This is a genomic window from Rhodococcus sp. USK10 (genome assembly GCF_019378875.1).
GTDB classification, from domain to species: domain Bacteria; phylum Actinomycetota; class Actinomycetes; order Mycobacteriales; family Mycobacteriaceae; genus Rhodococcus_F; species Rhodococcus_F pseudokoreensis.
In genome coordinates this window covers 5805944-5921286 of sequence record NZ_CP076048.1, presented here as the reverse complement: position 1 = coordinate 5921286, position 115343 = coordinate 5805944, and the positions used below count along the sequence as shown (strand labels likewise).

The window sequence follows — 115343 nt, the reverse complement described above, 5'->3', positions numbered from 1 at the left end:
CGGTCGAGATGTAGCCGAGGGTGTCGGCGCCGATGGAGCGCCGCACCCCTTCGAGCATCTCGTCGAAGCTGCCGGGCTCGCCGCTGCCGCCCGCACCGTTGGCGATCAACTCGGCCGGGGAGGCGAAGTCGATGCCGTAGAAGCAGGGCCACTTGACCGGCGGCGACGCGATCCGGACGTGAATCTCCAGGGCGCCGGCCTCGCGGAGCATCCGGATGAGCGCGCGCTGGGTGTTGCCGCGGACGATCGAGTCGTCCACCACCACGAGACGCTTTCCGCGGATGACTTCCTTGAGCGGGTTGAGTTTGAGGCGGATACCGAGCTGACGGATCGTCTGCGACGGCTGGATGAAGGTGCGGCCCACGTAGGCGTTCTTCATCAGACCCTGGCCGTACGGAATGCCCGACCCCTGCGCGTACCCGACCGCGGCGGGAGTGCCCGATTCGGGGACCGGGATGACGAGGTCACCCTCGGCGGGGTGCTCGGTGGCGAGGCGGCGGCCGATCTCGACGCGGGTGGAATGCACCGACCGTCCGCCGATGACGCTGTCCGGACGCGCCAGGTACACGTACTCGAACACGCAGCCCTTGGGCTCGGGGTTCGCGAAGCGGGAGGAGCGGACGCCGTCGGCGTCGATGGCGAGCAGTTCGCCGGGCTCGATGTCGCGGACGAACGACGCGCCCACGATGTCGAGTGCGGCCGTCTCGCTGGCCACCACCCAGCCGCGGTCCAGTCGTCCCAGGCACAGGGGACGGATGCCGTGCGGGTCACGCGCCGCGTAGAGCGTGTGCTCGTCCATGAACGTGAGGCAGAACGCGCCGCGCAGCGTCGGCAGCAGCTTCATGGCCGCCTGCTCGATGGTGCTGTCCGTCGCGGCGTGCGCGAGGAGGGCGCCGACGACGTCCGAGTCGGACGTGGCGCCGCCGGGACGTTTGTCGTTGACGAGGCCCGCCGCACGGGCGCGCTGCGCCAGTTCCGCCGTGTTGACGAGGTTGCCGTTGTGACCGAGGGCGATGCCGCTGCCAGCGGCGGTGGTGCGGAAGATCGGCTGCGCGTTCTCCCACGTGGTCGAGCCCGTGGTGGAGTAGCGACAGTGCCCGACGGCGACGTGACCGGGCATCGCTGCCAGGGTCTGCTCGTCGAACACCTGGCTGACCAACCCGAGGTCCTTGAAGACCAGCACCTGCGAACCGTCGGCGACGGCGATGCCCGCCGCTTCCTGACCACGGTGCTGCAGAGCATAGAGCCCGTAGTAGGTGAGTTTCGCCACATCCTCTCCCGGCGCCCAGACGCCGAAGACTCCGCATTCTTCGCGGGGCTCGTTCTCGTCCTCGTCGGACGGGTTCGAAGAGAGAAGATTAGGACTGTGGACCGACAGATCGGCTCTGGTCACCGGGGTGCTCCCTGGGGATGGGCGTGTGAGGGGCAAGGTCAGTCTACGTGCCCGGCGCCGCGGCTTCGCCCACGGTGCCGTTCCAACCGGCCGGACTACCGGACGACGGGCCGAAAACCGATCGGTTCCGGCATCGATCAGCGCCGTCGAGGTGTGATGGGCATCACTTCGCCTGCAGGTCCGATGCCGCGCGGCGTCGAGGCCGTGGGGTGACTACACGCGCAGCAGCGGCAGCCAGTGGGCGATCTCCCCGGCTCGGCTCCCCGACACCGACACCCCGCCGCCGGAGGTCGCGCCGTCCAACTCCAAAAGTCCCGTCACCAGCAGCAGCCACGTCCGCGGATCGGTCTCCACGACGTTGGGCGGGGTGCCGCGGGTGTGCCGGGGACCCTCGATGCACTGGACCGCGACGAACGGGGGAACCCGCACCTCCACGCTCGAACCGGGCGCCACCTGCTCGAGCGTCCGCGCGCTGAGTCGCACCGCTGCCGCCAGCTGGGTGCGGGACGGCTTCTCCTCGGTGTCGCCGCGCAGCCACGGGCCGACCTCGAGTACGGCGGCCCTCAGTTCGGCGGGATCTACGGCTCGACGCGACGGCATGCGCTCAATCTACTGTGCGGGCCCGCGCGACCTCGGCGGCCACCACCCCGCCGACGTTGACCGAAAGATGCAGCAGTGCAGGGGCTACGACGCTGCCGCTGCGCCGTCGCAACCACTCGAACAGCAGCGCCGAGGAACCGGTGAGCAGCACGCTCGCGGCGATCGGGTCACCGGCGACCCGGGCAGCGCGCACGTGCCACAACCCGAACGTCACGGCGTGCAGGACGTACGCCGTGGTGGGCGTCCAGGCCCGGCGCAGCATGGCGGACAGGACGCTGCGGAACAGCAGTTCCTCGTGTACGACGGTCCCCACCGGGATCTGGAACCCCACCCAGCCGGCGACATCGGTGACGCTGTCGCCTGCCGGAATCCGCCTGCGCGCGGCAGGCACGCTCAGCGCGACCGCGTATCCGGCGAGCGGGACCACCGACACGACGGCGCCGGACCGCAGCCCGGACCGCACCGCCGACCCGGACAGCCCGAGTTCGTCGACGCCGTACCCCGCGGCCCGCGCGGCTCCCACGACCGACAGTCCGAGCGCGCCGCCCGCGACGGCCCGCCCGTACGGGCCGAACCCCGAACCGGGCAGCACCACGTTGTTCCACAGCACGGCCGCCGCCGCACCGGCCACGGACGCGAGCCTGCTCACTTCTCCGGACCCTCCGACCCGGCGAGGGATTCGAGGGTGGACCGGACGCGTTCGGTGTCGGCGGGCGTCCACCCCTCGGGCTGCGCGACGGTGATCCAGCCGTCGAGGACAAGCGTTCCGTAATTGTGGCCGTGCCCGTCCGGCACCCCGGCGGCATTCGTGAGGTCGGCGGACACCTGCCAGAACGTCACGAACGGAAACCATTTCATCGACGGCGAACGATCGTCACCCGGCGGCTCCTTCAACCAGTCGGGCCGGGTGAACGCGAGGTCGGGCGACCACCACACGACCGGATCGGACGGGTGCTGGACGTACAGGATGCGCGGCGACAACCACTCCCCCGGGTCTTCGACCATGTCGGCGGAGTCGTCGGCGAACCGCACCACCAGGCCCGCCGCGTACTCGGGGTCGACCTCGGGAGTGCCCGGGTCGCGGCGCTGAACCAGCTGACCCCACAGCCGGTTCGAGTTGGGCGGCCCGACCCACAGCACGCCGTCGACGGTCTGCCGGATGTCGCTCAGCGTGTCGAAGGCGCCCTCCCCCGCCTGGGTGCCGAGACTTTCGCCGTAGACGAGCAGCTTGGGTCGGGTCGCCTCGGGTTCCTGCAACCACCGTTCGTGCACCCGGTCGATCAGCAGCTTTCCCGCCTCCGCGGCCTTCTCCCGGTCGGCGAGGAACGAGATCCAACTCGGCAGGAACGAGTATTGGCCGGCGACCAGGGCCGTGTCGCCGTTGTGGACCAACTCGATCGCCTGCGCCGCAGTCGGATTCACCCAGCCCGTGCCGGTGGTGGGGATGACGACGAGGACCTTGCGGGAGAACGCGCCGGTCCGCTCGAGTTCGTCGATGACGATGTCCATGCGTTCGTCGGGGTCCTCCGCGGTCTCGAGTCCGGCGTAGACCCGGATCGGATCCTTGGCCGGGATGCCGTTGGCCGCCGTGAGTTCGTCGGCATCGAGGCCGCGGGACACGAAGTTGCGGCCCTCGTACCCGAGGGTGTCCCACGGCGCCAGCGACTCCGGGCTACCGGATTTCTCGGGATCGAGCGGCTGCTCGACGCCGTCGCGGGTGGTCGAATTCTGCAGGCTGAACGCCGCATTCGTGGCCGCGTAGATGCCGCGCATCAGGACACCGTCGACGAGCAGGAAGAACAGCACCGTCACGATGAGGATGCCGACGGTGGTGGCCGTCGGGATCGCGAGGTGCCACCGCCGGATGAGTCGTCCCGCGATCCACCGCACCAGTTCACGCGCCAGCCGCCACGCCGAGATGATCGCCGCACCCACGAGCAGGCTCAGGCCACCGGTGCGGATGTAGCCGGTGGTGGTGGTGCCCTCCGCCCCCATCAGCGCGGCGAGTTCACGCTGCCACGCCGCGGAGTATGCGAGCATCACGAGACTCACCGACACGCAGGTCACCGTCACGAGTACGCGCAGGCCCGTGGACCACGGCTCCGGCAGCGGCCACCACGACCGATTCTTCAGGACGTAGCGGCGGACCAGCCAGCCGATCGCCGTTCCCACCGCGTAGCCGATCGCGGCGTTGATGCCGCCGATCAGCCCCTGGAACAGCCAGTCGCGGGGCAGCAGCGACGGCGTCAGCGACCAGCAGAAGAACAGCGTCGCGAACGCGATGCCGGTGAAGTCGAGGCGAAGGAAACGCCAGGTCCGATCGAGTCGGGGACCGTGGAGGAGTGCAGGATCGACTAGCCGCGAGAGTTCCCGCGGCCCCCTGTCAACCCTCTCCAATGCCCCCGATTCGACCATTCATCACCCGAACAATGCCGGCAGAGTTCCCTCGAACGTCGTGCGCAGTTCGGCGAGCGAGACCGAGAACTGGCCCTGGACCTCGACGGAATCGGAGCCCTCGTCGACCACACCGATGCGCACCCACGGGAGGTTACGGGCCGTGCACATACCCGCAAAGCGAGTTTCCTCGGTGCGCGGGACCGCGACGAGCACCCGGCCCGAAGACTCCGAGAACAGGGTGACGAACGGATCTGCGTCGTCGGGAAGCAGGATGCGGCAGCCCGTCTCCCCGGCCAGCGCGGCCTCTACGACGGCCTGCGCGAGGCCACCCTCGGACAGGTCGTGCGCCGCGGACACCAGTCCGTCGCGGGAGGCCGCGAGGAGGATGTCGGCCAGCAACTGCTCCCGGTCGAGGTCGACCTTCGGCGGGACGCCGCCGAGGTGGCCGTGCTCGACCTGGGACCAGATGGACCCGTCGAACTCGTCGCGGGTGTCGCCGAGCAGGATCAGCGTCTCGCCCGGTTCCAGTCCGAGACCGGTGGGGATGCGGCGGTGCACGTCGTCGATGACACCGAGCACGGCCACCACCGGGGTGGGCAGGATCGCGGTCGAGCCGGTCTGGTTGTAGAAGCTGACGTTGCCGCCGGTGACGGGGATGCCGAGCTTCGCGCAGCCGTCCGCCAGACCGCGGACGGCCTGCTGGAACTGCCACATGACACCCGGGTCCTCGGGGGATCCGAAGTTCAGGCAGTTGCTGACGGCCTTGGGGGTGGCGCCGGTGACGGCGACGTTGCGGAAGGCCTCGGCGAGTGCGAGCTGCGCACCGGTGTACGGGTCGAGCGAGGTGTAGCGGCCGGACGCGTCGGTGGCGAGCGCGATGCCGCGGCCCGTCTTCTCGTCGACGCGGATCACACCGGAGTCGGCGTTCTCGGCGAGGACGGTGTTGCCGCGCACGTAGCGGTCGTACTGCTCGGTGATCCACTTGCGGCTGCACAGCGCCGGGGACGCGAGCATCTTCAGCAGCGTCGCCTTCAGCTCGTCGGCGGACTCCGGGCGCTTCAGGCCGGCGGTGGTGTTGGCGACCAGGGCGTCCTGGCTCGCGGGACGCTGCACGGGGCGCTCGTACACGGGGCCCTCGTGGGCGACGGTGCGCGGCGGCACGTCGACGACGGTCTCGCCGTGCCAGGAGATGGTGAGCCGATCGCCGTCGGTGACCTCACCGATGTCGGTGGCGAGGACGTCCCACTTCTTGCAGACCTCCATGAACGCGTCGACGTTCTCGGGGGTGACGACCGCGCACATGCGTTCCTGCGACTCGCTGGACAGCACCTCGGCGGCGGTCATACCGGTGGCCCGCATCGGGACCTGCTCGAGGTTGATGTGCATGCCGCCGTCGCCGGCCGCGGCCAGCTCGGACGTGGCGCACGACAGCCCGGCGCCGCCGAGGTCCTGGATGCCGACCACGAGCTTCGCGGCGTACAGCTCGAGACAGCACTCGATGAGCACCTTCTCGGTGAACGGGTCACCCACCTGCACGGCGGGCAGCTTCTTCCGGCTTTTCGATGCTCCAGCTCCGCCTTCGGCTTCGTGTTCGTCCCCGCTTTCGTCGCCGTCGAACGTCTCCGACGCCAGCACGGACACGCCGCCGATGCCGTCGAGGCCGGTGCGCGCACCGAACAGGATGATCTTGTTGCCGGCGCCGGACGCGAACGCGAGGTGCAGGTCCTCGACGCGCATCGTGCCTGCGCACAGGGCGTTGACCAGGGGGTTACCGGCGTACGACTCGTCGAACACGGTCTCGCCGCCGATGTTGGGGAGGCCGAGCGAGTTGCCGTAGCCGCCGACACCGCGCACCACACCGTCGACGACGCGACGGGTGTCGGGGGCATCCGCAGCACCGAAACGCAGCTGGTCCATCACGGCGATGGGCCGCGCGCCCATGGCCATGATGTCGCGGACGATGCCGCCGACGCCGGTGGCCGCGCCCTGGTAGGGCTCCACGTAGGAGGGGTGGTTGTGGCTCTCGACCTTGAACGTGACCGCCCAGCCGTCGCCGATGTCGACGACGCCGGCGTTCTCGCCGATGCCCGCGAGCATCGAGGACCGCATCTCGTCGGTCGTGGTCTCACCGAAGTACTTCAGGTGCACCTTGGACGACTTGTAGGAGCAGTGCTCACTCCACATCACCGAGTACATCGCGAGCTCGGCCTCGGTGGGGCGCCGGCCCAGGATCTCCTTGATGCGGGCGTACTCGTCGTCCTTGAGACCCAGCTCCTTGAAAGGCTGTGCGACGTCGGGGGTCGCGGTGGCGGCGGTGACGGTATCGACCGGGTGTGCTGACACTGGAGGTGGGGTCCCTTCCCTACGGGAGTCAAGAGAGGCAAGCCGGGAGTCACGGTCGGCGCAAGCCGGGTGGCGACGAGCCGTACGTCAGTCTATCCGGCGGCTCGTTCCGGCACCGACCTGGCGCTCCTCGCCCCTTCCCGTCACGCCGTCGGTGTGAGGAAGGCCGCAAGGGCGTCGGAATAGGCCCGCACGTCACGAGCGCCCATCAGCTCCCGCGACGAATGCATTCCGAGCTGCGCGGCGCCGACGTCGACGGTGCTCAGCCCCGTCCTCGACGCGGTGATCGGGCCGATGGTCGAACCGCACGGCAGATCGGCCCGGTGCACGTACCGCTGCAGCGGCACACCGGCCTGGTCGCAGGCGAGCGCGAACGCACCGGCCCCGGCCGCGTCGGTGGCGTAGCGCAGGTTCTGGTTGACCTTGAGCACCGGTCCCCCGTTGACGGCGATGTGGTGGGCGGGCTCGTGCCGGTCCGGGTAGTTGGGGTGGGTTGCGTGCGCCATGTCCCCGGACGCGCAGATCGACCCCGCCATCGTCTGCAGGAATTCTTCGCGACCACCCCCGCGGCCGAGGACGATGCGCTCGAGGACGGTGCTCAGCAGATCGGAGAACGCGCCCCGATCGGACATGCTCCCCACCTCCTCGTGGTCGAACAGCGCGAGCACCGGCACCTGATCTCCGGGACGTTCGGCCGCCGACAGCAGCGCCTGAGTGCCCGCGTAGCAGGTGCCCTGGTTGTCGAGCCGCGGCGCGCTGACGAGGTCCTGTTCGGTTCCGACCAGGGCGCTGGGCGCGAGATCGTGGGTCATCAGTTCCCACCCGAGCACCGCGTCGGCAGGCACCTCCGCCCGTTCGGCGACGAAGTCGATGAACGACCGGCGTTCGGTGCCCACGCCCCACACGCCGTTGAGGTGACGCTGCGGATCGAGGTGTACGCCCTTGCGGTCCTCGGACAGGTGGATGGCCAGTTGCGGGACGCGGAGGATCGGTTCGTCGACGCGGACGAGCTTCTCCTCCACGATGTTGCCTGCCCGCACGCTCAGCCGCCCGGAGATGCCCAGGTCGCGGTCGAGCCACGAGTTGAGCCACGCGCCGCCGTACGGTTCGAGGCCCACCAGCTGCCACCCCGCCGACGAGAGGTCGGGGTGCTGCTTGACGCGCAGGTTCGGGCTGTCGGTGTGCCCGCCGACGATGCGGAACGGCGCCGTCCGGCCCACCCCCTCGGTGCTCCATGCGATGAGGGATCCGCCGCGCACCAGGAAGTATCGGCCGGGCTCGCCGGGCCACGAGTCGGTCTCGTGCAACTCGGTGAAACCGTTGCCGGTCAGCAACATCGACACCGTCGCGCACACATGGAACGGCGACGGTGAGGCATCGACGAAGGTGCAGAGTCCCTGGGCGTCGGCCCACGTAGTGGAAGGCATGGGGTCAATCATGCAGGACCCGCTGTCACGCGTGGGGACCCGAGACGCAGAACTGGTTGCCGTCGGGATCGGTGAGCGTGACCCATCGGAAACCGCCCATCTCGTGCTGCGCGACCTCCGTCGCGCCGTCGGCACTCAGCCTGCCGACCTCGCCGTCGAGGTCCTCGGACGCCAGATCGAGGTGGATGCGGTTCTTCCCCGGAGTGGGATCGTCGACCTTCTGGAACGCCAGCTTCTGCGCGGAATCCGGGAGGGCGACGACGTAGAACCAGCCGTCGTTCTCCTGCTCGACCGTGCCCGCCGTCTGCTTCGCCCACCACTTCGCGAGCGGCCCCGGATCGGTGGTGTCGAACGTGATCATGCCGAGTGTGAGTGCCATGCCCGCAGAGTAGACGTGACCACCGACACGTTTCGCGGCTTCACAGGAACTCCTCGACGACCCGGACGGCGGCGTCCACTCCACCGGCAGAACGCAACTCGGCGGCGAGCTCCGCGCTGCGGCGACGGACCGGCTCGGCGTCGACCCTGGCGAGTGCGTCCCGCAGTCCGGCCGCGGACACCTCCGAACTGTCCACGCGCACCGCCACTCCCGCGGCGACGAGCGCGTCGGCGTTCTCGAACTGGTCGGTGGCCTGCGGCGCGGCGATCATCGGGGTCCCCGTGAACATGCCCTCGCTGGACCCGCCCATGCCGGCGTGGGTGAGGAACGCGTCGGCCTGCCCCAGGATGTCGAACTGCGGCACCCAGCGGTGGACCTCGACGTTGCCGGGCACGGTACCGAGTTCGCCGACGTCGACGTGCTGCCCGATCTGCAGGACGACGTGCCAGCCGTCGAGGTCGCCGAACGCCTCGATGCAGCGGTGGTAGAAGTCGGCGTGATCGGTGAACGCGGTGCCGAGCGAGACGAGCAGCACCTTGCCCGCGCCCGCCGGGCGCTCCCACCGGCCGTCGGCGGGCCGCCGGGTGGGCAGCGCCGGTCCGACGAACGTGTAGACGTCCTCGTTCACGCGGTCGGCGTTGGGCTGCATCGATTTCGCGATCAGCACCACCGCCCGGGCCGGGCGCCCGTAGAACTCGTCGGGGTCGGTCTCGACCCCGTTGTCCCGCAGCAATTTCCCCTGCCGTTCGTACAGTGCGGCACCGCGCGGGTCGGCGCGCATGGTGTCCGCGAACGATTTCATGTCGTCCTCGTAGCCCTCCCAGGCCACGTATGTCGGCGACAGTTGCACGATCGGCACTCCCCATTCCTCGGCGAGGACGCGGGCGGGACCTCCCGCGATGTCGTAGAGGAACAGGTCGGGGCGGTCGTGCTCGTACAGTCTCCGCAGTTGCGGCAGCATCGACTCGTACTCGGCCTGGAACAGGGCGAGGTGATCGATGGTGTCGCCGTCCCAGGACTTCCCGGACTCGTCCGCCGCGCCTGCGGTGTTCACGGGCGGCAACGTCGAGGCGTACTCCTTGAATTCCGCTCCGGTGCTCTCGACGACGTCTTTCACTGCGGCGTCGTTGGCGTACGTCACGCGGTGACCGCGCGCGACGAGTTCTCGGAGAATCTCCAGGCTGGGGTTGACGTGCCCGGGCGCCGGGATGCTGACCATGGCGATGTGTGAGCGGGTCATCTTCATCCTTTCCGAGACGGAACGGTCCGTCTCGCTACATGGTGGCATCGGGCCGCAGGCGAGTCAAGACGATACGTCTCGTCTGATCTAGGATCCGTTCATGCCGTCCGCCGACAATCCCCGCCGATCCGAACGGTCCCGGGGCGCGATCCTGCAGGCCACCCAGGAGCTGATCCGCGAGCAGCCCTACGCGAAGATCAGCATCGAAGGCATCGCCGCACGCGCGAAGGTCGGGAAGCAGACCATCTATCGCTGGTGGCGGTCCAAGGGCGCACTCGTCGTGGACGCCCTGCACGAACAGAACGCGGCCGGCGCCCAGGAGGCCCTTGCCCTTCCCGACACCGGTGACCTCGCCGCCGACATGAGGCTGGTGCTGCGCGCCACCGTCGACGAGTTCACGTCCCCCGATTTCGAACCGCTGTTCCGGGCGCTGTCCATCGAATCACTGCAGGACCCGGCCCTGAGGGAACAGATCGTCGAGCGGATCTACCGGCCGCAGTTCGAGTTCGTCGCGGCGCGGTTCCGCTCGGCGCAGGACGCCGGGCAGGTGCGGTCCGACGTCGACCTCGCCCTGGCGTTCGAGTTGTTCATGGCGCCGATGTTCTATCGCTGGCAGTCCGGAGCCCATCCCCTCACCCACGAGCACGCGGACGCCGTCGTCGACCTGGCGATGCGCGCCCTCGCGCCCTGAATCCAGCTCAGCGAGCGTCCTCGACGAACCCGAAATCGCCGTGCGCGAGGTCCTCGACGTGGACCACGCGCCCGGACGCGTCGGCGAGGGGGATCTTCCAGTTCGAATACTGGGTCTCGTCGGTACCCGGCTGATTCTGGATGCGGTACTCCCCCACCAGGTCGGCGAGCGCGACACCCGACAGCAGCGACGGACTCCGGGCGATCAGCCGGTACAGCGCCTTCACGGTGTCGGGGATCGACGCGTCGTCCGCCAGCAATCCGCGGTCGCGCGCCAGTTGCAGGACGGCCTCACGCTGCTGCGCGTCGTGTTCCTTCTCCAGTTCGAGGTCCCGTTCGAGGAGCCCGAGCCGTGACCGCAATTCGATGTGCTCGCCGGCGAGGTAGCCGGCGGTCGGCGGAAGGTCGTGTGTGGTCACCGATGTCAGGCACAACGTCCGGTATTCCTCCGGGGGCGTCGGCCGCTCGCCGTCGTGCTCGAACCACAGGATCGAGGTCCCGAGGATGCCGCGCTCGGCGAGGTAGTCCTGCACCGCGGGTTCGAAGACCCCGAGGTCCTCGCCGATCACCACGGCGCCCGCCAGCTCCGCCTCGAGCGCGAGGATCCCGATCAGTGCCTCGTGGTCGTACGTGACGTACGTTCCGTCGGCGGGCGTCTTCGCGTCGGCGGGGATCCACCACAGCCGGAACAGCCCCAGAATGTGGTCGACCCGCAGGCCGCCCGCATGCTTCAGGACGGTGCGCAGCATGTCGCGGTACGGGGCGTACCCCAGTTCCGCCAGCCGATCCGGCCGCCACGGTGGCTGATTCCACTGCTGGCCCTGCTGATTGAAGTCGTCGGGAGGAGCGCCGACGGTAATGCCCTCTGCCAGAGCCGTTCCCAGCGACCACGCGTCCGCACCCCCACGCTGCACCCCGACGGCCAGATCGTGCACGATCCCGATGTCCATGCCCGCCGCGCGGGCCGCGGCCTGTGCGCCGGAAAGCTGTTCGTCGCACACCCACTGCAGCCACGAGTAGAACTCGACCCGCGGCGCGAGCCTGCGCCGCTGCGCCTGCACCCAGTCGCTGTCCGGCGCGTGCGCTTTCGTCCGCCACCGGGGGTCGTCGGGCGGCAGTTTCTCGGTGAGCGCGCACCACGTGGCGAAGTCCCGCAGGCCGTCGCCCTCGACGCGGCAGAACTCCTCGAACGCGTGCTGCCTGCTCGGGCTGCGCTCGACCCGGAAGACCCGTTCGAGCACCCGGAGTTTGGCCCGGTACGACGGGTTGCGCGCTATCCGGTCGGACCGGTCGTTCGCCCGCGCGAATCGCGCTGCGGCGTCGCGCATCCGCGCATGACGTCGCGTCGACAGGTACGCCGTCTCCGGGATGTCCTCGACGCGGATGTACAGCGGATTGACGTAGCGGCGGGTGGTCGGCAGGTACGGCGACGCCTCGATCGGGGGCCGGGGCTGCGCCGCGTGCAGCGGATTGACGAGAACGTAGTCGGCGCCGTGGACGGAACCGAAGATCGACGCGAGATCCGCGAGGTCGCCGAAATCGCCCACACCCCAGGAACGACGCGACCGGATCGAGTACAACTGCGTGAGCACACCCCACCGCCTGCGGTCGCGCAGAGCGTCGGACGTGGTCAACCGCGCGGGCGTCACCACGAGCGTGCACGACGAGGAGGTGCCCGCAGTGGATGCCCGGACCGTGTGCCACCCGCACGGAATCCCGGAGGGCACGGCGAATGTCGCGCGCCCCACCAGAACACCGTCGACCTCCCGCGGATCGACCCACACCTGGAGTTGGCGGGCCCGGACGGTCCCGCCCGCCTCGGTGTCGATGGTGACGTCCACGTTCTCGCCGTGCGGGACGTGGACCACGAAACGGGTCTCGGATCCGTCCGTTCCGACGACGACGGGCGGCAGCATCCGCCGCCACGGCGCCACCTCGCACTCGGACAGGGCGCGCCGCACCTCGTCCTCCGTTGTGGCGGGGACGTCGAGCGCTGCGAGGACGCTGCGGAGCGTGTCGTCTCCCACGTCGTGACGCTGCTTGTCCCAACCCTGGTACGACGTCGCCACCCCGTGCCGGGCCGCGAGATCACGCAACTGCTCGGTGTACGTCACCCGTCGATCGTGCCAGTTCGCCTCCGGTTCCGCGCGTCTTCCGAACCGCCGCCGGGGCCGTCGGACCCGACTGCGTGATTGGCGCCGCGGCGCTTGGGGTAACTGTTCGGTAATCAGACGCACGGCGTCCACGGTGAGCGCCCGGTGGCACTCGGTTGGTGTACGCCGATGCGCCCGGCAACCGAGGAGTCTTCAATGCTGCTACGTCTTCCCGGAGTCTATCGCCCGCAACACGATACGCAGTTGCTGGCCGGTGTCCTGGCGGCGGAGCCACTCGGTCCCCACTCCCGGGTACTCGATCTGTGTGCGGGGACCGGTGCGCTGAGCGTGGCCGCCGCGGCCGCCGGTGCGGGCAGCGTGACCGCGGTGGACGTGTCGAGGCGGGCGGCGATCAGCATCCGGCTCAATGCGCTCGCCCGCGGGCACCGGATCCGGGTGATCCACGGAGACCTCACCGAACACGTCCGCGAGGACCGGTTCGACCTCGTCGTGTCCAACCCGCCGTACGTCCCGGCGCCCGTCGACACGGTGCCCGACCGCGGTCCGGCGCGCGCCTGGGACGCGGGACAGAATGGTCGCGCACTGCTCGACCGGATCTGCCTCCAGGCCCCCGACCTGCTCGTCGACGGCGGGATTCTGCTACTGGCGCAGTCCGGCCTGAGCGGAGTCGAGAAGACGCTGACGATGCTCGAGGAACAGAACATGACGGTTGACGTGGCCGCGACGGCCGAGATCCCGTTCGGACCCGTCCTCGTCGAACGGCGGGAGATGCTCGAGCGTCGAGGGCTCATCGAGGTCGGTCAGACGCTCGAGGAAATCGTGGTGATCCGCGCCGTCAAATAGGCGCAGCCTGATGGCGCCGTGCGTGGCCGAGGCCCGCACGGCGCCGATCGGATCAGGCGGAGATGACGCTGTCGAGCACGGAATAGAACATGCCGAGTCCGTCGTCGCTGGGCCCGGTGAGGGCCTCGGTGGCGTGCTCGGGGTGCGGCATGAGGCCAACCACGCGGCCGTTGGCCGAAGAGATGCCGGCGATGCCTCGCTGCGAACCGTTCGGGTTGTCGCCGACGTAACGGAACACCACGCGACCTTCACCCTCGAGTTCGTCGAGGACGTTCGCCGAAGCCTGGTAGCGGCCCTCGCCGGACTTGAGCGGGATGAGGATCTCGGCACCCGTCTCGTAGCGGGACGTCCATGCCGTCGCCGTGGCCTCGACCTTCAGCCACTCGTCGCGGCAGATGAAGTGCAGGCCCTCGTTGCGGGTGAGCGCGCCGGGCAGCAGGCCCGCTTCGCACAGAACCTGGAAGCCGTTGCAGATACCGAGGACGGGCATGCCGCCCTGTGCCGCCTGCACGACCTTGCCCATGACGGGCGCGAACCGCGCGATGGCGCCGCACCGCAGGTAGTCGCCGTAGGAGAAGCCGCCGGGGACGATGACGGCGTCGACACCCTTGAGGTCGGCGTCGCCGTGCCACAGGCTCACGGCCTCGCCGCCGGCGAGGGTCACCGCGCGGGCGGCGTCGACGTCGTCGAGGGTGCCGGGGAAAGTGATGACTCCGACGCGGGCGCTCATGCTTCGACGCGCCTCACGGTCCAGTCCTCGATCACCGTGTTGGCCAGCAGGGCCTCGGCGATCTTCTCGAGCTGAGCGTCGTCGACACTGCCGTCGACCTCCAGCTCGAAGCGCTTGCCCTGACGGACATCGGAAACTCCAGCGAAGCCGAGCCGCGGCAGCGCTCCGACAATTGCCTGCCCCTGGGGGTCGAGAATCTCGGCCTTGGGCATGACTTCGACGACGACACGGGCCACGTGCTGCTCCTTGTAGTAGTGCGCGAGCCCAGAGTGGAACACCGGGCACCCGGAAGTTTACCGGGCTACCTGCCTGCAGTTCGCATCGGACGAAGGGGACGAGCCATGCATGCAGGCGCATACTCGAATTCATGCGACTGACTCACTTCGGCCACAGCTGCGTCCTCGTCGAGTTGAACGGTTCCACCATCCTCTTCGATCCGGGCAACTTCTCGCACGGATTCGAGGGCATCACCGGACTGGACGCGATCCTGGTCACCCATCAGCACCCCGACCACGTCGACCAGCAGCGACTGCCCGCCCTCGTCGAGGCGAACCCGGGCGCGGCGCTGTACTCCGACCCGCAGACCGCGGCGCAACTCGGCGGCGCATGGACGGGGGTGCACGCCGGCGACGAATTCGACATCGGCGACGTGCACGTCACCGGCACCGGCGGCAGGCACGCGGTGATCCACCCCGACATCCCCGTGATCGACAACACGGCGTTCCTGCTCGGCGACGCCGCGAACCCGGCCCGGCTGATGCACCCCGGCGACTCGCTGTTCGTCCCGGAGCAGAAGGTCGACGTGCTGGCGCTGCCCGCCGCGGCGCCGTGGCTGAAGATCTCCGAGGCAATCGACTACCTGCGGGCCGTCGCACCGCGGGTCGCGGTGCCCATCCACCAGGCGATCATCGCGAACGAGGCCACCGGCATCTTCTACGGCCGCTACTCGGACATGGCGCCCGAGGGCACCGAGTTCCGCACGATGCCGAGCGAGTCCAGCGTCGAGGTGGCCTGACGGCCCCGTGAGTACTTGTTAACCGCCGGCGGTTAACAAGTACTCACGGGTCAGGCGGCACCGATCTGCGAAATCCGCCGCTCCCAGCGGTACACGTCGGGCCGTGCGTCGTGGAAGAGCGCGAGGTCGACGGCGTCGAGCATCGCCTGCCGCGGTCCCGACGTGCCGAGTTGCTTGGCGGTGACGGCGAGGCGCACCACGCCGCCGCGTTTGGCGGTGCGTCCGGAGCCCAGGACGAGGGCCCGGCACCACCACGGTTCGGCGCGGAATCCCTCCCCGATCCCCAGTACCCGCGACCGCACCGACGTCCCGCGGTCGAGGTCGTGGACGGCGGTCATCGCGGCGAGCAGCCGGAACCCGGCGGACGGCAGTGCCGTGACGGCGCCCTGCGACGCCAGCCAGCGGGGCGGGGCGAACAGCCGGGTGCGCAGCCCGGTCTGTTCCATCACCCGGTCGGCCGCGAGCAGTCGCAGCCTCGCCTCGTGCTCGGGCAGCGCGGCGAACTCGGCCCGGCGGCGCTTGGTGGCGGCCTGGTCGTATCCGTGCAGGACGACGGCGTCGCCGCGGGATCTGCGCGCGCGGAGCCAGTCCTGCGTCGCGGGGTCGTTGACCAGTCGATACTTGTCTTTCAGGCGTGGGGCGACGAGCAGCGACAGCGGCACGCCGCGCGCATCCATCTCCTCGGCGAACGCGGCGGCGAAGTCGCGCGTCTCGTCCTTGATCCCCGACACCGACACGATCAGCTGTCCGGTCATGGGCCCCAGCGTGACAGGTGAACGTGAACACAGGGCAAAGCTCGTGCGCCTTTCCGGTAGTCGGAGCTACCGGAAAGGCGCACGAGCGGCGGAGCCGCCTACTTCGGCAGGACGGCCTCGATGGCCTCGACGACCTCGGGGGCGTCGGGTTCGGTGCGGGGACGGAACCGCTTGACGACGGTGCCGTCCGGTGCGACGAGGAACTTCTCGAAGTTCCACTGGATGTCGCCGGCGGCGCCTTCGGCGTCGGCGGCCTTGGTCAGTTCCTCGTACAGCGGGTGCCGGTTCTCACCGTTCACCTCGATCTTCTCCAGCAACGGGAACGTGACGCCGTAGGTGGTGGAGCAGAAGGTTTCGATTTCTTCGGCGGTGCCGGGTTCTTGACCCATGAACTGGTTGCACGGGACGCCGATCACGGTCAGGCCGCGGTCGGCGTAGTCGGTGGCGAGCTTTTCGAGGCCCTTGTACTGCGGGGTGAGTCCACACTTCGAGGCGACGTTCACCACGAGGACGGCGCGGCCGTCGTATTCGCCGAGTGAGGTCGGGGTGCCGCCGAGTGTGTTGATGCCGATGTTCTGAACAGGTGTCGTCATGCGCACCAACGTAGCCAAGAAACCTCTGTGCGCCCAGGCTTCGAATCGCCCGGGCGCACAGAGGTTTACTTCGGAGTGGGTGTCAGCTCTTCACGAGTACCTTCGGCTCGTCGGCGGCAGGGGTCTCCGTGACCTGCTCTTCGGCGACGTCGCCGTGGCCGTCGTCGACCATCGTCGACTCGTCGAACGGGAGCTTGCCGTCGAGGACGGTGCGGACGCGGTCGTTGTCGATCGTGTTGGTCCAGGAACCGACGAGCAGGGTGGCGACGGCGTTGCCGGAGAAGTTCGTGACCGCGCGGGCCTCGGACATGAACCGGTCGATTCCGACGATGAGGCCGACGCCGTCGAGCAGTTCGGGACGGTGGCTCTGCAGGCCGCCGGCGAGGGTGGCGAGCCCGGCGCCGCTGACTCCGGCAGCACCCTTGGACGCGATGATCATGAACACCAGCAGCGACAGCTGCTCGGGGAAGGACAGCGGCTGGCCCATTGCGTCGGCGATGAAGATCGACGCCATGGTCAGGTAGATCGCCGTGCCGTCGAGGTTGAACGAGTAGCCGGTGGGGACGACGACACCGACGGTGGTGCGCTCGACGCCGATGTGTTCCATCTTGGCGATCAGGCGGGGCAGGGCGGACTCGGACGAGGAGGTGGCGAAGATCAGCAGGTACTCCCGGGCCAGGTATCGGACCAGCTTGAAGATCGAGACGCCTGCGACGACGCGGAGCACGGATCCGAGGACACCGAACACGAAGATCAGGCAGGTCAGGTAGAAGCCGAGCATGAGCGTGGCGAGCTGGACGACGGCGCCGAGACCGGTCTGGCCGACGACGTTCGCGATGGCACCGAACGCACCGATCGGGGCGAGCCACAGGATCATGGACAGGATCTTGAAGACGAGCTTCTGGACGGAGCCGACAGCGCGGAGGATCGGTTCACCCTGCTTGCCGAGGGCCTGCAGTCCGAAGCCGACGAGCAGCGCGACGAACAGGGTCTGCAGGACGCTTCCCTCGGTCAGCGCGGACATCAGCGACGTGGGGATGATCGACTGGAGGAAGTCCATGGTGCCGCCGGCTCCGTGGGCCTTCTCGGCGAGCGCCGCACCGGTGCTTGCGGTGTCGGCGCTGATGTTCAGGCCGGTGCCCGGGTCGAGCAGGTTGCCGACCACCAGACCGATGCCGAGCGCGACGGTGGACATGCCGATGAAGTAGGTGAGGGCGAGTCCGCCGACCTTGCCGACCTTGGCGGCGGCCTTCACCGATCCGATGCCGAGCACGATCGTGCAGAAGATGACCGGGCTGATCATCATCTTGATCAGATCGACGAACATCGTGCCGAGCACGCCGAGCGACTTGCCGACTCCCGGAGCCAGCCACCCGACGAGGATGCCCGCGACGACGGCGACGATGACCCCCATGTACAACCAGTGGGTCCGGTCGCGTTTCTTCGTCTTCCCTGTCGCAGTACTCATGGGATTGTCCTCCAATTCGAGTGGCAAGCTGATCGGTGAGGCCGGCTAGTGACCGCGATCACGTCTTGGAAGAATCTTCTAAGCGATCGCTTGGCTGGTGAAGTTTGTGTTCATTACGTTCAGGAGAAATGCATTGCCTCACCATCCGCCGAGACGGCCCATGAGCGTCGCGAGGCAGCTCTTTCTCCTCCAGCTCGTGGTGCTGGTGCTGGTCATCGCGGCCGGCACGGCACTGGCCATCGTCGACCAGCGTCGCGACAGCGACGAGACCACGCGACGGGCCGTCACCGCCGTCGCCACGACGCTCGCGCTGTCGGACGGCACCGTGGCGGCGTTGCGCTCCCCCGACCCGACGGCGGTGCTGCAGCCGCAGACCGAGCGGATCCGCGCCGCGACCGGCACCGATTTCATCGTCGTGATGACCCCCGCCGGCATCCGGTTCACCCACACCAACCCGGAGCTGATCGGCGGCGTATTCTCCGGGAACATCGAGCGTGCCCTGCGCGGGGAGACGTTCACGGAGACGTACGCCGGTTCGCTGGGACCGTCGATCCGGGCGGTGACACCGGTGTACGACGGCGACCGGATCGCGGGCCTGGTGTCCGTCGGCGTCACCCGGGCGAAGATCGGCGACCAGTTCGCCGCGAGCCTGCCGACGATCTTCGCGGTCGCCGCGATCGGTCTGGCGGTGTCGGCGGCCGGTTCGTTCCTGTTGAGCAGGCGCCTGCGCCGTCAGACGCTGGGGATGGCGCCGGACGAGCTGCGGCAGATGTACGAGCATCACGACGCCGTCCTGCACTCGATCGGTGAGGGCCTGGTGGTGCTCGGCCGCGACAGCGGTGACACCGCGAATGCCGAAGTGGTGAACGACGAAGCGCGCCGCCTCCTCGATCTCCCGGAGGGCCCCGTCCGGCTGGCCGCGCTGCCGGAGTCGCTGCGGCAGTCGCAGGACGACGATTCCCGGGACGAGGTGCACGTGACCGCGGACCGTGTGCTGCTCGTCAGCCGGGAACCCGTGACGTGGGAGGGACAGCGTCTCGGGACCGTGCTGACACTGCGTGATCGCACGGAATTGCAAAGCATCATGGGCGAACTCGACTCCGTGCGCGGCTTCGCGGAATCGCTGCGGTCGCAGGCGCACGAATCGGCGAACCGACTGCACACGATCATCACGATGGTCGAACTGGGCCGCTACGACGACGCGATCGCGTTCGCCACCGAGGATCTGCGGTTGTCGCAGGAACTGATCGACCGCCTGATGACGGCGGTGCACGAACCCGCCCTGGCCGCACTGCTGCTCGGCAAGGTTGGGGTGGCCGCCGAGCGGGGAGTCGACCTGACCGTCACCGAGGACACCGCGCTCGGGCCCGTGGCGCCGCTCAGTGCGCGTGAACTCGTGACGCTGGTGGGTAATCTCGTGGACAACGCGATCGACGCCGCCCGCGGCGCGGCAGAATCCCCCGGAGAGGATGCGTGGGTGGAAGTGACTGTCCGTCAGGAGGATTCGACGATGGTGGTGCGGGTGGCCGACAGCGGGCCCGGCATTCCCGCCGACGAACTCGACAAGGCGGTCACGCGCGGCTACTCCACCAAGTCGGGTCAGCGCGGACTGGGGCTGGCGCTGGTCGCGCAGGTGGTGGCCCGCCACGGCGGGACGATCCACACGGAGCCGTCGCTCGGATCGATGATCGTCGTCGAGATCCCGATCGAGGGGGCCGCCTCATGATTCGGGTGATGATCGTCGAGGACGAACCGCTCATCGCCGAGGCTCACCGCGCGTATGTGGAACGCGTTCCAGGCTTTTCGGTCCACACCGTCGTCCACGACGGCAGCGGGGCCATGCGCGCGGTCGCCGCCGCGAACGCCGGCGACGACCCCATCGATCTGGTGCTGCTCGACATCGGCCTGCCGGACGCGAGCGGACTCGACGTGGCCGCGGCGCTGAGTGGCGTGCGACCGAGTCCCGACGTGATCGCCGTGACCTCGGCCCGCGACCTCGAGATGGTCCGCACCGCCGTGGCGCGCGGGATCGCGCTGTATCTCCTGAAGCCGTTCACGTTCGCGGCGTTCCGCGACAAACTGGAGCGGTACCGGGAATTCCGCGACGCGCTGCCCGCCGGCAGCAACGCGCTGAGTCAGCACGACATCGACCGTGCGATGTCTGCCCTCCGCACCTCCGACGAGCGCGCGGCATCACCGAAAGGCGTTGCACCCCAGACCCTCGACCACGTCGCCGCCTGTGTCCGTGAGGCGACCGGTCCGCTGACGGCGGCCGAGGTGGCGGCCGGCATCGGGGTCTCCCGGGTCACGGCCTGGCGGTATCTCGAACGGCTCGCCGACGACGGGGTGCTCACCCGGCACACCGAGTACGGCAGGGCCGGCCGTCCGCAGATCCGGTACGCGCTGCGCTGAAGTACCGAACCGGGGTTGTGACCTGCATCACATCGGTGGACGATTGTAGAGGAGTCACCTCCGGCTCGCAGTAACTCAGTCAAGGACCTTCACAATGTCTAGCAGAATTGCCACCACACTCGCCGCAATCGCATTGACCCTGTCGCTCGGTACTCTGGCTGCTCCCGCAGCTGTCGCGGCGCCGGCCGCCCCGTCACCGACCCCGGCAGTCGGTTCGATCGCGGTCTGCCTCAACCTGCCCCTGGGGTCGGCCAGCATCAGCTTCTGCATCTGAGCCGTGCGGGGGCGAACTCGAACGCTACTTCTGTGCATTTCTCGTAGCGTCCGTTGACGTCGCCGTGCCCGGGGCCCGCCAGACCGGTGCGAACCTGCGTTCGAATCGTCAGTCCCGCTGTCCGTCGCCGCGCCGGTGATCGACGGACGCGCCCGATCGGGGCCGAGTCCACGCGTGCCGCGTCCGCTGCTCGAAATCCTTCGCCATATCGAGCAATTGGTCCTCCGCGCGGTGTCGCCCGACCAGCTGGATCCCCAGTGGTGTCCCCGCTTCGCTGAAGCCCGCCGGTAGAGCGATGACCGGGTGGCCGGTCACGGTGACGTGGCACGCGGACTCCATCCAGCCGAGGTAATCCGGTTGCTGTACGCCACACACCGAGGCGGGATACTGCAGGTCGACGTCGAACGCCGGGATGGGCGCCACCGGGAGAAGCAGACCGTCGTACGTTTCCAGAAACTCTCGCATGCGATGGAAGAGTTCCGTCCTGAGCCGCGCGGCGCGACCGACGTCTCGACCGGAGAGTCGTCGCCCGGCAAGCATGTTCTCGTACAGGCTGGGCCGAACCCACTCCCGGTTCGCGTCGAAGAGATCACCCAGCGCAGCTTCGAACTGCCACGCACGAAGAGTCCTGAAGCACTCGCCCGCGCCGTCGAAGCTGATGCATGCTTCCTCGACGATCGCGCCTGCCTCCCGGCAAGTGTGCGCAGCTCGTTCGACGACTCGGCGAACCTCCGGGTCCACCGGAATAGTTCCGCCCAGATCGACGGAAAACGCGATTCTTCGACCTCGAAGGCCGTCTGCGGCGACAGTTGCGAATCGGGATCCGGGCTCCTCCAGGCTGAGGGGAGACCGGCCATCCGGACCGGCCATCACCGACAGCAGCAACGCAACGTCGTCGACACAGCGTGCCATCGGCCCTTGAACGGACAGCCCGCACCAGCCGTCGGACGCAGGGTAGGTGGGCACCCGCCCGGCACTCGGGCGTAATCCGACGACATTGCAGTACCCAGCCGGGAGTCGAAGCGACCCGCCCATGTCGTTGCCGTCCGCGATGGGGTGCATGCCGGCGGCGAGAGCTGCGGCAGCACCTCCCGATGAACCGCCCGCGGTCACGGCGAGGTCGTAGGGATTGCGCGTCGCACCGAAAAGGTCGTTGAAGGTATGACCACCTGCGACGAACTCGGGAACATTGGTCTTGCCCAGCGTGACGACGCCCGCGGCCTTCATCCGGTCCACGACTAGATCGTCGAGTTCGGGCACGTAGTGCTCGTGGATCCGGGAACCGAAGGTTGTCCGGACTCCCATGGTGAGGTGGTTATCCTTGTGGGCGACGGGAATTCCGTGGAGCGGGCCGTCCCACCCGCCGGATGCAAACCGTTGATCTGCGGCTGCCGCCTGCTCCATCGCAGCTTCCGGAAGGTACGTCACGATGGCGTTGACGTCGGGGTTGACCTCATCGATGCGCTCGAGATGCGCCGACACGGTTTCTCGCGCCGAGAGCTCTCCTGCACGCATCAGCTGAGACAGCTCCGTCGCGCTGCGGTAGTACAGCGGCTCCGCCATGGACGACCTTCCTTCGTGAATGGACATGCATCGGGTGTTGTGAGTATCGGGATGATCGGCCGGACGGAGCCGCGAGTTCGTCAGTCCCGGAGTCAGCAGTAGCCGTACCGAAGCCGATCATCGTCTGCCACGACACACTCGCCACTCGGCCTCGGAATCCGCAGATTCTGCATCAAGACGTACGCGTCCCGGGGCAGCTGCCCACCGACGCCCTGCGGGTCCGGAAGTTCGAACCACAACTGCAGACTTCCCTGCTCCACGATCAACTGATACGCCCTGCTTCGATCCGGAGCAGGCGAATTCCGATCACTCCGATCGACGAAACCTGCGTTCCGCGCGGCATCGCGGGAGGGGAGGTACCGCGCGATCCGGGAACCTCGAGCCCATCCGGGTAGATCGTCGCGGTCCAGTTCGTCTGCGATCATCGCGGCGATCCTGCCCGTCAATGGTCGCATCGCTGGTCCGCCAACCGGTCGCAGCCGGTCCTCGAGATTGTCCGCCGTGACACGCAGAACCCACGCTGTCCCGATCCTGGTCGGAGTGTGTAGTCGAAATCCTGGCCAATCCGAATGGGCGATCGACTGCAGCACCGTGCGGCCGTCGCATCCCAGCCGGGTCAGCGACCTTCGTGAATAGGCAATCCCGCGTGCCACCGGGTCGCTCAGACCCAGCTCGCTGAGCAGGGAGAAAGCACGTCTCGGAGCCGCTCCGCCGTATCCGACCTCGACGTCGTCGATCGCCACGACGTCGCCATTGCTCATGTCCCACAACATGTGGGGCACGACCAGAGATCCCGCCGAATTGGTGGGGAACCTTCTCGGATCACAACCGGACGACCAGAAGACGTCGCTTGCAGCGAATCCCGCGACGATGCGAGTGACTCGCGCGTCGAGCTTCTCGACGTGGCGCAGGGCGTTGGCAGGCCTCGCCCAGATCATTCACCCCACCGGCTTCCCGCTGAAGTCAGCCAATCGCCTGCTCCCAGATCCAGCAAGGCGTTGTGCGCAGCGACGAACGGCTCTATGGGGAGCCTGGTGATTCCCGCGCCGACTTGTCCGATCCCCGCATCTCGGTGAGCGAATCCGTTGTTGACCACCGGGGAAATTCCCGTACGTGCTACCGCTTCGACGTCGATTCCCATCGGTGTGCCACGGAAACCCTCGCCGGGAATCAGGAATCGACTACTACCCCCTCGGGTGATCTGACGCATCTCGGATACATAGCCCTGGAGCACGCTGGGGCTTCCCCCGATATAGGAACTGATGGCGGGGGCCGCCGACAGAGCGAAGGCGCCGAGCCCGATCACCTCGGTCACGAGGGAATCACCCATCATCGGGCAGGCATCGTCGACGGTATAGCCCTCGAACAGCTTCGGATCTCCCACGGGCGCAGATGCCGTGATCCACGAGTCGAGGCCACTGACGCGAATCCCCATCCGCCGACCGTTTCCCGCGATCGCTGTCACCAACCCCCGGGTTCCACAGCGGTGGGCGGCATCCGCGACGAGCTTCGCTGCCGCCATCGAGAAAGACAGAAAGGTGTGGGGATTGCCGGCGAGGAAATCGAGGATTGCCGCCGCGGTCCCCGAGTCCGGGGCGTGCTCGACCACGGCGGGCGCGAGCCTGATGGTCAGCGCCGCCGTCGACGCCACGTTCCGATTGTGGCATTCGTCGCCGCGCCGAAGGCCTTCCGACTGCAGTGCAGTGATATCGATACCGTCCACCGCCCGCAACGCGTCGTCGAGAACCGGCGTCAGGACGGTACTCATCCACCGCAGCCGCTCGAGCACAGCAGCATCGTTGGCACCGAACCGGAGTGCTCGACCCAGCCCTTCGTTCAACGGCGCGAACGCGTTGTGCCCGTCGTCTCCCTCCACCACCACCACGGGCGTGCTGGGAGAAATGATGCCTGCCATCGCCCCGACAGCGGATGCCGAGTGACACGGCCGCAGATCGATCTTCCCCGCGTCGAACAGTTCACCGGCGGCCGCGAGATCGGGAGCCTCACCCTCGAGCACCAGTGCCCCGAGAATCGCACCTCTCATCGGACCCACTACCTCGCCGGGCTCCACCTGTGGGCCGGCATGCAGGTACGAGCGGCGATCCACCGTATCGATGACATCTCCCGCCCGTCTGACACCGACCGCGGTCGCGGACGTGGTGTCCAGTACCGCCCAACCATCCCTTACAGTCATGACAACTCCATCGAAAGTCGGATAGGACGTGTCCGGCCGACTGGTAGAAGCGGGCCACGGACGACATCTCCGGATTGTTGCGGGCAGCGGTACCGATCGGCCCGCTCGGCAATCCCAAAGATACCGAGGCACAGGCGCTTTAGCGAGATCGTGCTGGTCACGTCTTGCCGATGAGAGGTATCATTTCGACTGATGATCGACCGCCGGCGACGTCCGGAGAGGTGACGAGAGATGCGAATGAAACTGAACCGAATTGATCTGAACCTTCTCGTCGGCCTGGACGCCCTCCTGTCGGAGAGGAGCGTCTCTCGCGCTGCGAAGCAACTCTCGGTCGGGCAACCGGCGATGAGTGGCACATTGTCGCGATTGCGAAAACTCTTCGACGATCCCCTGCTCGTCCGCGACGGGTCGTCGATGACGCTGACACCGCTCGCGGAGTCCCTCACGTACCTTGTCCACGACATACTCGGATCGATCGAGACGCTGGTGACCGTGCGTGCACCGTTCGACGCGGCGAGTGACACTCGCACGTTCACCATCCACGCGAGTGACTATGTCACTCTCGTCCTACTCCGCTCGTTCGTCAGGGCGGCCGCCGGCGAAGCGCCGAACGTGCGGATCAATATCGCTCCGCCACAGACGAATTACTTCGGTCCGCTGCTCGAGGCGCGGGCTGATCTGGTGATCATCCCACGCGAGATCGTGGGACACGTCGGAACCGCCTACGTCAGCGCCCCCCTCTTCACGGACCGGCACGTCTGCGTGGTCGCCGCGGACCATCCCGTTGTGGGCGAGACGATGTCGCGGGAGCAGTTCAGCGCGTTTCCGCACCTGTCCGCCACCGGCGGAATCCCGCCGTCCTTCGCCGAGACCCAGTTCGATGAAATCTCATTGCCGTTTCGCATCGAAGCGTCGACGACCAGTTACGTCGCCGCCCCGTTCCTGCTGGAAGGAACGGAGATGGTGGCGGTGCTGTACGAGCGACTGGCGCGAGCACTTCACCGCAGCGCCGGCATTCGACTGCTCGAGCCGCCGGTTTCGTTGGCCCCGATCACCGAGATGATGTACTGGCATCCGCGCCATTCCGACGATCCCGGTCACCGATGGCTTCGCCACGGCATACGCCGGCTGGCCGAGCAACTGTGAGTAGAGTTGCTCCTTCCGATGCCACCCCGATCCGGTCCCCGGAGAACGAGGCCTTCAGCATTCCTCGGAATGCGCGCTCGATATCCCCGGGCGAGTTCCACAGTTGCCTGTCGGAGACATACGGTAATGCATCGAATAACTTACCGGCCGCCTGGTTCCGGGTACTCACGACAATTGTCCGGGAAAGTAGGTCGCCGGCGTCCGGCCCCGAATATGCGGTTTCCGTGGACGCCGACCATTAAGTATCCCTTTTCCGGATGGACTCGATATCCTCCGGAGACACCGCGCTCAGTCCGGTCGTGGCTACCGGCTGGCTTCAAGTCCTTGCCCATATCTCGCCTACAGCGCCGCGCTTCATGGGGATAATTCACGAGGTCGAATAATCCCTGTCTGGTTGAACCGGAATCCATTTCGAAACCGGGCCATGGTATATTTTGGGCGTGAGCAGCGCGCACGAGCCCGAGAAAAAGTCCGAGAATTCCACGATGCAGAGCATGGATCGTGGAATGCACATGCTCGAATTGCTCGCGGAACAGCCGATGCGCGCGAAGGAACTGGCCGAAGCCACCGGAGCGAAATGGGCAACTGCGCACCGCACACTGACCTACCTTCGTGACAAGGGCTTCGTCAGGCGCGACGACACGACCGGGCTGCACTACGTCGGTCGCCGGATGTTCGCCATCGGCTCCGCCTACCTCGGCGATCATCCCCTTTTCACGACGAGCGAACCGTTGATGCGGACGGCCGCCGACCGGATCAACGGATTCGTTCAGATCGCCGAGCGTGACGGGCATTCGTCGGTGGCCATTGCCAGCGTCGAGCCCCGCATTCCCGTTCCCACCCTGTCCTATGCGAATACGTACCGCGCCTATCCCCTCCACACGGGAGCCCGCGGATTGGTGCTGCTCGCATACTGCCCCGACGAGTTCATCGACACCTATGTCCAGGAGCCGCTGCGTTCGTTCACCGAGTACACGATCACGGAACCCGCCGAGTTGCGGGCCAAGCTGAAGCAGATCGTGGCCGATGGCTACGCCACCAGCGACCGGGATGTCACCACTGCTACATGTGGGATTGCAGCGCCGATCCGGAACGCCGCAGGCGAGGTGACGGCATCGGTATCGATCGCCAATTACCGCGAACAGATGCCGCCGCGGGATCTCGTTCTTCACGAGGTCCTCGGACTCGCCCAATCGCTTTCCCAGCTGATGGGCTGGCGAAACCGGTAGGTCTTCTCCTCGGCGCCGAGGAGAAGGCCTACCGGCAGCCTCTAGCTCTTGACGGCGATCGCCTCGAACTCGATCAGCATCCGGGGATCCACGAGGCCCGCGACGTACACGAACGTCGACGGCGGACGCTTCGGAATCCACTTGTCGCGGACAGTACGAATCTCCGGGAGGGAGTCCGGGTCGGTCAGGTACCCGGTGATCTTGACGATGCGGTCCATCGAACTGCCCGCAGCCTGCAGGGCACGCTCGAGGTTCGCGAACGCCCGGTCCGCCTGTGCCCCAGCCGAGAGGTCCTCACCGATGTCACCGGACTCGTCGTGCGGCACCGCCCCCGAGGTGAACACCAGATTCCCGGCTTCCGCCACCCAGTGCCAGGCGGCATCGGCCTGCAGGCCGGGAACGGTCACGTACTTCACATCTTCGCCGACAGTGGTCATTGGTCAGTCCTCGTCGACGATGGCGACGGCCCGGACGAATCCGGCTGTGCCGCCGGCGATCTTGATGGGCAGCGCGATGACCTTGAAACCGTGCGGGGGCAGCTGGTCGAGGTTGGCGAGCTTCTCGATGTGCGCGTATTCGATTTCGAGGCCGAGGAGGTGGCAGGGCCACAGGTACTTCGGGTCCTTGCCGTGCTTGTGGTAGTCGGCGGCCCATGCGGCGTACGGACGGTCGTAGCTCCACGCGTCCGTTCCCACGACCGTCACGCCCTGTTCGAGGATCCATTTGAGCGCCTCACGGCTGGGTCCGCCACCACGGGTGGTGTACTCCGGCTTCCCCCAGTACTTGTCGTTTCCGGTCATCGTGAGGACGATGTCGCCCGGCTTGATGGTGTAGTTCATGTCCTTCAGCTTCTGCTGAATTTCCTCGAGGGAGACCTCCGCGCCGTCTTCGGCATCGCTGATGTCGATGACGACCCCGTCACCCATGCATCGCTCGATGGGCCACTCTTCGATGGTCTTCGGCTTCGACCCGTCCGCCATCACCGGCCCGAAGTGCCACGGTGCGTCCATGTGTGTGCCGGTGTGCGAGTTCATGTCGATATGTTCGACCGCGAACGCGGCACCGGGCGTGGGCCAGTGATTCGGGTCGATGTCGTAGTTTTCCTGGTTCCACTCGGCGCCGAGCGAGTGCGGCTCGAAGATGACGCCTTTGCCCTCGAGGGTGGGGTCACCGTCGGTGACCATGGAGATGTCGATGATTCTGCTCATCTGCTTACTTCCTCATTTCTTTCGGTCGGTCGCACTCTGGATCTCACAGTGCGACAGGGGATGTGGTAGGTGCACAGTCAGCCGACTGTGAGTTTGCGGTCTTCGTCGACCGGTTCGGCGGCTCGCTTCTTGCCCAGCAGACCCACGAGGGCGGTGAGCACCGAGATCGCCGCGACAGCAATCCAACCGGCCGCGAAACCGTGATCGGGGACGATGTGCCCGAAGACCACGGGGACGACGAATCCGCCGACCGCCGCGAGGGTGAGCATCACGCCGACCGCGGTGCCGACCTGTTCGGGATCGATCTTCGACAGGTCCGCGGGCACACCCAGCCAGGCCGGGTAGCTGAAGACGAAAAGGAATCCGATCGCGAAGGAGATGAACCACAGCAGGGCATCGGGGGCGACGGGGATCGCGGCGATCAGTGCCCCCATCAGCAGGAGGGGAACGACGATGACGGATCGGTAGTTGCGGACCAGGTCCGCGACCTTGCCACCGACCAGGCTGCCGGGGATTCCCGCGAGGGCCAGGATCGCGCCGAGCATACCGCCCTGGCCGGGCGTGAAGCCGCGTTGCGCGACCGCGTACTCGCTGAACAGCTGCGATGCGGTGAAGTAAGCGCCGTACACGCCGAGCATGGCGACGCCGTAGATCCACAGCTGCTTGTCGACCAGCGCCCGGATCAGGCCGGCGCGGCTGATCCGGCCGCCGTGGAGTCCGCTGACGCCGCGCGGGGTGTGGAACCACACGGCCACCGCCGCCGCCAAGACGATATTGACGATGCCGCAGATCGCGAGCATGCCGCGCCATCCAGCGAGGTCGGTCACGTAGATGCACGCATACAGACCCAACGCGACGCCGGTGCTGAATGCGGCACCGCACGCGATGCCCAGAGCGAGGTTGATCTCGTGCTCACGAAACCACACACTGACCGCGGCGACGGCGACGGCGATGAAGATGGACGCGCCGACACCGGCGATCACTCGGTACAGGGCGAGGTCGAGGAAGCCGATCGCGACGCCGGACAGCGCCGCACCGGCCCCTTGGAGCACCATCCCGACAACGAGAGTGCGCTTCATCCCGAGCCGGGCCGCGATGATGCCGCCCGGGACGTGGGCGACCCCGTAGCCGAGCACGAACAACGCGATCAGCATGGCGAGCTGCTCGAAGCTCACGCCGAGGTCCTCGCTGATGGGGGTGAAGGCCGACGCGATGTTGAACCAGTTCAACGTAAGGCTGACGTAGCCGAGGACGAGCAGAGCGAGCATTCGCCATCTGGCCTGGTAGACGTCGCCGTCTCTACCGTCAATAGTCGACAATGGGGTTCCTTCCATCGGGCACATTGCCTTCGAGGCAACCGCTGGTGAGATTGGGAGAGAGCGCAATACGATACGAAGCACTCGCTTGGTGGCAGTTCGGCAATCACTGCGACCCGAGAGTCAGATCCTGTGACCCAGGTCTCTGCCGGCATCCCGAATCTATCCGCCTCCACGACAATTGGGGAGATGGATGGGTTCAACGCGTCCCGATGGCCACTATCATTTTCAGTGATGGTCTAGGCCGAGCCGATTGCCTCGGACCACGACGCTCGGGCGGTGACGAGGTGCTGGTACTTGCTCAGGCCTCGAGGTGAGTTGAACGACACGACACCCGTCACCCGGTCGTCGCGGCCGTACAGTGCGACAAACCTCTCCTCCCCCGGCGCCCCGCTCATGAAGCGCACCTGATCCGTGGGGAGAGGGCAGCCCACCATCTGAGTGCGCTTGCGAAACTGGTCGGACCAGAAACTGGGGACAGCAGACAGCGTCGACCGTTTCGTTCCGGCGACGAGATTCTCAGCGACGACTGTCGCCTGCAGCGTGGCGTTGTTCCAGTGCTCGCTGCGCACCTGCGCCCCGAAGTAGTCCGAGTACCAACGGGCGGCGTCACCGACGGCGTAGATGCCGGGCACGTTGGTGTGCCCGCCATCGTCGCAGAGAACCCCGTTGTCCACCTCCACGCCTGAACCGTCGAGCCATTCGGTCACCGGCGCACCGCCGACCCCGACCACGACCAGATCAGCTGGGAGAATTCGTCCGTCGGTGAGCCTGACCCCGTTGACCCGCCCGTTTCCCAGGAGTTCCTGGACGCCCACCCCGAGTTCGAGGTCGGTGCCGTGACTCGTGTGCAGATCCGCGAAGTGGGAGCCGACGATTGCCCCGAGGACAGTTCCCAAGGGGGTCGGTTGTGGATCGACCAGGGTCACCGACTGTCCGCGGGTACGCACGCTCGACGCCACCTCGGCACCGATGAACCCGGCGCCGACGACGACAACGTCTCGGGCACTGTTCAACTCGGTTCTGAGTGCGAGGGCGTCCGGCAGCGTCCGGAGAACGTGAACACCCGCGAGGTGCCCCATGAAGGCGGGGCGCCGAGCCCGCGAGCCCGTGGCCACGACCAGTGCGTCGAATTCGAGAACCGTGCCGTCGTCGAGCGTGACCGTGTGCCGCGACGGGTCGAGCGACAGCGACGTCGCCCGGCGGCCCAGGCGAAGATCAAGGTCGAGTTCGTCGATCTCCTCCTCGGTCAGCAAATAGAGATCGTCCGGATCACTGGAGCCGGTGAGCAATTTCTTCGAGAGCTCGGTGCGGTCGTATGGTGATCGCACCTTCTCTTCGCCGATGAGGGTGATGCCGCCGGAGTGGCCCAGGCGCCGCAGTTCCTGGATCACGTTCATGCCGGCGAGGGAACCGCCGACCACGACGATCCGCTCGAACCTACTCATCACGGGTTCCCAACGCCTTCGCGGGGCAGGATCGAATCGCCCTGTCGGTCTTCGTATGCAAGGACTCGGGCGGGCTTTCCTGCAGCAGGATCACCTTGTTCTCGTCTTCGTCCAGATCGAAGACCTCAGGGGCTTCGAGCATGCAGCTACCGTAACCACGGCACCTGCCGGCATCTGCGGTGACATGCATGACTACACCTCACTGTAGTGGTCGTCCGCGACTGCTCGCGGGTGGAAATTGTTCGGTGACAACATTGTTCGTTCTTTCTCGAGTGGTGCGCCCGGCACGGGGATCGATCAGCCGACGAGGTATCCGCCGTCGATCGGCAGGACGACACCGGTGATGTACCCGGCTGCGGCGGAGGCGAGGAACGACACTCCGGCCGCGACCTCGTGTACATCTCCGGGTCGGTTCATCGGGATGTTCCCCCCGACCGGTGAGGGGTGGTCGGGGACGGATCCCCCGGCTCGCCGCAGTGCTGCCGCGCTGGTGGTGAACAGGTCGGTGGGAATCCACCCGGGGGCGACGGCATTGACACGCACACCGCGCCCGGCGTACTCGGCAGCGATCTTCAGGGTCATGCCGACGACCGCGTATTTCGAGGCGATGTAGGCGGACCCGCCGCCGCGGGGCACGAGCCCGGCCGACGAGGCGATGTTGACGATCGCGCCGCGGCCGCGTTCGACCATGAGCGTTCCGACCGCGCGCATCAGATTTGCCGTACCCAGGACATTGACGCGCAGGACCCGTTCCCAAGTGGCGGAGGTGAGCTCGTCGAAATCCAGATTCTGGTCGAAGATTCCGGCGGCGTTGACCAGAACGTCGATCTCTCCCAGGTCGGACGTGATCTCGCCGACCACCGCGCGGACACGCTCCTCGTCGGTGATATCCGCCGCGTAGGCGGTGCTGCGCCCGCCCGTCCCGGAGACGATCTCGGCCGTACGCTTGGCGCCCACGTCGTTGGCGTCGATCACCGCGACCGCGTATCCGTCGTCGGCCAGACGGGTGGCGACAGCGCGTCCGATTCCGCTGCCGCCACCGGTCACGACGGCCACTCGCTCGGCCCAATTCGCCACGGTGCTCACGCCCCCGCGGGCTTCTTGGTGCGCAGCAGGTCCACCGACGTCCCGATTCCGTTCTGCACGGCCCTGTCGTAGACCACCTTGGCCGCGACCAGGTCCTGCAAGGCGGTGCCGACCGACTTGAACACGGTGATCGCGTCTGCGTCGTGGGCGGGCACATTGCCGATGGCGAGGTCCGCGAGTGTCACGATCTTGCCGTCGAGGAGCCCCGTCTCGTCGGCCGCGAGCAGATCCCCGGACTCGACACGGGCCTGTTCGGGAGCGTCGCTGACCACGAGTGCGGCCCGGTCGACGACGTCGGTGTCGATCTCCCGCAACGAGGGCATGGTGGAACCGATCGACAGCACCGTGGTCCCGGGCGCGAGCCACTTGCCCTCGAGGGCGATGCGTCCGGTTCCGGCACCGGTGTTGGTGGCGACCACGACGACCGGTGCGGCGGCCGCCTCGGCCGGATCGGATACCGGGACGACCTCCACGTCGAGGCGTGCGGCCATCCGCTCGACGAATGCACCCCGCCGCTGCGGGTTCGGGCTGAAGACCCGTACCCGTTTCACCTCGAGGGCGGCGAACACGCCCTCGAGGTTCGTCTCGGCCTCCAACCCGGATCCGATGACCCCGATCTCGACGGCGGTCCGCGGCGCGAGAAGACCGGCCGCCACGCCCGTGGTCGCGCCGGTCCGGGCAGCGGTCAGGTATGCCCCGTCCAGTTGAGCGAGCAACTCACCGGTCAGCTCGTCGAACAGGCCGATCAGGTACTGGACCCCACCTTCGGAGACCTGGTTGAAAACTTTGAATCCCATCAAGCCGGTGCCGGCCGACACGCCCGGCATCAGCCGGAAGAATCCGGGCGTCGACTCCAGGTTGATGCGGTCGGGCAGTTGCGCACCGCCGCGGGCCTGCGTGCGGTAGCCCTCGCGGATGGCGCTGACGAGGTCGGACATCTGTGTGAGGCTTCGCACATGCTCGTCGGTCAGTAGCAGCATTGGTCGTTACTCTCTTCCGATTTCGGTGGTCGGGGGATCCTCGGGGCCGAACGGCTGGTCGAGGTAGGCGGAGATCGTTTCTTCGTTCTGCCAGCTCAGTGCCTCGAGCGCGAGGGCATCGAGGCGGATGTGGTGGTCGAGCCGGAGCGAGGTGATCTCGAGCCGTTGCCCGTTCCGGGTCAGGATCTTCCGCACCCGTACGGCAGTGAACTCGTTGACGACGGTGAACTCGGCATCGACGGCTCCGTCGCCACCGTGCGGGGCGAGCGAATCGTCTGTCGGGCGTGTCCGGGGAGTTGACATCAGATCACCATTCGCAGGTGCGGCAGTCTGACGACGCTCTCGTCGAGATGGACCGTCCGTTCCACAAGACCCCAGCCGTCGCCGCGACGACGGAGGATGTCATGTCGTCCGGCCGCGGTCATCACCACCGGATCCGATTGGTGGACAACGGTCACGAGCACGTTCGACGTGACGGACACCTCGTCGGCGCGCCCAGCGTCGGCGACGGACAGGACCGAAACGAAACGCCGCACCCGCTGGAGTGGGACCTCCCCCCAGGAGAAGTCGATGTGGTCGGGTTCGAGGCGTCGGGCCCAGAGATTGGCCAGGGAGTCGCGGGACTCGTCGAGCAGGTGCGCACCCGCCACGAAGGGTGACTGCGACGGGTCGTCGCGTGTCACGGTGACGGGGATCCGGTAGACGAACTCGGGTTCGAGCAGCGGAATCCACCGCGCGTAGTCGTGCGCGTCGAGCAAGGCCGTCTCACGGCCGTAGAACCTGCTCACACTGGCGAACGTCGCATCGTCCGCGGCGACATCGATCCGTTCCGCGCTCAGCATTGGTCGGCCTTCCCGGTCGTGCGGGTGCAGATGCTGTCGTCGTCGAGCAGTTCGGACCACCTGCGGAACATCTCCCGCTGGTTGACCTCCGAGTGATCGACGTCGTAGACGGCGCCAGGCCATTCGACATCGTCGGCCGGTTTGATTCCGACACCGCCGGCGTAGACGAAATCGGTGGACTGCGACACCCGACCGCGGCTCATGTCGGCGACGCTCGTCCAGTTCTGGAAGTCGTCGGTGTCGAAGATCCCGGCGAGACCGACCATGCGGAGGTTCGCGCGCTGCGAGTGCGCGCGTTGCTCCTCGTCGTACCACCGCGGCACCAACGCGAACATGATCAGTTCGCAGTGCATCTCGTCGACCGGTTGCCACTGCCGGAGTTGGACGTACGACACGGCCGGGGTGTCGTCCCCGGAATAGAGGGCCGCGGCATCGATGAAGGACAAGTTGGGAAAGACGTTTCCGTGTAGGACAGAGATTCTCGACATCAGGTCCGCCTGCCTCGGGTCGAGACCACTCGCGATGTCGGCCCAGCGCTCCTCCGGGTATCCGAGAAACACCGGTTCATCGGTTTCCAGGCCGTAGTGCTGGACCCGGAGGGTATGCCCGTTGCCGGCGACGATGCATCGCCCACGCATCGCATCCATCGAGACGTCGTCCAGCTGCGGAAAGGCCTCGGTGTTCAGATACGTGCCCAGGTCTATCGGACTCTTGTGCGTCGTTCCCAGGTGATAGCCGTCGCCGGCGAAGTTCTCCGCGCCCAGCTTCCAGTTGGTTCGCACCAGAGCGCGCGCCGGCGGACCGACGACCTGCAGGTCACCGGCCTTGTCGAGCACGGCTTCGAGATACCAGGCCATGTCGCCGAGTTCGTCGAGCAGCGAAGGAGCCTCGGGGTCCCAACTCGCGAAGATCAGCCCGTGGAAGACGTCGACGTTCGGCGGCCCGACCAGGTTGTACTTGCTCTTGTCGAAGTCCGCGTCGAAGACCTGCTTGCGCTCGGGCACTCCACGCAACGTGCCCTTGTTGGAGAAGGTCCAGCCGTGGTAGCTGCACCGAAAGTGCGATGAGTTGCCCATGTCGGCACGACACAATTGATTGCCTCGATGCGTGCACGAATTCAGGAGGATGCGGACGTCGCCCGTCTCGTCCCGGACAACGATGACGTCCTCGCCTCCCAGCTTCCTGGTGACGTAATCGCCCGGCGACGGAATCTCGCTCTCGTGGGCGGCGAACAGCCAGCACCGGCCGAAGACTCGTTCCATCTCGGAATCGAATTCGTCTCGGCCCCAGTAGGAACGGCGGCTCACGCGAGTGACGTCCGCGGTAACACGTGTCATCTGGATGACCCCTATCAGGAGTGGATTGATACACCAGGCGTATGTCCAAATAGTGGATATAGGGTCCGTCTGGTGGATGTGATGACGGTAACAACGTTTTGCCGCAGATGTCAAAGGGTCGACCGAACCGTGCGGCCTCACCCCATCCACCTCACTCGCGGCCAGTCGAGAGCAACGACCGGAGAAATCGTTGACGGCGGACGACAGCCGGTGTTAGCGTCCACACATCCACATACCGGTCTGAATATCCATTATTTGGATATCGGTAAGAGGGTTGATCACCTACCTGCGCGCCGACATCACAGTCCGGCCGGGTACGGGCCGGCCGAAACCGCCCCTGCCCTGCGCACCGCAAGAATCCGACGAACGGAGTTCCATTCATGAGCTATTCCCGGTCCGACGCCCGCTCCTGGGCCCAGGCGAACATGAAGGGCATCTGCGGATGCCTCCTGCCCACCTTCACCGGCGATCTGAAGGGAATCAACGAGCGCGCAATCCGGCACGACATCGCCCGAGAGAAGGAGCTGGGGATCTCGGGCGCTCTACTCGTCGCCGAATGTGGAACCACTTTCGACGAGCTACTTCAGGTCACCGAAATCGCTGTCGACGAAGCCGCAGGCGAGCTCCAGACCGTGGTGCACGCTGTCCTGCCGACACTCGAAGACAACATCGCACTCGTGCGCGAGTCCGAGCGTCTGGGCGCGGACATCGTCCTGGTCTCCTACCCGCTCACCTTCTACCCGAAGTCCGAAGAGGAAGTCTTCGAGTACACCCGCGCGATCGCGGAGAGCACCAACCTGGGCATCATCGTGTTCGCGATGCACCTGTGGAACTTCCGCCGATTCCACCCGAGCCACTTCTCGCCGGATCTCATCGGCCGGATGATCAACGAGATTCCGAACGTCGTGGCCGTCAAGACGGAGGTCGGCGGTCCCGGCGTCGGCGGCATCGCGCAGATCTTCGAGCGCTACCGAAATGACGTGATCGTCATGGACCCGATCGAGTCGAACTCGCCCGCCTGGCACGCCGCGTACGGCATGCAGTGGATGGGCACGTCGAACTACGAGGCCTACGGCCCGTGGGTCGCCCGGTACTTCGACCTGATGCGCGACGGCAAGTTCGAGGACGCCATGGAGATCTACTGGAAACTCCACCCGATCCGGGAATCCGACGCGGTGGTGGTCGGACAGGCACTCGCGGGGACCGCGATGGTGCCACGGTACCTGTGGAAGTACCAGGGGTGGCTCAACGGATTCAACGGTGGTCCGCTGCGAGCCCCTCAGGCGCGCATCAACGACGGGCAGATGAAGCAGTTGCGGGCCGGGGCGGTCGCGGCCGGCCTCGACGTCACCACCTCGCTCGACGAGGAATTCCTGGTGGGCCGCAACCCGGCCTGATTCTCGTCGATCCATCCCACGACAGCCACCGGACTCTGGCCGGACCCAGAAAAGAAGGAAATTCTCATGTCGCTCAACTCCGCCACCCTGCCCCGGGAGTTGGTCATCGGCGCACACCCGATCGAACGCACCCGGGAGTCGATCGACGTCCTGAATCCGTCCACCGGTGCGCTGATCGCCACGGTTCCCGACGGCACCGTCGAGGACGGACTGGACGCGGTCGGCGCCGCAGCGGCCGCCCTGCCCGCCTGGCGCGCCACCAGTCCGCGCGAACGCGCGGAAATACTCCGCCGGTGCTGGGAACTGATGACCGACCGCGCCGAGCGCATCGCCGAACTGATCTCCACCGAAAACGGGAAGACGCTCGCCGATTCGCGGGCCGAAACCGCATACGCGGCCGAATTCTTCCGGTGGTACTCGGAGGAAGCGGTCCGCGCGGTGGGACAACTCAGCACCTCGCCGAACGGTGCCAATCGCATATTGGTCGAGTACGAGCCGATCGGCGTCGCCGTGCTCGTCACCCCATGGAACTTTCCGGCCGCGATGGCGACACGCAAGATCGCGCCCGCTCTCGCTGCCGGTTGCACCGTGGTACTCAAACCCGCGACCGAGACTCCTCTCACCAGCCTGCTCATCGCCCAGATCTGCCGTGAGGCAGGCGTTCCGGACGGCGTGATCAACGTGGTGACCACCTCACGCGCGGGTCAGGTCGTCTCCGCCATGCTCCACGACTCACGTGTACGGGCGTTGTCGTTCACCGGCTCCACCGAAGTCGGGCGCACGCTGCTGCGCGAATCGTCGGATTCGATTCTCAAGACCGCAATGGAACTCGGGGGCAACGCGCCGTTTCTCATTCTCGAGGATGCCGACATCGACGAGGCCGTGACCGGCCTCATGATCGCCAAAATGCGGAACGGCGGCCAGGCCTGCACCGCGGCCAACCGCATCTACGTCCACAGGTCGATCATCAACGAGGTGGCCGGACTCCTCGGACAACGGATGGGCACACTGCGCGTCGGCGCCGGCACCAATGAGCGCTCGGAGTGCGGACCACTGATCAACGACAAGGCAGTCGACAAGGTGGAGCAGCTCGTCGACGCCGCCGTCGCCGACGGTGCGTCGGTGCTGACCGGCGGCCAGCGGCCGATCTCGAGGGGCTCCTTCTACTCTCCCACCGTCCTGGTGGGTGTCGACCCGCAATCGGCGATCGTGCGCGAGGAGATCTTCGGACCGGTCGCATCGTTGATCGCGTTCGACACCGACGACGAGGCGGTCGCCGCGGCCAACAGCACCGACCTCGGGCTCGCGGCCTATGTCTACAGCGGCAATCTGCAGCGCGCTCTGTCCGTGGCGAGCCGGTTGGAGGCCGGCATGGTCGCCGTCAATCGGGGTTTGGTGTCCGACCCCGCAGCACCGTTCGGCGGCGTCAAGCAGAGCGGACTCGGCCGTGAGGGCGCGCACGAGGGTCTGCTCGAGTTCATGGAAGCGAAGTACATCGCCACCAACTGGTGACGACACCGCTCATTTCCCAGTTCAGCTCCAGGAGAAGACATGTCCTTTCCCTCAGTCCATCCCATCACCCACGTTCGCTCGGTCACCATCGCCGTCGAAGAACTCGCCACCGCCTCGAACTTCTACCGCGACCTGTGGCAACTCGACCTCGTCACGAAAGATGACGGCAAGGCCTACTTCGGAACCGGATGCGCCGACAACTACGCCATCAAGCTCCGCGAAAACGATGTCGCCGGAATCGAACTGACCACATTCGATGTGACCGACCGCGCCGGCGTCGACTTCCTCGCCAAACGGGTCGCCGACAGCGGAGCCCAGATCATCCGCGAACCCGGTGACCGCAGCGACTTCGGCGGCGGTTACTCATGCATCTTCTTCGACTGCGACGGGCGCGCCATCGAACTCGCCGCCGAGATCGACCAGCGAATCTTCCGCGAAGTCGAAGCCGGAGAGTCCCGTCCGAAGTTCATCAGCCACGTCGTATTCAACACCGCAAACCTGCAGAAGACGATCAGATGGTACGGCGAGGTCCTCGGCTTCAAGATCTCGGACTGGCTCCAGGACTTCTTCTGCTTCATGCGCACCGGGCGCTGGCACCACATCATCGCCTTCGCCCAGTCGAAGAACACCAGCCTGAACCACGTCTCGTTCGAACTGTACGGAATCGACGAGTTCATGCGCGGCACCGGCCGCATGATGCGGGCCGGACACCAGCCGCTGTGGGGCCCCGGCCGCCACGGCGCCGGTGACAACACCTACTCGTATTTCCAGGAGCCGTCGAGTGGCTTCGTCATGGAGTACACGACTGCCCTTCAAGTCATCGACGAAGAGCACGGCTGGACTCCGAAGGTGTGGGGCACCAGCCTCGAGGAGCAGGATCAGTGGGGTACCGCCAACGTCTTCGACGAGGTGATCCTCGCGAAGATGGCGCCATCGGACGATCCCGTGCTGTGGACGCCGCCGCAACTGTAGTTCGCACCGGCGCGCATCACGTGGCGGTGACGACAGCGTTCAGGAAGCCGGGCGGAACAGCAGGCCATTCCGCCCGCCATCGGCCGGCTAGTTGCTCCCTCCGAAGTCCGGAGGCAACCGCGACAACCGACGGTCCGGCATCACACACCAGTCGAATGAGATTCAACTCGGCGCATGTCGCGGCAAGTGGGGCGAGCTCTTCCATGGCTTCGGCCGTTCTGCCCGATGCAGACAGGCAGGCGGTCAGCAGAAGTCTCGCGTGCAACAACGCCCGCGGTCGATTCTGAGCCGCAACTGCGTGCACCAGGTCGTGAGCCCTGGTGCACGCAGAGCCGGCCTGACCCGGCGACCGTTCGGCGAGTAGTCGCCGGATGGCGCCGGACTCCTTCAGCTGCACCGTGATTGTTTCGATACCGTTGGCAGGCGCCTGATCCATCTCCCCCGGCGAAGGTGCCGCGCCCGTCTCCAGGCCTCGTCGTGGTTGTCGTATGCCGGATGGCACGACGAGCCCGAACCGGATCCTCTCGTCGTCGATCCGCGCCGCCAATCGCGGCAGTGCCATTACCTGCGCAATCCTATCGCCCTCGTTCAACAGTGTTGTCGCAGATTCCCTGTCACCCGCCAGGACTTTGACGCGCGCCCCGGTCGCATAGATCGCGATCATGAAGTCGACCAAACCGATCTCCGAACCGAGCGCCCGGCTCTCGTCGAGAAGCCGTTCGGCTTCGTCGAGGTTGTTCTGCTCGTACATCATGTCGCCGAGTAGGGCACTGGCCATGCGTGCAGCGTGAGAGTGGATCCCCATCGATTCACGGGCAACCTGCACAGCCTTTCGATAGGTTTCCTCGGCAGCCACGACATCCAACTGCTCATTGGCGGCCAAGCCCGCGTAGCAGTATCCGTACACCGCACTGAACGGGCCGCTGGATTGTTCGTGATACCTGGCGGCCCAATCCTGGATATTTCGAGCCGCATCGAACTCGAACCGGCACATCCTCGCGAAAGAGGCCAGATTCGCCGCCACCGATACGCACCACGGACTCATTGTGTCCGGCTCGGCCAGACAACCCGCCACGAGTTCGTCCACCCTGTCGACGCGATCGGCGGTGACGTCGAGGAGCGCACGGACGAGATCGGATTCCAGCTCCGGGTCGTCGTCAGGCATGGGAATCGATTTCTGTGCGCGGCAGTACTCGGCACGATTCAATGCCGACTCCGCATCCTCGGAGTGGTGCAGGGAAACGTTGGCCCAAGCGAGGGCAGTCTGCAATCGCGGGCGTGCCAGGACCGCGTTCGGCGGAAGCTTCGCGACCAGGCCGAGGAGCGTGGCCAGCTGTCCGTGCGAGACCAGGGACATTCCATGGGTCTCCACGAGGTCGACCGCTTCGTCGACCTGCGCAGCGGAAAGGGCGTGATCGACCGCCTCGCTGAGCAATTCGTGGCCGGCGAACCAGCGAAAAGCGATCGCGTGAAGGCCTTTTACCCGATCGGGTTGGTCCCGTTCGAGCCGGGCACGGAGAAACTCCGCGAAGACACTACTGAATCGGTACCAGTCCCCCTCGTCGTCGACCCGGTACAGGAACAGGTCCCTGCTCTCGACCTCCTCCAACATCGCGCGACCATCGTCGCTGTGGACGAGCGACGACGCGAGATCCCCGCACATTCGTTCGGGCAGACAGATCGACAGTAGGAAGTTCACGGTCTTCGGATCGAGCGAATCGAGGACATTCGCCACGAGATATTCCCCGAGCGCGCGGTGCCGCCCCGACAGCTTCTCGATGAATGTCGCTGGGTCGCCACGGCCGCGTAACGAGAGCGACACCAGTTGAAGCGCGGCCACCCATCCATCGGTCGATCCCACAATCGAGGCGACCTGTGCGTTCCCGAGCGCCAGCCCTCTCGACTCCACGAGAAACTCGGTCGACTCCCTGATATCGAATCTCAAGTCATGGAAGTCGATTTCGACCAATTCGTCGCGAACTCGGGCCCGACTCATCGGGAGCCCGGACTTGTTCCTGCTCGTCACGATGAGCTGCAGATGGTGGCAGCCGTTGTCGATCAGGTATTCCACTGCGGCAACGGAGGCGGTGTCCGTCACTCGATGCCAGTCATCGATCACGATTGCCAGACGCTCGCCCCCCTCGTGTATCTCGTCGATCAACGACGCGAGGACGAACCGTTCGACATCGTCACCGTGTTCTTCCAGCACTCGCACCAACTCTTCGGCGACGTTCGACCGGACCTGCCTGATCGCCTCGATCAGGTGGGCGAGGAACCAGTCCACGTTGTTGTCGTCGTGGTCGATCGCGAGCCACGCGACCGCGATTCCTTCCGCAATCAATTGGTTTCGCCATTGGGCGGCCAACGTGGTCTTGCCGAATCCTGCGGGACCGTGGATCACCGTCAGTCGTCGCCCCTGGCCCGCGCGAAGAATCCCGACCAACCGGCTGCGGTCGACCAACGGGTGGACGGCGGTCGGCGGCCGGTACTTGGTACGCGGCGTGGGCGGACTCGACCGTGGCGGGCGCTCTGCTCTGCTCCCCTGCTCACCCGGCAGAGCCATGTCGTCGATGGTGAGCGAGTGCCTGCTCTGGACGAGGCGGAGCTCGTTGCCGAATTCGACAGCGGTTCCGGGGCGGTCGGCCGGATCCTGCTCCATCGCGTGCTCGATCGCAGCGCAGAGATCATCCGGAATGTCGTCGTATCGCAGGTCCGGGACCGGTTGGCGCACAATGCGAAGGAATTGGGCAACCACACTTTCGCCGGATCGGCGTTCGAATGCGGCGTGGCCGGTGAGGAGGCAGAACAGTGTCGCTCCGAGCGAGTAGACGTCCGATGCAGCGGTGGGCGCCTGCCCCTGGAGCAACTCGGGAGCAGTGAACGCAGGTGAGGCGGTGATGATGCTTTCGGACGTCTCGAACCCACCCTCGATCCGCGCGATCCCGAAATCGGTCAGCGCCGGCTCGTCGTAATCGGTGAGCAGGACATTGGACGGTTTGATGTCACGGTGGAGAATGCCGAACCGGTGGGCAACTTCGAGAGCACCTGCCAGTCTGACGGCGATGCTGACCGCTGCTCGCCAGTCGAGGGGCCCGTCGCCTCGAATCCGCGCATCGAGCGAACCTCTCGCGTGGTATGGCATCACGAGGTAGGGATGCCCGGACGTTGTGACCCCGCTGTGGAGGATGGCGACGATGTTCGGATGCCCGGACAACGCCCCCATGGCCCGCTGCTCGCGAAGGAAGCGCTCGCGGTTGTCGCGATCGACGTCCGACTGCAGGACCTTGATCGCGACGACGCGGTTCAGGTTGCTCTGGTCGAGCCGGTACACCGTGCCGAACCCGCCTCGCCCCACTACCCGGGCATTGTCGAACCCCTCGGCCTCCAGTTCGGCCGCGATATCCACGGCAGCATCCCGCTGAGTCGCTAGCGGATCGAACTCGACCATCGCCGGCCTCGACTTCCGGATCGGCTGATCACACCGTAGCGTCAGCATAGTGCCTGGTGAGCGGCGAAACTACTCGCACAGTCTCGACTCGGCACATCCCGGTGAGCGAGTACGGTTACTCGAAGATCCCGTGAGAGGAAAGCGACAGTTGTCATGTCCGCCGCACAACGCAAGTTGGGAAATGTGCCGTGTGAGCTGACCAGCTTCGTCGGTCGGCGCCGTGAAGCGGCGGAGACGAAACGGTTGCTGTCCGTGTCGAGATTGGTGACGCTGACCGGTATCGGCGGTGTAGGCAAGACTCGACTCGCGCTCCGGGTCGCCGACGACGCTCGCCGCGCGTTCGCCAACGGAGTGTGGCTTGTGGGGTTCGGTGAACTGCAGGCTCCGGAACTGGTCGAAGAAGCCGTTGCGAGCGCGCTCGGCGTGCGGGAACAGTCGGCATCGGGAACTTCGTCGATCCTGCAGAGGCATCTTCACGATCAGCAGTTACTGCTGGTGCTGGACAACTGCGAGCACCTGGTGGATGCCGTCGCGGCGCTGGCCGAGTCACTCCTGAAGACGTGCCCGAAGCTCCGGATCCTCGCGACCAGCCGCGAGCCACTCGGCATCGACGGCGAGGCCACCCTCCGGGTCCCGCCGCTGCCGTTTCCGGATTCGAGTCGACCGTCCCCTCCCGCGGGGCTCGCCCGTTACGACTCCGTTGCCCTCTTCGCTGAACGCGCTTCCAGGGCCTTACCCGGCTTCGCCATCACCGACGACAACGGCTCGACGATTGCCAGAATCTGTGAGCGTCTGGACGGACTGCCGCTGCCGATCGAGTTGGCGACAGCTCGGCTGCGGGCGATGACTGCGCAACAGATCCTCGACCGGCTCACCGACCGGTACACGTTGCTCACCTCGAGCACCCGAGGCGCTCCCTCTCGCCAGCAAACGCTGCGTCTGTGTGTCGATTGGAGTTATGACCTGTGCACTCCGGACGAACGGGCACTGTGGGGTCGGCTGGCGGTCTTCGCCGGTGGGTTCGAGCTGGATTCGGCTGAAGGAATCTGCGCGGGCGATCTCGCCCCGGGCGACGTGCTCGACGTGGTCGCGTCGCTGGTCGACAAATCGATCCTGATACGGGAAGAGGCCGGCGATGTCGTCCGCTTTCGATTACTCGACACACTTCGCGACTACGGCCTGGAAAGACTGCGCGAATCAGGTGAATACGACAGCGTGAGACGAAAGCACCGCGACTGGTTCGAGCGTCTGGCGTCGGACGCTCGATCCGGATGGATCGGCCCGAGACAGCTGGAGTGGGTTGCCCGGCTGAATCGTGAACAACCGAACCTTCGTGATGCCCTCGAATTCTCCGTGCGGCAGCCCACCGAGAACGAGTCCGCCCTTCGTATCGCCAACGCTCTGTATCTGTTCTGGCGCTCGTTCGGTCTGCTGAACGAAGGTAGGCACTGGTTCGATCGTGCGCTGACTCCGGCGCCTACGGCAGACACCGCCGAGAGGATCACCGCCTTGCACGCCGCCGGTATGCTGGCCGGGGCTCAGGGGGATCTCGAGGTTGCTCGTGCGTTCGTGGAGGAGGGACGAGTCCTCGCCGACCGGTCCGGGGACACGTCGATGCGGGCGCTCGTCACGTCTGCCGAGGGATTCGTATCCCTGTTCCGTGGTGACGACCTCGCGTACGCGCTCGCGTGCTTCGAGAGCGCTCGGGAAGTCTTCCACACCGAAGGCGATTCACTCCAAGAAATTTGGGCACTCCTCGGGCTCGGCCTGGCGAGCGCGCACCTCGGAGACGTGACCCGAGCTGTCGATTACCAGCGGAAGATTCAGGAGATCACCGAAGCACACGGCGAGTCGGTGTACCGCGGGTGGTCGCTGTGGACCGCGGCGCTGGCAATGTGGCAACGCGGCGAGCACGAACGGGCCAACGATTTCCTGCAGGACGGATTGCGCCAGACACGTCGGGCGGACGACCGCATCAACTCCGCGTGGTGCATGCAGATCCTGGCCTGGATCGCCGCCGACGATCACTCACCGGAACGCGCCGCGACCCTCATGGGTGCCGCCGAAGCACTGTGGCAGGGTGTGGGCAGCCCGGCAGAGGTCTTTCCGCAGCTCGCAGGCCACCAGGACGAGCGCGAACGTCGAACCCGCCGTGACCTGGGCGGAAAGGCATTCGACACCGCCTTCCGGCATGGATCGAGCCTCAGCTTCGGGGACGCCGTCGCGTTCGCCTTGAACGAGCGGCCACGCCCGATCGCACAGTCACACAGCGACAATCCATCCCTGAGCCGACGCGAGCGGCAGGTCGCCGAACTCGTCGCAGAGGGACTCACCAACAAGGCGATCGCGACCACTCTGGTCATCTCGCAACGCACCGCCCAGGGCCACGTCGAACACATACTCGTCAAGCTCGGGTTCAGCTCTCGCGCCCAGATCGCCGCCTGGGTGGTCGAGCAGGGTCAGAGCGACCAGATCTGATCAGACCTTGCCGATCGTGTCGAGCACCCAGGCGAATTCGAACGCTACTTCCTTCCACTTCTCGTAACGTCCGCTGACGCCGCCGTGCCCGGCGCTCATCTCCGTCTTGAGGAGAAGTGGCGAGTCACCGGTCTTGGTGGCCCGCAGTTTGGCGACCCACTTCGCCGGTTCGACGTACAGCACCCTGGTGTCGTTGATGCTGGTGATCGCCAGGATCGCCGGGTAGTCCTTGGTCTCGACGTTCTCGTACGGACTGTACGAGCGCATGTATTCGTAGACCTCGGCGTTCTCGAGCGGGTTTCCCCACTCGTCCCATTCGATGACCGTCAGCGGCAGCGAGGGGTCGAGGATCGACGTCAGCGGGTCCACGAAGGGCACGTTGGCGAGGATGCCGGCGAACAGTTCGGGAGCCAGGTTGGCCACCGCACCCATCAGCAGGCCGCCCGCACTGCCGCCGTCGGCGACCAACTGCTGTGGCGTGGTGCGTCCGGTGTCGATCAAATGCCGTGCGCTCGCGACGAAATCGGTGAAGGTGTTCTTCTTCGTGAGCGTCTTGCCGGTCTCGTACCAGTGCCGTCCCATCTCGCCACCGCCGCGCACGTGCGCGACCACGAACACCACGCCGCGGTCGAGCAGCGACAGCCGGGCGACCGAGAACGCGGGGTCCATGCTGGCCTCGTACGAGCCGTACCCGTAGAGGAGCGTGGGGGCGGGACCGTCGGCGCCGTCCGTCTTGCGCCGGACGATCGAGAGCGGGATGCGCGTCCCGTCGTCGGCGACCGCCCAGTCGCGTTGCTGCTCGTAGTTGTCTGCGTCGAAGTCGCCGAGCACGGGTTGCGACTTGCGCAGCGCAAGTTCACCCGTCGACAGCACGTAGTCGAACACCTGGCCGGGCGTGATGAACGACGTGAACGCCATCCGCAGTGTCGGCTGCCGCCATTCCGGGTTGGCGCCGAGCCCGACGCTGAACAGTTCCTCGTCGAATGCGATCTCGGTGAACTCGCCGTAGCCGTTCTCGCCGAGCGGCCAGACGGCCAGCCGGGTCAACGCTTCCCGGCGATACCCGAGCACCAGGTGATCGGCGAACGCGTCGACCTCCTCCAACCGCACGTCGGAGCGGTGCGGGATGAGGATGGTCAGCGACGTCGGGTCCGACACCGGCGCCTCGGCGAGCACGAAGTTCTCGGCCTTCTCCCCGTCGACGACGTCGTTGTGCATGATCAGGAAGCGGTCTTCCCCGGCGACGACGGCGTGTTCGACGCCGTACTCGACGCCCTCGCGCCGCGGCAGCACCACCCGGAACTCGCCCTCGGGATTCTCCGATTCGAGCACCCAGCCTTCGCTGGTGATCTTCGACCCCACCCAGATCATGAGGTACTTCTCGCTGCGGGTGGACCCGACCGACACCCAGAACCGCTCGTCGGGTTCGTGGAACACGGTGACGTCCTGCGCGCGGTCGGTGCCGAGCTTGTGCCGCCACACGGTGTCGGGACGCCAGGAGTCGTCGACGGTGAGATAGAAGACGTGGCTGTGGTCGATCGCCCAGGTGACGCCGGGGGCGGTGTCGGGGATCTCGTCGGGCAGCAGGTCCCCGGTCTCGAGGTTCTTGAAGCGCAGCGTGTAGCGCTCGTCGCCGACCACGTCGACCGAGTACGCGAGGAGCGTGCCGTCGTGGCTGAGGGAGAAGGCGCCGACGGAGAAGAAGTCGTGGCCCTCGGCCTCGGCATTGCCGTCGAGCAGAACCTGCTCACCGGGCAGTTCGACGCCCGGGGTCAGTTCCGGCGGGGTCCAGTCGTCGGCGCCCGTGATCGGAGCCCGGCACTGGACGCCGTACTGCTTGCCCTCGATGGTGCGGGCGTAGTACCACCAGTCGCCCATGCGGGTGGGAACCGACATGTCGGTTTCCTGCGTGCGGGATTTGATCTCCTGGAAGATCTGGTCGCGGAGCGGCGCGAGATGCGCGGTCTGCTGCTCGGTGTACGCGTTCTCGGCCTCGAGGTACGCGACGACCTCGGCGTCTTCCTTGGCGCGCAGCCACTCGTACTCGTCGACGAACGTGTGCCCGTGGTGGACACGTTCGCTGGCGACCTTCTTCGCGACCGGCGGGGTGAGCTTCGCGCCTTCGGTGGTCATGGGTCAGCCCACCCAGTCCGCGAACGACAGACCCGAGATCCGCTCGTACGCCTCGATGTACCGCGCACGGGTCGCCTCCACGATCTCCGCGGGCAGCGGCGGCGGCGGGGTGTCGGATGCCCGGTCCCAGCCCGATTCGGGGCCGGTCAGCCAGTTGCGGACGAACTGCTTGTCGAAGCTCGGCTGCACCTTCCCGGCCTCGTAGCCGTCGGCGGGCCAGTACCGTGACGAGTCGGGGGTGAGGACCTCGTCGGCGAGAATCAGGTTGTTCTGCGCGTCCAGTCCGAATTCGAGTTTGGTGTCGGCGAGGATGATGCCCCGGTCCGCGGCGAAGTTGGAGGCCCGGCCGTAGACGTCGAGGGTGTCGTCGCGCAGCTTCACGGCCAGATCCTGACCGACCTTCTCGACCACGGCCTCGAAGCTGATGTTCTCGTCGTGCTCGCCGAGTTCGGCCTTGCTGGCGGGCGTGAAGATCGGGTCGGGAAGCTGACTGGCCTCCACCAGGCCCTCGGGCAGGGCGACTCCGCAGACGGCGCCGGTCTCGTTGTAGTCGATCAGCCCCGAGCCGGTGAGGTAGCCGCGGGCGACGCACTCGACGGGGACCATGTTCAGCTTCCGGACCACCAGCGCGCGGCCGAGGACCTCTTCGGGGATCCGGCTGTCGTCGGCTTCGCCGGCCAGGTGGTTGTTGCCGCCGAGGACGCCGAAGAAGAAGACGCTCATCGCGGTGAGCACCCGCCCCTTGTCCGGGATCGGGGTGCTGAGGACGTGGTCGTAGGCGGAGATCCGGTCGCTCGCGACCAACAGGAGGTGCTCGTCGTCGATCGTGTAGAGGTCGCGGACCTTGCCACCGGCCAGATGGGCGTATGAATCGAGTGAGGGGCGCACGGTGATCCAGCCTATCGGTCGGGCACCGACCGCCGGCCGCTGACCTTCGAGCTGGGGAGACCGCGCAGCCACCCCACGGAACGGCGGCGGAACAGATTGCCGCCCGGTGTCGTTACCGTTGTTCAGGAACTTGTGTGAGCGCGGTAACGGGAAAGGGTGGCTAATGGCGACGGACACGGCCCAGGTGGAAGTCGGATTCCGTTCGGAACGCGGACCGATTCTCGTGTCGCTGATGCTCACGACGTCGCTGGTCGCGCTCGACGCGACCATCATCTCCACCGCGGTGTTCACCATCGTCGGGGATCTCGGCGGGTTCACACAGTTCCCGTGGCTGTTTTCGATCTACCTGCTCACCCAGGCCGTGTCGGTGCCGATCTACGGCAAACTGGCCGACATCTTCGGCCGGAAACCGGTGATGCTCCTCGGCATCGCCCTGTTCGGCGTCGGCTCGGTGCTGTGCGGGATCGCGTGGAGCATGCCCGCGCTCATCGCGTTCCGCGCGGTGCAGGGACTCGGCGCCGGAGCGGTTCAGCCGATGAGCATGACCATCGCCGGAGACATCTACACCCTCGCCGAACGCGCCAAGGCCCAGGGCTACCTGGCCAGCGTGTGGGGAATGTCGGCGGTGGTCGGCCCGACCCTCGGCGGCCTGTTCTCCGAGTACCTGTCGTGGCGGTGGATCTTCTTCGTCAACATTCCCCTGTGCCTGCTCGCGGCCGTCATGCTGATCCGCAACTTCGACGAGAAGGGGGTGCGCACCCAGCGGTCCGTCGACTACGCAGGCGCAGGCATCCTGGCAGTCGGGGCAACGCTGCTCATCCTGGGACTCCTCGAAGGCGGGCAGGCCTGGGCGTGGAGTTCACCGATCGGCCTCGGAATCTTCGCCGCGGGATTCGTGTTTCTCATCGCTTTCGTCCTCGTGGAGCGACGCGCCGCCGAACCGGTCCTGCCGCTGTGGGTGTTCACCCGCAGGGTTCTCGCGGCCAGTAATCTCGTCTCCCTGCTGGTCGGGGCCATCGTCCTCGGTTTGACCACCTACGTCCCCACGTTCACCCAGGGCGTGCTCGGGACGGGCGCACTTGTGGCCGGGTTCGCGCTGGCCACGCTGACCATCGGCTGGCCGATCGCCGCATCGCAGTCCGGTCGGGTGTACCTCCGCTTCGGCTTCCGCGTCACGGCCACCGCGGGCAGCCTGCTGGTCGTCGCGGGCACCGCACTCACCCTGGCCCTGTCCATCGAGTCGGCCGTGTGGCAGGTGGCGATCTGCTGCTTCGTCATCGGCGGCGGCATGGGTCTCGTCGCGAGCCCCACCCTCATCGCCGCGCAGTCGAGCGTCGACTGGTCGGAACGCGGCGTCGTCACATCGACCAACATGTTCGCCCGGTCCATCGGCAGCGCCGTGGGGGTCGCCCTGTTCGGCGCCCTCGTCAACGCGCAGCTGGGTGGCGACGACCACCCGGCGCCGGTCGATCTGGCCGGCGCCCTGCACCTGGTGTTCCTCGCAGCTCTCGGCGCGGCCGTCGTGCTCGTCGTCGCCGCTGCGGCGATGCCGAAATCCGCCGCCGCACCGGAGGTCGAGCCGAACGCAGCGACGTCCGACCGTCCGCTTTGAAGGAGACACCGTGCCCGACCCGTGCGTCGACGTGCTCGTCGCGTCGTATCTCGAGCAGGACCTGGTCGACAGGATCGCAGGCAGCGACCCGCGGATCCGGGTGTCGTACGCCCCCGAACTGCTTCCCCGGCCGCGGTGGCACAGCGATCACGTCGGGGTGCCGCGCGAACTGACGGCCGGCGAGCACGACCGGTGGACGTCGATGTTGCAGACCCCCGACATCATGTTCGATTTCGACTGGCGCCACCCCGAACGCACCCTCGAACAGTCGCCGTATCTGCAATGGATTCAGGCGACGTCCGCGGGCGCCGGACAGCTGATCGAGAGGTTCGGGCTGTCTCACGCCCCGCTGACGGTGACGACCGCCGCGGGCGTCCACGCCGATCCGTTGGCGGAGTTCGCGCTCGCAGGCATCCTCCACTTCGCGCGCGGACTGCCACGGCTCATCGCGGACCGGCGCGACCGGACGTGGCGCAAACAGGCGACGACCGAACTCGCGGGACGTCACGCGCTGATCGTGGGCGCAGGCAAGATCGGCTCGCGCACAGCGGAACTGCTCCGCTGCTTCGCCGTCACCGCAACCGGCGTCGCCCGCACGCCGCGACCCGCCGGCGGGCCCTTCGACGTCATGACCACCACCGACCGGATCGCCGAGCATCTGCCCACCGCAGACATTCTCGTGATCTCCTGTGCCCTCACCGAACACACGCGCGGCCTGATCGGACAGCTGGAACTCGCCGCCCTCCCCGAGGGCGCACTGGTCGTCAACCTCGGCCGGGGGCCGATCATCGACGAAGACGCTCTCGCGGGAGCCCTGTCGGCGGGGCGCCTGAGCGGGGCGGTCCTGGACGTCACGTCCACCGAACCGTTGCGGGAGGACTCGCCGCTGTGGACGGCCGACAACGTCATCCTCAGCCCGCACAGCGCATCCAACGTGCCGTCGGAGAACGGGAAGATCGTGGATCTGTTCGTCGAGAATCTCGGACGCTACCTGTCGGGTGACGCCGCCCTGATCAACGAGTTCGACTTCGACGCGGGTTACTGACGGCCGCCGCCGACCGGTTCTTCGTCACGCAGAATTCGAGCCCCCGAATGCCAGTCGGCGGAGCCGGACCCAGTCCACCGGCCGGGCCGGCGGGCGGACACCGGGACGGTTGCGTGGAACCCGTACCCGCAGCGCCCCGGGAGTGACGGTGCACCGTACGGGCGTCGGGATCACGAGGGCTTCGCCGTCGATCCCGGCGGGAATCGAGGGCGCGTCTGCGGTGATGACGACCTCGCGACCGGAATGCTGGATCAGCCCCTCCTGGCGCGCACGACGAAGCAGAGCCACGGCCTGCCGGGTGCTGCTCACCGAGATCGTCACCACGCCGAGGGTGCCGCGGTCGAGTCGCGGGCGACGTCCGAGACCGGCCAGATCGTAGATCTCGTACGGCCCGTTGCTCACCAGAACGGCCTGGGGTCCCTCGACCGTCCTGTCCCCGAGCCGGGCGAGGAGGTGTGCCCCGCGCTGCCCCTCGATCAGGTCGGGAAGCATCCGCAGGGTCGTGCCGGTCTTGTCGTCCCGATAGGCGGGGCTCTGTACCACCTCGGCGTAGGCGCCGAACGAGGCGTTGTTGACGAAGGTTCGTTCGCCGACCTTGCCGAGGTCGATGCGCAGTTCGATCCCGTCCGTCAGCGCGTCGAGGCAGCGGGACGGATCCTCACGGTCCAATCCGAGATCCAACGCGAAGTGGTTGCGGGTGCCCGCGCTGATCACCAGGAACGGGAGGTCGTGCTCGGCGGCGATGCCGGCAACCAGCGCCTGTGTGCCGTCGCCGCCGGCCACGCCGAGCAGGTCGGCGCCGCGTGCCACCGCGTCCCTGGCCAGCGCTTCGACGTCCACCGTGCCCGGTCCTTCGAGCAGGGCCACCTCGGCGCCGAGTGCCTCGGCTCGTTTCTTCAGATCGAACTTCCCGACCTTCCCGCCACCCGAGTGCGGATTCATCACCAGGAAGGCGTGTTTCGGCGGCACGGCCGGATGCTCGGGCATCACCCAGTCCGAGCGATCCCGGCCGAGGGCGGCGCGGGCGCAGACGACGGCGAGCGCGGCGAGCGCCACGGCGAGCAACACCACCCACAGCAGCCGGGCGCTGACGAGAAGCCAGAGCACGACGATCGGAGTCAGAATGAGCACGACCAGCGATACCCAGCGGAGCGCGCCGCGGCTCGTGAGGAACCAGAACAGCGCCGCGACCTCCACCACCGCAGCGCCGACGGCCACGATCAGCAGCGTCAGGGTGTGCAATCCGGCGAACACCAGCAGCACGGCAACCGAGGCGAAGATCGCCAGGTAGGCGGCCCGGGCCAGCCAACGTCGGCGCCCGCTCGCAGGATCCGCAGATTCTGCCGAGTCCCTCTCGTGGAGTGCCATCGCCACCACCTCGCCATTTCCGGGCGTCCCCCTTCAGTATCCATCACGAGTGCGCTCCGTCGCGGGCACTTCCCACGCAGAGGGTGTTCGCGCCGCGTACTGTCGCGCCTCGTCCATGAGCGTCCGCGCGGGTGGCGTGAGGTGGCTCCGCCGGCAGACGGCGGCGACGTGGAGGTAGGACTCGGGGACGATGCGGTGCACGGTGGCGCCCGCCTGCCGCGCCGACGGCGCCCAGGACGACGGCATGACGGCCTGGCCGAATCCGCTGAGCACCATCGGCAGGATCGACGTGCGGTGCGCGACCTCGGCGACGATGGTGGCCGCGACGCCGCTGGCGAGCACCTCGTCGACGAGGGTCCGCATCAACGACCCCCGCTGCGACACGATCAACCGGAATCCGGACAGTTCCGATCTCCGAATCTCCGGGCGCTCCGGCGTTTCGGCGCCCGGCCCGGAGATGAGGATCAGCGGCTGGCTTTCCAGCGCGACGACGTCGAGTTCGGGGGCGCGCACCGCGGCGGGGGAACCGAGGATCCCGACCTCGCAGACGCCGGTGCGCACGGCGTGCAGAACCTCCTCGGGTGTGAACGCAGCCTCCGCGTTGACGGTGACCGACGGATAGGTGCGGCTGAAACTGGTGAGGATCGTGGTGAGGGGTTCGATCCCCGGTGACGGCATCGTGATCAGGTCGACGCGGCCGGCACGCAGCCCCTTCAGCGCATCGACGGACGCCTTCGCGTCCTCGAGGTCGCGCAGCACCACACGGGCCGGGCCGACGAGTGTTTCGCCGGCGTCGCTGAGTACAAGCCGGCGGCCGACGCGGTGGAAGAGCGGCACCCCGAGTTCCCGTTCGAGCGCGGATATCGACTGCGAGAGCGACGGCTGCGCGATCAGCAGTGTTTCCGCCGCGCGGTTGATGCCACCCTGATCGACCACCGCCAGGAAGTACCGCAACTGCCGCGCGTCCACCGGCTCACCTCGTTTTCCTTCACCTTGCGCCGAACCACCGCCCAGCTCACTCACTCTACCTGCGGTAACACCCACCGATTAGGTGAAACCTATAAGGCGAATCGCTTCTTGGTCATGGACGCTACGCGAGTGTGACGGGTTAATGGATGCATCACACACTGTGACGAGCACAACACGATGGAGGCAACGACATGGCACCGCAGACGTTCAAGATTGCATCGATCCCCGCCGACGGCGTCGGCACGGAGGTCGTCGCTGCCGGACGGCGCGTGCTCGACGTCCTCGCAGAACAATCCGGTGGGCGTTTCGCCTTCGAATGGGAAGAGTTCCCCTGGGGCTGCGGGTACTACGAGCAGACCGGGAAGATGATGGCCGACGACGGCCTCGACACCCTGAAGGCCTTCGACGCCATCTACTTCGGTGCAGTCGGCTGGGAGAACGTCCCCGATCACATCAGCCTCTGGGGGCTGCGACTCAACATCACCCAGAACTTCGACCAGTGGGCGAACGTGCGACCGGTGAAGTTCCTCCCCGGCGTGCAGTCGCCGCTGCGCAAGGCGGACGACACCGAACTCGACTGGGTCGTCGTCCGGGAGAACAGCGAAGGCGAGTACGCCGGCCTCGGCGGACGTAACCTCAGCGGCCGCGGACCGGGCAACGAGGTCGCCCTGCAGACCGCGCTGTTCACCGAGAAGGGATGCGATCGCATCATGCGCTTCGCGTTCGACCTGGCCCGCACCCGCACGGTGAAGAAGGTTTCCAGCGTCACCAAGTCCAACGCCCAGCAGTACGGCATGGTCCTGTGGGACGACGTCTTCAAGCGCGTTTCCCTCGACTACCCGGACGTCGCGACCGAAAGCGTCCTCGTCGACGCGATGAGCGCGAAGTTCATCCTGCACCCGGAGGATCTGTCCGTGGTGGTGGCATCGAACCTCAACGCCGACATCCTCTCCGACCTCGGCTCCGCGCTCGCGGGAAGCCTCGGGGTTGCGGCGAGCGCGAACCTCAACCCGGAGCGGCGCTTCCCCAGCATGTTCGAACCCGTCCACGGTTCCGCCCCCGACATCGCGGGCCAGGGCATCAGCAACCCGATCGGCGCGATCGCCAGCGCCGCCCTCATGCTCGACCACTTCGGCCTGCACGACGAGGCCCGCCGCGTCGAAGCCGCCATCGAGGCCGCCACCGCGAGCGGCGCACTGACCCGCGACATCGGCGGCTCGTCGGACACCGCGGCCGTCACCGAAGCGATCGTGCACGCCCTGCAGACCGCACTGACCCCGGCCTGACCGACCCACACACCGCCGGCCCGACTCGGCATGATCTGCCGGGTCGGGTCGTCACTGCTCGAACGGTCGGCAACTCTCGGCCGCCCCGTCTTCATACCTGAACACTCTCACCCGAGGTGAATGTCATGGAAACACTCAGCAGCGCAGCGAGTTACCCACAGGTGACCGCGGACCCCGCCGCGAAGGCGGCCACGGTGAAGAAACCCTGGTACAGGCAACTGTACTTCTGGGTCCTGATCGCGATCGTGCTCGGCATCCTCGTCGGGTGGCTCTGGCCCGACACCGGCGAGGCGATGGAGCCGATCGGCACCACCTTCATCACGGCGATGAAGATGCTGATCTGCCCGATCGTGTTCCTGACGATCGTCGGCGGCATCGCGAGTGTCGCGGACCTGAAGAAGGTCGGGCTGACCGGAATCAAGGCGCTGACCTACTTCCAGGTCGGAACGATCCTCGCGCTGCTGACCGGACTCGTCGCGATCAACCTCTTCCGCCTCGGGGACGGGGTGAATGCCGACGCGTCCTCCCTCGAAACCACCGAATCCGCTGGCAAACTCATCCAGGCCGGCGAGGAGAAGGAGTGGTGGGAGTTCATCACCCACCTGGTCCCGGACAGCGTGTTCGGCCCGTTCGTCGAGGGCGACATCCTGCAGGTCATCTTCCTCGCCGTCATCTTCGGTGTGGCCATCAACGCGGTGGGACAGATCGCCGCACCGATCCGGGACGCCGTCGAACGCCTCACCGCAGTGGTGTTCAAGGTCCTGAGCTTCGTCATGAAGCTCGCACCGCTCGGTGCGTTCGGCGCCATGGCCTTCGCCATCGGCAAGTACGGTGTCTCCACCCTCACCAGCCTCGGCAGCCTGATCCTGCTGTTCTACGCCACCTCCGCGTTCTTCGTCGTCGTGGTCCTCGGATCCGTCATGGCGTACCTGCGGCTCAACATCTTCCGCATGCTCGGCTTCTTCAAGGAAGAACTCCTGCTCATTCTCGGCACCTCCACCGCCGAGCCCGCGCTGCCCGGTTTGATGCGCAAACTGGAGTACGCCGGAGTCAAGAAGCCCACCGTGGGTCTCGTCGTGCCCACCGGCTACAGTTTCAACCTCGACGGCGCCGCCATCTATCTCTCCCTCGCCGCGCTGTACATCGCCCAGGCCACCAACACCGACCTGTCGATCCCTCAGCAACTCGGCCTGCTCGGGGTCATGCTGCTGACCTCGAAGGGCGCCGCAGGTGTCGCCGGCGGCGGATTCATCGCCCTGACAGCCACGTTGAGCACGCTCGGCACCATCCCCGCAGCCGGCATCATGCTGATCTTCGGCATCGACAAGTTCATGTCCGAATGCCGCGCCCTGGTGAACTTCATCGGCAACGCCGTCGCCACCCTGTTCGTCGCCAAATGGAATCACGAACTCGACGTCGACCGCGCCCGCCGCGTCTTCGCCGGCGAGGTCCTTCCCGCACCCGAGGGCGAGGTCGAGAACGACTTCGACCTGGAGGTCCTGGAGCAGGAACCACGCGACAAGCACCACGACCACGGCGACCCGGACGCGGTCCGCATCGACCACGAGCGCCTCCACCCCGCGCACGCCACGCGACGATGACCGCATCCACAGCGCAGGCGGAATCGGATTCGCCGCCATGCTTCCGTGCTGCCGAGTAGGCGTCCGAACACCGGGACAGGAACGTGGTGCGGGTCGACGCGAGAAGCGTCGGCCCGCACCTTTTCCGTGCCGTGCCGCGCACCGATCCGACACTGCTTCACCGGATCGGCATCCGTCGGGCGCAGCCGCCCGCCACACCGCGAAGTGGTACCGCGCGAACCCATCACTGAAACCCAAACCTCTCCGTCCGGTCGGATTTCCTACCCGGACTCGTACTGGAGAGCGGGACCGAGGAGCAGTCCGCCGTCGATCACGAGTTCGGTGCCTGTGGCGAATGCGGCCTCGGGTGACGTCAGGTACAGCAGGGCGCTGGTGATTTCCTCGGGCTCGGCGAGACGCTGCACCGCGTAGGGCTCCGGCGAATAGAAGTCCCCGATCGGCTGTTGCCCGGGGACCGTGGGTTCGGTGATCAGCGGCGTGGAGACGACGCCGGGGTGAATGGAGTTGACCCGAATGTTGTCGCGGCCCAGTTCCAACGCCGCGGTACGGGTCAGCCCGCGAAGCGCCCACTTGCTGGCGACGTACGGGGAGTAGAACGCGGTGCCGCCGTGAGCCATCGTCGACGCGATGTTGACGATGACGCCGCCCCCGGCGCGCCGCATGGACGGCGCCGACGTCTTGATTCCGAGGAACTGCCCGGTCAGGTTCACGCCCAGGACTCTCTCCCACACGGCGAGGTCCGTGTGCTCGATCGGCGCGGCCGGATTCTGGATGCCCGCGTTGTTCACGAGGATGTCCATCGGCCCGAACCGCTCCTCGGTCGCGGCGACGACTGCTCGCCACTCACCCTCGTCGGCGACGTTCAGCCGGACGAATGTCGATCGGTCGCCGAGTTCGGCGACCAAGGCACGACTCTCGCCCTCGGAGATTCCCGCCACGACGACGTTGGCGCCCTCGCGGTGATAGGCCCGTACGTGGCTGGCTCCCTGACCACCGGCGCCGCCGGTGACGAGCACCGTCTTGTTCTCGAAGCGTCCCATGACGCAACCTCCCGTCGCTTAATGGTGAGTCAGTCGACTCACCTTGGCGAGGGTATCGCTCCGCCAAATGGTGAGTCAAGTGACTCGCCTCGTGGTTTGGCAGACTGAACCCATGCCCGCCGAACCCTCGACCTATCACCGGCGCGTCGCCGAGCAGAAGCGCACGGCGATCGTCGACGCCGCCACCGCACTGTTCCTCGAATCCGGCTACGACCGCACCTCCCTGGCAAAGGTCGCCGACCTCGCAGGGGTCTCGAAGGCCACCCTCTTCAAGCAGTTTCCGACCAAGGCGGCACTGTTCGAGGCGATCGTCACAGAAGCGTGGAACATCGACGGCGCCAATGAAATCCGACCGGAACCGGGCGATCTCGAGACCGGCCTGACGTCGATCGGACGCGGGTACGTGGACCTGCTCACCCGACCCGGCATGACGGATCTGTTCCGCATCGTCATCGCGGAGGTCCCGCGCTTCCCCGAACTCGGTAACACGCAGTTCGACCTCGGCAAGATGCCGTACTTCGACTCGGTGCGCAGGTACCTCGACGCCGAGCGCGCGGCGGGCACCGCAGACATCGACGACGCCGAGCTCGCGGCCACCCAGTTCCTCGGTATGATCTCGAACTTCGTCTTCTGGCCCCGGCTGCTGCTCGTGAACTGGTCACCTGCAGCCGACGCGATGTCCCGTGTCGTGGACGAGGCCGTCGCGATGATGATCGCGAGATACGTCGCGCCTGCCCCCTGACCGTCCGAGGCTCCCCGAGCTGGCCCCGCCTACGACCCGGCCCCCACCACCAGGCAGGGCCGTTTCGCAGACGGTAGGCCGATCAGCGCACGCGAGCGGCGGACAACCGTCCTTCGGCCATCCCGTCGGCCGCGCGACCAGGCGCGATCGACTCCGCAACGGAGCGATCGAAGATCGCGATCACCGTGTCGTGGATGGCATCGACGCGGCCGCGCACCACGTCGGCGGTGGCGCCTTCGCGTTCGCCGGCGACCTGGATCAGTCCACCGGCGTTGGCGACGTAGTCGGGTACCCAGGTGACCCCACGATCGTGGAGCTGCGTGTCGATCCCCGGTTCGAGCAGCTGATTGTTCGCGGCGCCACACACGATCGATGCCGTCAGGCGCTCGAGTGACTTCTCGTTGAGGGTGCCTCCGAGCGCACAGGGTGCGTACACGTCCAGGCTCTCAGCGAGAACGTCACCGGTCGTCGTCACCCCCGGGAACCGGTCGGCCACCAGCGCCAGGGCATCGCGGCTGACATCGGTGGCAACGACGCGTGCGCCATCCGCGACGAGCAGGGAGATGAGTTCGGACCCGACCTTTCCGACGCCCTCGACACCGACCACCCGATCCTTCAGGGTCGGTTGCCCCCACGCGACGGTGGCGGCGGCTCTCATCCCCTGGTAGACACCGAGCGCGGTCATGGGTCCGCTGTCGCCCGAGCCTCCGGCGGATGCCGACCGTCCGACGACGTGGTCGGTCGCCGCGCCGATGATGTCGAGGTCGGCCGTGCCGGTGCCGACATCGCCGGCGGAAATGTAACGGCCACCGAGGGTTTCGATGAACCGGCCGTAGGCTCGAAGGAGCTCACGGGTCTTCTGCCGGGTCGGGTCACCGATGATGACGGCCTTTCCGCCGCCGAGGCAGACGCCGGCCACCGCGGCCTTGTAGGTCATCCCGCGGGAGAGTCGGAGCACATCGGTGAGTGCGGAACCCTGGTCGGGATATGGGTAGAAGCGTGTGCCGCCCAGTGCCGGTCCGAGCACGGTCGAGTGGATGCCGACGCACGCCCTGTGCAACAGCCTGGCACCACCGGTGTGGATCTCGCAGCCTGACTGGATTTTTCGCGAAATACCGTGGAGTCCAGGCTCGATCGGTGGGACCGGGACGGGTTCTGGGCGGCTCCGGCCGTCGTGTCCGGCCCGGCGGATCTCCTCATCCGGATCGCGGCCGCCGACACCGACGACCGGTACCGCGTCGCGGAACTCGTCCTCGACACCGACGGGGTGGAACGCACCGATGCGAGCCTGGCGATGCAGGCCCTGGTGCCACATCGAACGCGTCAACCGCTGCGCCGGGCAACGGTGAGCTCGTCCGCAGCGCGGGCGGCGGCGTTCGGAAACGATCGTGCGGGCGATCCCGCAGCGATCATCGGCCGGCGGCGTATCCGAGACCGCCGCGTGGATTGGCTGCCCCACAAAGCATTCCGTTCGACGGATCCCGTCCGACCATGGAGAGTCTGCCGAGCGACCACCCGGACGACACGGTGACGTCGTGGCCTCGTTCGCGAAGGCCGTCGACGACGTCGGATCCGACGCGATCCTCGACCACCAGCCCGCGTTCGGACCGCACCCGAGGCCAGAAGGAACTGGTGACCGCCGTCGTGTGGAACATCGGTGCGTCGATGGCCTCCTGCGGCGTGTAGCCACCGACGACGGTGCGCAGCAGGTACAGCAACTGCCACTGGTCCTGCTGGTCGCCACCAGGCGTGCCGAGTGCCACCACGGGCGCACCATCGGCCATCAGCATCGTCGGACTCAGGGTGGTTCGCGGTCGCCGTCCGGGCATCAGCGCCGACGGCGCGGCCGGATCCAGCCACGTCATCTGAAGCCGCGTCCCGAGGCAGAACCCCAGCCCCGGTATCGCCGGTGACGATTGCAACCATCCACCCGAAGGCGTCGCCGAGACGAAGTTCCCCCACCGGTCCACAACATCGACATGGCATGTGTCGCCCCGCGTTTCACCGTTCCGTGCGACGGTGGGCTCGCCGGTCCCGATGGATCCGGTGCGATCGGGTGTGGCCGCGGGAGGGATGAAGGGGCGATGCCCTGGAACCGCACCGGGCCGGAAACCCGCACTCGCCTCGCCTGTAATCAGTCGCGCACGGTCGGCGCAGTACTCCGGCGACAGCAGGTGATCGCGGACGAATTCCGGTACGCCGTAGGCATCTCCGTAGTACGCGTCGCGATCGGCCATCGCCAGTTTCATCGCCTCGGTGATATTGTGGATGCCCTCGACCGTCGACGGATCGATACTCCCCGACTCCCCGACCACGTCCAGAATTCCGAGGGCCTGCAGCAGGACCGGGCCGGACGACCAGAACCCTGCCTTGACCACGTCGACACCGCGGAACTTCCGAACCAGGGGCGCCTCCCTGGGCACGGTGAGCTCGGCGAAGTCGCGGGCGGTGATGACGCCGGCGCGGTCGATGCCATCCGAATGACGGTGGGGCGTGGCGACGAACGCCGCGATCGACTCCGCGATCGGCCCCCGCCAGAGGTCTCGCGCGCGGCGGATCCCGGCGACCCTCGACTCGGCGGCAGCGGTTTCAGCCAGTTGCCCGAGGACCGCCGCGTACGCGGGGTTCCGGATGAGGTCACCCTCCGACGGCACCCCGTCCGTCAGCCACACGGCCGCGGACGTCGGCCAGTGCTCACGGAAGTGGGGCGCCATGGTCTCGATCACACCGGCGAGTTTCGGGCTGCACGGAATCCCGTTCCGGGCATAGTCGATGGCGTACACCAGAACGTCCGCCAGCTCCCAGGTGCCGTGTTCCTCCAGGATCGACAACCAGGATTCGACGGCCGCCGGCACCGCCGCCGCGAGGGCTCCCGCCGCCGGCGCCTCGGTCATCCCCATCGCGGCGAAGGCCTCGATCGACGCACCGCGGGGAGCAGGTCCTTGTCCCACAACGATTTCGGGGACATCGCGCTGCACAGGGGCGATGATGGCCACCATGTCCCCACCGGGGCCGTTCAGGTGCGGCTCGACCACGTGCAGCACGAAACCGGCCGCCGCGGCTGCGTCGAACGCGTTGCCGCCGCGTTCGAGCACCGACTGCGCGGCACCGGTCGCCATCCAGTGCGTGGATGCGGCCATGCCGAACCAGCCGCGGAGGGTCGGCCGAGACGTGTCGGTCGGTGGTGCAAGGAATCGGGTGCCCGTGGCGGCCGTCGTCATACACACAGTATGCACATTAGTGATAATTGGATGCAATATTGACCCCGAGGCGACCGCCCGGGACTCGACTACGTGCGGTCCTTGTCCTCCACCCAACGCGCCAGGTGTTCGGCCGTGGATCGGATGTGCAATGACATCGCCGCACGAGCGGCGTGCGAATCGTGTGATTCGATCGCACGAGCAATGTCGTGATGCTGCTCGAGATTCTCGCGAAGCAGTCGCGAACTCCTGGCGTATATCGCGAAGGACGAGTTGGTTGGGAGACGACGACTCACCTCTGTGATCGTGATGACCAACTGACGGTTGCCGCAGCCGGTCAGGACCGCAGTGTGGAAGCGCCGATTGGCGTCCCGCCACGCAGTCTCCAATGCCGTCCGGTCGGCACCACCCGCGTCCAACTCGGACTCGAACGCGTCCCACGCCGTGGTCACCACGGACAGCAGATCGTCCGTCATGTTCTCGGCGGCGAGCGACGCGGCCAGCCCTTCCAACTCGGCACGAACCTCACCGAGTTCACGGATGTCGCGCCCGGAGAGCCCCTCCACCAACGCGCCACGGTTCCGGACGATCGTCACGATGCCCTGAGCCTGTAGGACTCGAAGCGCTTCTCGGACAGGCGTTCTGCTGACACCGAATTCCTCGGCAATCGCCTCGTGCCGGAGCCACGAACCCACGGCGATCTGACCCCCGAGGATCCGCCGCTGGAGTTCGGCAACCAACGAGTCGCTCAGTGACAACGACTCATCAGCTGTAGGTTCCACCACCACCCGCTCGTCCTCCACCCGAAGTTGACTTGGTGACGAGCGAACATCTTACGGCAGCGAGACTGCCGCATGACACCGCCGGCACTCAGACCTTCAACGTGTAACGACGATTGCGACGGGCGATGTCGTCGTCCGTCGTCGGGAACAGTATCTTGGCCCCCTCACCAGCCAGAGCGTGTGCCGCGTCGACGACGGGACGCATTGCCGTGCAGTAGGTTGCCAGGGCCTGTGGCACGGTTGCCTCCGCGTGCAGGGCACGAGCGAGGGCGGCGGCGCCCGTCATCGCGAGGGAGGTACCCATCCCCGAGAAGAACGACGCGCAGTAACCCGCATCGCCGACGAGCGCGACGCGGCCGGTCGTCCACGAAGGCATGACGACCTGGCTCACCGCGTCGAAGTAGAGATCCGGTGAGGATGCGATCTCGTCGCGGATCTCACGGAACCTCCATCCGGCGTCACCGGGGAAGGCGGCCGTAAGCATCGCGCGGTGCGCGTCGACGTCCCGGTAGTCGTAATCGACCAGGCAAGATCGGTATCCGAGAATGACGGACTGCTCGTCACCGTTTCCGCGGACCATGACCATCCGGCCCGGCTCGTTGTAGACGGTGGTGTCCGATACCCCGAGGTCTGTGGAGCAGCTCCGGATGACCCCGACGTAGAGACCCAGGTGGCGCGCGAAGCGCTCCTCGGCACCGAAGGCCAATCGGCGGACGTTGGAATGGAGGCCGTCCGCGCCGATCACCAGATCGAAACGCTCACGGCGTGGATCCGGTCCCTGGATACCGACCGTGACGTGCGAACCCTCGTCCTGCAGGTCGCCGATCCAGTACCCGTGGAGCTTCGTGACACCGTCGGGTACCGCGTCGGCGAGGATTCCGACCACTCGGTCTCGCGAGATCTCGATGTCGCCGGGGCTGTCGTAGACGTCGGCGTTCGGCTCCACGACCGCGTGGGGAGTTCCATTGCGGTCCACGAAGACGAAGCGGTCCTCGTAGGTCACCCGATTCGCGATCAGATGTTCGTAGACCCCGAGGCTTCGGGCGACGTCGAGCGCCGTACCACGAACGTCGACGGCCACACCGCCCTGCCGAGGGCCGGTTGATCGCTCCACCAGGGTCACCGCGTGGCCCGCCCGGCCCAGGAGCGCCGCGGCGGTCAGGCCCGCCACCGAACCGCCAGAAATCAGAATATGCACTGTCAAGTCCTCCTCCGCGCCGCATGCGACTGCGCGGCGCCTCAAGGGTTCGATTGTTTCCCGTGTGTTACAAATCACCTTCGCCATTGACGGTGATTCACATTGGATGCAATATTTGTAACACGAATTCGCATTCGCGTATAGGTCAGCCGACAGAGGCGAAAGCCCTCCGACCTCGGCCCATGCCGCCAACCGTCACGACCGGCGGAGCACTTCCCCGACCACTCCCAACGAATTGAAGGCAACATGTCCTCAAAAACCAGCCGATCGACACCCGCAGACGCCGCACACCTCAAGCCGAACACCATCGGCGCCTTCGGGCTGACATTCATGGTGGTGGCCGTCGCCGCGCCCCTCACCGCGATGGCCTCCAATCTTTCGCTCAGCCTCGGGTTCGGCGTCGGCGCCGGGACCGTCGGGTTGCTCGTCGTGGTGGCGCTGGCATTGACCGTCTTCGCCTCGGCGTTCGTCGCGCTGGCCAGATACGTGACCAACGCCGGCGCGTACTACGCGTTCATCGGGTTCGGACTCGGACGCACGGTGGGCTCCGGCGCGGCGTTCGTCGCGACGACCGCCTACAACATGGCCGCCGCCGGCATGGCGGCCGCGACCGGGTACTTCCTCGGCCTGACCGTGGAGTCCATGCTCGGATTCGACGCTCCCTGGTATGTGTACGCGGCCGTCGCATTGGTGCTGACCGCGTGGTTCGGTCGACGCGGTGTGGAGATCGCCAAACACCTCATCACCGTCGTGTCGATCATGCAGTTCGTGATGCTCCTCGTGCTCGCGGTCGCTGTGGCGGTCCAGCGACCCGAGGGGTGGACGGTCGACGTCTTCTCACCCAGCGCGATGCTGGACGGAAACGTGGCACTGACTCTCGCCTTCTGTGTCCTGTCGTTCGTCGGATTCGAGGCCACCGCCATCTACGGCGAGGAAGCCAGGGCGGCGCGCACGAGCATCAAGACGGCGACCTATGCATCGATCGTCCTGCTCGTCGGAGTGTTCGTCATCGCCACCTGGTCACTGGTCGCCGCGTTCGACGACGTCAAGGCCGTGGCCTCCGAGGACCCTGGCGCCCTCGTGTTCGCGACCGCGGACATCTACCTCGGAGCGTGGTCCGGCAACCTGCTCTCGATCCTGGTCACGATCAGCTTCTTCGCCGCCAGCGTCGCCTTCCACAACATGGCTGCGCGCTACCACTTCTCCCTCGGCCGGGCGGAACTCCTGCCGCCGGTCCTGGCCACGGTCCACCCACGATGGGGAACCCCGGCCGCTGCGAGCGCCCTCCAGTCGGCGATCTCGGTACTCGTGCTCGCACCATTCGTGATTTCGGGCGCCGACCCCATCATCAACCTCTTCCCCATGGTGTCCGGGGTGACCAGCGTGTCGTTGATCTCACTGATGGTCGGGTGCTGCGCGAGCATCCTCGTCGCGGTCCACCGCAACAAGCTGCCCCGGACCAACACCTGGGCCGCGATCGTCGCACCGATCGTCGCCGGCGTGTGTCTACTGGTCCTGCTCGGTGTCATCGTCGCCAATTACTCCGACGTCACCGGAAGTACGAAACTGCTCGTCATACTGATGCCGGTCCTCCCGATCGGCGCGGCCGTGTACGGCGCGCTACGTCAGCGCCGCATCGGAAACCGCAACGAACTGTCCGTCATCGACTAGAGGGACGCGACAATGACAAGGAAGATCGCCGACATCGCTCCGACGATCGACTACGAATCGGTGACGTCTCCCGCGTTGCTGATGCCGCCGCCCGTCTCCGCACTGCCCGCGACGGTCAGCCACCGCGGCGTGATTTATGCGGCCGTGCCGGGCTGGCGGCCGCTGCGCCTGGACCTTCATCTCCCGACCTCGGGTGGCCCGTGGCCGGTCGTGCTCTACATCCACGGGGGCAGTCTCGTCGGCGGCGTCCGCGAAATGGGGCCGTGGACCACGTTGCCGAGCAGAGGGATTGCGGTCGCGTCGGCCTCGTACCGTTTGGCGGCCGAGGTCAGCTTCCCCGAGCCCGTCGAGGACGTCCGCGCAGCTGTCCGTTGGCTCCGCCGCCACGCCCGCGGCTGGAATCTCGACCCCGAGCGGCTGTCTCTGTGGGGAAGCTCGGCAGGTGCGCTGCTCGCCGGTATCGCAGGTGTGTCCGGCGACCGGACACTGGGGCGCACCATCGGAGACGGTGCGGAGTCGACCGTCGTACGGTCCGTCATAGCGCACTATGGCGTTGCGGATGCACGAGCGTTGACGACCGACGCCGACCCCGGTGGAGCCCGCGCGGCCGCGGATCTGAGCGCGATTGTCGACCTCTACACCGCGAACAGCAACGTCGCTCCGGCCGTCGCGCCCCACATCACCGACGGGGTGCGACCCGACTACCTCCTCGTTCACGGGAACGCGGACTGCCGAGTCGGACACGCACAGTCGGTCGACCTGCACGCTGCACTCCTGAATGCCGGCTTCAACAGCACACTCCGTATCGTCGAGGGCGCTGACCACGGCGCGGCCGAATTCGCCGACGACACTCGGACGGAGTGGGCGTTGACGTTCCTGCGAGAATCCTGGAAGGAGTAGTCCACCCGATGGCCACCCGCCCAACGATGGAGCCGCTGCAGAACCGCAGTCGGCAATCCGCAGTTCGAATACTCCGAGCAGCGATCGACGTGATCACCGATCTTGGAATACAGGACTTCACGATGGCGGCGGTCGCCACCCGCGCGGAGGTGTCCGTCGGTGGCGTCTACGGACGCTACCCGGACAAAGACGCGCTGCTCTACGCGGTCAAGGACCAGGCGCTGTCCGATCTGGCGAACGAGATCGGGCAGCGCCTCGCGGAAGCGGAGGGCACAGTGGAGGCGGTGGTCGACGCCTATGTCACCACACTGACCCGGACCCTCTTCGGTGCGGAACGGCTCTACGCGTTCATCTTCGTCCACTCTGCCGACGACGAACGCCTGCGCAGTCGTGGGTTCGCCTTCCACCAGCAGATTCGTTCGGCACTCGTCGAGTGCCTGAAAGCGCGTGGGGTGGACGATGAACGGGCCATCGCCACGACGTACGAGATCATCGTGCAGAGCCTGTTGATGAGGGTGATCTCACTCGGACACCTGGCCCCGAACAGTCTTCCGTACGAAGGGTTCCCGAGCCCGGATGACTATGCGAGCTCGCTGGTCGACTACACCTCGCGGATCCTGCGCGCAGTCACAGACTGAGGCCCTGCTGCGGGACCCCGGGGGCGTGAACGGCCGAATGTTTCTCGAACTCCGAACGGAACGGAAGGGTGGGCGCCCGCACCACGTGAGTGTCGATCACGCCGGCTCGCTCCCAGTGACGCTTCCGGATCGCGACGTTCGCGCCCGGTTGGGTCTCGAAGTGGATACGGGCCGCCACGGTCCCGATGACCGTCGACGCGTCGTCGTACCGTCCGGCGAGCGCGAGCCTCGTCGCGTCGACGACAGCCCTCGTGACCGTGGAACCGATCGCCACCGACGAAGCACCGGCGATCACATCGTCGACGACGCCGAGCCCACCGAATCCGCTGATCAGCGCGGCCTCGGTGTGCGCAGCGAGCAGCCCGATCCGCTCGTATGTCGGCGGAGCCTCACATTTCACGGCGATGCACGACGGACTTGCCGACACCGCCTCGATCAAGTCCGCATGACTGACATGAACTCCCGAGAAGCGCGGGAGATCCTGAAGGAACACCGGAAGGCCCGAGACGTCCCCGGCGCGGGCGATCGCCGAACGCAGCGAGTTCGGATCGGGCGTGGTCACCGGGATCATCACCGCGTCGAGCACCACGCGGGCCGACGGTTCCAGCGCGTCGAAGTCAACGGCGAACCGGTCCGAATCGAGGCCCAGAACAGCACCGACCACAGGCGCGCCGTCGGCCGCCGTCGCGATGGTTCGCACGACGTCGCTTCTCTCTCGCGGGCTGAGCGTGAAGGGTTCGGCGATCGCGCCCAGGGCGATCACGCCGTCGCACCCACACCGGCGGAGGTGCTGCACGACGCGGCACAGCGAGGGCCGGTCCACCGCACCGTCCCTGGTGAAGGGAGTGGGCACCATGCCCCACGCCGTGACCCTTCTCAGTTCACTGGTCCCCCGCGTCACAGTCATGGCAGTTCAGAAGCCCTTCCAGTAAATTACATGCTATTCTGTCAAGATAGCATCCAATCTAGGAGGTCACGGTGACCGACACCGACCGCGAGATTCCCCCGACGCCCGGCGACACGCTTCTGTTCCAGAACGATCGCGTCCGCGTATGGTCGATGACCCTCGAACCCCACGGAATGTTCGACTTCCACCAGCACCACCACGATCATGTCGTGGTGTGGCCCGAGCCCGGCATCGCGCAAGGACAGGATCTGGGCGACGAGGACTGGGGAATCAGCCAAGTCGCCGAGCCCGGATTCGTTCTCTACAAGACAGTGGGACGTAAGCAGCCCCTCACACCACACCGCATCCGGAACCTCGAGGATCGGACCGTCACCCACTTCATCATCGAACTGCTCGACGAATCCCCGAGCGAGCACGAACTCCCCTGGGAACACAACGACCGAGGGTCGTTCACGAAGTAGTCTGCTCGGGAAGATCCACCGCCTCCGAGCCACTGTTGCGAGTGAGGTCGGCGCAGGGGAACTGTCGCGCAGTCACAGCGGCCGGTCACTATGAGAAGTCGAATCGACGAGGACGACGCTGAGCGCACCCGTACGCCCAGCGCCGTCCGAGCTTGCCCACTGGCTCGTCGGCAGCAATACCGGAGCCGGACCGAGGACACTCCGGTTGCCCCTGTGCCCGCCGCTGCCGGGTAGGCGTCCGAACACTGGGACAGGAACGTGGTGCGGGTCGACGCGAGAAGCGTCGGCCCACTTCACGTTCTGTGCGGTGTAATGTACCGATCCGACTCCGGTTCATCGGTGTCCGGCCGCGGCGATCATGAAGACCCTGGTCGGACTCACGGGCCTGACTGGCATGCTCATCCTGAACACCTTCATCAACTAGACCCGCGCGGCCCCGTCGAGCAGGTGCGGGCGAACGGCTCCGACCGGGTCGAGCTGCTCGTAGGCCCGGGCCACGTCGAGCAGGAACAGATCGTTGCCCGGGGCGGCGACGATCTGCACGCCGACCGGCAGACCCTCGGCGCTGAATCCGGCGGGAACGGAGATCGCGGGGCACCCCAGCACCGTCACGGTCAGCGCCGACGTCATCCAGTCGAGGTAGTCGTCGCAGCGGCGGCCGTCGACCGCCGCCGGGTACTCGAGTTCGGCGTCGAACGGCAGCACCTGGGACACGGGCATCACCAGAACGTCGTGGCGGGAGAAGAATTCGACGGCGCGAGCCTGGATCTCCGCCTGCGCCACCATGGCTTTCGCGATGTCGTCGGCGGAGAGCCGGTCGGCCTGCCGGATGTTGTCGAGCAGCGACGCCTTCAACATGTCGGGGGTGGCATCCGCCTGCGCTCCGAGGTCGATCTTGAACCGCCACGCCCGCAGGGTGCGGAACACCCACTCGGCGTCGGGAATCGACGGTGCGTCCTCGGCGACCACCGCACCCGCGGCGGCGAAGATCGACGACTGGCGGTCGTGGATCTCGCGGACCGGCGCGTCCACCGGGAAGAGGCCGTTCAGATCCGCGGACACCGCGACACGCAGACCCTGCAGGCCGGCGACACCGTGCCGGGGCGCGAGCGCATCGGCACTGAGCGAGCTGCGGATCCGCGCGTCGGGTCCGGAGATCACCGACAGCAGCAGTTCCAGATCGTCGACGTTGCGGGCCATCGGCCCCTGCGTCACCAGTGCATCCCAGGGCACGCTGTTGGGCCAGCACGGCACACGGCCCGGTGTGGGGCGCAATCCGACGACGTTGCAGAACGACGCCGGGTTGCGCAGCGACCCGCCCATGTCGCTGCCGTCGGCGAGCGGAATCAGTCCCGCGCCCAGTGCGGCTGCGGCGCCGCCGCTCGACCCGCCCGCACTCCTGGTGGGGTCGTACGGGTTGGTGGTGGTCCCGAAGACGGGGTTGAACGTGTGCGAGCCGGCGGCGAACTCGGGAACGTTGGTCTTGCCGATCGTGACGGCGCCGGCCGCGGTGACGCGTTCGGCGATCAGCTCACTGGTCTGGGGCACGTTGTCGACGAGCAGGGGCGAACCGGCGACCGTGGGGAATCCAGCGACGTCGTGAGTGTCCTTGAATGCGAACGGAAGTCCGTGCAGCGGACCCACAGGGTCGCTGGCGGCCGTCTGCGCGTCGGCGGCGGCGGCGGTGGCGTGCGCGCGGTCCAGGTCGAGGCTGACGAGCGCGTTGACCGTCGGATTCACGTGCGCGATCCGGTCCGTGTGCAGGGCGAGCAGCTCGCGGGCCGAGATGTCCTTGCTGCGGAGTGCGGTGAGCATCTCACGCGCGGTCGAGTAGTGGTCGATGGTCATTTCGAGGTCTCCAGGATCGGGGCGGCGGCCGGACGGTCTTCCGACGGCGCGGGGGTCGGGGTGCGGGGACGGGCGACGCGGACCACGGTCTCGACCGCCGCGATCACCGCGAGGTTGAGGACCAGGCCGCAGATGCCCGCGTCGATGTTGGCGAGGTTCAGGTCGAACACGGTCATCACGATGACGGTGAGCATGCCCACGAGCAGTCCGGCGAACACGGATTGCTTGGCGAGCAACGGCTTCTCGGGCAGGGCGAGCGCCAGGCCGGGGGCGAGCTGGCTGAGACCGCCGAACGTGAGGAGCAGCAGGTTGGCCAGCAGGTCGGGGCGGGTCAGGCCGAGCACCAGGGCCACGGTGGCAGCGGCGATCACGACGAGGTGGTTGAACCGGAGCTTCGTGCGCTCGCTCTCGATCTTCACCAGGTTGTGCGAGGCCAGGGTGGAGATGCCGATGCAGATGGCGCCGGCGGGCAGCATCGCGGCGGACGCGGCGGCGATCGCGATCAGGCCGAGCGCCCAGTTCGGCAGCGCTCCCCCGGCCAGCGTGAGCAGGACGGCGTTGCTGCTGGTGTTCGGGTTCAGTGCGAGGATCCCGACGAAACCCAGCATGATCGGGAGGATCATGACCACCTGGTACATCGGCAGAAAAGTGTTGTTGGATCGGATTACTCGGCCGTTCTTCGCGGCGAGCAGCGGCGGCCACAGGTGCGGGGTGGTGAGGAAGCCGCAGCCGATCGCGGAGATCAGCAGGCTGGTGGTCCACCAGACCTTGTCGTAGTCGCCGGGATTCACGGTCAGCATCTCGCTGTGGGTCTGCGCGATCTGGCCGAACACGTCGCCGATGCCGCCGGCGAAGTGCAGCGGGATCACGATGGACAGCACCACGACGGCGAGCAGGATCAGGACGTCCTTGACGTAGGCGGTGCGCGCCAGGCCGTGGATGCCTGCCCACAGCACGAACCCGACGACGAGAACGGTCGCGACGATCATGCTCAGCGTGCCCGAACTCGCGCTGCCCGTGACGAGGCGGACGATGAGACCGAGGCCGGTGATCTGCAACTGCAGGTACGGCAGCAGGAAGATGATGCCGCACAACGCGACCAACCGGCCGAGCAGCGGGCTGCGGTAGCGGTCGGCGAAGAAGTCGGCCTGGGTGATGTAGCCGCGATCCTTGCTGAGCTTCCAGATCCGCGGTCCGATGAAATACAGGGCCACGTAGCCGAGCGGGATATACGGGATTGCGTACGTGGCGCCGATGCCCGCGGTGAACGCGATGCCGGCGACGCCGAGGAACGTGAACGTGGTGAACGATTCACCTGCCTGCAGGAAGAAGCTGGTCACCACACCGAAATTCCGCTTGCCGACCGTCCACTCGCTCAGGTTCCGAGCGCGTGTCCGGTGTCCGCCGACGGCGATCACGGCGAGACCGATCATGCCTGCCAGGGTGATCCACAGAGCCGAGTTCGTCATCGGAGGCCCGCTTCCTCGAGGCGGTGGCCGTCCTCGAACGGCCGGACGAGGCCGAACTCCACCGCCGCCAGCGCGGGCAGCAGCAGGAGCACCCACGCCGAGCACCACACGAGCAGCCGGGGCATGCCCAGCCACAGATCGGCCGTGTTCACAAACGGCAGCCACACGGCGGTGACGAGCGCGAGCACCGGGGCGACCGGGACGAGCAGCAGCCAGCGGCGCTGCGGCGAATCCTCGATCGCCCCGAGAATGGCTTCTCGATGCATGCTGTTCCTTCTTCCATCCAGGGGAGTAGAGGAAGCATGCGTGGTGCGGATCACAGCACTCAACCGCTGAGGGAGGTTCGGCGAAATCGGCCACCGAGCTGTCGGAGATCGCAATCAGACGCGTCGGAGGGGCCGTCCGATGTCGAAATCCGTCACATCACCCTGCCGCTGCGCTTGACCGCCTGCACCACCATGTTGGTTTCCAGCGCCAGGGCGTCCGCCACCCACGGGGCGGTGGTGATGTAGTCGTAGAGCACCGACTCGTCGGGTGCGGCGATGTTCGCGACCACCTGGTACTCGCCCGCCGTGCCCGCGGCGTACCGCACGTAGGGCATCTCGAGCATCCCCCGCACCAGCGGTTCGATCCGGTTGCGCTGGGTCTTGATGAACAGCATCGCCTCGGCCCGCAGCCCGAACAGCGCGGGATCCACCACCACCCGGAGACTGATCGCGCCCTCGGTGAGCAGCGACTGGACGCGCCGCCGGGCCGTCGCCTCGGACACCCCGGCGGTGCGGGCGAGGGCGGTGGTGCCCACCCGCCCGTTCTGCGTGAGTTCGCGGATGATGGTGCGGTCGACGGGATCCCGGGTGCCGCGCTCCAGGTCGGTGAGGAAGGACGCCGGAGGCGCGACCCCGCCGATCGATTCCTTCTCGGCCAGGGTCAGCACCCCGGCCTCCCATTCACGGACCGTGCGGAAGTACCGCAGCACGGGGTCCGTCCAGCTCCGGACGACGCCCATCGTCGCGGGCAGTTCGTCCATGACGAGTTTCGGGAGGCGGTCCCGGGACACGTGGATCTCGGCCACGCAGTCGGCGGTGCCGGTGAGGATGTAGACGAAGATGCAGTCGCTGCGCTGGGCGAGGGCGCTCGCCGCCACCCGCACCGTTCCCGGGGAGCACTGGAGGCGGACGATCGCGGTGCCGCCGCTGTTCGCGACGGCGGTGACGGCCACCCGGCCGGACTCGAGGAGCGCGATGCCGTGCCGGGTCACGTTCCGCTCGGGTTCGCCGAGCGCCTGGGCGATCCGGCTCCACGAGCACCGCCCGTCGACCTGGAGGGCAGCGACGATCCGCTGATCGAGCGAGAACCTGCGTTCGGTCATTGCAGAAGCCTGCCCTCCATGCCTTTGCGTCACGGACGGCGTCCTCGACGACGCCACGTGTGCATGCGATGGTAGGCCAGTCCCTGACGTCGAGAACTCCGATCCGGTCGCGGGCCGAATCGCACCCGCGCATGGAGGGTCGAAACCGCTGGACTGCAGGGCAATACGCCCCGGTCCCGGGTCGGCGGCCGAGAAGGTGAGCCGCCAAAGGTTAGGCTAACCGTATATGGTCGGGGTGTGACGGTACGCATCGCGACGCGCGCCGCAGTTGTCCACTACGAAAGGTGATCGCACATGCAGTCGACGGCCGTTGCCGGGTCCGCAGAGACTTCGGCGGATCTTCCGCCGGGCGCGCCGTTCGTCCTCTCCCGCCCACACGGCACCGTGATCGCCGACGGCATTCGCACCGGTTTCGACTCGGCCCGCGACGCCGCCGCGGCCCTGAAGAGCGGCACCGTCACCTCGGTGGCCGGGGCGCTCGCCTTCGACCCGTCGCATCCCGCCGCGCTCGTCGCACCGCAGACGCTGCGACATCACCCGGGCAGCTGGACTCCTCGCCTGCAGACGCTTCCGCATGTGCGCGCCTGCGCGTCGGTCCCGCCGGAGGACGAGCACCTCGCCCGCGTCGCCGCCGCCATTCACGTGCTACGCGAACCGCAGGCCGCACTGTACAAGGTGGTGCTCGCCCGATCGGTCGTCCTGCACGCCGAGGAACCGCTGCACCCGCACACGCTGCTCACGAGGCTCGTCGCGAACGACCTCGGCGGCAACGGCTTCAGCGTCGATCTGAGCGCCGCGGGCCCCGGCTGGTCGGGACGGCACCTCGTCGGCTCGAGCCCGGAGGTACTCATCCGCCGTCGCGGCGACACCGTGACCTGCCATCCTCTCGCCGGCTCGGCTCCCCGGCACGCCGACCCCGAGATCGACCGGCAGACAGCGGAGAACCTCGCCGCCTCGGAGAAGAACCTGCGTGAGCACGCCCTCGTCGTCGACGCACTGCGCGCGAGCCTCGAACCGTTCTGCACCGAACTCGACATCCCCGACCGGCCCACCCTCACCAGCACCCCGCAACTGTGGCACCTCGGCACACCCGTAACGGGACGGCTGCGGGACCGCTCGGTGACCGCCCTGGACCTCGCCGTCGCCGTGCACCCGACCCCGGCCGTGTGCGGCACCCCCACCGACGCCGCGCGTGTGCTGATCGGCGAACTCGAGGGCGACCGCGGCTTCTACGCCGGCGCCGTAGGCTGGGCCGACGCCGACGGGGACGGCGAATGGATGGTCACCATCCGGTGCGCGCAGATCGACGCCGACGGCACCACCGTCACGGCGTACGCGGGCGGGGGCATCGTCGCCGCCTCCGAACCGGACGACGAACTCGCCGAGACCACAACCAAACTGGGCACCGTCCTCGCGGCACTGGGACTTCCCCGATGAGCGGCACGACACTGGTCGTCGGGGCGGCGCAGGGCATCGGGCGGGCCACGGCCGTCACCCTGTCGCGGTCCGGCCACCGCCTGGTACTGCTCGATCGTGACGCCGACGGCCTCGCCGCCACCGCCGCACTGCTCGACACTCCTCCGCTCGGCACCGCCGTCACCGACATCCGCGACGCCGACGCCGTCACCGGCACCGTCCGCCGGATCGAGGACGCGCACGGCCCCGTCACCGCCCTCGCGCACGTGGCCGGGATACTCGAGACCGGGTCGGTGCTCGACGCCGATCCCGCGAGTTGGCAGCGCGTGTTCGACGTCAACGTCACCGGTCTCGTCAACGTGCTGCGGGCTGTCGGCACCGGAATGCGTGACCGCTCAGCCGGTTCCATCGTCGTGGTCGGTTCCAACGCCGCCGGCGTCCCCCGCACCGGGATGGGCGCGTACGGCGCGTCCAAGGCCGCCGTCGCGATGATCGTCCGGGTGCTCGGCCTCGAACTCGCCGAATACGGGATCCGCGCCAACATCGTCGCCCCCGGCTCGACGGACACCGCGATGCAGCGGTCGCTGTGGTCGGACCCCGCCGACGACACCGGGGCGCGCGGCGCGATCGACGGCGACCTCGGCTCGTTCAAGGTCGGCATCCCGCTGGGCCGCATCGCCGACGCCGCCGACATCGCCGACTCCGTCGAGTTCCTCCTGTCGGACCGGGCGCGGCACATCACCATGCAAGCCCTCTACGTCGACGGCGGCGCTACCCTCCAAGCCTGACGGCCCCGAACAGCCATGCCCGTGAAAGGACTTTCGATGACCACGAGCGTTCGCGCTCCCCTGGAGACCACCACCGGCTATCCCGCCGAACTCGTCGCACGCTACCGTGCCGCCGGGTACTGGACGGACGAGACGTTCCAGCAGTTCCTGGGCGCCCGCGCCGAGCGATTCGGGGACGCGATCGCCGTGACCGGACCGGACGCGGCCGGCGCCGACCGCGCCCTCACCTACCGGGAACTGTCCGACCGCGCCGACCGGCTCGCCGCCGGGCTGCAGTCGTCGGGGGTGCAGCCCGGCGACCGGGTGGTGGTGCAACTGCCCAACATCGTCGAGTACGTCGAGGTGATCTTCGCGGTCTTCCGGCTCGGCGCCCTGCCGGTGTTCGCGTTGCCCGCGCACCGCTCCCAGGAGATCTCCTACTTCTGCAGTTTCGCCGACGCCGCGGCCTACGTCGTCACCGACACGCACGCCGGCTTCGACTACCGCACGCTCGCCCGCGACGTGGTGGCGTCGGCGGAGAACCCGCCGAGAGTCTTCGTGGCCGGCGACGCGGAGGAATTCACCTCCCTCGACGAACTGCGGTCGGCGGACCCGATCTCGGACGAACCGGCGGCGGGTCCGGAGTCCGTGGCGTTCCTGCAGCTCTCGGGCGGAACCACCGGGGTGTCGAAGCTGATCCCGCGCACCCACACCGACTACCTGTACTCGGTGCGTGAGTCGGACCGCATCTGCGGCATCGACGAGAACACCCGTCTGCTGGTCGTTCTCCCTGCGGCGCACAACTTCCCGATGAGCTCCCCGGGCATCCTCGGCGTGCTGCACGCCGGTGGCCGCGTGGTGCTCGCCCCGGATCCGAGCCCCGACACCGCGTTCGCGCTCATCGAGCGGGAGGGCGTCACGATCGCGTCGCTGGTGCCGCCGCTCGCGTTGGCGTGGCTGTCCGCCGCGGCCCGCACGGACCGGGACATCTCGAGCCTCGAGGTGCTGCAGGTCGGCGGCGCGAAGTTCAGCGCCGAGGCCGCCAAGCGGGTGCGCCCCGAACTCGGGTGCACGCTGCAGCAGGTCTTCGGGATGGCCGAGGGCCTGGTCAACTACACCCGGCTCGACGACCCGGAAGACACGATCGTCACCACCCAGGGCAGGCCGATCAGCCCCGACGACGAGGTACGCGTCGTCGACGACCACGGCGAACCCGTCCCGAGCGGCACGTCCGGTCACCTGCTCACCCGCGGCCCCTACACCATCCGCGGGTACTACCGGGCCCCCGAACACAATTCGACGGCGTTCACCGAGGACGGCTTCTACCGCACCGGCGACATCGTCCGCCTCACCGACGACGGCTATCTCGTCGTCGAGGGCCGCGCGAAGGACCAGATCAACCGCGGCGGCGAGAAGGTGGCCGCGGAAGAGGTCGAGAACCATCTGCTCGCGCACCCGGCCGTCGCCGACGTCGCGGTCGTGTCCATGCCCGACCAGTACCTCGGCGAACGCAGTTGCGCGTTCGTCGTCGTCCAGGGTGAGCAGCCGAAGGCCGTCGAACTCAAGAAGTTCGTCCGCGGCCGCGGGCTCGCCGACTACAAGGTGCCCGACAAGGTGGTGTTCGTCGACGAGTTCCCGGTCACCGGTGTCGGCAAGATCAGCAAGTCCGAACTGCGCCGGGCACTGGAGAAGACGTTCGTCACGCCGTGACGGCGGCTACCACCAACCCGAGTGACGCCTGCACGGGTTCGTCGAGGATTTTCGCGCACCGTGGAATGACGAGCGCCTCGGAGGCGTTGGCGACGAGTATGAGCGAACAGCCAGAACTCAGCCCCGAGGGGTGGGTACGTGACCAGACCGAGAAGATCCTGGAACAGGGTACGACCGACGGCGTCCAGGTGTTGGACCGTCCGATCGTCCTGTTCACCACCACCGGGGCGAAGTCCGGCAAGAAGCGCTACGTCCCGTTGATGCGGGTCGAGGAGGACGGCAGGTACGCGATGGTTGCGTCCAAGGGCGGCGCACCCGGCCACCCGTCGTGGTACTTCAATGTGAAGGCGCACCCGCAGATCTCGGTGCAGGACGGGGCGACGGTTCGCGACCTCACCGCGCGTGAGATCGACGGCGCCGAGCGCGAGCACTGGTGGGAGCTGGCGGTGGCCGCTTTTCCGCCGTATGCGGAGTACCAGACCAAGACCGAACGACGGATCCCGGTCTTCGTGCTCGAGTGACCTGCCGTCGCGGCTGAAGGACCGTCGCTCCCAACGCACTCCGCGGCGCGAAGTGCGTTGGGAGCGGCCGGTTCAGCCGAGTGCGGCCAAGCGTGTCCAGGTGTCGACGACGGTGTCCGGGTTCAGCGACATGGACTCGATGCCCTGTTCGAGCAACCATTCGGCGAGATCGACATGGTCGCTGGGCCCCTGCCCGCAGATACCCACGTACTTGCCGCGCGCCTTGCACGCCGAGATCGCCGCTGCGAGCATGTGCTTTACAGCGGGGTCACGTTCGTCGAAGGAGTCTGCGACGAGCGCGGAATCGCGGTCGAGCCCGAGCGTCAACTGCGTCATGTCGTTCGATCCGATGGAGAACCCGTCGAAGTGGTCCAGGAACGCGTCGGCGATGACCGCGTTCGAAGGCACCTCGCACATCATGATGACCTCGAGTCCGTTCTCGCCGCGGCGAAGGCCGTGCGAGGCCAGCAGCGAGATGACACCTTCGGCCTCGGTGAGGGTTCGGACGAACGGGATCATGATCTTGACGTTGGTCAGGCCCATCTCGTCGCGGACGTACTTCAGTGCGGCGCATTCCATGGCGAAACAGTCGGCGAAGTCCTTCGACAGGTACCGCGACGCGCCGCGGTAGCCGATCATCGGGTTCTCCTCCTCGGGCTCGTAGAGTTCGCCGCCGACGAGCTTCGCGTACTCGTTGGACTTGAAGTCCGACATGCGCACGATCACCGGATGCGGCGCGAAGGCTGCCGCGATCGTCGCGACGCCCTCGGCGACCCTGTCCACGAAGAACTCGCGGGCGCCCGGATAGGCGGCGATCGCCTCACCGATCTGCTCCTTCAGCGGCCCGTCGAGGGTGTCGAAGTCGAGCAGGGCCTTCGGGTGGATACCTATTTGGCGGTTGATGATGAACTCGAGGCGCGCGAGTCCGACACCACTGTTCGGCAGGCGGGAGAATGCGAACGCCTGTTCAGGGGTACCGACGTTCATCATGATCTTGGTGCTGATCTCGGGCATCGCCTCGATCGCGGACTCGGTGACGTCGAAGTCGAGCAGCCCTTCGTACACGTAACCGGTGTCGCCCTCCGCGCACGAGACCGTCACCTCGCGACCGGCGGTGAGCGACCGCGTGGCCCCACCGGTACCGACGACGGCGGGAATGCCCAGTTCGCGCGCGATGATCGCGGCGTGGCAGGTGCGGCCACCGCGGTTGGTGACGATGGCGCCGGCGCGCTTCATGATCGGCTCCCAGTCGGGGTCGGTCATGTCCGCGACGAGCACCTCACCGGCCTGGAACTCGTGCATCTGTTCCACCGATTCGAGCACCCGGACGGCGCCGGCTCCGATGCGGGCGCCGATCGCCCGGCCTTCGACGAGGACCGTGCCGGTCTCGTTGAGCCGGAACCGCTGCTGGCCGGTCACCGCGGCCCGCGACTGCACGGTCTCCGGACGCGCCTGCAGGATGTACAGCTCGCCGTCGACGCCGTCCTTGCCCCACTCGATGTCCATCGGACGCCCGTAGTGCTCCTCGATCAGCAGCGCCTGGCGGGCGAGCGCCTCGACCTCCGCGTCGGTGAGGCTCAGCAGTCGCCGATCCACGGGCTCGACGTCGACGAACTCCGTCGTCCGGCCGACCGAGCGGTCGGCGGTGTAAACCATCTTGGTGGCTTTCGATCCGACGCCGCGCTTGAGAACCGCAGGACGGCCCGCGCGCAGGGCAGGCTTGTACACGTAGAACTCGTCGGGGTTCACCGCACCCTGGACGACGGCCTCACCCAGGCCGTACGAGGAGGTCACGAACACAGCGTCGGCGAAGCCCGACTCTGTGTCGATGGTGAACATGACCCCGGACGTGCCGATGTCGGAGCGCACCATCTTCTGCACGCCCGCGGACAGAGCGACGGCGTCGTGGTCGAACTTGTGGTGCACCCGGTACGCGATGGCGCGATCGTTGTACAGCGACGCGAACACCTCGTGCATCGCCTGCAGGATCGCGTCGATGCCGCGCACGTTGAGGAAGGTCTCCTGCTGCCCGGCGAAGGACGCGTCCGGAAGGTCCTCGGCGGTCGCGCTGGACCGCACGGCGAACGACGCGTCGTCCGATCCGCCCGACAGCTCCGCGTACGCCGTCCGGATGTCGGCCTCGAGATCGGTCGGGAACGGCTGCTCCATGACCGCCGCGCGGATCTCGCGGCCCGCCTCGGCCAGCGCCCGGACGTCGTCGGTGTCGAGGTCGGCGAGCCGAGCGCTGATCTTCTCGGCCAGAACAGTGCCCGCAGCGCTCGGTTGATTCACGAATCGGCGGAACGCGTCGGCGGTCGTCGCGAAGCCGTTGGGGACCCGGACCCCGACGTTGGTCAGGTTGCGGACCATCTCGCCCAGAGACGCGTTCTTGCCGCCGACCTGCTCGAGATCGGCGAGGCCGAGGTCGGCGAACCATCGGACGTTGCTGTTCATGGACGGGCTCCTCAATCGTGACGGTGGGCCCTGCGTGCAAGCACTTGCAGGATGAGTGTGGACATTTCTTCGACGGATTTGGCCGACGAGTCGATGACGGGCAGGTCGTGCGTGCGGTACAGCGCCTCCGCACGCTTGAGTTCGTAAGCGCACTGGCGCAGCGACGCGTACGTCGAGTCTGGGCGACGTTCCGTCCGGACCGCGCTGAGACGAGCCGCGGTGGTGATTATCCCGAAGCAGCGGTCCTGCAGATGCAGGATGGGGCGTGGCAGGTCGGTGCTCGCCAGATCCTCGTCGACCAGAGGGTAGTTCGCGACACGAAGTCCGTGTTGCAGTGCGAGGTACATGGTCGTCGGGGTCTTCCCGCAGCGCGACGGCGCAACCAGGATCACGTCGGCCTTGTCCAGTGTGCGGACACTTTGGCCGTCGTCGTGTTCGATCGCGTACTCGACGGCCTGCATACGCGCGTTGTAGCGCTTGACATCGCCCACCCCGTGCAGGCGCGCCGGGGTCCGGGCGCCCCGGGTGCCGAGGATGGACTCGACCTGCTGCATGTGCATGTCGAAGAAGTCGATCACAGGTGCGCGGGTCCGCTGCAATTCGTGACGAACGTCATCGAGCGCGGCCGTGACGAACACCAGGGGTGTCATGCCGCGGTCCATCGTGGTGTCGATCCTGCGCACGACCTCGCGGGCGTCGTCGGGCGTGGTGATGAACGGGATCACTGTCCGCTCGAACCGGTGGTCGGGAAAGTGCAGGAGCAGGGCGTTGCCCATGGTCTCCGCGCTGATCCCGGTGCTGTCCGAGAGGAAGAAAACCGGGATCGCGTCACCGGCATACGTCTCAGTCACCGGTCCATTCCTATCGTCGCCGTCACACGGTGGGCTCCATCTTTTCCTAGACGCTTTTCGAGCTGTCAGGCAGGTCGCGTAACGGGCCGTTGATGAGGTGTTCACGGAGGTCGCGGAACATCTCCGCGGCTACGCTCGGGCCTGCATCCGTGTAGCCGAGAGTGACGAGGAGACGTCCGTATGTGCCTGGTCCTGTTCGCCTGGCATACCCGCCCCGACCTCCCCCTGGTCGTCGCGGCCAACCGCGACGAGTTCTATGCCCGCCCCACCGAACCGCTGCGCCGTTGGGACGACGGCTTCGTCGCGGGCCGCGATCTGCTCGCAGGCGGAACGTGGATGGGCATCTCCGACGCCCTGCGGTTCGCGGCCGTCACCAACGTCCGCGACGGCGCCCCCGCGACCGGGGCCCGGTCCCGCGGAGACCTGCCCGTCGACTTCCTCCGCGGCCGGCTCTCACCCGCCGACCACGCCGGACAGGTGGCCGCGACCGGCGCCGAGTACGGCAGCTTCAACCTGCTCGTCGGCGACCCCGCCGAACTGTGGTGGGTCACCAACCGGCCCCACGGTCGCAGGCTGCGCGTCGAATCCGGTGTGCACGGCCTGTCCAACGCCGAACTCGACACCCCGTGGCCGAAGGTGACGGGCGGCAAGCAGGCGTTCGCCGCCGCGCTCGCCGCGGACGACGGCAGCCCCGAATCGGATCCGGGGGCGTACTTCGACGTGCTCGCCGACAGCGACCCGGCACCGTGGGACGCGCTGCCGGACACGGGCATCGGGCCCGAACTCGAACGCGCCCTGTCGTCCCGGTTCATCCGCCACGGCGAATACGGGACGCGGGCGTCGACGGTGCTGCGGGTCCGGGCGGACGGCACCTACGACATCACCGAGCGACGGTTCGACGAGAGCGGCCCCCTCCCCACGTGAGCGGCAAAGTGTGCTCCCGCACGCTTTGCCGCTCACCTAGGAGAGGGAAGACCGGATGACCGCCGCCGTCTGGTCGAGCGCGATCCGGCTCGGCGACTTCGGCATTCCACGCAGCCCGAATCCGTCACCGGCAGTGCGCGGCACCACGTGCAGGTGCACGTGGAAGACCTCCTGGCCGGCGGCGATCCCGTCGGCCAGGAACAGGTTGACACCCTGAGCCCGCATCGGCCCGTGCCGCAACGCGGTCGCGAGACGCTGCCCCACCGCGAACACCGCCGCACCGTCGCCCGGGTCGAGGTCGGCGAGCCCACTCGCGTGCCGCTTCGGGACCACCAGCAGGTGTCCGGACGTCCACGGCCGGATGTCCATGAACGCCAGCACGTCCTCGTCCTCGTGCACGACGCTGGCATCGGATCGGCCCGACACGATCTCGCAGAAAATGCAGTTCACGTAGGCACCTCCGGTGCTTGTGCGTGGTTAAGGAGTGCAGGCACTCGCCAAGCACGCACGGGCGGCGGAGCCGCCTACAGGATCGGGGACGGCTGGTAGGCGGCCGCCTCGGGGTTGGCGTCGACGAGCTTCTGCACCTGCGCCACGACCGTGGCAACCTGCGCCTCTGCGGCACCGATGAACGCCTTCTTGTCGGCGAGAGCCTGGTCGAGGGCGGCCCGGTCGAGGGGCAGGCGGTCGTCGGCGGCCAGACGGTCGAGGAGGTCGGGCTCCTTGCCCTGCTCGCGCATCGCCAGCGCGACGGCGACGGCGTGTTCCTTGATGACCTCGTGCGCGGTTTCCCGGCCCACTCCGGCCCGCACCAGGGCCATCAGGACCTTGGTGGTGGCGAGGAACGGCAGGTACCGGGTGAGTTCCTTCTCGATGACGGCGGGGTAGGCGCCGAATTCGGCGAGCACCGTCAGGAACGTCTCGATCAGTCCGTCGATCGCGAAGAACGCGTCCGGCAGCGCGACGCGGCGCACCACCGAGCAGAACACGTCACCCTCGTTCCACTGCGCGCCCGCCAGTTCGGCGGCCATCGACGCATAACCGCGAAGCACGACCTGCAGTCCGTTGACGCGCTCGCAGGAGCGGGTGTTCATCTTGTGCGGCATCGCCGACGACCCGACCTGGCCGGGCTGGAAGCCCTCGGTGACCAGTTCGTGGCCGGCCATCAGGCGGATGGTGTGCGCGAACGACGACGGCCCGGCCGCCACCTGTACCAGCGCGGACAGCACGTCGTGGTCCAGCGACCGCGGGTACACCTGGCCGACGCTCGTGAACACGTGGGAGAAGCCGAGGTGCTCGGCGACCTTCTGCTCCAGCGCCTCGAGCTTGGACGCGTCGCCGTCGAGGAGGTCGAGCATGTCCTGTGCGGTGCCCATGGGGCCCTTGATGCCGCGCAGCGGGTAGCGGTCGATCAGCTCGCGCAGCCGGGTGAGCGCGACGAGCAGTTCGTCGGCGGCGGATGCGAACCGCTTGCCCAGCGTGGTGGCCTGCGCCGCGACGTTGTGCGACCGGCCTGCCATGACGAGGCTGCTGTACTCGGCGGCCCGCTCGGCGAGCCGGGCCGCCACCGCGACACCGTGTGCGTGGACGTGCTCGAGCGACCGCAGGATCTGCAGCTGCTCGACGTTCTCGGTGAGGTCGCGGCTGGTCAGCCCCTTGTGGACCTGCTCGTGGCCGGCGAGGGCGTTGAACTCCTCGATGCGGGCCTTCACGTCGTGACGGGTGACGCGCTCACGGTCGGCGATGGAGTCGAGGTCCACCTGCTCGAGCACGCGTTCGTAGTCGGCGAGCGCCTCGGCCGGCACGTCGATCCCGAGTTCCGCCTGGGCACGCAGCACGGCGATCCACAGCTGACGCTCGAGGATGATCTTGTGCTCGGGCGACCACAACTCGACGAGTTCGGGGCTGGCGTAACGGTTGGCAAGGACGTTCGGGATGCGGCTCACGAGTCCTCAGTTTACGGCGGCGCTACAGCTCGACGTGGTCCGGCCGGTCGAGGGCGGGCGCGACGACGTCGACGACGTCGAGCAGCATCGCCCGGGCGAGGGCCCGCAGGTCGGCGTCGTGCTCGCCGAGCGCGGTGACCACGGCTCCGTCGACGACGGCGACCAGCCGCCGGAGTTGCTCCTGCCGGACGTCGCGGTCGGAGCGCCGCAGCGCCTCGGTGAGGACGTCGTCCAGTTGCGCGCGCAACCGCAACTGGACTTCCCGCAGTTCGGGGCGACGCGCGCAGGCCGTGAACCGCTCGTACCGGGAGATCAGCCTCTCCCGGCAGTCCTCACTGATCAGGGCCGGTCCGACGAGCAGATCCAGGAGGAGGTCGACGGTGGACTCACGGCCGCGGCGCCGATGCGTGACGTCCTCGACGCGGCCGCGCATGACCGCGAGGTCGCGGTTGCCGTTGCATTCGACGGCCTTCGCGATCAGGTCGTCCAGGGACTCGAAGTAGTAGGTGGTCGACGCGAGCGGGAGGTCGGCGCGGGTGGCCACCGAGCGGTGCCGGACCGCGTCGAATCCACCCTCGAGCAGGAGATCGGCGGCAGCCTCGACCAGCGCCTGTCGGCGCCGTTCGCCCTTCGGAGTTGCCGCGGATGACACCAATTCATCCTGCCAGCCGCGGGTGCCGCACCAGGGCGGATTGGGCGACAGACCGCGAAGTATGTGGGTGGCGGCGCGCACCCGCGTAGCGTCGGAACGATGCGGGTGTCGGTGCGGATGCTGGCCCTGGGATGCGCGGCGGCGGCGCCGTTGGTCCTGGCGTCGGCGTGCGGGTCCGACGGCGATGCGGCACCCGATCCGGCGCCCGTGTTCACCGCCGCTGCGTGCCCGTCGCCGAACGTCCCGGGATTGCCGCAACTGGACCTCGGCGCCGAGTTCAGCTGCGGAACGTTGACCGTGCCGGGGGACCGCTCCCGTCCGGACGGACGACGCATCGAACTGGCCGTGACACGGCTCGCTGCCACGTCTGCGACCCCGCGACCCGACCCGCTCGTCTATCTCACGGGCGGTCCGGGCGGGCCCGCGCTCGCGAGCGCCGCCCAGGTCGCGCCGCTCGGGCTGAACCGCGACCGCGACGTCCTGTTCCTCGGCCAACGCGGCACCATGCATTCCGACCCCTTCCTGGCATGCCCCGAGATCGACGAGTTCCAGGCGGCGCAGACGGGTCTGAGCCCGCTCGATCCGGCGACCGCCCCGCTCGACGCCGAGGCCACCCGGACCTGCCGCGACCGGGTCGCCGGGGGTGGCTACGACCTCGGCGCGTACGACACCACGGAGAATGCCGCCGACGTCGCGGATCTGCGGGTTGCGCTCGGCCTGGACGAGTGGAACGTCTACGGCGTCTCGTACGGCACCGACCTCGCGCTCACCGTGCTCCGCGACCACCCGGACGGCATCCGCAGCGTGGTGCTGGACTCGGTCGTGCCGACGCAGAACAACATCATCGAGGGCTTCTGGCCGGGCGCCGCCGAGGGCTTCCGGGCACTGTTCGACGCGTGCGCGGCCCAGCGGGCGTGCGCCGCGGCGTACCCGGGTCTGGAGGACGAATTCACCGCGACCGTGAACCGGCTGGCCGCCGCGCCGCTGACCGTCGACCTGTCCGGCAGGCGCGTCGTGCTCGACGGGTACACCTTCGCGAATCTGGTGATCCAGCAGAGCCTCGCGCCGGGCAACTACGCCGGACTCCCGGCGCTCGTCCACGCGACCGCAACCGGCGACGGCGTCCCTGCCGCGACCGCACTGCTCGGCACGGTGACGCCGCCCGGCCTCATCGGTTACGGACTGACGTTCGGGGTGTTCTGCGGCGAGCAGACGGCGTTCACCGACCGGGCGCAGGTCGCCGCCACCGCGAAGCGCGCGCTCCCGGACTTCCCGGACGCGGTGCTGTCGCTGGTGCCGCAGGCCGCCCGGATCTTCGACGACTGCGATGTCTGGGACGTGCCCGCGTCCGACACCGGCGTGCACGAGCCCACGGGAAGTGCCGTGCCGACCCTGCTCCTCACCGGGTCGCTCGACGCCGTCACCCCGCCGTCGCAGGCGCGGATCGCTGCCGCCACCCTGTCGCGGTCCGAGGTGCTCGAGTTTCCCGGGCTCGGCCACGACGTGCTGCAGTCCTCGGACTGCGCCCCGGCCGTCACGGTCGGTTTCCTCGAGCAGCCGACCGGCGGCTATGACACGAGTTGCCTGACGCGGGTGCAGACGCCGGTGTTCACGACCGGGTGAGAGCCGGAGGCCGGCAGGCGAGTCGGCGGAGCCGCAGGGCGATCGCCACCAGCGCCGGGAACGTCACGGCGAGAATTGTCATGCGCTGGAGGAGCCCGGCGACCTCGTGCAGCGGTGCGCCGCCCGGCATCGCGAACCTGCCGAGCAACACGAAGCAGCCCAGACCGACGATCCCGGCGACCCCGACGTAGCGCGCCAGGCCACGCCACCGCGGATCGGCGGCGAACCGGTGCGACAGCACCGCCAGGGCGAGCGCACTGCAGGAGAAGAACGTGACCCCCGCGATCACGTGATGGCCCGGATCGTAGGGTTCCCCTGCCGGATCCTCCCGCAACGGAAACACCGCGGCGAGGATCAGCCCCACCGCTGCCACACCGAGCAGAGCGGGCCCTGTCCAGCCGTGCCGCGTATTCGCGATGCCGCGGTGCAGTCCGGCCGCGAAGATCGTCAGCAGCACGGCGAAGGCGAGGAAGTTCAGCTGCTGGATCCAGCCACTCGGGTCCGCCTCGAGAGCACTGATCGGGTCGGCGATCCGGCTGTAGTCGTCCCGGAGGAGCGTCTCCTGGACGAGAAATCCCGCGGTGAACAGCACTGGACCCGCGATGCCCGCGCGGGCCACCCACCGCTGGAAGTCGGGGTGGGACAGACGAACTGACGTGGTGACCATGACCACGACGCTAGGGTGACGTCACCGCCCGGACATCGGGTAATTCACCCATCTTCCGAGGCGATCACCTGAGTCGTTCTACCCATTCAGTTGTCGGGGAGCACAGCTCCGGTCGCCTCGTCCACGTTCACGTCGTAGTCCCAGCCCTTGGCATCGCGGATGTGAATGTGCCACACCGGCTTACCGTCCCGCTGCTGCTGCTCCGAATTCGAGACCGTGCCACCCGGGACCGTCGCGAGCGCGATCTGCTCCGCCTGCTGCTGGGTCACCGCGCCGGCGGGGGGTGCGGGTGCGGCAGTCGTGGTGGTCTGCCCGTCCTGACTGTCGGACACCACCGTGCCGGTCGCCGCGTCGACGTTCACGTCGTAGTCCCAGCCCTTGGCGTCGCGGATGTGGACGTGCCACACAGGCTTACCGTCCCGCTGCTGCTGTTCAGAGTTCACGACCGTGCCGCCCGGGACCGTCGCGACAGCGGTCTGCTCCGCCTGTTCCTTGGTGACCGCCGCGGCCCCTGCCGCGCTCGTGGTCATGGGCGACGACGTCATCGCTGCTGTGGCCGACGTCGTGGCACTGGCGGAGGTCGACGGGCTGTCACTGCTGTCGGAACCGCATCCGCCCAGCAGCAGCGCGGAGGCCGCGACTACCGGGATCAGGCTCGCACAGCGCACAATTCTGCTGGTCATCGTGGCTCCTCGATCGCTCGACGGCGTCAAACCTGCCTGTCAGAGTACGGGAGCCACAACCGACCTCGCGGTAGTTTTCGCCAGTTCCCGGCGCGAGTCAGACCCTCACCACGCCCGGCACGACCGCCGCCCAAAGCTGCGCCGGGCGAGCACGAGCCAGATGATGGGCAGGAAGACGAGCGGGGGGACGCGGACCAGCGCGACCCACAGGATCGCGGCGAGGATGGCCACCACGAACACGAGTACCCGCAGCGCCGCCGCCTCCCGCCCCGGGTCGCGTCGCGTGCGCATCCGTTCGGGTTCGGGCGAGAAGCGCTGCTTGTCCGGCAGGTCCGCGAAGAGCGGCACGAGGTCGCTGGCGGTCTTGGCGAGGTACGCCGCCCGCACCCGCGCGTCGAACTCGTCGGTCTCGAGCCGTCCGGCTGCGAAATGTTCGGCGAGTGCCGCCGCTGCTTGCTCCCGCTCCACGGTCCCGATGCGGACTCCGCCAGGAAGGGGTGGCTGTGGATGACTGATCTCGCTCATGTCGTCGCCTCGCGCCTGGTTTGTAACACTGTAATCCTAGCCACAGTGTAGGCCTTCTATTCCTGGTCGCGCCCGTGGAAACCTTGCCGGCGCTGTTCCTCCGCGCGTTCCCGGCACCGCCGCACGAACTCGGCTTCCTCCGGGTCGGCGGGCAGCCGATCACGAGGAGTCTTCTGCGGCCGCCCGGCCACGATCCACAGCACCGAGCCGAGGAGCGGAAGTAGCAGCACGATCACCAGCCAGCCCTCCTTCGAGAGGTTCCGGAACTGGTCGTCGTCGGTGGTGACGGCGTCGGCGAAGCACAGGACCCACAACACGAATGCGAGCAACGCGACGTACAGCATCGCCGTTCTCCTTGCCTGGCGCGCCCGAACACGCAGTGCGCCCAAGTCCATCGAACAACTGCTGCGACGCCGCCGCAAGAGCGAACTACGGCTACAGCCAGCGGCCCAGTCGCACCAGGGATTCCCGGACCTCGGCCGTGGATCCGGCGAACGACAGCCGGACGGTCCGGTCTCCGTGGACGGTGTCGAAATCGATGCCGGGGGCCAGCGCCAGACCGGTGTCCTGCAGCAGCCGCGAGCACCATTCCGTCGACGTCGCGCCGTGGGTTCCGCCGAGCAGGTGCCCGATGTCGGCGTACACGTAGAACGCCCCGTCGGCGGGCGCGAGATCGGTGATGCCCAGCTCCGGGAGGCCGGTCAGCAGCAGCTCCCGGTTGACGGCGTAGCGCTGCACGTGGCCGTCGAGTTCGGCCCTCGATTCCTCGGTGAACGCGGCGATCGCCGCGTACTGGGAGATGGCGGGCGGGCACACCGTCATGTTCGACGCCAGCCGCTGCAACGGCCTGCGCAGCCCCTCGGGGACCAGCATCCAGCCCAGCCGCCAGCCCGTCATCGAGAAGTACTTGGACACCGAGCCGACGACGACGGACTCGCGCGACGTCTCCCACGAGCTGGTCATCGCCTGCTCGCCGTATCCGATGCCGTGGTAGATCTCGTCGGAGATCAGCAGCGTCCCGTGGGCGTCGCACCAGCAGGCGAGGGCGGCCAGTTCGCCGGGGTCGATGACGGTGCCGGTGGGGTTGGCGGGGCTCGCGACGATCAGCCCGGCGGGCGGCTCGGGCAGGGCGTCGAGCATCGCGACCGTCGGCTGGAACCGGGTGTCGGCTCCGCAGTCGATCTCGATGACGTTGCAGCCGAGCGCGGCGAGCGTGTTCCGGTAGGCCGGGTAGCCGGGGCGGGCGACCACCACGGTGTCGCCGACGTCGAAGGCGGCGAGGAACAGCAGCGTGAACGCGCCGGAGGAACCGGTGGTCACGACGACGTCCTCGGCGTCGACGTCGATTCCGTATTTGCCGGCGTGATATCCGGCGATCGCCTCCCGCAGCGGCAGGATCCCGAACGTCTCCGTGTAGCCGAGCAGGTGCCCGTCGAGCACTTCCCGTGTCGCGCGGAGCACCGGCTGCGGCGCGGGCGTGGACGGCTGCCCCGCGGCGAGCGTCAGCACGTCGCCGTGGGTGCGCTGACGTTCGGTGGCGGCCTTCCACACGTCCATCACGTGGAAGGTTTGGATGTTGGACCGCTGGGATTCGGGACGCACCCCATGACGCTAGCGTGAGCTGCTCACTCCCCCGCCAACGCGTCCCGCTGCGATTCCACCGTCTCCCGGATCGCCCCCACCACCGCCGCGACCTCCGGTCGCCGCAGCGACTCGGGCCGCGCCACGAGCCAGTACGCCAGCGTGGCCTCGACCTGCCCGGGCAGCACCCGCACGAGGTCGTCGTGGCGGTCGGCCATGAAGCACGGCAGCAGCCCGATGCCTGCCGACGCCCGGGTGGCCTCGACGTGCACGAACACGTTGGTCGACGTCACCGATTCGCGCATCGAGACGGTGAGGCGGCGCGCCAGGTCGAGTTCGTCGACCTGGAGCATCGAGTCGATGAAGTAGACGAGTGAGTGATCGGCCAGATCGCTCACCCGCGTCGGGGTGCCGTGTTCGGCCAGATACGACCGCGCGCCGTACAGGCCGAGCGTGTAGTCGGCCAGCCACAGCGCCTCCGCCCGGTGCACCTGCGGTTTGCCCACGACGATCTCGATGTCGAGTCCCGAGCGGTGCTGCGAGGCCCGGCGGGTGATCGCGACGATCTCCACGGACACGTCGGGGTGCCTGCTGCGGATCAGCGCGCCTGCGGGTGCCGCGATGTAGGCGCTGAACCCGTCGGTCGCCGAGACCCGGACGACGCCCTTCAGGTGGTCGGCGCCGCCGGGTTCGGTGACCAGTCCGTGGACGGCGGCCTCGACGCGTTCGGCGGCGGTCAGCGCCTGCCGCCCGAGGTCGGTGAGCTCCCACCCGCCGGCGGCCTTCACGAGGACCCGGCCGCCGAGGCTCTTCTCCAGGCTCGCGATCCGGCGCGAGATGGTCGTGTGGTTGACCCCGAGGTCGTCGGCGGCGGTGTTGAAGCGACCGGTCCGCCCGACTGCCAGCAGGACGAGGAGGTCGTCAGGGCTGGGTAGGGCTGCTCCGGACGTCACTTCTGCATATTTGCACATGCGGGTTGCAGGTTGCGTCATTGTGTGCGCACAAATATGCATCAATACTCGGCAGGACCAATGAACTGTGCCCCGAGTCACAACGGGTGCGGAGTGTGAAGAGGAGCGACAGATGAGCGTCGACGAAACAGCGCACGCGAAGGAAGCCCCGCCGTCCGGGCTGAAGAAGGTGGTCGGCGCGTCCATGGCCGGCACCGTCGTCGAGTGGTACGAGTTCTTCCTCTACGGCACCGCGGCGACGCTCGTATTCAGCAAGGTCTTCTTCGCGGCAGGCGGCAACGAACTCGACGCGATCATCGCGGCGTTCGTGACCTACGCCGTGGGCTTCGTCGCCCGGCCGCTCGGCGGCATCGTCTTCGGTCACTTCGGCGACAAGTTCGGCCGCAAACAACTGCTCCAGTTCAGCCTCCTGCTCGTCGGAACGGCCACGTTCCTGATGGGCTGCCTGCCCACGTACGGCCAGATCGGGTACTGGGCCCCTGCCCTGCTCGTCACCCTCCGCTTCATTCAGGGGTTCGCCGTCGGCGGCGAGTGGGGCGGCGCGGTGCTGCTGGTGGCCGAGCACAGCCCGAACAAGTCCCGCGGCTTCTGGGCGTCGTGGCCGCAGGCCGGCGTGCCGGCGGGCAACCTCGTCGCGACCGTGGTCCTGCTGATCCTCACGACGACGCTGTCCGACGAGTCCTTCCTCAGCTGGGGCTGGCGCGTGGCGTTCTGGCTGTCGGCCGTCATCGTCCTCGTCGGCTACTACATCCGCACGAAGGTGACGGACGCGCCGATCTTCATCCAGGCGCAGAAGGAAGCGGAGCACGTCAAGGAGACGTCGTTCAGCGTCTTCGAGGTGCTCAAGCGTTATCCCCGCGGCGTGCTGACGGCGATGGGTCTGCGCTTCGGCGAGAACGTCATGTACTACCTCGTGGTCACGTTCTCGATCACGTACCTCAAGGTCGTCGTCCACACGGACACCGCGCAGATCCTCTGGTGGATGCTGATCGCCCACGCCGTGCACTTCGCGGCAATCCCGCTCGTCGGCCGGCTCTCCGACACCATCGGCCGCCGCCCCGTCTACATGATCGGTGCGCTGACCGCGGGCACGTGGGGCTTCTTCGCCTTCCCGATGATGAACAGCGGGCACAACGCCGTCATCCTCAGTGCGATCATCATCGGCCTGGTGTTCCACGCGTTCATGTACGCCGGGCAGCCGGCGATCATGGCCGAAATGTTCCCGACGCGCATGCGCTACTCGGGTGTCTCCCTCGGCTACCAGGTGACGTCGATCGTGGCCGGTTCGCTGGCGCCGATCATCGCGGCCAGCCTGCTCAGCAAGTACGACTCGGCCGTTCCGATCGCGATCTACCTGGCGATCGCCTGCCTGATCACCGCCGTCGCCGTCGTCGTCGCCCGGGAGACCAAGGGCATCTCGCTCGAGTCGATCGACGCGGCGGACGCGCAGATCCTCGCGGACGAGAAGGCGGCCGACGCCAATAACGGGGTCCCGGCATGACCGAGCAGAACCTGGCCGGGCGCACCGCGCTCGTCACCGGCGGTGCCAGCGGCATCGGTGCGGCCTGCGCCCGGGCGCTCGCGGCGCGCGGAACGCACGTCACGGTCGCCGACCTCGACGACGTGGCCGCCAAGAGCCTCGCCGACGAGATCGACGGAACGGCGTGGCACGTCGACCTCCTCGACACCGATCCGCTCACCGAGTTGCGGCTCGAGACCGACATCCTCGTCAACAACGCCGGGATCCAAACGATCAGTCCCATCGAGGAGTTCCGCCCCGAGGACTTCCGGCGCATCCAGACGCTGATGGTCGAGGCGCCGTTCCTGCTGATCCGCGCCGCCCTACCGCACATGTATGCGACGGGTTTCGGGCGCATCGTCAACGTGTCGTCGGTGCACGGACTGCGTGCGTCGGCGTTCAAGGCCGCGTACGTCACCGCCAAGCACGGGCTCGAGGGACTGTCGAAGGTGACGGCCCTCGAGGGCGGTCCGCACGGCGTCACCAGCAACTGCGTCAACCCCGGGTACGTGCTGACGCCGTTGGTCCAGAAGCAGATCGCGGATCAGGCGCAGGTGCACGGCATCAGCGAGTCCGACGTGATCGAGAAGGTGATGCTCACCGAGAGCGCGATCAAGCGGCTGGTGGAACCGTCGGAGGTCGCTTCCCTCGTCGCGTGGCTCGCGTCCGCCGACGCAGGCATGGTCACCGGCGCCTCCTACACGATCGACGGAGGCTGGACCGCCCGCTGACGTGGTGACGAAACAGGCGTGCACCCCCGGATGATCCGGGGGTGCACGCCTGTTTCGACAGTGCTTCGACCTCAGGGAATGGCGATCCGGCCCTCGACCGCGGCCAGCCCGATGTCCTTCCGGAAGTGGCTTCCCGGCAGCTTGATCGCGGAGATCTTGGAGTACGCGTCCGCGCGGGCCGCGTCGAGGTCGGCTCCGACGCCGACCACGCTGAGCACGCGTCCGCCGGCGGAGACCACCTGGTCGTCGACGAGCTTGGTGCCTGCGTGCAGGACGCCGTCACCGTCGGCGCCGGTGATCACGTCGCCGGTGCGCGGGGTCGCCGGGTAGTGCTCGGCCGCGACGACGACGGTCACCGCCGAGCCGTCCTGCCAATCGAGCGGGGCGACCCGGTCGAGCGTTCCGGTGGCCGCCGCGTTCAGCAGCTCCCCGAGCGGGCTCTTCAGCAGCGCGAGAACCGCCTGGGTCTCGGGGTCACCGAAGCGGCAGTTGAACTCGACGACGGCCGGGCCGTCCTTGCCGATCGCCAGCCCGGCGTACAGCAGGCCGCTGAAGGCGCTGCCGCGGGCGACGAGTTCGGCGGCGACCGGCTTCACGACGTCGTCGACGATCTGGGTCACGGTCTGCTCGGGCAGCCACGGGAGCGGCGTGTAGGCGCCCATGCCGCCGGTGTTGGGTCCGGTGTCGCCGTCGCCGACGCGCTTGTGGTCCTGGGCCGGCAGCAGCGGTACGACGGTCTCACCGTCGACGACGCAGAACAGCGACACCTCGGGACCGTCGAGGAAGGATTCGAGGAGGACGGGGTGGCCGTTCTCGAGCAGTTCGGCCGCGTGGTCGCGGGCAGCGTCCCGATCGGTGGTGACCACGACACCCTTGCCCGCCGCGAGGCCGTCGTCCTTGACCACCCAGTTCGGCCCGAAGCGGTCCAGTGCCTCGTCCAGCTTGGCGGGCGAGTCGACGATCTCGCTGTGCGCGGTCTTCACACCGGCGGCGGCCATGACGTCCTTGGCGAACGCCTTGGACCCCTCGATGCGCGCGGCGTCGGCCGACGGGCCGAAGCAGGCGATGCCCGCCGCGCGGACGGCGTCCGCGACACCGAGCACCAGCGGCACCTCGGGGCCCACCACGACGAGATCGGCGTCCAGCGTCTTCGCGAGGGCCGCCACCGCCTCCCCGGACGCGATGTCGACCGAGTGCTGCTCGGCGATCTTGCCGATCCCGGCATTGCCGGGCGCGCACATCAGGGCACTGACACCCGGATCGCGAGCAAGGGCGAGAAGGAGGGCATGTTCACGGGCTCCGGAGCCGATAACGAGTACGCGCACGGGTGTCAGCCTACGGGCCGCGCCAGGCTGCGGCTCCGCCGCCCGTGAGTACTTGTTAACCGCCCGCGGTTAACAAGTACTCACGGGCGACAGCATGGCCTTCGGCGATTGCGTGTGCGACCTTGCGCGGGACGAGCGCGTCGCCGATGACGTGGACCCGCGGGTTGTCGGGCGCGACGAGCGACCAGTCGAGCGAGCGCCGCTCGCCGGCGACGACGACGCGGTCGGCGTCGAGACGGGTCCGCACCCCGGACAGGGTGTTCTCGAACTCGACCGAGCCGTCGGAGACCCCGACGATCGACGACAGCACGCGCACGTCGACCGGTGTGCCCGACAGCCGGCGCAGATACTGCACGCGACCTTCCGCGGGGAGGCCCGAAGCGAAGGCGGCGGCCGGCGTCAGGACCGTCACGAGGCCCGCGCCGGCGGCGAGTGCGGCTTCGACCGAACTCGCCGCGGGCCAGAGCCCGAATCCGTCGTCGACCACGACGACGTGGCCGGCGCCGCGCAGCGGTTCCTCACTCCCGACCAGTGCCTGCGACGTGAGCAGCGATCTCGTTCCTGCCGCTTCGCGGGGCAGCGTCTCCTCGGCCCCGACGGCCAGGACCACGTCGTCGAAGCCCTCCAGCTCGGCGGCACTCACCCGGTGGTCCAGCCGGATCGTCACCCCCGACAGGTTGTCGGAGTAGTAGTCGAGGAGGCGACGCCAGCCGCTGCGGTGAGGTGCGTCCGCGGCAATCGCGAGTTGGCCCCCGATCCGGGCGCGGCCCTCGAAGAGGGTGACGTCGTGGTCGGGTCCGAGCCGCATCGCGCACTCGAGCCCGGCCGGGCCCGCACCGACCACGGCGATCCGACGTCGGTCCGTGGACCGGCGCGTCGGGCCCAGGGTCAGCGGATACGCCGGGCGCGCGGATCGGCCCGGCGGAGCGAGGTCGGGATTGACCGAGCAGAGCAGGACCGGGTCGAACGCCCGGCAGTCCTCGTTGCAGGACACGCAGGGGCGGATCGAGGATTCCCGGCCGGTCAGCAACTTCCGCGGGAAGTGCGGGTCCGCGATCAGCGGTCGTGCCACGCCGACGAGGTCGGCACCCGACTGCAGGGCGGTGTCGATGGATGCACCGGTGCGGAAGGACTGCGACACGAGCAGCGGTGTCGAAGTGGCCGCGCGCAGCCGTCCGACCGCGTCGAGCAGCGGCGGGTCGGTGACGGCCATGTCCCGGACGTAGGTGGTGCGGACGCCGACGGTGACGTTGACGTAGTCGAAGCCGGCGAGGCGCGGAAGGAGCTCACACAGCCCGTCCATGCCGAGGCCGGCCTCTTCTCCTCCTTCGGCGGAGACGCGCACGCCGAGGACGACACCGGGACACGCGTCGCGGATCGCGGCCGCGATGCGGTCGAGGATCCGCACCCGCTGCGAGACCGTCGCGGCGCCCGGGCCGAAGTTGGTGACCGGTGAGAGGAACTGCGCCAGCAGATATCCGTGAGCTGCATGCAGTTCGACGACGGGGAATCCGGCGGACCACGCGTGCACAGCGGAGGTGCGGAAGGCATCGACGATCCCCTCCACTTCCGCGGACGAGAGTGCGCGGGGACGCGTCGGTTCTCGGGGCGAACGGACGACGGTCGGTGCCACGGGATGGCTCCACAATTCGGCGCCGAGCGTCTCGCGACCGAGGTGCACCAGTTGGCACGCCGCGACGGCTCCCTCCTCCGTGATCGCCCGGGCCCGGGCCTCGAGGCCTGCGACGACTTCCGGACGCCAGGCCTCGGTGATGTTGCCGTTGCGGTTGGCCGAGCTCGGTGACACCACGGTGCCGCCGACGATCAGCATCGCCGCGCCACCTGCTGCCCGGCGGCGCCAGTAGTCTGCGTCGCCGGGTAGCGGGACACCGCCCGCGACGGCTCCCGAGGCGTGCGCCGTCCCGACGAGACGGTTGGCCAACGTGACCGGGCCGAGCTGCAGCGGCCGGGCCGCAAGCGGAGGCGTCATGAATGCTCCTAACTGAACTGGATTCACTTCACGCTAGCAGGTGATTGACATCACACGGCAACTTCTTTAGATTCAAACTGATATCAGTTCAATTTGAGGGGAATCATGTCGTTCGTTCTCATCCACGGCGCAGGAATGGGCGCCTCCTGCTGGGACCCGCTCCTGCCGTTGCTCGAAGGCGACACTCTCGCAGTCGATCTCCCTGGACGGGGTACACGCCGGTCCGCCGACCCGCGGTCCGTCACCCTCGCCGACTGCACCGCGGCCGTCGTCGAGGATGTGGAGGCGGCGAACCTCGAGGACATCGTTCTGGTCGCACATTCATTCGCCGGAGTGACGGCCACGCCGGCCATGCCGGCGCTCGCGGGCCGACTACGGCACGTCGTCTTCCTCTCCGCCGTCGTCCCGGCCGACGGCACGCGAGTGCTCGACCAGATCGACCCGGACGTCCGCGCCACAGTGGAAGAGTCGGTACGAGGCGGTGTCTATCGCCAGGATCCTGTGGGCGCCACAGCGATGCTCTGCAACGACATGGACGCCGAGCAGACCGGCTGGATGCTCGACCAGCTGGTCGACGACTCCGCCGCGTTACTCACCGAGTCCGTCGATCTGTCCGGCCTCCGGGCCGACATACCCCGCACCTACGTACGTTTGACGAAGGACGCCTGCTATCCGCCCGAACTGCAGGAGCGATCGGCCGCCGTCGTCGGCGGCGATACCGTCTTTCTCGAATCCGGCCACATGGCCATGGTGACGATTCCCGATCAGGTCGCCGCGCTGCTTCACAGGCTCTCGTCGTAGGCCGTCGGCGCGCATATCCCCTCGCTCCGCAAACGAATACACGGTTTCGCATCCGGCGAACCGATTCCGGAAGGACTTTCATGCCATGAGAAGTGTGCCGATAAAGCTGATGGCGGTCGCGGTGGTCGCCGCGTTCGCTTCCGCCGCCTGCGGATCCGGCGGGTCCGGGGTCAGTCAACCCGTGTCGGGCACGTGGGACGACGTCGTCGCAGCAGCCAAGAGTGAAGGCAGCGTGCTGCTGTACTCGAGCCAGAATCCCGCCAATCTCGAGGCGCTCAAAGTGGCGTTCGAGCAGGAGTATCCCGAGATCTCCCTCGAATATGTCCGGGGAACGGATGCCGACATCAACCCGAAGGTCGAGGTCGAGAATCAGACGAAACGCGGCACGGCCGACGTCCACATGCTCACCGACTCCGCCTGGATCGAGACGGCCGCGGAGTCGGGCACGTACTCGACCGACCTCGTCGGCCCGGCGTTCGACGCGCCGGAGTACGAACCACAGAAGAGCATCATCTCCGACAAGTTCTTCCTGACCAGCGCGGCGGTGTTCTCCCTCGGATGGAACACGACAGCACTTCCCGGCGGCCTGCAGAAGCCGGAAGACCTCCTCGACCCGGCGTTGAAGGGCAAGATCGGCATCGTCAACCCGTCGGGTATCGCCTCCTACGTCGACTTCTACCGCTTCTTCGAAAAGAACTTCGGCCCCGGCTATCTCCAGAAACTCGCCGAACTGAAACCGCGCATCTACCCGAGCGCACTGGGAGTCGCCCAGGCCTTGACGTCCGGCGAGATCGTCGCCACGCCGGTGGTGCAACCGCTGGTGCGGGAGAAGGAATCGGGTGCGCCCGTCGACTGGGCTCTGCCCACGCCGCCGTGGGGAACGCCCTGGTTCACGCACGCCCTGTCGGCGGCGCCGCACCCGAATGCTGCCCAGGTGCTGGCGAACTTCATGGTCACGCCGGCCGGCCAGAAGGCGCTGTCGCTCGGCTACGCGAGCGCCCTTCCCGGCATCGAAGGTAGCGTCGCGCGGGCCCAGGACATCGCACTGCCCAACCCGTCCGATCTGACGCCCGAATCGCTCACCGAATACCAGGCCGACTGGGAAAAGCGATTCATCCAGTGACGTCACACGACGCGCGACTGCGTGACACCTGCGCTCTCGTCACCGGCGCGGCACGAGGGATCGGCGCCGCGACCGCGGAACTCTTCCATGCGCACGGCGCGACGGTGTACCTGTGCGACGTCGACGACGACCTGGGCAACAGTGTCGCGGCGAAACTTGGTGCGAGAGCTCATTATCGGCACCTGGACGTGACCGACGCCGCTGACTGGTCCCGGGTGACCGCCGAGATGGCGGAGCGCGGCCACCCGCTGCGCATTCTCGTCAACTCGGCCGGCGCCGCGTCCAAGGCGTCGATCATGGACACCTCGCTCGCCGAGTTGCGACGCATGATCGACCTCAACCTGGTGGGCACGTTCCTCGGACTGCAGGCCGCGGGCGCCGCGATGACCGCAGGCGGGTCGGTGGTCAACCTGTCCTCGCTGCGCGGCGTCCTCGCGACCGCCGAACTCGGTGCGTACGGCGCGTCGAAGTTCGGCGTTCGCGCCCTGACTCGCGTTGCGGCGCTGGAGTTCGCGGAGAAGAACATCCGGGTCAACGCGGTGTGCCCGGGCAGTATCGACACAGCCATCACCGCGGGCGCCGGCTTCGCCGACGACGACATGGATGCGTATGTGAAAAGCATTCCGATGCAGCGCCGGGGTCTGCCGCTCGAGGTGGCGAAGGCCATCCTGTTCCTCGCGGGCGAGGAGAGCAGCTACGTCACCGGCACCGATCTCATGATCGACGGTGGAAGCTCGGCGGGCGCCAGGACTCCCAAGCTCTCGTCGTCATGACGGACCGGCGGGCAACTCCTTGCCCGCCGGCCATCCCACCGCTACGCTGAAATGAACTGAATTCACTTTATCTCCGGCCGACGCCCCGAACCCGGGAGCCCGGACGGACGCCCTCCCAGACAAACCACTCGCAACCAAGCAGGTGCCAGGTGACATCGCAATTCAGGGTTTCCAACCTGACCAAGACCTTCGGGTCCAATACCATCGTCGACCAACTCGACCTCGACATCGAGGACGGTGAATTCCTCGTCCTGCTCGGCCCGAGCGGTTGCGGGAAGACGACCACGCTCCGCTGCATCGCCGGCCTCGAGACACCCGAGGGCGGGTCGATCACGTTCAAGGACCACACCGTCTTCGACGCATCGGCCCGGATCAATGTTCCGGCGTACAAGCGCAACATCGGCATGGTCTTCCAGTCCTACGCGCTGTGGCCGAACATGACGGTGCGGGAGAACATCCGGTACCCGTTGAAGGTCCGCCGGATGAAGAGCGCCATGGCGTCCGGCCAGGTCGAAACCGCCGCGGGAATGGTGGACTGCGGGGCCCTGCTCGACCGGTATCCCTCCCAGCTCAGCGGTGGGCAGCAACAGCGGGTGGCGGTGGCGCGCGGATTGGTCGCACAACCCGACCTGGTGCTGTTCGACGAACCCCTGAGCAATCTCGATGCACGACTGCGCGATCAGGTGCGGTCCCAGATCCATCAGCTCCACCAACGTCTCGGCTTCACAGCCGTATTCGTCACCCACGATCAGGCCGAGGCGTTCGCGCTCGGAGACCGGCTCGCCATCATGAGGGCGGGCAAGATCGAGCAGTACGACACCCCGGAGCGGGTCTACGAGACGCCGTCCTCCGACTATGTCGCCGCGTTCATCGGCATGGCCAACCGACTCGAACTCGTCCGGCGGCACGAGGGCTGGACGACACGTGCGGGCACCCCGGTAGATCTCGATGCGGCCGGCATCCAGGGCGGACACATCGGCGGCGACGCGGCCCTGGGAAGAATGCGCCCCGACGACCTCGCCCTGCATCGTTCGCTCGACGAGGTCGCCCCGGGCGATGTCGGCCTGACCGGTGAACTCGTCACCTCCGAGTACGGCGGCCGCTATTTCGACGTGACGGTCGACGCCGGCGGTGAGCGGTTGTACCTGCGCGCGGATGCGGCACGGCACGGGTCCTGGTTGCGCGGCGCCGCCACGGGATCTCCTCTGGTGGTCAGCTTCTCCCCCAGCGCACTACGCGTGTTCCCGCACCCCGACGGGCACGTCGATCTGCACGCTCCCGAGCTCGCTCGGGCCGCAGCCCGATCGGAGGCATGATGGCTACCGTCGCCGTGAGCCGCGGCGCGCGGCCGCTCGTCGTCAGCGCGGTGTGGCGGACCCGGCTCGGGTACGGCGCGCTGCTGGCGTTTCTCGCGTACCTCGTCGTGCTCCCGCTGTTCCGGCTGCAGTCGCTGGCGTTCCAAGACGGCGCCCGCGGATATCAGGCCCAGTACGGGCGGTACGACATCGGTCAGACCATCCGGACGACCATCGCCCTCGCCCGTCACGTCGCTCGCCATCGCGATGGTGCTGGGAACGGTGCTCGCGTTCGCGGCCACCAGGCTGCCGCGCCGGCTGAGCTTTCTCCGGATCGTCCCCATCCTGCCCATCGTGATGCCCGCGGTCGCCAACGTTGTCGGGTGGGCATTCCTCCTCTCTCCGGGGCCGGGGTACCTGAACGCACTCCTGCGCAAACTTCCCTGGTGGAACACCGTGGATTCCGGACCGATCGACGTCTACAGCACCCCGTGGATCATCATTCTCACCGGTTTCGGACTCACGTCGTTCGTGTACCTGTTCGTGAGCGCGGGAATGCAGAACATCAGTTCGGAGCACCTCGAGGCCGCACAGATCAGCGGTTCGTCGACGCTCGGGGTGTTCTTTCGCGTCGTGCTTCCCCTGCTTCGCCCGTCCCTGGTGTACGGCGGCGGAATCGCGCTGCTTCTCGGACTGGGCCAGTTCACCGGGCCGCTCCTCCTGGGGCAGAACGCGGGCGTGAAGGTGCTCACCACCGAAATGTACCGCCGTGTGTCGGAGTCGCCTGCGGATTTCGCGGCCGCGGCGGCCGCGGGGTCACCGCTCGTCATCTTCGGAATCGTCGTCGTGCTCGCGCAGAAGATGCTTCTCGGCAATCAGAAGCGCTTCGTCACCCACGGCGGAAAAGCGTTCGCACCGAACACCGGTCGCTCGGTCTGGGCCGCCGCCACGATCTTCGCCTACGCGATTCTCGCACTCGTCGTGCCGCTGATCGGGCTCGCCATCGTGGCGGTGTCTCCGTACTGGTCGGAATCGCTGTCCTGGAATCTGTTCACGCTCGACAACTTCCGGGCACTCTTCCAGACGGCGAGCATCGTCGACTCGGTGTTCACCAGTCTCCTCACCTCCGTCGTCGCAGTGGCGATCTGCGTGCCGATCGGCTATCTCACCGCCACTCTGCTCGTGCGAGGCCGCAAGCACCGGGTCCTGGGGACCATCGGTGACGTGATCACGGCTCTCCCCCTGGGCATTCCGGCGGTGATCTTCGGTGTCGGGTTCCTGCTGACCTACACGCAGCCTCCGCTGATCCTCTACGGCACCAAAGCGGTGATCATCCTCGTGTACGTCGTGCTCATGGTGCCGTTCTCCACCCGGATGCAGATGACGGCGATGCTGTCGCTCGGGGAGACCTACGCCGAGGCGTCGGCGACCAGTGGTGCGAGCCCGTTCGTCACCAATCTCCGGGTGATCCTGCCACTGATGAGACCGACCGTGCTCAGTGCCGTCGCGTTGATGTTCATCCTGCTGACCCACGAGTTCGCCGCCTCGCTGCTCGTCCGCGCCGCCACGACACAGGTGATGGGCACGCTGCTGTTCGACTTGTGGGAGAACGGTTCGTACCCGCTTGTGGCGGCGATGGCGCTGCTCATGACGGCCGTGACCAGCATCGGCGTCGTGTTCGCGATGCTCGTCGGTGGCCGGAACGTGTTGAGCAACCTGTGATATCGGTATGTCCTGCCCGATCCGAACGAATGACGAGGAGTACAGATGAGTGTGGGACCTGACCGGCTTCGCGACAAGGTCGTCCTGCTGACGGGTGCGACCGGTGGAATCGGCGTCGAGATCGTCCGCAGGCTTGCCGACGAAGGCGCCCACGTCGTCGTCACCGATCTCGACGAATCGGCCTGCCACGACCTGCTCCGCACTCTCGCCCGGCCCGAGCGACATGCCGCGCACGCCCTGGACGTCTCCTCCGAGGAGCAGTGGGAGGCGGTCGTCGCGGCCGTCGAGGGGCAGTTCGGCGCTGTGCACGCCCTGGTCAACAACGCCGCCATCGGCAGTGTCGCGACAGCCGAGGACGAAACCCGAGCGCACTGGGATCGTGTGATCGGGATCGGCCAGACCGGCACGTGGCTGGGCATGAAGCATGCCGGCCCCCTGATCGAGCGCAGCGGCGGCGGTTCCATCGTGAACATGTGCTCGATCCTGGGAACCGTGGGTGGCCTGGGCAACAGTGCCGCCTATGCGGCCGCCAAGGGCGCCGTCCGCACGATGACGAAGAACGCTGCCCTGCACTGGGCGAAAGCGGGCGTGCGGGTCAATTCGCTGCACCCGGGATTCATCGCGACGCCACCGCTGCTCGAACGGTGGGAGGGTACCGAGCGTCACCGCGAGATGCTGGCCGGCACGCCGATGGGCCGGCTCGGGCGCGGTGAGGAGATCGCGGCCGCGGTCGCCTTTCTCGCCGGCGACGACTCCACCTTCATCACGGGATCGGAGATCTACGCCGACGGCGGGTGGACGGCTGCCTGAACCCCGGCACACGAACATGGCCTCCGCGCGATGCGGAGGCCATGTTTGCTGTGTGGCCAGGTTTGCTGTGTGGCTGGGTCGTCACCGCAGACGGCACAGTGTCTTTCCCACGGTGCGGCCGCGCAACATCGCGACGATCGCGTCCGGCGCCGACTCGAGACCGTCGAACACGGTCTCCTCGGCCACCAGCCGCCCGTCGCGGAGATAGGCCCCGACCTCGGCTCGCATGTCGCCGAGCAGGTGGTCGTAGGAACCGGCCCGGAAACCCTTCACCGTGAGGCTCTTCGACACGATCTGAAAGAGGTTGTCCGGACCTGCTGCCGCCGTCTCGGCGTCGTAGGACGCGACGGCGCCGGCCATGGCCACTCGGCCTCCCGGCCGAAGGCGATGCAGGGCAGCCCCGAGATGCGTTCCGCCCACGTTGTCGAAATACAGATCGATGCCGTCGGGTGCGGCACTGCCGAGGGCCCGCGTCAGATCCGGCGTGTGGTAGTCGAACGCGGCATCGAGATTCAGTTCTTCCAGCAGGAACCGGACCTTTTCGGTGGATCCCGTGCTGCCGACCACGTAGTGGCCTCGGAGCTTGGCGATCTGTGCGGCGAGGCTGCCGACCGCTCCGGCCGCCGACGAGATCCACACGACGTCTCCGCCTGCGAGTTCACCGATGCAGTGCAGTCCCACGTACGCGGTGAGCCCGGCGCTACCCAGCGCTCCGAGATATGCCTGCGGCGGGTGCTCGCCGGTGTCGAGTCGCGTCACACCACCGGCACCGGCGAGGGTGTCACCGTCCTGCCGGATCACGGCGAACTCACGAAAACCGTTGATGTGCAGCACTGTGTCGCCCGGCGCGAAGCCGGGGGCACGGGACCGGACCACCTCCCCGATGGCCAACCCGGTCAGGGTCTCCCCGATACGGAACGGCGGGAGGTAGCCGGCGGGGCCGGTGGGTCCGAGTCGCATCCTGACGGACGGGTCGATCGACGACCACGAGTTGCGCACGAGAATGTCACCGGGCCCGAGTTCTTCGGGAACCGTCACCACGTCGATGTGAAAGTCCGACGCTACAACCCTCCCCCGGGGATGGCGCGCCAGTGTGAGCTCACGACTCTGCATAGGAATCCTTTCGACTCGGACCACGGAGAAGACTTCGACTCAGAGCGCATCTGAAAACTCGGGGTGATCGGCGTGTGACTGGTGAGGAATGGGTGAACTCCTGGTAGGTCAGTAGGTGCTTACGCCACGACCCGACCAGGAGTTCACTTGCCATCATCGCTCATCGCACTGTGTCCGTCATGCCCTACCCCGGATCCGGGGATCGGGCATCGGTGCGCGGTCTACTCGTCATCCTCGGTGACCGACGCTCAATGGGCGATTCTTGAACCACTGCTGCCTCCACCCGGCAACACCACGGGCAGTGGTGGTCGTCCCGAAAAGCACTGCCGCCGTCTGGTACTTGATGCGATCTTCTATGTCGTTCGAGGTGGGATCGCCTGGCGGCAGTTGCCGACGGAGTTCCCGCCCGCGACCACGGTGTACGCGATCTTCGTCCGCTGGGTCCGGGCAGGAGTGTGGCAGCGGATTCACGACGCGCTACGCGATCGGGTGCGGGTCCAGGGCGGCCGCCACCCGCTGCCGTCCGCGGCGATCGTCGACTCCCAATCGGTGCAGGGTTCCGACACCGTGCCCGGGTCGAGTCGTGGATACGATGCGGGGAAGAAGACGAACGGCCGTAAACGGCACATCGCTGTGGATTCGAGCGGGCTGTTGTTGGCGGTCGTGGTGACGATGGCCGGGATCCAGGACCGGGACGGCGCGGTCCGGCTGCTGGCTGCGATGCGCGCCCAGTGCTCGGCGATTTCTTTGGTCTGGGCCGACGGCGGCTATGCGGGCAGGCTAATCGATTGGGCGAAACATGTTCTGTCCCTCACGGTTCAGGTTGTCAAACGCACCGACGATGTCAAAGGATTCAAGGTTCTGCCCCGGCGGTGGGTGGTCGAGCGGACCTTCGCCTGGATCTGCAAACATCGCCGCTGCGTCCGCGACTACGAGACCAGACTCGACCACCACGAAGCCGTCGTCTACATCGCCATGATCGCGACCATGTCACGCCGACTCGCCCGCACTGCGTGACACGAACCAGAGTTTTCAGACGCGCTCTCAGACGACGGCGAAGACGTCGTGGCCGTCTAGTTGTCGGACGGTGAGCCTGCCGCGGTCGACCAGGGTGTCGAGGTGCGCGAGGGTCTCACAGGTGGCGATCATCTGATTGAACGGGTCGAGCGTGGTGAACGGCCTTTCGCGACGAGTCCACGTGACCACGTGTGCCACCGCGGTCGCGGTCCCCTGCCCGAGCGAGATCAGCGCGTTGCGCATGGCATCGAATCGCTGGTCGTGGTGCGCGAGAAGCTCTTCTACTCGACGGTGCACGCTCGGTGTCGGATCTCCGTGCGCCGGCAGGAGCTGCGAATCGGGGCGGTCGAGCATTCGGGACAGCGAGTCGAGGTAGCGCCCCAGCGGCAGGTCCCACTCGCCCAACTCGAAGCCGATCGACGGCGTGATCGTGGGCAGGACGTGGTCACCACTGAACAGCAGCCCTTGACGCACGTCGTGAAACACCATGTGGCCCTTGGTGTGGCCCGGGGTGTGCACGACGTCGAGCGTGCGCCGGCCGATGCGGAGCGGACCCGCGGCGAGCCAGTGGTCGGGTTCTTCCCAGTCCGAGGGGTGGAACGGTTCCGCGGCGGTCAGCGCCTCGACGGTGTCCGCCAGGACGGGGGCTCCCGCGCGCCGGAGTTCGTGCAGCGAATCCGTCGGAACGTTGCTGCCGAGGGCACCGACCGCCGCCAGACCGTCCGCCTCCGCGACTCCGAGGTGGACGCGTGCACCGTGACGGCGGCGGAGTTCGACGGCGAACGTGTAGTGGTCGCGGTGCACGTGGGTGACGTAGATGTCGTGAATCTGCTCGGTGCTGTGGCCGATCCGGAGCAGTGCCCGCTCCATCTCCTCGAACGTCGTGTCGACTCGCCACCCACCGTCGACGAGGGCCAGGCCGTCCGGGGTCTCGAGGGCGTAGACGTTCACGGCCCCGAGACCGTCGCCGGGCATCTGGAGGGGTACTCGATGCACACCGGGCGCCACTTCGTAGCAGCCCGGTTCCATCCACCCCGCGCTCATGATGTCGCGCTGTCCACTTCGACCATCGTCTTCTCCTCGCCCATGACGAGGATGCGCTTTCCGCGCATCTTGCCGACGTTGTCTACTGCGGCTTGCCATTCCGGGCTGGCGAGCGCGGCATCGAGGTCCTCGCGGGAGTCGAAGCTCAGGATCGACACGCCGTCCCATTCCCGGGACCTGTCGTCCATCGCGTCCAGCACTTCGGTGTGCTGCCAGCGTCGCAGGCCGGGAAGCGGATAGGTCACGTCGGCGTGCTCACCGCGCCACCACTGGATGAACTGCTCGTGGCTCCAGTCGTGCGGACGGGCGGCCAGGACGATCAGGTTGTACATAATCACTCCATTACTGACATGAATTAGGTTCAATTATCGAGAGTGTGCGAAAACCACTCCACGACCGCCGTGGATTACGCGCGGACGATACGCAGGGTGGCGTCGCGAACGTGCCGGTTGAGCTGGTCGAGAGTCATGTCGCCGTCGGGCCGGTACCAGCGCCACACGCTGACGACGAGTCCGAGGACGAGTCGGGCCATCAAACGCGCATCGGCGTCGGCGAAGGCCCCGGCGCCCATCCCCTTCGCGATGAGGAGAGACCACGCCTCTTCGATCGAATTCACCAGCGCCCGTGACGTCTGGCGCTCGGCTTCTTCCTTCTCGGACTGACGGGGTGTGGCCAGCAGATCCATGTGGCTCTGGAGGATCCGGCGCTGCAGGGCGTCACGGGGGGTCGCTTCCAGGGCGCTGGTGATGGCGGCACTCAACGCCTCGACCGGGTCGTCGATGCCCTCGATCGCGGTGGTGAATCGCTCGAGCGACTGCGCCAGTTCGAGACGCATGATCGTCAGCAGGCAGTGCGCCTTGGATTCGAAGTAGTGGTAGAGCGCGGTCTGGCCGATACCGACCTCGTCGGCGATCGACGCCCACTTCGTGTGCTCGAAGCCCACTTCCCCGAAGCGTTCGATTGCGGCCGTGAGGATGAGCCCGCGCTTGGAACGCGGACCATCGCGGAGCGTCATGGCTTCTACGGACACGGGATCCCCATCCATTCGTCGGGTCGGTACCGGTAAGACTACCTGAACTGAGGTCGGGTCGGGTGGAGGTCAGGTGGTCTCGGTACCGGCGAGCAGGCGTGTTGCGAGATCCACCGCATCCGGCCGCGAGAGTTTCCCGACCCGGTTCTGCGGCAGATCGTCGATCGTGAACACGAACTCCGGCCACTTGAACTTGGGGAACTCGATGTCACCGAGGTGTGCAACCACCTCACCGAGGGTAATCGGCGCACCGGTGCTCACGACCAGGGCTGCGGCGCGTTCACCCAGCATTTCGTCCGGCACCGGTACGACGCACACCTGGGACACGGTCGGGATGCGAGCGATGGCGGCTTCGACCTCGTTGATGTCGATGTTGCGGCCCCCGCGGATGATGATCTGCTTCTGCCGCCCCATGACCCGGATGGTTCCGTCGTCCGCGATCTCGACGAGGTCGCCGGTGGGCAGGAACCCGTCCGCGGTGAGTTCGGGCGGCGCGGGAACCCCGGCTCGGGCATAGCCGACGAAGAGGGAGGGCCCGTTGACCTGCGCGTCGCCCACCCGCCCCGGGGGCAGCGGCGCGCCGTGCTCGTCGACGGCTCGGACAACCGTGCCGGGGAACGGCCTGCCGTCCCGTCCCAGGCGTACGGCCGGCTCGTCCGACGGCAGCGGGGTGGTGTGCCCGAGGCACTCGGACATCCCGAACACGCGCAGGAACGTCGTCCCGAGAATCTGTTCGGCGCGACCGAGCGCACCGGCGTCCATCGGGCCGCCGCCGACGGTCATCGCCCGCAGCGAGGTCAGCGCGCCTGCCGCGTCGGGTGCGACGGCCAGCTGAAGCGCCATGGTCGGAACGAGCATCGTCCAGGCGACCTGGTGTTTCCTGACCACCTCGAGGGCGGCTGCAGGCTTCCAGCCGTCCATGCAGACCATGGGCGCGGCCAGCATCGTAGGGAGGTACAGCCCGAAGCAGAATGCGGCCACCGACGACAGCGGAACGAACGCGGCGACCGGGTCTCGGGGTTCGAGGCCGACCGCGTCGATCGTGCAGCGGCAGGCGTAACGGATCGCGGATTCCGACTGCACCACGCACTTGGGGTGTCCGGTCGACCCGGATGTCATCGCGATCGCGATCCCGCCGTTCCACCGGGCGACGTCGCTGACGGGCGTCCTGGACCAGCGCATCGACCAGCCGTCCAGCGCGGTCGCCTCTTCGGAGAAGTGGTCGTCCGAGGCGCCCCAGTGCGCAAGGGACCCGGGGTCGGCGATCACCACGTCGGGTGCGATGTCGTGCAGGGCGACGGCGAACTCCGACGGGGTGGCGTGCCTGCTGAAGACCGCGACGACACCGCCCCGCAAACCGACCGCGAGTGCCGCGGTCAGCGTCCGCCAGCTGTTGTCCGCCTGGACGAGCACGGTGGGCGAACCCCCGCGAGCGGTATCCAGCAGTGCGGCGAGCTCGGTCGCCGCCGCGGCGATGCGCGCGGCAGTGTACTCACCCGAGGCGTCGACGACCGCGATCTCATCGGGCGAACTCTTTGCGCGAGCAACGAATTCGCGAGCCAACTCCCACATCCCGCAATCCTCCTGTTCAGCGAACACTGTCATTCTCGGTCATCGTGCGCGGTATCTCATAGGCCTCGCCGGTCACGGCACGAGGACGGCGCGCCCGCGGATCTCTCCGCGGCGCAGCCGGTCGTACACGTCGACGGCGTCGTCCAATCGGTACGCGGTCGACTCGACGCTCAGCAGCCCCCGTCGGGCGAGGTCGACCACCGCCTCGAGGTCGGCGCGGGTTCCCCAGAACGGGGCGCTGACCTGCCAGCCGCTGGGCAGTCCGAGGTCCTTGCCGACCGTGAGCCGGCCGCCCCCACTGCCCACGGTGACCAGGCGGCCACCGGGGCCGAGCAACGGCGCGGCCGATTCCATCGTGGCCGGTGATCCCACGAAGTCGAAGACCACGTCGGCGGTGCCGCGCCCCGTACCGGCATCGGCCACCTCGCACACCGCCCGGTCGGCCCCCAACCGGAGTGCGAGGTCGCGCGAGTCCTCGCGCGGATCGACCGCGATGATCGTCCCGGCGCCGAGAGCGCGAAGAATCTGGACGGCGAGGTGGCCCAGTCCCCCGACACCGACCACGACGGCGACGGAGTGGCCGTCGACGAGGTCCCCGTTCGTGCGGATCGCGTGGTAGGCGGTCAGGGCGGCATCGGCGAGCGGGGCGGCACTCTCGGGAGCGAGCCCCCGGGTGCGCACCACGAACCGTTCCGAGGGAACGATCATGGCCTCGGCGAGACCGCCGTCGTGCCCGAGACCGTTGCCGATCGCCCGTAGCCTGCCGTCCGCCCGCGGACGCAGTTCGTGACAGTAGTTCTCCCGGCCCCGCCCGCAGTTGCGGCACTCCCCGCAGGACCAGACGCCGTGGACCACCACGGACTCGCCGATCCACGACCGGTCGGCGTCGGGGCCCGCGCCGGCGACGGTTCCCGCCACCTCGTGCCCGAGGGTGAGCGGGAGCGGGTAGTCGAACGCACCTGCGGGTGCGTCCATGACGTGCAGGTCGGATCGGCAGAGCCCGGCTGCCCGGACCTCGATCAGCAGTTCGGCGCCCCGCGGTGCGGGGATTTCGACGCGCCGGACCTGCACGGGTTCGCCCCAGGTGGTCAGGCGCACTGCTCGCATCGTCTCGATGGTCATGGTCCTGTCGCCTACCTGGCTGCCCAGCCGCCGTCGACGACGAGCGTCTGTCCGGTGACATACGAAGAAGCATCCGACGCGAGGAACAGCACGGCGCCGTCCACCTCGCCTGCCCGGCCACCGCGGCCGAGCATCGTGTTGCGGCGCACCCAGTCGGCCGAGCGCTGGTTGCCGAACAGTCCGTCCGTCATTTCCGTATCGAACCATCCGGGCACGACGGCGTTGACACGGGCGCCCCGCCTGCCCCACTGACCCGCCAACTCGCGGGTCAACCCGAGGATGCCCGCCTTCGACGCCGCGTAGCTCGCACCGCCGATGGGAGCGGTGGACACCAGACCGATCACCGAGGAGATGTTGATGATCGAGATCCCCGCGCCCTCCGCAACGGTCGACATGCCATACGTGGCCAGATGGAAACCCGCCGCGAGGTTGACGTCGAGAATCGACGCGAATCCGTCGGCGGTCTCGTCCTCGGCGTTCGGAGGTCCGGGCTTGCCAGCGTTGTTGACCAGGATGTCGACGTGGCCGGTTTCCTCGCGGGCGCGGTCGACGAGGCGGCGGCGGTCGGCGTCGACGGTGATGTCGCATTCGACCGGGACCACGGTGTCGACCTCCGCTGCCAGTGCCTCGAGCCGATCGATGCGGCGGGCGGCCGCGTAGACGGTGGCGCCTGCCGCGGCCAGCGTCCGCGCGAATCCCATCCCCAGTCCGGACGACGCACCCGTGACGACGGCGACGCGACCACTCAGCTGGAACAGCTCGGGTACCTGCATGTGGTTGACTCCTACTCCTGTTCGTGGCACGCGCGTCAGTAGACCGCGGTGCGTCCGCCGTCTACCGGGATCACGGCCCCTGTTGTGTAGCCGGCACGGTCCCCGGCCAGATGCACGACGAGGCCGGCGATTTCATCCGGATGCCCCAGCCGTCCGGCGGGCAGCCGGTCGACGATCTTGCCGACGAACTCGTCGTCCCAGTCGGCAGCCATGTCGGTCGCGAATCCGCCCGGCATGATGCAGTTCACCCGCACCCGGGGCGCGTATTCCTGCGCGAACGCCATCGTCAGCGCGTTGAGGCCGTTCTTCGACGCCGCATACATCGCCTCGGGCGGGCTGGGCCGCACCGCGCCGATGCTCGAGATGTTGATGATCGAACCGCCTCCGGCCGCGCTCATCCTGGCGCCGGCCACCGCCATCAGCCGGAACGGTCCCTTGAGGTTGACCTCGATCGTCTTGTCGAACAGCGACTCGGACACCGACTCCAGTGTCGGTGACAGGGGTGCGATGCCGGCGTTGTTCACGACGACGTCGAGCTTCCCGAATCGGGTGACGATGTGGTCGACCGCGGTTTCGATCGCGTCCCACTTCCCGACGTGCAGGGCGAGCGGTTCCGCGATGCCGCCGGTGTCCCGGACGATCGCACGGGCCGCGGAGACACACGCCTCCTCCTTGCGGCTCGACACGATCACGGTGGCGCCCGCGGCGGCGAGGCCGCCAGCGATGGCGTATCCGAGCCCGCGGGTCGCCCCCGTGACCAGTGCGACCTTGCCCGTCAACTCCTGTGTCGTGTTCATGCGTACTTCTTCAGTTCGAGGCGCGCGATCGTGCGCAGATGGACTTCGTTCGGGCCGTCGGCGATCTGCAGTGCCCGGGTGATCGCGTACAGCCGGGCCAGGATCGTGTCGTCACTCACCCCTGCGGCGCCGTGCGCCTGGACGGCGTGGTCGACCACGCGATGCGCAACCTCCATCGCGGCCACCTTGATCGCGGCGACCTCCGAGCGGGCCGCGGCATTGCCGCGGGTGTCCATCAGCCACGACGACTGCAGAACCAGCAGCCGGATCTGGTCGATCTCCATCCGGCTCCGCGCAATCCACTCACGCACCACACCGCGATCGGCGAGAGGTCCGCCGAACGCGGTGCGCTGCAGGACCCGTCGGCACATCAGCTCGAGGGCGCGTTCAGCCATGCCGATCGCCCGCATCGCGTAGTGCATGCGCCCCGGCCCGAGTCGGCCCTGCGCGATCGCGAACCCGTCGCCCTCGGCGCCGAGCATGTGGTCGGCGGGCACCCGCACGTCCGTGAACTGGACCTCGCCGTGGCCGAGCCGGTCCCGGTAGCCGAACATCGGCAGATCGCGGAGCACCTCGATGCCGGGAGCATCCGCCGGCACCAGGATCATGCTCTGCTGCCGGTACGTCGGGGCGTCGGAATCGGACTTGCCCATGAAGATGACGAGCTTGCAGTCGGGATCGAGAATGCCCGAGGTGTACCACTTCCGGCCGTTCAGGACGTATTCGTCGCCGTCGCGGCGGATGGTCGAGGTGATGTTGGTGGCGTCCGAACTCGCCACCTCCGGTTCCGTCATCGCGAACGCCGACCTGATCGTGCAGTCCAGGAGCGGCGCGAGCCAGCGGGACTGCTGCTGCGGGGTGCCGTACATCGCGAGGATTTCCATGTTGCCGGTGTCGGGTGCCGAGCAGTTGATCGCCTCGTTGCCGATCACTGACCGTCCGACCATCTCGGCAAGAGGCGCGTATTCGTGGTTGGTGAGCCCGGCGCCCCATTCGCCGTGCGTCATGAAGAGGTTCCACAGTCCGAGTTCCCGGGCCTTCGCCTGCAGGTCCAGCATGACCTTCGGCTGTTCGTGCGGGTTGTCGTTCGACCTGATCTGCTCGTCGTACACGGCCTCGGCCGGATAGACGTGCTCTTCCATGAAGGTCCGCAGTTGCTCGAGCAGTCGCTCGGTGCGTGCGGAGTATCCGAAGTCCACGTGTCGTCCTTTCTGTTCCTGTCAGCGCCTCGAGCGGTGCGCGAAAGAGTGGTCAGGCAAGTAGTGCGGTGCCGCTGCGAATGAGCTGCGAGATGGTGTCGGGCAGCCGTTCCTGATCGGGGTCGTGGTGGCGGCCCTCTCGGTGCCTGCGAAGGTTGTGGCCCATGATCGCCGCCATCTTCAGACGGCCGAGTGCGTTGAACCAGTTCATGTCCGGCAGTGCCGGGGCGTCCCCGGTGTAGAGGTCGATCAGCTCGTCCTCGCTCGGCAGGTTCGGCACCGCGCGCCCCACACCGGGGAAGTTCACACCGTCGGCGAAGACGAGGAACCAGCCGAGCTCGACCCGCGGATCGCCCAGGCTCCAGATCTCCCAGTCGATCAATGCCGCCGGCTCCGTGCCCCGCGCGATGATGTTGCCGAGCCGGTAGTCGCCGTGCACCAACGTGGGCGCCATCCCGTCCGGGACATCGGCGGCGAGCAGACGTAGCAACTCCTCGCCCCCGCTCACGAGTTCGGGGGGAACGGCACCGAGGGTGCGTTGCCACCGCGCCAGCTCGGCGGCCGGCGACAACGGATCACCGGCGGCCGGGATCGTGTCGAGGGGCACCGCGTGCAGCAGCGGGAGCACCTCGGCGGCCCGGCGCATCCGCGCGGCAGCGACGGCCGGTTCGACCGCCGGTGTATCGAGCACCGGCTCGAGGGATTCCCCGGCGACGCACTCCATCGCGAACCACGCCGGACCGTCCTCGTCGACGGTGACGATGCGGGGCACGGGAACCGCTGTGGCGCCGAGCGTTTCCATGATCCTCGCCTGGCGCACCATGTCGTGCCGCCCGATGGGACGCTGCCCCTCGGGCACAGCCTTGACGACGAGGTCGCCCCCACCGGTCCGGACCTTGTAGGTCAGTCCGGAGTGCCCGCCGGGCAACGGCTCGAGCGGGCCGACGTCCAGGCCCGGGTTCTGCTCGCGCAGGCGACACGCCACACGGTCGTCGAGGGTGATCATTGCACTCACGGGCGGGGCTCCCTCGGCAGGCCGAGCACGCGCTCGGCGAGAATGTTGCGCTGGATCTCGTCTGTGCCGCCCGCGATGCGGTATCCGGGTGCGCCGAGTACGTGCTCGGTCCACGCGAATGTGCCCCACTCGCCCGAGTCGGCGATCAGGTCGCGCCCCAGCAGCATCCGGACGACCTCCGAGGTGCGCGCCATGGTGTCGGTGGCGAGCAATTTACCCACCGACGCCTCCGGACCGGGATCCTTGTCGGCGACCACCGCGGCGGCCACCCGCATTCCGGTGACCCGCTGGACATAGCTGCGCGTCACCAGATCCGCGACCTTGTCGCGCTCGATCTCGGACAGTTCACGGCCCAGGTGGCGGGCGAGTTCGACGGCCTGGTCCGCGTTGGCCAGGCCGAGATTCCCGGCGTCGAGGCGCTCGGCCGCCAGCACGGTCAATGCGACCGGCCAGCCCTGCCCCACCGGCCCCAGCCGGTAGTCGTCCGACAGTTCGACGCCGTCGAGATACACCTCGTTGAAGGAACTACCCCCGGTCATCTGGCGGATCGGCCGGACGGTGACACCCGGAGCGTCCATCGGGACCAGGAAGACGGTGAGGCCCTTGTGTTTGGGCGCGTCGGGGTCGGTGCGGCACACCGCGACCCCGACGTCGGCGACCCGGGCCCCGGACGTCCAGACCTTGTGCCCGGTGATCGTCCACCGGCCGTCCCGCTCGACCGCTATCGTCCGGACCGCCGCCAGGTCGGATCCGGCTTCGGTTTCCGAGAACAGCTGACAGGCGATGATGTCGGTGCGGAGCATCGCCCGCACGTACCGCTCACACTGCTCGGGCGTTCCCCATTGGGCGATGGCCGGCGCGACCAGTTGCTGAGTGACCGAGAACATTTCGGTTCGGCGCGGAACGTCGAATGCGTTCTCCTCCCGCCGGAAGGCGAGCACGTAGGACATCGGCAGGCCGCGTCCGCCGAATTCGACCGGCCAGTTCATCGAACCCCAGCCGGCGTCGAACTTCGTCTGCTCGTACGCCCGGATGTGGTCCGTCTCTTCGCGTTCCTGCGCAGCGGTCCAGTTCTCGAAGACGGCGACCGAGTCGGGTCCCACCCCCCATTTGATCTGGGTGCGCGGTTCGGCGACCGTTCGCAGCCACGCGCGGGCGTCGTCCACGAACTGGTCCAGGCCGGGCATCGTTGCTTGATTCATGGCTCTTCCTCAGACTGACAGGACGGTGCAGGCGCTGATCCCGGGCGCACCGTAGACGTGGGTGAATCCGATGCGCGGGTTTCCGGGCACCTGCCGGGCACCGGCCTCACCGCGCAATTGCGTGACGATCTCGTGTATCTGCCGGAGGCCGGACGCGCCGATCGGTTCCCCGTTCGCGATGCAACCGCCGTCGGTGTTGACCGGGATCCGCCCGCCGATTTCCGTCTCCCCCGCGGCGATCAGCTTGTCCTGCTCGCCGTGTTCGCAGAATCCGCATTCGGCCATGTGCATGATCTCGGCGCCGCTCTCCGTGTCCTGGAGTTGCGCGACGTCCACGTCGGAAGGTCCGAGTCCGGCCTGCTCGAATGCGGCGGCCGCGGTGGACGTGCTCACACTCGACGGGGTTCCCGCGCCCTGTATCGACGGGCCGAACACCTCGAACGAGCCGAACCGGCGGGTGCCCGCCGCAATGCCCCGCAGTCGTACCGGTTTTCCGCCGAGTCGCCGGACAGCGGCCTCGCTCGCCACGACGACGGCCGCACCGCCCTCGCCGGGCGAGCAGAACATGTACCGGGTCAGGGGGTCGTTGACCATGTCCGCGGCGGCGATCGTCTCGGCGGACATCGGTTCACGCCGCCAGGCATTCGGGTTCAGGGAGCCGTTGCGGTACGCCTTCTCCGCGACGGCGGCCAGTGTGGGAGCACTGATTCCGTGTTCGCGCATGTACCGCGCGATCTTGATGCCGAAGAACTGGGTGGTGACCATGAGACCCGCCTCGCCGTACCCGACGGGCAGACCCCAGTCCTGTGGCGCCGGGTCGAACGCGCCGCGCGGGTGCTTGTCGAAGCCGACCGCGATCGCGATGTCGGCGGCGCCCGCACGAATGGCGTTGACGGCCGACACCAGAGCGCTGCCCCCTGTCGCGCAACCGTTCTTGACGTTGGTGAACGGGATTCCGGTGAGTCCGAGTTCGGACACCAGGGTATCGGCGAGCCCGGAGCCGTCGCTGCCACCGAACGCGACCTGAACGTCGGTCCACGCGATGCCGGCGTCGGCCAGGGCGGACGCGATCGCGTCCAGGGCGAGCCCGCGGCCGGTCTTGTCCGGTTGACGCCCGAATTTCGACAGTCCGGCCCCGATGATCGACACGGTGGACATCAGCGGGTCTCCTTCAGATAAGCGTCGGTGGCGAACCGGGGCACCGGTGCCGTGTCGACCAAGGTCACCGGCGCCCCGTCGTCCAACTCGGCGAAGTCGTGGCAGTCGAGCACGCCTTCGACCCTGATTCCCTCGGGGAGTTCGACGTAGCCGACCGCGAACGGTGAAAACCCTTCCGGCGGCGAAACATACGGCGGCGATTTCGGGGCGAACCGCTGAACCGTGTACGCCCAGACCGTTCCGCGTGTGCTCAGCGCAACCGGCGACATCGCCGGTCGTGAGCAATGCGAGCACAGGCTGGTGGCCGGGAACGCCACCGTCGAGCAGTGGGAGCACCGGCTCGCTTCGAGCGCCGGCGCGGTGGATGTCTCGCCCATCGTCAATCTCTCCTCGGGATTCGTCGTCGGGGTCGGATCAGCGACCGACCCACTTCGGCTCACGCTTTTCGAGGAACGCGTTCACGCCTTCGCGTGCGTCCTCCGACTGCAGCGCGTTGCCGACGGCGAGGTGCTCCATCACCATGAGCGACTGGATGTCCGCGTCGAGACCGCGGTCGATGCACATCTTGGTGAGCTTCATCATGAACGGGCTCTTGTCGACGATCGGTGCGATGAACTCGGCGAGAAGCTTGTCCAGGTCGTCGGCCGGCGCCGACGCGTTGATCAGGTCGAAGGCCTCCGCCTCCTTGCCGGTGAGGAGCTTGCCGGTGAGCATGAGTTCCTTCGTCTTGCGAACGCCGATCATGCGCGGCAGCCGGTAGATCGGGCCCGCGCCACCGAACAGTGCGCGACGGATGTGGAAGTCGCCGATGCGGGCGTCCTCGGCGGCGATCGCGAAGTCGCAGGAGATCATCAGCTCGAAACCGCCTGCGGTGACGAAGCCTTCGAGGACGGCGACAGACGGGGTGTTCATCGAGTACAGGCGGTCGCACACCCGGGCCGACAGCACCGCGACATCCATCGCGG

104 protein-coding genes and 1 pseudogene (2 of these 105 running past the window's edge) are annotated in these 115343 nt (G+C 67.6%); 36 read left to right on the top strand and 69 right to left on the bottom strand.

Annotation, left to right across the window (positions count from 1 at the left end; genetic code table 11):
- The 8 genes from purF to I1A62_RS34400 all read right to left on the bottom strand — a co-directional run.
- Positions 1-1393: the 5' portion of an amidophosphoribosyltransferase gene (gene purF, locus I1A62_RS34435; protein WP_124392586.1), read on the bottom strand. The gene continues 191 nt to the left of window position 1, outside the view; the window shows 1393 of its 1584 coding nt (coding positions 1-1393); it begins with the start codon at positions 1391-1393; its stop codon lies beyond the left edge, outside the window.
- A gap of 213 nt (positions 1394-1606) precedes the next feature.
- Positions 1607-1993, bottom strand: a complete 387-nt coding sequence (locus I1A62_RS34430; RefSeq protein ID WP_124392585.1) for a sterol carrier family protein — start codon at positions 1991-1993, stop codon at positions 1607-1609.
- A gap of 4 nt (positions 1994-1997) precedes the next feature.
- On the bottom strand, positions 1998-2642 hold the full coding sequence (locus I1A62_RS34425) for a CPBP family intramembrane glutamic endopeptidase (RefSeq protein WP_219456759.1): 645 nt from the start codon (positions 2640-2642) through the stop codon (positions 1998-2000).
- Positions 2639-4408: an alpha/beta-hydrolase family protein gene (locus tag I1A62_RS34420; protein ID WP_124392583.1), complete on the bottom strand. Its 1770-nt coding sequence runs from the start codon at positions 4406-4408 to the stop codon at positions 2639-2641. The genes I1A62_RS34425 and I1A62_RS34420 overlap by 4 nt, the downstream gene beginning before the upstream one ends.
- A gap of 3 nt (positions 4409-4411) precedes the next feature.
- The gene (gene purL, locus I1A62_RS34415; RefSeq protein ID WP_219456757.1) at positions 4412-6733 is read right to left on the bottom strand and encodes a phosphoribosylformylglycinamidine synthase subunit PurL; all 2322 of its coding nucleotides are present in this window, start codon (positions 6731-6733) and stop codon (positions 4412-4414) included.
- A gap of 143 nt (positions 6734-6876) precedes the next feature.
- Positions 6877-8160, bottom strand: a complete 1284-nt coding sequence (locus I1A62_RS34410; protein ID WP_219456755.1) for a M18 family aminopeptidase — start codon at positions 8158-8160, stop codon at positions 6877-6879.
- Between the two features lie 25 nt (positions 8161-8185).
- Positions 8186-8539 carry a VOC family protein gene (locus I1A62_RS34405; RefSeq protein WP_219456753.1) on the bottom strand — a complete coding sequence of 118 codons (354 nt, stop codon included), beginning with the start codon at positions 8537-8539 and terminating at the stop codon, positions 8186-8188.
- A gap of 40 nt (positions 8540-8579) precedes the next feature.
- On the bottom strand, positions 8580-9827 hold the full coding sequence (locus I1A62_RS34400) for a macrolide family glycosyltransferase (RefSeq protein WP_374710717.1): 1248 nt from the start codon (positions 9825-9827) through the stop codon (positions 8580-8582).
- A 52-nt stretch (positions 9828-9879) separates the two neighbouring features.
- On the opposite strand from I1A62_RS34400, the gene I1A62_RS34395 reads away from it, so the two are divergent.
- Positions 9880-10470 (top strand): TetR/AcrR family transcriptional regulator, encoded by a 591-nt coding sequence (locus I1A62_RS34395; RefSeq protein ID WP_219456750.1) that lies wholly within the window; start codon positions 9880-9882, stop codon positions 10468-10470.
- A 7-nt stretch (positions 10471-10477) separates the two neighbouring features.
- On the opposite strand, the gene malQ is transcribed toward I1A62_RS34395, so the two are convergent.
- The gene (gene malQ / locus I1A62_RS34390) at positions 10478-12583 is read right to left on the bottom strand and encodes a 4-alpha-glucanotransferase (protein WP_219456748.1); all 2106 of its coding nucleotides are present in this window, start codon (positions 12581-12583) and stop codon (positions 10478-10480) included.
- A 195-nt stretch (positions 12584-12778) separates the two neighbouring features.
- Between malQ and I1A62_RS34385 the strand changes: the two genes are divergently transcribed.
- A complete protein-coding gene (locus I1A62_RS34385; RefSeq protein ID WP_219456746.1) occupies positions 12779-13426 on the top strand; it encodes a HemK2/MTQ2 family protein methyltransferase in 648 nt (215 codons plus the stop codon).
- A 52-nt stretch (positions 13427-13478) separates the two neighbouring features.
- Here the strand turns inward: I1A62_RS34385 and purQ are convergent, their stop codons facing one another.
- Together purQ and purS are read right to left on the bottom strand one after the other, a co-directional pair.
- The gene (purQ, locus tag I1A62_RS34380) at positions 13479-14156 is read right to left on the bottom strand and encodes a phosphoribosylformylglycinamidine synthase subunit PurQ (RefSeq protein ID WP_124392576.1); all 678 of its coding nucleotides are present in this window, start codon (positions 14154-14156) and stop codon (positions 13479-13481) included.
- Positions 14153-14392 (bottom strand): phosphoribosylformylglycinamidine synthase subunit PurS, encoded by a 240-nt coding sequence (gene purS, locus I1A62_RS34375; RefSeq protein WP_005244409.1) that lies wholly within the window; start codon positions 14390-14392, stop codon positions 14153-14155. Before purS ends, purQ begins: the two co-directional genes overlap by 4 nt.
- A gap of 131 nt (positions 14393-14523) precedes the next feature.
- On the opposite strand from purS, the gene I1A62_RS34370 reads away from it, so the two are divergent.
- Entirely contained in the window at positions 14524-15171 is a 648-nt protein-coding gene (locus tag I1A62_RS34370) for an MBL fold metallo-hydrolase (RefSeq protein ID WP_124392575.1), read from the top strand.
- Positions 15172-15221: 50 nt separating this feature from the next.
- On the opposite strand, the gene I1A62_RS34365 is transcribed toward I1A62_RS34370, so the two are convergent.
- The 3 genes from I1A62_RS34365 to I1A62_RS34355 all read right to left on the bottom strand — a co-directional run bounded on the left by I1A62_RS34365 (position 15222) and on the right by I1A62_RS34355 (position 17987).
- The gene (locus I1A62_RS34365; protein ID WP_124395605.1) at positions 15222-15926 is read right to left on the bottom strand and encodes a DUF2334 domain-containing protein; all 705 of its coding nucleotides are present in this window, start codon (positions 15924-15926) and stop codon (positions 15222-15224) included.
- 98 nt (positions 15927-16024) lie between these two features.
- Entirely contained in the window at positions 16025-16519 is a 495-nt protein-coding gene (locus tag I1A62_RS34360; RefSeq protein ID WP_219456744.1) for a glutathione peroxidase, read from the bottom strand.
- Positions 16520-16601: 82 nt separating this feature from the next.
- Entirely contained in the window at positions 16602-17987 is a 1386-nt protein-coding gene (locus I1A62_RS34355) for a cation:dicarboxylate symporter family transporter (RefSeq protein WP_219456743.1), read from the bottom strand.
- A gap of 160 nt (positions 17988-18147) precedes the next feature.
- Between I1A62_RS34355 and I1A62_RS34350 the strand changes: the two genes are divergently transcribed.
- From I1A62_RS34350 to I1A62_RS34340, 3 genes are all read left to right on the top strand, one after another.
- Positions 18148-19713 (top strand): sensor histidine kinase, encoded by a 1566-nt coding sequence (locus I1A62_RS34350; protein ID WP_219456741.1) that lies wholly within the window; start codon positions 18148-18150, stop codon positions 19711-19713.
- Positions 19710-20399: a response regulator gene (locus I1A62_RS34345; protein ID WP_124395609.1), complete on the top strand. Its 690-nt coding sequence runs from the start codon at positions 19710-19712 to the stop codon at positions 20397-20399. Before I1A62_RS34350 ends, I1A62_RS34345 begins: the two co-directional genes overlap by 4 nt.
- Positions 20400-20493: 94 nt before the next feature.
- On the top strand, positions 20494-20673 hold the full coding sequence (locus I1A62_RS34340) for a hypothetical protein (RefSeq protein ID WP_015888663.1): 180 nt from the start codon (positions 20494-20496) through the stop codon (positions 20671-20673).
- Between the two features lie 108 nt (positions 20674-20781).
- Here the strand turns inward: I1A62_RS34340 and I1A62_RS34335 are convergent, their stop codons facing one another.
- The 3 genes from I1A62_RS34335 to I1A62_RS34325 form a co-directional block, all read right to left on the bottom strand.
- Positions 20782-22236, bottom strand: a complete 1455-nt coding sequence (locus I1A62_RS34335; RefSeq protein ID WP_219456740.1) for an amidase — start codon at positions 22234-22236, stop codon at positions 20782-20784.
- Between the two features lie 92 nt (positions 22237-22328).
- Positions 22329-23174: a hypothetical protein gene (locus I1A62_RS34330; protein WP_124395611.1), complete on the bottom strand. Its 846-nt coding sequence runs from the start codon at positions 23172-23174 to the stop codon at positions 22329-22331.
- Entirely contained in the window at positions 23171-24430 is a 1260-nt protein-coding gene (locus tag I1A62_RS34325) for a DUF1116 domain-containing protein (RefSeq protein WP_124395612.1), read from the bottom strand. Before I1A62_RS34325 ends, I1A62_RS34330 begins: the two co-directional genes overlap by 4 nt.
- 231 nt (positions 24431-24661) lie before the next feature.
- Here I1A62_RS34325 and I1A62_RS34320 point away from each other — a divergent pair, with 231 nt between their 5' ends.
- Positions 24662-25576 (top strand): LysR family transcriptional regulator, encoded by a 915-nt coding sequence (locus tag I1A62_RS34320; protein WP_124395613.1) that lies wholly within the window; start codon positions 24662-24664, stop codon positions 25574-25576.
- A gap of 440 nt (positions 25577-26016) precedes the next feature.
- Complete coding sequence (locus I1A62_RS34315) at positions 26017-26805, top strand: IclR family transcriptional regulator (RefSeq protein WP_095863301.1); 789 nt, start codon at positions 26017-26019, stop codon at positions 26803-26805.
- A gap of 41 nt (positions 26806-26846) precedes the next feature.
- Here the strand turns inward: I1A62_RS34315 and I1A62_RS34310 are convergent, their stop codons facing one another.
- The 10 genes from I1A62_RS34310 to I1A62_RS34265 all read right to left on the bottom strand — a co-directional run bounded on the left by I1A62_RS34310 (position 26847) and on the right by I1A62_RS34265 (position 35022).
- Positions 26847-27242 (bottom strand): RidA family protein, encoded by a 396-nt coding sequence (locus I1A62_RS34310; RefSeq protein WP_124395614.1) that lies wholly within the window; start codon positions 27240-27242, stop codon positions 26847-26849.
- A gap of 3 nt (positions 27243-27245) precedes the next feature.
- Positions 27246-28013 (bottom strand): cyclase family protein, encoded by a 768-nt coding sequence (locus tag I1A62_RS34305; protein WP_095863300.1) that lies wholly within the window; start codon positions 28011-28013, stop codon positions 27246-27248.
- A 77-nt stretch (positions 28014-28090) separates the two neighbouring features.
- Positions 28091-29332 (bottom strand): MFS transporter, encoded by a 1242-nt coding sequence (locus tag I1A62_RS34300; protein ID WP_192582098.1) that lies wholly within the window; start codon positions 29330-29332, stop codon positions 28091-28093.
- A gap of 236 nt (positions 29333-29568) precedes the next feature.
- Positions 29569-30777, bottom strand: coding sequence for an NAD(P)/FAD-dependent oxidoreductase (locus I1A62_RS34295; RefSeq protein WP_219456738.1), 1209 nt, complete (start codon positions 30775-30777; stop codon positions 29569-29571).
- Positions 30770-30967: a ferredoxin gene (locus I1A62_RS34290; protein WP_072942987.1), complete on the bottom strand. Its 198-nt coding sequence runs from the start codon at positions 30965-30967 to the stop codon at positions 30770-30772. Before I1A62_RS34290 ends, I1A62_RS34295 begins: the two co-directional genes overlap by 8 nt.
- 107 nt (positions 30968-31074) lie before the next feature.
- Positions 31075-31863, bottom strand: a complete 789-nt coding sequence (locus tag I1A62_RS34285; protein WP_124395617.1) for an SDR family NAD(P)-dependent oxidoreductase — start codon at positions 31861-31863, stop codon at positions 31075-31077.
- A complete protein-coding gene (locus tag I1A62_RS34280) occupies positions 31860-32843 on the bottom strand; it encodes an ornithine cyclodeaminase family protein (protein ID WP_124395618.1) in 984 nt (327 codons plus the stop codon). Before I1A62_RS34280 ends, I1A62_RS34285 begins: the two co-directional genes overlap by 4 nt.
- 6 nt (positions 32844-32849) lie before the next feature.
- Positions 32850-33146, bottom strand: coding sequence for a dihydrodiol dehydrogenase (locus I1A62_RS46655; RefSeq protein ID WP_225858463.1), 297 nt, complete (start codon positions 33144-33146; stop codon positions 32850-32852).
- Complete coding sequence (locus tag I1A62_RS34270; RefSeq protein WP_219456736.1) at positions 33146-33685, bottom strand: aromatic-ring-hydroxylating dioxygenase subunit beta; 540 nt, start codon at positions 33683-33685, stop codon at positions 33146-33148. The genes I1A62_RS46655 and I1A62_RS34270 overlap by 1 nt, the downstream gene beginning before the upstream one ends.
- Positions 33679-35022 (bottom strand): Rieske 2Fe-2S domain-containing protein, encoded by a 1344-nt coding sequence (locus I1A62_RS34265; RefSeq protein WP_124395620.1) that lies wholly within the window; start codon positions 35020-35022, stop codon positions 33679-33681. Before I1A62_RS34265 ends, I1A62_RS34270 begins: the two co-directional genes overlap by 7 nt.
- Before the next feature lie 380 nt (positions 35023-35402).
- On the opposite strand from I1A62_RS34265, the gene I1A62_RS34260 reads away from it, so the two are divergent.
- The 3 genes from I1A62_RS34260 to I1A62_RS34250 all read left to right on the top strand — a co-directional run bounded on the left by I1A62_RS34260 (position 35403) and on the right by I1A62_RS34250 (position 38903).
- Complete coding sequence (locus I1A62_RS34260; protein ID WP_124395621.1) at positions 35403-36419, top strand: dihydrodipicolinate synthase family protein; 1017 nt, start codon at positions 35403-35405, stop codon at positions 36417-36419.
- A 66-nt stretch (positions 36420-36485) separates the two neighbouring features.
- Positions 36486-37931, top strand: coding sequence for an NAD-dependent succinate-semialdehyde dehydrogenase (locus I1A62_RS34255; RefSeq protein ID WP_124395622.1), 1446 nt, complete (start codon positions 36486-36488; stop codon positions 37929-37931).
- Positions 37932-37970: 39 nt separating this feature from the next.
- Positions 37971-38903 (top strand): VOC family protein, encoded by a 933-nt coding sequence (locus tag I1A62_RS34250; protein ID WP_124395623.1) that lies wholly within the window; start codon positions 37971-37973, stop codon positions 38901-38903.
- A 16-nt stretch (positions 38904-38919) separates the two neighbouring features.
- Here I1A62_RS34250 and I1A62_RS34245 read toward each other — a convergent pair whose 3' ends face one another.
- Positions 38920-42351: a serine/threonine-protein kinase gene (locus I1A62_RS34245; protein ID WP_219456734.1), complete on the bottom strand. Its 3432-nt coding sequence runs from the start codon at positions 42349-42351 to the stop codon at positions 38920-38922.
- A 153-nt stretch (positions 42352-42504) separates the two neighbouring features.
- Here I1A62_RS34245 and I1A62_RS34240 point away from each other — a divergent pair, with 153 nt between their 5' ends.
- A complete protein-coding gene (locus I1A62_RS34240; protein WP_219456732.1) occupies positions 42505-44829 on the top strand; it encodes a LuxR C-terminal-related transcriptional regulator in 2325 nt (774 codons plus the stop codon).
- On the opposite strand, the gene I1A62_RS34235 is transcribed toward I1A62_RS34240, so the two are convergent.
- Both I1A62_RS34235 and I1A62_RS34230 read right to left on the bottom strand, forming a co-directional pair.
- A complete protein-coding gene (locus I1A62_RS34235; RefSeq protein ID WP_219456730.1) occupies positions 44830-46962 on the bottom strand; it encodes a S9 family peptidase in 2133 nt (710 codons plus the stop codon).
- A 3-nt stretch (positions 46963-46965) separates the two neighbouring features.
- Entirely contained in the window at positions 46966-47850 is an 885-nt protein-coding gene (locus tag I1A62_RS34230) for a phosphoribosylaminoimidazolesuccinocarboxamide synthase (protein ID WP_206006831.1), read from the bottom strand.
- A 163-nt stretch (positions 47851-48013) separates the two neighbouring features.
- Here I1A62_RS34230 and I1A62_RS34225 point away from each other — a divergent pair, with 163 nt between their 5' ends.
- Together I1A62_RS34225 and I1A62_RS34220 are read left to right on the top strand one after the other, a co-directional pair.
- On the top strand, positions 48014-49462 hold the full coding sequence (locus I1A62_RS34225; protein ID WP_219456729.1) for an MDR family MFS transporter: 1449 nt from the start codon (positions 48014-48016) through the stop codon (positions 49460-49462).
- 10 nt (positions 49463-49472) lie between these two features.
- Positions 49473-50507: a D-2-hydroxyacid dehydrogenase gene (locus I1A62_RS34220; protein ID WP_219456727.1), complete on the top strand. Its 1035-nt coding sequence runs from the start codon at positions 49473-49475 to the stop codon at positions 50505-50507.
- A gap of 24 nt (positions 50508-50531) precedes the next feature.
- On the opposite strand, the gene I1A62_RS34215 is transcribed toward I1A62_RS34220, so the two are convergent.
- Positions 50532-51875 carry a diacylglycerol kinase family protein gene (locus I1A62_RS34215; protein ID WP_219456725.1) on the bottom strand — a complete coding sequence of 448 codons (1344 nt, stop codon included), beginning with the start codon at positions 51873-51875 and terminating at the stop codon, positions 50532-50534.
- A gap of 33 nt (positions 51876-51908) precedes the next feature.
- Positions 51909-52844, bottom strand: a complete 936-nt coding sequence (locus tag I1A62_RS34210; protein ID WP_219461591.1) for a LysR family transcriptional regulator — start codon at positions 52842-52844, stop codon at positions 51909-51911.
- 191 nt (positions 52845-53035) lie between these two features.
- Between I1A62_RS34210 and I1A62_RS34205 the strand changes: the two genes are divergently transcribed.
- Together I1A62_RS34205 and dctA are read left to right on the top strand one after the other, a co-directional pair.
- A complete protein-coding gene (locus tag I1A62_RS34205; RefSeq protein ID WP_219456723.1) occupies positions 53036-54130 on the top strand; it encodes a tartrate dehydrogenase in 1095 nt (364 codons plus the stop codon).
- Between the two features lie 125 nt (positions 54131-54255).
- Positions 54256-55731 carry a C4-dicarboxylate transporter DctA gene (dctA, locus tag I1A62_RS34200; RefSeq protein WP_374710716.1) on the top strand — a complete coding sequence of 492 codons (1476 nt, stop codon included), beginning with the start codon at positions 54256-54258 and terminating at the stop codon, positions 55729-55731.
- Positions 55732-55991: 260 nt separating this feature from the next.
- Here the strand turns inward: dctA and I1A62_RS34195 are convergent, their stop codons facing one another.
- Positions 55992-56771, bottom strand: a complete 780-nt coding sequence (locus tag I1A62_RS34195) for an SDR family NAD(P)-dependent oxidoreductase (RefSeq protein ID WP_124395632.1) — start codon at positions 56769-56771, stop codon at positions 55992-55994.
- A 112-nt stretch (positions 56772-56883) separates the two neighbouring features.
- On the opposite strand from I1A62_RS34195, the gene I1A62_RS34190 reads away from it, so the two are divergent.
- A complete protein-coding gene (locus I1A62_RS34190; RefSeq protein WP_219456721.1) occupies positions 56884-57513 on the top strand; it encodes a TetR/AcrR family transcriptional regulator in 630 nt (209 codons plus the stop codon).
- Between the two features lie 82 nt (positions 57514-57595).
- Here I1A62_RS34190 and I1A62_RS34185 read toward each other — a convergent pair whose 3' ends face one another.
- The 4 genes from I1A62_RS34185 to I1A62_RS34170 form a co-directional block, all read right to left on the bottom strand.
- Positions 57596-58828, bottom strand: coding sequence for a Glu/Leu/Phe/Val dehydrogenase dimerization domain-containing protein (locus I1A62_RS34185; RefSeq protein WP_257890612.1), 1233 nt, complete (start codon positions 58826-58828; stop codon positions 57596-57598).
- A gap of 94 nt (positions 58829-58922) precedes the next feature.
- A complete protein-coding gene (locus I1A62_RS34180) occupies positions 58923-60734 on the bottom strand; it encodes a gamma-glutamyltransferase family protein (RefSeq protein WP_257890611.1) in 1812 nt (603 codons plus the stop codon).
- Between the two features lie 68 nt (positions 60735-60802).
- Positions 60803-61471, bottom strand: coding sequence for a GntR family transcriptional regulator (locus I1A62_RS34175; RefSeq protein ID WP_257890610.1), 669 nt, complete (start codon positions 61469-61471; stop codon positions 60803-60805).
- A 112-nt stretch (positions 61472-61583) separates the two neighbouring features.
- On the bottom strand, positions 61584-62693 hold the full coding sequence (locus I1A62_RS34170; RefSeq protein ID WP_192582101.1) for an FAD-dependent monooxygenase: 1110 nt from the start codon (positions 62691-62693) through the stop codon (positions 61584-61586).
- Positions 62694-62939: 246 nt separating this feature from the next.
- Here I1A62_RS34170 and I1A62_RS34165 point away from each other — a divergent pair, with 246 nt between their 5' ends.
- From I1A62_RS34165 to I1A62_RS34155, 3 genes are read left to right on the top strand one after another with little or no spacing between them, the layout of a single operon-like run.
- Positions 62940-64364, top strand: a complete 1425-nt coding sequence (locus I1A62_RS34165) for an APC family permease (RefSeq protein ID WP_219456718.1) — start codon at positions 62940-62942, stop codon at positions 64362-64364.
- 12 nt (positions 64365-64376) lie between these two features.
- A complete protein-coding gene (locus I1A62_RS34160) occupies positions 64377-65264 on the top strand; it encodes an alpha/beta hydrolase (RefSeq protein ID WP_219456716.1) in 888 nt (295 codons plus the stop codon).
- Between the two features lie 8 nt (positions 65265-65272).
- Entirely contained in the window at positions 65273-65902 is a 630-nt protein-coding gene (locus I1A62_RS34155) for a TetR/AcrR family transcriptional regulator (RefSeq protein WP_219456714.1), read from the top strand.
- Here I1A62_RS34155 and I1A62_RS34150 read toward each other — a convergent pair.
- Entirely contained in the window at positions 65892-66758 is an 867-nt protein-coding gene (locus I1A62_RS34150; protein ID WP_219456711.1) for a dihydrodipicolinate synthase family protein, read from the bottom strand. The two genes, I1A62_RS34155 and I1A62_RS34150, sit on opposite strands and share 11 nt — an antisense overlap.
- A 122-nt stretch (positions 66759-66880) precedes the next feature.
- Between I1A62_RS34150 and I1A62_RS34145 the strand changes: the two genes are divergently transcribed.
- The gene (locus tag I1A62_RS34145) at positions 66881-67270 is read left to right on the top strand and encodes a hypothetical protein (protein WP_219456710.1); all 390 of its coding nucleotides are present in this window, start codon (positions 66881-66883) and stop codon (positions 67268-67270) included.
- Between the two features lie 420 nt (positions 67271-67690).
- Here the strand turns inward: I1A62_RS34145 and I1A62_RS34140 are convergent, their stop codons facing one another.
- The 4 genes from I1A62_RS34140 to I1A62_RS34125 form a co-directional block, all read right to left on the bottom strand.
- Complete coding sequence (locus I1A62_RS34140) at positions 67691-69118, bottom strand: amidase family protein (RefSeq protein ID WP_219456708.1); 1428 nt, start codon at positions 69116-69118, stop codon at positions 67691-67693.
- Complete coding sequence (locus I1A62_RS34135) at positions 69115-70587, bottom strand: sodium:solute symporter (RefSeq protein ID WP_124395643.1); 1473 nt, start codon at positions 70585-70587, stop codon at positions 69115-69117. The genes I1A62_RS34140 and I1A62_RS34135 overlap by 4 nt, the downstream gene beginning before the upstream one ends.
- Positions 70584-70853 (bottom strand): hypothetical protein, encoded by a 270-nt coding sequence (locus I1A62_RS34130; protein ID WP_124395644.1) that lies wholly within the window; start codon positions 70851-70853, stop codon positions 70584-70586. The genes I1A62_RS34135 and I1A62_RS34130 overlap by 4 nt, the downstream gene beginning before the upstream one ends.
- 152 nt (positions 70854-71005) lie before the next feature.
- Positions 71006-71956 (bottom strand): Lrp/AsnC family transcriptional regulator, encoded by a 951-nt coding sequence (locus I1A62_RS34125; RefSeq protein ID WP_219456706.1) that lies wholly within the window; start codon positions 71954-71956, stop codon positions 71006-71008.
- Between the two features lie 294 nt (positions 71957-72250).
- Between I1A62_RS34125 and I1A62_RS34120 the strand changes: the two genes are divergently transcribed.
- The 4 genes from I1A62_RS34120 (at position 72251) to I1A62_RS34105 (ending at position 76370) form a co-directional block, all read left to right on the top strand.
- On the top strand, positions 72251-73393 hold the full coding sequence (locus tag I1A62_RS34120; protein WP_219456704.1) for an isochorismate synthase MenF: 1143 nt from the start codon (positions 72251-72253) through the stop codon (positions 73391-73393).
- Positions 73390-74160, top strand: a complete 771-nt coding sequence (locus I1A62_RS34115; RefSeq protein WP_124395647.1) for an SDR family oxidoreductase — start codon at positions 73390-73392, stop codon at positions 74158-74160. Before I1A62_RS34120 ends, I1A62_RS34115 begins: the two co-directional genes overlap by 4 nt.
- Positions 74161-74196: 36 nt before the next feature.
- Positions 74197-75849: a (2,3-dihydroxybenzoyl)adenylate synthase gene (locus I1A62_RS34110; protein WP_219456702.1), complete on the top strand. Its 1653-nt coding sequence runs from the start codon at positions 74197-74199 to the stop codon at positions 75847-75849.
- 98 nt (positions 75850-75947) lie between these two features.
- Positions 75948-76370, top strand: coding sequence for a nitroreductase family deazaflavin-dependent oxidoreductase (locus I1A62_RS34105; protein WP_219456700.1), 423 nt, complete (start codon positions 75948-75950; stop codon positions 76368-76370).
- Positions 76371-76442: 72 nt separating this feature from the next.
- Here I1A62_RS34105 and ppsA read toward each other — a convergent pair whose 3' ends face one another.
- On the bottom strand, positions 76443-78824 hold the full coding sequence (ppsA, locus tag I1A62_RS34100) for a phosphoenolpyruvate synthase (RefSeq protein WP_219456698.1): 2382 nt from the start codon (positions 78822-78824) through the stop codon (positions 76443-76445).
- Positions 78825-78835: 11 nt separating this feature from the next.
- Positions 78836-79675, bottom strand: a complete 840-nt coding sequence (locus I1A62_RS34095) for a pyruvate, water dikinase regulatory protein (RefSeq protein WP_219456697.1) — start codon at positions 79673-79675, stop codon at positions 78836-78838.
- 180 nt (positions 79676-79855) lie between these two features.
- Here I1A62_RS34095 and I1A62_RS34090 point away from each other — a divergent pair, with 180 nt between their 5' ends.
- Positions 79856-80599 carry an NRDE family protein gene (locus I1A62_RS34090; protein ID WP_219456695.1) on the top strand — a complete coding sequence of 248 codons (744 nt, stop codon included), beginning with the start codon at positions 79856-79858 and terminating at the stop codon, positions 80597-80599.
- A 36-nt stretch (positions 80600-80635) separates the two neighbouring features.
- On the opposite strand, the gene I1A62_RS34085 is transcribed toward I1A62_RS34090, so the two are convergent.
- The 3 genes from I1A62_RS34085 to I1A62_RS34075 all read right to left on the bottom strand — a co-directional run bounded on the left by I1A62_RS34085 (position 80636) and on the right by I1A62_RS34075 (position 83197).
- Positions 80636-81049: an HIT family protein gene (locus tag I1A62_RS34085; protein WP_219456694.1), complete on the bottom strand. Its 414-nt coding sequence runs from the start codon at positions 81047-81049 to the stop codon at positions 80636-80638.
- A 74-nt stretch (positions 81050-81123) separates the two neighbouring features.
- The gene (gene purB, locus I1A62_RS34080) at positions 81124-82545 is read right to left on the bottom strand and encodes an adenylosuccinate lyase (protein WP_219456692.1); all 1422 of its coding nucleotides are present in this window, start codon (positions 82543-82545) and stop codon (positions 81124-81126) included.
- 22 nt (positions 82546-82567) lie between these two features.
- Positions 82568-83197, bottom strand: coding sequence for a TetR/AcrR family transcriptional regulator (locus I1A62_RS34075; RefSeq protein WP_087557852.1), 630 nt, complete (start codon positions 83195-83197; stop codon positions 82568-82570).
- 99 nt (positions 83198-83296) lie between these two features.
- Here I1A62_RS34075 and I1A62_RS34070 point away from each other — a divergent pair, with 99 nt between their 5' ends.
- Complete coding sequence (locus I1A62_RS34070; protein ID WP_219456690.1) at positions 83297-84820, top strand: alpha/beta fold hydrolase; 1524 nt, start codon at positions 83297-83299, stop codon at positions 84818-84820.
- On the opposite strand, the gene I1A62_RS34065 is transcribed toward I1A62_RS34070, so the two are convergent.
- The 6 genes from I1A62_RS34065 to I1A62_RS34040 form a co-directional block, all read right to left on the bottom strand.
- Positions 84807-85487, bottom strand: a complete 681-nt coding sequence (locus tag I1A62_RS34065) for a DUF998 domain-containing protein (RefSeq protein WP_219456689.1) — start codon at positions 85485-85487, stop codon at positions 84807-84809. The genes I1A62_RS34070 and I1A62_RS34065 overlap by 14 nt on opposite strands.
- An 86-nt stretch (positions 85488-85573) precedes the next feature.
- Positions 85574-86170 carry a PepSY domain-containing protein gene (locus I1A62_RS34060; protein ID WP_124395655.1) on the bottom strand — a complete coding sequence of 199 codons (597 nt, stop codon included), beginning with the start codon at positions 86168-86170 and terminating at the stop codon, positions 85574-85576.
- 105 nt (positions 86171-86275) lie between these two features.
- Positions 86276-86695, bottom strand: a complete 420-nt coding sequence (locus I1A62_RS34055; protein WP_219456687.1) for a DUF1707 domain-containing protein — start codon at positions 86693-86695, stop codon at positions 86276-86278.
- Positions 86696-86751: 56 nt separating this feature from the next.
- Positions 86752-87039 carry a PLDc N-terminal domain-containing protein gene (locus I1A62_RS34050; RefSeq protein ID WP_124395657.1) on the bottom strand — a complete coding sequence of 96 codons (288 nt, stop codon included), beginning with the start codon at positions 87037-87039 and terminating at the stop codon, positions 86752-86754.
- A 91-nt stretch (positions 87040-87130) separates the two neighbouring features.
- Positions 87131-88297, bottom strand: coding sequence for a pyridoxal phosphate-dependent aminotransferase (locus I1A62_RS34045; protein WP_124395658.1), 1167 nt, complete (start codon positions 88295-88297; stop codon positions 87131-87133).
- A 23-nt stretch (positions 88298-88320) separates the two neighbouring features.
- Positions 88321-89268, bottom strand: coding sequence for a LysR family transcriptional regulator (locus I1A62_RS34040; protein WP_374710715.1), 948 nt, complete (start codon positions 89266-89268; stop codon positions 88321-88323).
- A 91-nt stretch (positions 89269-89359) separates the two neighbouring features.
- Here I1A62_RS34040 and I1A62_RS34035 point away from each other — a divergent pair, with 91 nt between their 5' ends.
- Complete coding sequence (locus tag I1A62_RS34035; RefSeq protein WP_219456685.1) at positions 89360-90748, top strand: MFS transporter; 1389 nt, start codon at positions 89360-89362, stop codon at positions 90746-90748.
- Positions 90745-91497 (top strand): 3-hydroxybutyrate dehydrogenase, encoded by a 753-nt coding sequence (locus I1A62_RS34030; protein ID WP_124395660.1) that lies wholly within the window; start codon positions 90745-90747, stop codon positions 91495-91497. The genes I1A62_RS34035 and I1A62_RS34030 overlap by 4 nt, the downstream gene beginning before the upstream one ends.
- Positions 91498-91568: 71 nt before the next feature.
- Here I1A62_RS34030 and purD read toward each other — a convergent pair whose 3' ends face one another.
- Positions 91569-92822: a phosphoribosylamine--glycine ligase gene (gene purD / locus I1A62_RS34025; protein ID WP_219456683.1), complete on the bottom strand. Its 1254-nt coding sequence runs from the start codon at positions 92820-92822 to the stop codon at positions 91569-91571.
- A gap of 55 nt (positions 92823-92877) precedes the next feature.
- Positions 92878-94812, bottom strand: coding sequence for an FAD-dependent oxidoreductase (locus tag I1A62_RS34020; RefSeq protein ID WP_219456682.1), 1935 nt, complete (start codon positions 94810-94812; stop codon positions 92878-92880).
- A 105-nt stretch (positions 94813-94917) separates the two neighbouring features.
- Between I1A62_RS34020 and I1A62_RS34015 the strand changes: the two genes are divergently transcribed.
- The 6 genes and pseudogenes from I1A62_RS34015 (at position 94918) to I1A62_RS33990 (ending at position 101336) form a co-directional block, all read left to right on the top strand.
- On the top strand, positions 94918-95613 hold the full coding sequence (locus I1A62_RS34015; RefSeq protein WP_219456680.1) for an alpha/beta fold hydrolase: 696 nt from the start codon (positions 94918-94920) through the stop codon (positions 95611-95613).
- An 85-nt stretch (positions 95614-95698) separates the two neighbouring features.
- Positions 95699-96736 carry an ABC transporter substrate-binding protein gene (locus I1A62_RS34010; protein WP_124395664.1) on the top strand — a complete coding sequence of 346 codons (1038 nt, stop codon included), beginning with the start codon at positions 95699-95701 and terminating at the stop codon, positions 96734-96736.
- The gene (locus tag I1A62_RS34005) at positions 96733-97509 is read left to right on the top strand and encodes an SDR family NAD(P)-dependent oxidoreductase (protein ID WP_219456678.1); all 777 of its coding nucleotides are present in this window, start codon (positions 96733-96735) and stop codon (positions 97507-97509) included. The genes I1A62_RS34010 and I1A62_RS34005 overlap by 4 nt, the downstream gene beginning before the upstream one ends.
- Before the next feature lie 149 nt (positions 97510-97658).
- Complete coding sequence (locus tag I1A62_RS34000; protein ID WP_124395666.1) at positions 97659-98825, top strand: ABC transporter ATP-binding protein; 1167 nt, start codon at positions 97659-97661, stop codon at positions 98823-98825.
- Positions 98825-100526: pseudogene (locus tag I1A62_RS33995) on the top strand (ABC transporter permease). The gene I1A62_RS34000 and the pseudogene I1A62_RS33995 overlap by 1 nt, the downstream one beginning before the upstream one ends.
- A 45-nt stretch (positions 100527-100571) precedes the next feature.
- Positions 100572-101336 (top strand): SDR family NAD(P)-dependent oxidoreductase, encoded by a 765-nt coding sequence (locus tag I1A62_RS33990; RefSeq protein ID WP_124395667.1) that lies wholly within the window; start codon positions 100572-100574, stop codon positions 101334-101336.
- Positions 101337-101417: 81 nt separating this feature from the next.
- Here I1A62_RS33990 and I1A62_RS33985 read toward each other — a convergent pair whose 3' ends face one another.
- Positions 101418-102449: an NADP-dependent oxidoreductase gene (locus tag I1A62_RS33985; RefSeq protein ID WP_219456677.1), complete on the bottom strand. Its 1032-nt coding sequence runs from the start codon at positions 102447-102449 to the stop codon at positions 101418-101420.
- A 201-nt stretch (positions 102450-102650) separates the two neighbouring features.
- Between I1A62_RS33985 and I1A62_RS33980 the strand changes: the two genes are divergently transcribed.
- A complete protein-coding gene (locus tag I1A62_RS33980; RefSeq protein ID WP_219461289.1) occupies positions 102651-103466 on the top strand; it encodes an IS5 family transposase in 816 nt (271 codons plus the stop codon).
- Between the two features lie 27 nt (positions 103467-103493).
- Here I1A62_RS33980 and I1A62_RS33975 read toward each other — a convergent pair whose 3' ends face one another.
- The 13 genes from I1A62_RS33975 to I1A62_RS33915 form a co-directional block, all read right to left on the bottom strand.
- Complete coding sequence (locus I1A62_RS33975) at positions 103494-104495, bottom strand: MBL fold metallo-hydrolase (protein ID WP_219461578.1); 1002 nt, start codon at positions 104493-104495, stop codon at positions 103494-103496.
- An 11-nt stretch (positions 104496-104506) separates the two neighbouring features.
- Positions 104507-104842 carry an EthD family reductase gene (locus tag I1A62_RS33970; protein WP_124395669.1) on the bottom strand — a complete coding sequence of 112 codons (336 nt, stop codon included), beginning with the start codon at positions 104840-104842 and terminating at the stop codon, positions 104507-104509.
- A 74-nt stretch (positions 104843-104916) separates the two neighbouring features.
- Positions 104917-105525: a TetR/AcrR family transcriptional regulator gene (locus tag I1A62_RS33965; RefSeq protein WP_083395629.1), complete on the bottom strand. Its 609-nt coding sequence runs from the start codon at positions 105523-105525 to the stop codon at positions 104917-104919.
- A gap of 84 nt (positions 105526-105609) precedes the next feature.
- Positions 105610-107112, bottom strand: a complete 1503-nt coding sequence (locus tag I1A62_RS33960; protein ID WP_124395708.1) for a class I adenylate-forming enzyme family protein — start codon at positions 107110-107112, stop codon at positions 105610-105612.
- Positions 107113-107184: 72 nt separating this feature from the next.
- Complete coding sequence (locus I1A62_RS33955; RefSeq protein ID WP_124395670.1) at positions 107185-108234, bottom strand: NAD(P)-dependent alcohol dehydrogenase; 1050 nt, start codon at positions 108232-108234, stop codon at positions 107185-107187.
- Positions 108235-108245: 11 nt separating this feature from the next.
- A complete protein-coding gene (locus I1A62_RS33950; RefSeq protein WP_124395671.1) occupies positions 108246-109007 on the bottom strand; it encodes an SDR family NAD(P)-dependent oxidoreductase in 762 nt (253 codons plus the stop codon).
- A gap of 35 nt (positions 109008-109042) precedes the next feature.
- Positions 109043-109804, bottom strand: coding sequence for an SDR family NAD(P)-dependent oxidoreductase (locus I1A62_RS33945; protein WP_072942883.1), 762 nt, complete (start codon positions 109802-109804; stop codon positions 109043-109045).
- The gene (locus I1A62_RS33940) at positions 109801-111003 is read right to left on the bottom strand and encodes an acyl-CoA dehydrogenase family protein (RefSeq protein WP_219456675.1); all 1203 of its coding nucleotides are present in this window, start codon (positions 111001-111003) and stop codon (positions 109801-109803) included. Before I1A62_RS33940 ends, I1A62_RS33945 begins: the two co-directional genes overlap by 4 nt.
- Positions 111004-111055: 52 nt before the next feature.
- Positions 111056-112009 carry a phosphotransferase family protein gene (locus tag I1A62_RS33935; protein ID WP_219461577.1) on the bottom strand — a complete coding sequence of 318 codons (954 nt, stop codon included), beginning with the start codon at positions 112007-112009 and terminating at the stop codon, positions 111056-111058.
- A 5-nt stretch (positions 112010-112014) separates the two neighbouring features.
- On the bottom strand, positions 112015-113220 hold the full coding sequence (locus I1A62_RS33930; protein WP_257890609.1) for an acyl-CoA dehydrogenase family protein: 1206 nt from the start codon (positions 113218-113220) through the stop codon (positions 112015-112017).
- Positions 113221-113229: 9 nt separating this feature from the next.
- A complete protein-coding gene (locus tag I1A62_RS33925; protein WP_124395672.1) occupies positions 113230-114378 on the bottom strand; it encodes a thiolase family protein in 1149 nt (382 codons plus the stop codon).
- Positions 114378-114755, bottom strand: a complete 378-nt coding sequence (locus I1A62_RS33920; protein ID WP_219456673.1) for a Zn-ribbon domain-containing OB-fold protein — start codon at positions 114753-114755, stop codon at positions 114378-114380. Before I1A62_RS33920 ends, I1A62_RS33925 begins: the two co-directional genes overlap by 1 nt.
- 37 nt (positions 114756-114792) lie before the next feature.
- Positions 114793-115343, bottom strand: the 3' portion of a protein-coding gene (locus I1A62_RS33915) for an enoyl-CoA hydratase/isomerase family protein (protein ID WP_087557770.1). The gene runs 238 nt beyond the window's last position; only the last 551 of its 789 coding nucleotides appear in the window; the start codon falls outside the window, past its right edge; it ends in the stop codon at positions 114793-114795.

Excerpts from the sequence above, each read along its gene's own strand:
- I1A62_RS34430 (WP_124392585.1), bottom strand. The coding sequence starts at position 1,993 with ATGCCGTCGCGTCGAGCCGTAGATCCCGCCGAACTGAGGGCCGCCGTA.
- I1A62_RS34420 (WP_124392583.1), bottom strand. The coding sequence starts at position 4,408 with ATGGTCGAATCGGGGGCATTGGAGAGGGTTGACAGGGGGCCGCGGGAA.
- I1A62_RS34410 (WP_219456755.1), bottom strand. The coding sequence starts at position 8,160 with ATGCCTTCCACTACGTGGGCCGACGCCCAGGGACTCTGCACCTTCGTC.
- I1A62_RS34405 (WP_219456753.1), bottom strand. The coding sequence starts at position 8,539 with ATGGCACTCACACTCGGCATGATCACGTTCGACACCACCGATCCGGGG.
- I1A62_RS34400 (WP_374710717.1), bottom strand. The coding sequence starts at position 9,827 with ATGCCACCATGTAGCGAGACGGACCGTTCCGTCTCGGAAAGGATGAAG.
- I1A62_RS34395 (WP_219456750.1), top strand. The coding sequence starts at position 9,880 with ATGCCGTCCGCCGACAATCCCCGCCGATCCGAACGGTCCCGGGGCGCG.
- I1A62_RS34385 (WP_219456746.1), top strand. The coding sequence starts at position 12,779 with ATGCTGCTACGTCTTCCCGGAGTCTATCGCCCGCAACACGATACGCAG.
- purQ (WP_124392576.1), bottom strand. The coding sequence starts at position 14,156 with ATGAGCGCCCGCGTCGGAGTCATCACTTTCCCCGGCACCCTCGACGAC.
- I1A62_RS34370 (WP_124392575.1), top strand. The coding sequence starts at position 14,524 with ATGCGACTGACTCACTTCGGCCACAGCTGCGTCCTCGTCGAGTTGAAC.
- I1A62_RS34365 (WP_124395605.1), bottom strand. The coding sequence starts at position 15,926 with ATGACCGGACAGCTGATCGTGTCGGTGTCGGGGATCAAGGACGAGACG.
- I1A62_RS34360 (WP_219456744.1), bottom strand. The coding sequence starts at position 16,519 with ATGACGACACCTGTTCAGAACATCGGCATCAACACACTCGGCGGCACC.
- I1A62_RS34355 (WP_219456743.1), bottom strand. The coding sequence starts at position 17,987 with ATGAGTACTGCGACAGGGAAGACGAAGAAACGCGACCGGACCCACTGG.
- I1A62_RS34350 (WP_219456741.1), top strand. The coding sequence starts at position 18,148 with ATGAGCGTCGCGAGGCAGCTCTTTCTCCTCCAGCTCGTGGTGCTGGTG.
- I1A62_RS34345 (WP_124395609.1), top strand. The coding sequence starts at position 19,710 with ATGATTCGGGTGATGATCGTCGAGGACGAACCGCTCATCGCCGAGGCT.
- I1A62_RS34340 (WP_015888663.1), top strand. The coding sequence starts at position 20,494 with ATGTCTAGCAGAATTGCCACCACACTCGCCGCAATCGCATTGACCCTG.
- I1A62_RS34335 (WP_219456740.1), bottom strand. The coding sequence starts at position 22,236 with ATGGCGGAGCCGCTGTACTACCGCAGCGCGACGGAGCTGTCTCAGCTG.
- I1A62_RS34330 (WP_124395611.1), bottom strand. The coding sequence starts at position 23,174 with ATGATCTGGGCGAGGCCTGCCAACGCCCTGCGCCACGTCGAGAAGCTC.
- I1A62_RS34325 (WP_124395612.1), bottom strand. The coding sequence starts at position 24,430 with ATGACTGTAAGGGATGGTTGGGCGGTACTGGACACCACGTCCGCGACC.
- I1A62_RS34320 (WP_124395613.1), top strand. The coding sequence starts at position 24,662 with ATGCGAATGAAACTGAACCGAATTGATCTGAACCTTCTCGTCGGCCTG.
- I1A62_RS34310 (WP_124395614.1), bottom strand. The coding sequence starts at position 27,242 with ATGACCACTGTCGGCGAAGATGTGAAGTACGTGACCGTTCCCGGCCTG.
- I1A62_RS34305 (WP_095863300.1), bottom strand. The coding sequence starts at position 28,013 with ATGAGCAGAATCATCGACATCTCCATGGTCACCGACGGTGACCCCACC.
- I1A62_RS34295 (WP_219456738.1), bottom strand. The coding sequence starts at position 30,777 with ATGAGTAGGTTCGAGCGGATCGTCGTGGTCGGCGGTTCCCTCGCCGGC.
- I1A62_RS34290 (WP_072942987.1), bottom strand. The coding sequence starts at position 30,967 with ATGCATGTCACCGCAGATGCCGGCAGGTGCCGTGGTTACGGTAGCTGC.
- I1A62_RS34280 (WP_124395618.1), bottom strand. The coding sequence starts at position 32,843 with ATGCTGCTACTGACCGACGAGCATGTGCGAAGCCTCACACAGATGTCC.
- I1A62_RS46655 (WP_225858463.1), bottom strand. The coding sequence starts at position 33,146 with ATGTCAACTCCCCGGACACGCCCGACAGACGATTCGCTCGCCCCGCAC.
- I1A62_RS34270 (WP_219456736.1), bottom strand. The coding sequence starts at position 33,685 with ATGCTGAGCGCGGAACGGATCGATGTCGCCGCGGACGATGCGACGTTC.
- I1A62_RS34265 (WP_124395620.1), bottom strand. The coding sequence starts at position 35,022 with ATGACACGTGTTACCGCGGACGTCACTCGCGTGAGCCGCCGTTCCTAC.
- I1A62_RS34260 (WP_124395621.1), top strand. The coding sequence starts at position 35,403 with ATGAGCTATTCCCGGTCCGACGCCCGCTCCTGGGCCCAGGCGAACATG.
- I1A62_RS34255 (WP_124395622.1), top strand. The coding sequence starts at position 36,486 with ATGTCGCTCAACTCCGCCACCCTGCCCCGGGAGTTGGTCATCGGCGCA.
- I1A62_RS34250 (WP_124395623.1), top strand. The coding sequence starts at position 37,971 with ATGTCCTTTCCCTCAGTCCATCCCATCACCCACGTTCGCTCGGTCACC.
- I1A62_RS34245 (WP_219456734.1), bottom strand. The coding sequence starts at position 42,351 with ATGGTCGAGTTCGATCCGCTAGCGACTCAGCGGGATGCTGCCGTGGAT.
- I1A62_RS34240 (WP_219456732.1), top strand. The coding sequence starts at position 42,505 with ATGTCCGCCGCACAACGCAAGTTGGGAAATGTGCCGTGTGAGCTGACC.
- I1A62_RS34235 (WP_219456730.1), bottom strand. The coding sequence starts at position 46,962 with ATGACCACCGAAGGCGCGAAGCTCACCCCGCCGGTCGCGAAGAAGGTC.
- I1A62_RS34225 (WP_219456729.1), top strand. The coding sequence starts at position 48,014 with ATGGCGACGGACACGGCCCAGGTGGAAGTCGGATTCCGTTCGGAACGC.
- I1A62_RS34215 (WP_219456725.1), bottom strand. The coding sequence starts at position 51,875 with ATGGCACTCCACGAGAGGGACTCGGCAGAATCTGCGGATCCTGCGAGC.
- I1A62_RS34205 (WP_219456723.1), top strand. The coding sequence starts at position 53,036 with ATGGCACCGCAGACGTTCAAGATTGCATCGATCCCCGCCGACGGCGTC.
- dctA (WP_374710716.1), top strand. The coding sequence starts at position 54,256 with ATGGAAACACTCAGCAGCGCAGCGAGTTACCCACAGGTGACCGCGGAC.
- I1A62_RS34195 (WP_124395632.1), bottom strand. The coding sequence starts at position 56,771 with ATGGGACGCTTCGAGAACAAGACGGTGCTCGTCACCGGCGGCGCCGGT.
- I1A62_RS34190 (WP_219456721.1), top strand. The coding sequence starts at position 56,884 with ATGCCCGCCGAACCCTCGACCTATCACCGGCGCGTCGCCGAGCAGAAG.
- I1A62_RS34185 (WP_257890612.1), bottom strand. The coding sequence starts at position 58,828 with ATGTGGCACCAGGGCCTGCATCGCCAGGCTCGCATCGGTGCGTTCCAC.
- I1A62_RS34180 (WP_257890611.1), bottom strand. The coding sequence starts at position 60,734 with ATGACGACGGCCGCCACGGGCACCCGATTCCTTGCACCACCGACCGAC.
- I1A62_RS34165 (WP_219456718.1), top strand. The coding sequence starts at position 62,940 with ATGTCCTCAAAAACCAGCCGATCGACACCCGCAGACGCCGCACACCTC.
- I1A62_RS34160 (WP_219456716.1), top strand. The coding sequence starts at position 64,377 with ATGACAAGGAAGATCGCCGACATCGCTCCGACGATCGACTACGAATCG.
- I1A62_RS34155 (WP_219456714.1), top strand. The coding sequence starts at position 65,273 with ATGGCCACCCGCCCAACGATGGAGCCGCTGCAGAACCGCAGTCGGCAA.
- I1A62_RS34150 (WP_219456711.1), bottom strand. The coding sequence starts at position 66,758 with ATGGTGCCCACTCCCTTCACCAGGGACGGTGCGGTGGACCGGCCCTCG.
- I1A62_RS34140 (WP_219456708.1), bottom strand. The coding sequence starts at position 69,118 with ATGACCATCGACCACTACTCGACCGCGCGTGAGATGCTCACCGCACTC.
- I1A62_RS34135 (WP_124395643.1), bottom strand. The coding sequence starts at position 70,587 with ATGACGAACTCGGCTCTGTGGATCACCCTGGCAGGCATGATCGGTCTC.
- I1A62_RS34130 (WP_124395644.1), bottom strand. The coding sequence starts at position 70,853 with ATGCATCGAGAAGCCATTCTCGGGGCGATCGAGGATTCGCCGCAGCGC.
- I1A62_RS34125 (WP_219456706.1), bottom strand. The coding sequence starts at position 71,956 with ATGACCGAACGCAGGTTCTCGCTCGATCAGCGGATCGTCGCTGCCCTC.
- I1A62_RS34120 (WP_219456704.1), top strand. The coding sequence starts at position 72,251 with ATGCAGTCGACGGCCGTTGCCGGGTCCGCAGAGACTTCGGCGGATCTT.
- I1A62_RS34115 (WP_124395647.1), top strand. The coding sequence starts at position 73,390 with ATGAGCGGCACGACACTGGTCGTCGGGGCGGCGCAGGGCATCGGGCGG.
- I1A62_RS34110 (WP_219456702.1), top strand. The coding sequence starts at position 74,197 with ATGACCACGAGCGTTCGCGCTCCCCTGGAGACCACCACCGGCTATCCC.
- I1A62_RS34105 (WP_219456700.1), top strand. The coding sequence starts at position 75,948 with ATGAGCGAACAGCCAGAACTCAGCCCCGAGGGGTGGGTACGTGACCAG.
- ppsA (WP_219456698.1), bottom strand. The coding sequence starts at position 78,824 with ATGAACAGCAACGTCCGATGGTTCGCCGACCTCGGCCTCGCCGATCTC.
- I1A62_RS34090 (WP_219456695.1), top strand. The coding sequence starts at position 79,856 with ATGTGCCTGGTCCTGTTCGCCTGGCATACCCGCCCCGACCTCCCCCTG.
- I1A62_RS34070 (WP_219456690.1), top strand. The coding sequence starts at position 83,297 with ATGCGGGTGTCGGTGCGGATGCTGGCCCTGGGATGCGCGGCGGCGGCG.
- I1A62_RS34065 (WP_219456689.1), bottom strand. The coding sequence starts at position 85,487 with ATGGTCACCACGTCAGTTCGTCTGTCCCACCCCGACTTCCAGCGGTGG.
- I1A62_RS34060 (WP_124395655.1), bottom strand. The coding sequence starts at position 86,170 with ATGACCAGCAGAATTGTGCGCTGTGCGAGCCTGATCCCGGTAGTCGCG.
- I1A62_RS34055 (WP_219456687.1), bottom strand. The coding sequence starts at position 86,695 with ATGAGCGAGATCAGTCATCCACAGCCACCCCTTCCTGGCGGAGTCCGC.
- I1A62_RS34050 (WP_124395657.1), bottom strand. The coding sequence starts at position 87,039 with ATGCTGTACGTCGCGTTGCTCGCATTCGTGTTGTGGGTCCTGTGCTTC.
- I1A62_RS34040 (WP_374710715.1), bottom strand. The coding sequence starts at position 89,268 with ATGACGCAACCTGCAACCCGCATGTGCAAATATGCAGAAGTGACGTCC.
- I1A62_RS34035 (WP_219456685.1), top strand. The coding sequence starts at position 89,360 with ATGAGCGTCGACGAAACAGCGCACGCGAAGGAAGCCCCGCCGTCCGGG.
- I1A62_RS34030 (WP_124395660.1), top strand. The coding sequence starts at position 90,745 with ATGACCGAGCAGAACCTGGCCGGGCGCACCGCGCTCGTCACCGGCGGT.
- I1A62_RS34020 (WP_219456682.1), bottom strand. The coding sequence starts at position 94,812 with ATGACGCCTCCGCTTGCGGCCCGGCCGCTGCAGCTCGGCCCGGTCACG.
- I1A62_RS34015 (WP_219456680.1), top strand. The coding sequence starts at position 94,918 with ATGTCGTTCGTTCTCATCCACGGCGCAGGAATGGGCGCCTCCTGCTGG.
- I1A62_RS34010 (WP_124395664.1), top strand. The coding sequence starts at position 95,699 with ATGAGAAGTGTGCCGATAAAGCTGATGGCGGTCGCGGTGGTCGCCGCG.
- I1A62_RS33990 (WP_124395667.1), top strand. The coding sequence starts at position 100,572 with ATGAGTGTGGGACCTGACCGGCTTCGCGACAAGGTCGTCCTGCTGACG.
- I1A62_RS33985 (WP_219456677.1), bottom strand. The coding sequence starts at position 102,449 with ATGCAGAGTCGTGAGCTCACACTGGCGCGCCATCCCCGGGGGAGGGTT.
- I1A62_RS33975 (WP_219461578.1), bottom strand. The coding sequence starts at position 104,495 with ATGGAACCGGGCTGCTACGAAGTGGCGCCCGGTGTGCATCGAGTACCC.
- I1A62_RS33970 (WP_124395669.1), bottom strand. The coding sequence starts at position 104,842 with ATGTACAACCTGATCGTCCTGGCCGCCCGTCCGCACGACTGGAGCCAC.
- I1A62_RS33965 (WP_083395629.1), bottom strand. The coding sequence starts at position 105,525 with ATGACGCTCCGCGATGGTCCGCGTTCCAAGCGCGGGCTCATCCTCACG.
- I1A62_RS33960 (WP_124395708.1), bottom strand. The coding sequence starts at position 107,112 with ATGTGGGAGTTGGCTCGCGAATTCGTTGCTCGCGCAAAGAGTTCGCCC.
- I1A62_RS33955 (WP_124395670.1), bottom strand. The coding sequence starts at position 108,234 with ATGACCATCGAGACGATGCGAGCAGTGCGCCTGACCACCTGGGGCGAA.
- I1A62_RS33950 (WP_124395671.1), bottom strand. The coding sequence starts at position 109,007 with ATGCAGGTACCCGAGCTGTTCCAGCTGAGTGGTCGCGTCGCCGTCGTC.
- I1A62_RS33945 (WP_072942883.1), bottom strand. The coding sequence starts at position 109,804 with ATGAACACGACACAGGAGTTGACGGGCAAGGTCGCACTGGTCACGGGG.
- I1A62_RS33935 (WP_219461577.1), bottom strand. The coding sequence starts at position 112,009 with ATGATCACCCTCGACGACCGTGTGGCGTGTCGCCTGCGCGAGCAGAAC.
- I1A62_RS33930 (WP_257890609.1), bottom strand. The coding sequence starts at position 113,220 with ATGAATCAAGCAACGATGCCCGGCCTGGACCAGTTCGTGGACGACGCC.
- I1A62_RS33925 (WP_124395672.1), bottom strand. The coding sequence starts at position 114,378 with ATGTCCACCGTGTCGATCATCGGGGCCGGACTGTCGAAATTCGGGCGT.
- I1A62_RS33920 (WP_219456673.1), bottom strand. The coding sequence starts at position 114,755 with ATGGGCGAGACATCCACCGCGCCGGCGCTCGAAGCGAGCCGGTGCTCC.